At 40.7% G+C, this 96,174-nt stretch carries 98 protein-coding genes, 3 tRNA genes and 2 pseudogenes; 49 read left to right on the top strand and 54 right to left on the bottom strand.

The annotated features are described in order from the left end of the window. Together G580_RS0103030 and G580_RS0103025 are read right to left on the bottom strand one after the other, a co-directional pair. Nucleotides 1–203 (bottom strand): annotated as a pseudogene (locus G580_RS0103030) (IS256 family transposase); the annotation flags it as partial. Nucleotides 204–610: 407 nt separating this feature from the next. Then, nucleotides 611–955 (bottom strand): DUF4870 family protein, encoded by a 345-nt coding sequence (locus G580_RS0103025; RefSeq protein WP_028840987.1) that lies wholly within the window; start codon nucleotides 953–955, stop codon nucleotides 611–613. A 199-nt stretch (nucleotides 956–1,154) separates the two neighbouring features. Between G580_RS0103025 and lysA the strand changes: the two genes are divergently transcribed. Both lysA and queA read left to right on the top strand, forming a co-directional pair. After that, nucleotides 1,155–2,411 carry a diaminopimelate decarboxylase gene (gene lysA / locus G580_RS0103020; protein ID WP_028840986.1) on the top strand — a complete coding sequence of 419 codons (1,257 nt, stop codon included), beginning with the start codon at nucleotides 1,155–1,157 and terminating at the stop codon, nucleotides 2,409–2,411. Continuing rightward, nucleotides 2,412–3,455 (top strand): tRNA preQ1(34) S-adenosylmethionine ribosyltransferase-isomerase QueA, encoded by a 1,044-nt coding sequence (queA, locus tag G580_RS0103015; protein WP_028840985.1) that lies wholly within the window; start codon nucleotides 2,412–2,414, stop codon nucleotides 3,453–3,455. On the opposite strand, the gene hemL is transcribed toward queA, so the two are convergent. The 3 genes from hemL to G580_RS0103000 are packed head-to-tail and all read right to left on the bottom strand — an operon-like array spanning nucleotide 3,452 to nucleotide 6,282. After that, a complete protein-coding gene (gene hemL / locus G580_RS0103010; RefSeq protein WP_028840984.1) occupies nucleotides 3,452–4,744 on the bottom strand; it encodes a glutamate-1-semialdehyde 2,1-aminomutase in 1,293 nt (430 codons plus the stop codon). The genes queA and hemL overlap by 4 nt on opposite strands. A 13-nt stretch (nucleotides 4,745–4,757) precedes the next feature. Continuing rightward, complete coding sequence (locus G580_RS0103005) at nucleotides 4,758–5,315, bottom strand: class II aldolase/adducin family protein (protein ID WP_028840983.1); 558 nt, start codon at nucleotides 5,313–5,315, stop codon at nucleotides 4,758–4,760. Continuing rightward, nucleotides 5,302–6,282, bottom strand: a complete 981-nt coding sequence (locus G580_RS0103000) for an NAD-dependent epimerase/dehydratase family protein (RefSeq protein ID WP_028840982.1) — start codon at nucleotides 6,280–6,282, stop codon at nucleotides 5,302–5,304. Before G580_RS0103000 ends, G580_RS0103005 begins: the two co-directional genes overlap by 14 nt. A 168-nt stretch (nucleotides 6,283–6,450) precedes the next feature. On the opposite strand from G580_RS0103000, the gene G580_RS0102995 reads away from it, so the two are divergent. The 10 genes from G580_RS0102995 to G580_RS0102950 all read left to right on the top strand — a co-directional run bounded on the left by G580_RS0102995 (nucleotide 6,451) and on the right by G580_RS0102950 (nucleotide 16,420). Beyond that, nucleotides 6,451–8,004 (top strand): L,D-transpeptidase family protein, encoded by a 1,554-nt coding sequence (locus tag G580_RS0102995; RefSeq protein ID WP_028840981.1) that lies wholly within the window; start codon nucleotides 6,451–6,453, stop codon nucleotides 8,002–8,004. Between the two features lie 8 nt (nucleotides 8,005–8,012). Beyond that, nucleotides 8,013–8,543, top strand: coding sequence for a peptidoglycan L,D-endopeptidase MepK (locus G580_RS0102990; RefSeq protein WP_028840980.1), 531 nt, complete (start codon nucleotides 8,013–8,015; stop codon nucleotides 8,541–8,543). 70 nt (nucleotides 8,544–8,613) lie between these two features. Next, complete coding sequence (ffh, locus tag G580_RS0102985) at nucleotides 8,614–9,942, top strand: signal recognition particle protein (protein ID WP_028840979.1); 1,329 nt, start codon at nucleotides 8,614–8,616, stop codon at nucleotides 9,940–9,942. Between the two features lie 72 nt (nucleotides 9,943–10,014). Next, entirely contained in the window at nucleotides 10,015–10,272 is a 258-nt protein-coding gene (rpsP, locus tag G580_RS0102980; RefSeq protein ID WP_028840978.1) for a 30S ribosomal protein S16, read from the top strand. 32 nt (nucleotides 10,273–10,304) lie between these two features. Then, a complete protein-coding gene (locus G580_RS0102975) occupies nucleotides 10,305–10,544 on the top strand; it encodes a KH domain-containing protein (RefSeq protein WP_028840977.1) in 240 nt (79 codons plus the stop codon). After that, nucleotides 10,544–11,059 (top strand): ribosome maturation factor RimM, encoded by a 516-nt coding sequence (gene rimM / locus G580_RS0102970; RefSeq protein ID WP_028840976.1) that lies wholly within the window; start codon nucleotides 10,544–10,546, stop codon nucleotides 11,057–11,059. Before G580_RS0102975 ends, rimM begins: the two co-directional genes overlap by 1 nt. 11 nt (nucleotides 11,060–11,070) lie before the next feature. Continuing rightward, nucleotides 11,071–12,384 carry a tRNA (guanosine(37)-N1)-methyltransferase TrmD gene (gene trmD / locus G580_RS0102965; RefSeq protein ID WP_028840975.1) on the top strand — a complete coding sequence of 438 codons (1,314 nt, stop codon included), beginning with the start codon at nucleotides 11,071–11,073 and terminating at the stop codon, nucleotides 12,382–12,384. Nucleotides 12,385–12,457: 73 nt separating this feature from the next. Continuing rightward, entirely contained in the window at nucleotides 12,458–13,693 is a 1,236-nt protein-coding gene (locus G580_RS09740; RefSeq protein WP_245542832.1) for an acetyl-CoA carboxylase biotin carboxylase subunit, read from the top strand. Between the two features lie 249 nt (nucleotides 13,694–13,942). Next, a complete protein-coding gene (locus G580_RS0102955; protein WP_028840974.1) occupies nucleotides 13,943–16,015 on the top strand; it encodes a biotin/lipoyl-containing protein in 2,073 nt (690 codons plus the stop codon). Nucleotides 16,016–16,078: 63 nt separating this feature from the next. Next, nucleotides 16,079–16,420: a histidine triad nucleotide-binding protein gene (locus G580_RS0102950; protein WP_028840973.1), complete on the top strand. Its 342-nt coding sequence runs from the start codon at nucleotides 16,079–16,081 to the stop codon at nucleotides 16,418–16,420. 11 nt (nucleotides 16,421–16,431) lie between these two features. Here G580_RS0102950 and metG read toward each other — a convergent pair whose 3' ends face one another. The 6 genes from metG to G580_RS09725 are packed head-to-tail and all read right to left on the bottom strand — an operon-like array spanning nucleotide 16,432 to nucleotide 21,588. Beyond that, on the bottom strand, nucleotides 16,432–18,315 hold the full coding sequence (gene metG, locus G580_RS0102945) for a methionine--tRNA ligase (RefSeq protein WP_211211340.1): 1,884 nt from the start codon (nucleotides 18,313–18,315) through the stop codon (nucleotides 16,432–16,434). Next, a complete protein-coding gene (locus tag G580_RS09735) occupies nucleotides 18,315–19,190 on the bottom strand; it encodes a PSP1 domain-containing protein (RefSeq protein WP_051173020.1) in 876 nt (291 codons plus the stop codon). The genes metG and G580_RS09735 overlap by 1 nt, the downstream gene beginning before the upstream one ends. Continuing rightward, nucleotides 19,191–20,150 (bottom strand): GTP 3',8-cyclase MoaA, encoded by a 960-nt coding sequence (moaA, locus tag G580_RS0102935; protein WP_028840971.1) that lies wholly within the window; start codon nucleotides 20,148–20,150, stop codon nucleotides 19,191–19,193. Then, nucleotides 20,144–20,677 (bottom strand): DUF4416 family protein, encoded by a 534-nt coding sequence (locus G580_RS09730; RefSeq protein ID WP_051173018.1) that lies wholly within the window; start codon nucleotides 20,675–20,677, stop codon nucleotides 20,144–20,146. The genes moaA and G580_RS09730 overlap by 7 nt, the downstream gene beginning before the upstream one ends. 1 nt (nucleotide 20,678) lies before the next feature. Beyond that, on the bottom strand, nucleotides 20,679–20,873 hold the full coding sequence (locus G580_RS0102925; protein WP_028840970.1) for a Trm112 family protein: 195 nt from the start codon (nucleotides 20,871–20,873) through the stop codon (nucleotides 20,679–20,681). A 13-nt stretch (nucleotides 20,874–20,886) separates the two neighbouring features. Next, complete coding sequence (locus tag G580_RS09725) at nucleotides 20,887–21,588, bottom strand: GGDEF domain-containing protein (RefSeq protein WP_169357064.1); 702 nt, start codon at nucleotides 21,586–21,588, stop codon at nucleotides 20,887–20,889. Between G580_RS09725 and G580_RS11405 the strand changes: the two genes are divergently transcribed. Together G580_RS11405 and G580_RS0102910 are read left to right on the top strand one after the other, a co-directional pair. Continuing rightward, the gene (locus G580_RS11405; RefSeq protein ID WP_156874770.1) at nucleotides 21,548–22,144 is read left to right on the top strand and encodes a carbohydrate porin; all 597 of its coding nucleotides are present in this window, start codon (nucleotides 21,548–21,550) and stop codon (nucleotides 22,142–22,144) included. The two genes, G580_RS09725 and G580_RS11405, sit on opposite strands and share 41 nt — an antisense overlap. A gap of 123 nt (nucleotides 22,145–22,267) precedes the next feature. Beyond that, entirely contained in the window at nucleotides 22,268–24,949 is a 2,682-nt protein-coding gene (locus G580_RS0102910) for a calcium-transporting P-type ATPase, PMR1-type (protein WP_028840968.1), read from the top strand. 76 nt (nucleotides 24,950–25,025) lie between these two features. On the opposite strand, the gene G580_RS0102905 is transcribed toward G580_RS0102910, so the two are convergent. From G580_RS0102905 to G580_RS0102880, 6 genes are all read right to left on the bottom strand, one after another. Then, on the bottom strand, nucleotides 25,026–26,261 hold the full coding sequence (locus tag G580_RS0102905) for a hypothetical protein (protein ID WP_028840967.1): 1,236 nt from the start codon (nucleotides 26,259–26,261) through the stop codon (nucleotides 25,026–25,028). Between the two features lie 78 nt (nucleotides 26,262–26,339). After that, nucleotides 26,340–26,690: a hypothetical protein gene (locus tag G580_RS0102900; protein WP_028840966.1), complete on the bottom strand. Its 351-nt coding sequence runs from the start codon at nucleotides 26,688–26,690 to the stop codon at nucleotides 26,340–26,342. A gap of 2 nt (nucleotides 26,691–26,692) precedes the next feature. Then, nucleotides 26,693–26,905, bottom strand: a complete 213-nt coding sequence (locus tag G580_RS09720; protein WP_038041407.1) for a hypothetical protein — start codon at nucleotides 26,903–26,905, stop codon at nucleotides 26,693–26,695. Then, on the bottom strand, nucleotides 26,906–27,469 hold the full coding sequence (efp, locus tag G580_RS0102890; RefSeq protein ID WP_028840965.1) for an elongation factor P: 564 nt from the start codon (nucleotides 27,467–27,469) through the stop codon (nucleotides 26,906–26,908). 10 nt (nucleotides 27,470–27,479) lie between these two features. Further along, a complete protein-coding gene (locus G580_RS09715; RefSeq protein ID WP_038041405.1) occupies nucleotides 27,480–28,523 on the bottom strand; it encodes a bis-aminopropyl spermidine synthase family protein in 1,044 nt (347 codons plus the stop codon). Nucleotides 28,524–28,617: 94 nt separating this feature from the next. Next, a tRNA-Met gene (locus tag G580_RS0102880) sits at nucleotides 28,618–28,694 on the bottom strand. A gap of 138 nt (nucleotides 28,695–28,832) precedes the next feature. On the opposite strand from G580_RS0102880, the gene G580_RS0102875 reads away from it, so the two are divergent. Then, nucleotides 28,833–29,420, top strand: coding sequence for a DJ-1/PfpI family protein (locus tag G580_RS0102875; protein WP_028840964.1), 588 nt, complete (start codon nucleotides 28,833–28,835; stop codon nucleotides 29,418–29,420). A gap of 48 nt (nucleotides 29,421–29,468) precedes the next feature. Here G580_RS0102875 and G580_RS0102870 read toward each other — a convergent pair whose 3' ends face one another. The 6 genes from G580_RS0102870 to G580_RS0102845 all read right to left on the bottom strand — a co-directional run bounded on the left by G580_RS0102870 (nucleotide 29,469) and on the right by G580_RS0102845 (nucleotide 35,111). Then, the gene (locus G580_RS0102870) at nucleotides 29,469–30,947 is read right to left on the bottom strand and encodes an ammonia-forming cytochrome c nitrite reductase subunit c552 (RefSeq protein ID WP_028840963.1); all 1,479 of its coding nucleotides are present in this window, start codon (nucleotides 30,945–30,947) and stop codon (nucleotides 29,469–29,471) included. Nucleotides 30,948–30,965: 18 nt separating this feature from the next. Next, nucleotides 30,966–31,415 carry a cytochrome c nitrite reductase small subunit gene (gene nrfH, locus G580_RS0102865; protein ID WP_028840962.1) on the bottom strand — a complete coding sequence of 150 codons (450 nt, stop codon included), beginning with the start codon at nucleotides 31,413–31,415 and terminating at the stop codon, nucleotides 30,966–30,968. Between the two features lie 96 nt (nucleotides 31,416–31,511). Next, a complete protein-coding gene (gene xerA / locus G580_RS0102860) occupies nucleotides 31,512–32,408 on the bottom strand; it encodes a site-specific tyrosine recombinase/integron integrase (protein ID WP_028840961.1) in 897 nt (298 codons plus the stop codon). Continuing rightward, entirely contained in the window at nucleotides 32,405–33,571 is a 1,167-nt protein-coding gene (locus G580_RS0102855; RefSeq protein ID WP_028840960.1) for an ATP-binding response regulator, read from the bottom strand. The genes xerA and G580_RS0102855 overlap by 4 nt, the downstream gene beginning before the upstream one ends. Before the next feature lie 15 nt (nucleotides 33,572–33,586). Further along, nucleotides 33,587–33,853 (bottom strand): PAS domain-containing protein, encoded by a 267-nt coding sequence (locus G580_RS0102850; RefSeq protein WP_028840959.1) that lies wholly within the window; start codon nucleotides 33,851–33,853, stop codon nucleotides 33,587–33,589. 43 nt (nucleotides 33,854–33,896) lie between these two features. After that, nucleotides 33,897–35,111: an MFS transporter gene (locus G580_RS0102845; protein ID WP_169357062.1), complete on the bottom strand. Its 1,215-nt coding sequence runs from the start codon at nucleotides 35,109–35,111 to the stop codon at nucleotides 33,897–33,899. 254 nt (nucleotides 35,112–35,365) lie between these two features. Here G580_RS0102845 and G580_RS0102840 point away from each other — a divergent pair, with 254 nt between their 5' ends. From G580_RS0102840 to ppcA, 3 genes are all read left to right on the top strand, one after another. Then, nucleotides 35,366–35,602 carry a cold-shock protein gene (locus G580_RS0102840; protein WP_028840957.1) on the top strand — a complete coding sequence of 79 codons (237 nt, stop codon included), beginning with the start codon at nucleotides 35,366–35,368 and terminating at the stop codon, nucleotides 35,600–35,602. 66 nt (nucleotides 35,603–35,668) lie between these two features. Beyond that, complete coding sequence (locus tag G580_RS09710) at nucleotides 35,669–35,920, top strand: DUF4911 domain-containing protein (protein WP_038041403.1); 252 nt, start codon at nucleotides 35,669–35,671, stop codon at nucleotides 35,918–35,920. A 10-nt stretch (nucleotides 35,921–35,930) separates the two neighbouring features. Further along, nucleotides 35,931–37,412 (top strand): phosphoenolpyruvate carboxylase, encoded by a 1,482-nt coding sequence (gene ppcA / locus G580_RS0102830; protein WP_028840956.1) that lies wholly within the window; start codon nucleotides 35,931–35,933, stop codon nucleotides 37,410–37,412. Between the two features lie 16 nt (nucleotides 37,413–37,428). On the opposite strand, the gene aroC is transcribed toward ppcA, so the two are convergent. Further along, nucleotides 37,429–38,523 (bottom strand): chorismate synthase, encoded by a 1,095-nt coding sequence (gene aroC / locus G580_RS0102825; protein WP_028840955.1) that lies wholly within the window; start codon nucleotides 38,521–38,523, stop codon nucleotides 37,429–37,431. Nucleotides 38,524–38,593: 70 nt separating this feature from the next. Here aroC and ispD point away from each other — a divergent pair, with 70 nt between their 5' ends. The 10 genes from ispD (at nucleotide 38,594) to G580_RS0102775 (ending at nucleotide 49,078) form a co-directional block, all read left to right on the top strand. Further along, entirely contained in the window at nucleotides 38,594–39,286 is a 693-nt protein-coding gene (gene ispD, locus G580_RS0102820) for a 2-C-methyl-D-erythritol 4-phosphate cytidylyltransferase (RefSeq protein ID WP_038041401.1), read from the top strand. Nucleotides 39,287–39,315: 29 nt separating this feature from the next. Beyond that, the gene (locus G580_RS0102815) at nucleotides 39,316–39,993 is read left to right on the top strand and encodes a hypothetical protein (protein WP_028840953.1); all 678 of its coding nucleotides are present in this window, start codon (nucleotides 39,316–39,318) and stop codon (nucleotides 39,991–39,993) included. A 33-nt stretch (nucleotides 39,994–40,026) separates the two neighbouring features. Then, nucleotides 40,027–41,967, top strand: a complete 1,941-nt coding sequence (locus G580_RS0102810; protein WP_028840952.1) for an aconitate hydratase — start codon at nucleotides 40,027–40,029, stop codon at nucleotides 41,965–41,967. Continuing rightward, complete coding sequence (locus tag G580_RS09705; protein ID WP_083960784.1) at nucleotides 41,922–42,926, top strand: lytic murein transglycosylase; 1,005 nt, start codon at nucleotides 41,922–41,924, stop codon at nucleotides 42,924–42,926. The genes G580_RS0102810 and G580_RS09705 overlap by 46 nt, the downstream gene beginning before the upstream one ends. Beyond that, entirely contained in the window at nucleotides 42,907–44,082 is a 1,176-nt protein-coding gene (locus G580_RS0102800; RefSeq protein WP_028840951.1) for a M24 family metallopeptidase, read from the top strand. Before G580_RS09705 ends, G580_RS0102800 begins: the two co-directional genes overlap by 20 nt. 3 nt (nucleotides 44,083–44,085) lie before the next feature. Further along, nucleotides 44,086–45,756, top strand: a complete 1,671-nt coding sequence (locus G580_RS0102795) for a CTP synthase (protein ID WP_028840950.1) — start codon at nucleotides 44,086–44,088, stop codon at nucleotides 45,754–45,756. 3 nt (nucleotides 45,757–45,759) lie between these two features. Then, entirely contained in the window at nucleotides 45,760–46,605 is an 846-nt protein-coding gene (locus G580_RS0102790; protein ID WP_028840949.1) for a PHP domain-containing protein, read from the top strand. Between the two features lie 50 nt (nucleotides 46,606–46,655). Then, on the top strand, nucleotides 46,656–47,570 hold the full coding sequence (gene nadA / locus G580_RS0102785) for a quinolinate synthase NadA (RefSeq protein ID WP_028840948.1): 915 nt from the start codon (nucleotides 46,656–46,658) through the stop codon (nucleotides 47,568–47,570). A gap of 17 nt (nucleotides 47,571–47,587) precedes the next feature. Beyond that, entirely contained in the window at nucleotides 47,588–48,700 is a 1,113-nt protein-coding gene (locus G580_RS0102780; RefSeq protein ID WP_028840947.1) for an NAD(P)H-dependent flavin oxidoreductase, read from the top strand. 177 nt (nucleotides 48,701–48,877) lie between these two features. Next, entirely contained in the window at nucleotides 48,878–49,078 is a 201-nt protein-coding gene (locus tag G580_RS0102775) for a hypothetical protein (RefSeq protein WP_028840946.1), read from the top strand. A 91-nt stretch (nucleotides 49,079–49,169) separates the two neighbouring features. Here the strand turns inward: G580_RS0102775 and G580_RS0102770 are convergent, their stop codons facing one another. From G580_RS0102770 to murJ, 3 genes are read right to left on the bottom strand one after another with little or no spacing between them, the layout of a single operon-like run. Continuing rightward, the gene (locus G580_RS0102770) at nucleotides 49,170–49,643 is read right to left on the bottom strand and encodes a DciA family protein (protein WP_028840945.1); all 474 of its coding nucleotides are present in this window, start codon (nucleotides 49,641–49,643) and stop codon (nucleotides 49,170–49,172) included. Between the two features lie 23 nt (nucleotides 49,644–49,666). After that, complete coding sequence (locus G580_RS0102765) at nucleotides 49,667–51,025, bottom strand: phosphomannomutase/phosphoglucomutase (RefSeq protein WP_028840944.1); 1,359 nt, start codon at nucleotides 51,023–51,025, stop codon at nucleotides 49,667–49,669. A 22-nt stretch (nucleotides 51,026–51,047) separates the two neighbouring features. Further along, nucleotides 51,048–52,595 carry a murein biosynthesis integral membrane protein MurJ gene (gene murJ / locus G580_RS09700; RefSeq protein ID WP_038041397.1) on the bottom strand — a complete coding sequence of 516 codons (1,548 nt, stop codon included), beginning with the start codon at nucleotides 52,593–52,595 and terminating at the stop codon, nucleotides 51,048–51,050. 112 nt (nucleotides 52,596–52,707) lie between these two features. Here murJ and G580_RS0102755 point away from each other — a divergent pair, with 112 nt between their 5' ends. Further along, nucleotides 52,708–53,910, top strand: a complete 1,203-nt coding sequence (locus G580_RS0102755; protein WP_028840943.1) for a bifunctional 3,4-dihydroxy-2-butanone-4-phosphate synthase/GTP cyclohydrolase II — start codon at nucleotides 52,708–52,710, stop codon at nucleotides 53,908–53,910. 22 nt (nucleotides 53,911–53,932) lie between these two features. Then, complete coding sequence (gene serS / locus G580_RS0102750) at nucleotides 53,933–55,222, top strand: serine--tRNA ligase (RefSeq protein ID WP_028840942.1); 1,290 nt, start codon at nucleotides 53,933–53,935, stop codon at nucleotides 55,220–55,222. Here serS and G580_RS0102745 read toward each other — a convergent pair. From G580_RS0102745 to exbB, 4 genes are read right to left on the bottom strand one after another with little or no spacing between them, the layout of a single operon-like run. Continuing rightward, complete coding sequence (locus G580_RS0102745; RefSeq protein WP_028840941.1) at nucleotides 55,219–55,914, bottom strand: thermonuclease family protein; 696 nt, start codon at nucleotides 55,912–55,914, stop codon at nucleotides 55,219–55,221. The genes serS and G580_RS0102745 overlap by 4 nt on opposite strands. Before the next feature lie 39 nt (nucleotides 55,915–55,953). Next, on the bottom strand, nucleotides 55,954–56,706 hold the full coding sequence (locus G580_RS10935) for an energy transducer TonB (RefSeq protein ID WP_051173011.1): 753 nt from the start codon (nucleotides 56,704–56,706) through the stop codon (nucleotides 55,954–55,956). Further along, on the bottom strand, nucleotides 56,707–57,087 hold the full coding sequence (locus tag G580_RS0102735) for an ExbD/TolR family protein (protein WP_028840940.1): 381 nt from the start codon (nucleotides 57,085–57,087) through the stop codon (nucleotides 56,707–56,709). A gap of 15 nt (nucleotides 57,088–57,102) precedes the next feature. Beyond that, nucleotides 57,103–57,528, bottom strand: coding sequence for a TonB-system energizer ExbB (gene exbB, locus G580_RS0102730; protein WP_028840939.1), 426 nt, complete (start codon nucleotides 57,526–57,528; stop codon nucleotides 57,103–57,105). A gap of 386 nt (nucleotides 57,529–57,914) precedes the next feature. On the opposite strand from exbB, the gene ahbB reads away from it, so the two are divergent. Genes ahbB through G580_RS0102710 form a run of 3 tightly spaced genes read left to right on the top strand, consistent with a single transcriptional unit; the run spans nucleotide 57,915 to nucleotide 61,025 of the window. Further along, nucleotides 57,915–58,400, top strand: coding sequence for a siroheme decarboxylase subunit beta (ahbB, locus tag G580_RS0102720; protein ID WP_038041395.1), 486 nt, complete (start codon nucleotides 57,915–57,917; stop codon nucleotides 58,398–58,400). Further along, a complete protein-coding gene (locus G580_RS0102715) occupies nucleotides 58,397–58,945 on the top strand; it encodes a hypothetical protein (protein ID WP_028840936.1) in 549 nt (182 codons plus the stop codon). Before ahbB ends, G580_RS0102715 begins: the two co-directional genes overlap by 4 nt. After that, a complete protein-coding gene (locus G580_RS0102710) occupies nucleotides 58,923–61,025 on the top strand; it encodes a sensor histidine kinase (RefSeq protein ID WP_028840935.1) in 2,103 nt (700 codons plus the stop codon). The genes G580_RS0102715 and G580_RS0102710 overlap by 23 nt, the downstream gene beginning before the upstream one ends. Here G580_RS0102710 and G580_RS0102705 read toward each other — a convergent pair. The 9 genes from G580_RS0102705 to G580_RS0102665 are packed head-to-tail and all read right to left on the bottom strand — an operon-like array spanning nucleotide 61,022 to nucleotide 68,339. After that, nucleotides 61,022–61,822 (bottom strand): prepilin peptidase, encoded by an 801-nt coding sequence (locus G580_RS0102705; protein WP_028840934.1) that lies wholly within the window; start codon nucleotides 61,820–61,822, stop codon nucleotides 61,022–61,024. The genes G580_RS0102710 and G580_RS0102705 overlap by 4 nt on opposite strands. A 6-nt stretch (nucleotides 61,823–61,828) precedes the next feature. After that, on the bottom strand, nucleotides 61,829–62,209 hold the full coding sequence (locus G580_RS0102700; protein ID WP_028840933.1) for a PilZ domain-containing protein: 381 nt from the start codon (nucleotides 62,207–62,209) through the stop codon (nucleotides 61,829–61,831). Then, nucleotides 62,196–63,764: a bifunctional ADP-dependent NAD(P)H-hydrate dehydratase/NAD(P)H-hydrate epimerase gene (locus G580_RS0102695; protein WP_028840932.1), complete on the bottom strand. Its 1,569-nt coding sequence runs from the start codon at nucleotides 63,762–63,764 to the stop codon at nucleotides 62,196–62,198. The genes G580_RS0102700 and G580_RS0102695 overlap by 14 nt, the downstream gene beginning before the upstream one ends. Nucleotides 63,765–63,787: 23 nt before the next feature. Then, complete coding sequence (acpS, locus tag G580_RS0102690) at nucleotides 63,788–64,168, bottom strand: holo-ACP synthase (protein ID WP_028840931.1); 381 nt, start codon at nucleotides 64,166–64,168, stop codon at nucleotides 63,788–63,790. Further along, nucleotides 64,165–64,608, bottom strand: coding sequence for a ribose 5-phosphate isomerase B (rpiB, locus tag G580_RS0102685; RefSeq protein ID WP_028840930.1), 444 nt, complete (start codon nucleotides 64,606–64,608; stop codon nucleotides 64,165–64,167). The genes acpS and rpiB overlap by 4 nt, the downstream gene beginning before the upstream one ends. 4 nt (nucleotides 64,609–64,612) lie before the next feature. Next, nucleotides 64,613–65,854 (bottom strand): beta-ketoacyl-ACP synthase II, encoded by a 1,242-nt coding sequence (gene fabF / locus G580_RS0102680; RefSeq protein WP_028840929.1) that lies wholly within the window; start codon nucleotides 65,852–65,854, stop codon nucleotides 64,613–64,615. Between the two features lie 19 nt (nucleotides 65,855–65,873). Continuing rightward, a complete protein-coding gene (gene acpP / locus G580_RS0102675; RefSeq protein ID WP_022855603.1) occupies nucleotides 65,874–66,110 on the bottom strand; it encodes an acyl carrier protein in 237 nt (78 codons plus the stop codon). Between the two features lie 28 nt (nucleotides 66,111–66,138). Continuing rightward, nucleotides 66,139–67,242, bottom strand: coding sequence for an LptF/LptG family permease (locus G580_RS0102670; RefSeq protein ID WP_028840928.1), 1,104 nt, complete (start codon nucleotides 67,240–67,242; stop codon nucleotides 66,139–66,141). Beyond that, nucleotides 67,239–68,339, bottom strand: a complete 1,101-nt coding sequence (locus G580_RS0102665) for an LptF/LptG family permease (protein WP_028840927.1) — start codon at nucleotides 68,337–68,339, stop codon at nucleotides 67,239–67,241. Before G580_RS0102665 ends, G580_RS0102670 begins: the two co-directional genes overlap by 4 nt. A 120-nt stretch (nucleotides 68,340–68,459) precedes the next feature. Between G580_RS0102665 and hemW the strand changes: the two genes are divergently transcribed. Together hemW and G580_RS0102655 are read left to right on the top strand one after the other, a co-directional pair. Further along, the gene (gene hemW, locus G580_RS0102660; protein ID WP_028840926.1) at nucleotides 68,460–69,602 is read left to right on the top strand and encodes a radical SAM family heme chaperone HemW; all 1,143 of its coding nucleotides are present in this window, start codon (nucleotides 68,460–68,462) and stop codon (nucleotides 69,600–69,602) included. Further along, a complete protein-coding gene (locus G580_RS0102655) occupies nucleotides 69,578–70,312 on the top strand; it encodes a tRNA1(Val) (adenine(37)-N6)-methyltransferase (RefSeq protein ID WP_028840925.1) in 735 nt (244 codons plus the stop codon). Before hemW ends, G580_RS0102655 begins: the two co-directional genes overlap by 25 nt. 118 nt (nucleotides 70,313–70,430) lie before the next feature. Here G580_RS0102655 and G580_RS0102650 read toward each other — a convergent pair whose 3' ends face one another. The 4 genes from G580_RS0102650 to G580_RS0102630 all read right to left on the bottom strand — a co-directional run bounded on the left by G580_RS0102650 (nucleotide 70,431) and on the right by G580_RS0102630 (nucleotide 74,037). Continuing rightward, nucleotides 70,431–71,690 carry a hypothetical protein gene (locus G580_RS0102650; protein WP_028840924.1) on the bottom strand — a complete coding sequence of 420 codons (1,260 nt, stop codon included), beginning with the start codon at nucleotides 71,688–71,690 and terminating at the stop codon, nucleotides 70,431–70,433. Between the two features lie 330 nt (nucleotides 71,691–72,020). After that, nucleotides 72,021–72,806, bottom strand: a complete 786-nt coding sequence (locus G580_RS0102640; protein ID WP_051173009.1) for a UPF0280 family protein — start codon at nucleotides 72,804–72,806, stop codon at nucleotides 72,021–72,023. A 107-nt stretch (nucleotides 72,807–72,913) separates the two neighbouring features. Continuing rightward, nucleotides 72,914–73,471: a fumarate hydratase C-terminal domain-containing protein gene (locus tag G580_RS0102635; protein WP_028840921.1), complete on the bottom strand. Its 558-nt coding sequence runs from the start codon at nucleotides 73,469–73,471 to the stop codon at nucleotides 72,914–72,916. Nucleotides 73,472–73,581: 110 nt separating this feature from the next. Beyond that, nucleotides 73,582–74,037, bottom strand: coding sequence for an RrF2 family transcriptional regulator (locus tag G580_RS0102630; RefSeq protein ID WP_028840920.1), 456 nt, complete (start codon nucleotides 74,035–74,037; stop codon nucleotides 73,582–73,584). 363 nt (nucleotides 74,038–74,400) lie between these two features. Here G580_RS0102630 and G580_RS0102625 point away from each other — a divergent pair. Both G580_RS0102625 and G580_RS0102620 read left to right on the top strand, forming a co-directional pair. Continuing rightward, nucleotides 74,401–74,473 (top strand) — tRNA-Phe (locus tag G580_RS0102625). Nucleotides 74,474–74,503: 30 nt separating this feature from the next. Beyond that, on the top strand, nucleotides 74,504–75,328 hold the full coding sequence (locus tag G580_RS0102620) for an RNA methyltransferase (protein ID WP_028840919.1): 825 nt from the start codon (nucleotides 74,504–74,506) through the stop codon (nucleotides 75,326–75,328). Here G580_RS0102620 and G580_RS0102615 read toward each other — a convergent pair. Beyond that, nucleotides 75,249–76,544, bottom strand: coding sequence for a class I SAM-dependent RNA methyltransferase (locus tag G580_RS0102615; protein ID WP_169357060.1), 1,296 nt, complete (start codon nucleotides 76,542–76,544; stop codon nucleotides 75,249–75,251). The two genes, G580_RS0102620 and G580_RS0102615, sit on opposite strands and share 80 nt — an antisense overlap. Nucleotides 76,545–76,749: 205 nt before the next feature. On the opposite strand from G580_RS0102615, the gene G580_RS0102610 reads away from it, so the two are divergent. The 8 genes from G580_RS0102610 (at nucleotide 76,750) to G580_RS11580 (ending at nucleotide 86,075) form a co-directional block, all read left to right on the top strand. Beyond that, a complete protein-coding gene (locus G580_RS0102610) occupies nucleotides 76,750–80,949 on the top strand; it encodes an acyl-CoA dehydratase activase (RefSeq protein ID WP_028840917.1) in 4,200 nt (1,399 codons plus the stop codon). Between the two features lie 125 nt (nucleotides 80,950–81,074). Then, the gene (locus tag G580_RS0102605; protein WP_000660063.1) at nucleotides 81,075–81,344 is read left to right on the top strand and encodes an AtpZ/AtpI family protein; all 270 of its coding nucleotides are present in this window, start codon (nucleotides 81,075–81,077) and stop codon (nucleotides 81,342–81,344) included. Then, nucleotides 81,322–81,765, top strand: coding sequence for a hypothetical protein (locus G580_RS0102600; RefSeq protein ID WP_028840916.1), 444 nt, complete (start codon nucleotides 81,322–81,324; stop codon nucleotides 81,763–81,765). Before G580_RS0102605 ends, G580_RS0102600 begins: the two co-directional genes overlap by 23 nt. Nucleotides 81,766–81,776: 11 nt before the next feature. After that, a complete protein-coding gene (gene atpB, locus G580_RS0102595; RefSeq protein WP_028840915.1) occupies nucleotides 81,777–82,529 on the top strand; it encodes a F0F1 ATP synthase subunit A in 753 nt (250 codons plus the stop codon). Nucleotides 82,530–82,613: 84 nt separating this feature from the next. Continuing rightward, nucleotides 82,614–82,988 (top strand): ATP synthase F0 subunit C, encoded by a 375-nt coding sequence (gene atpE / locus G580_RS0102590; protein ID WP_028840914.1) that lies wholly within the window; start codon nucleotides 82,614–82,616, stop codon nucleotides 82,986–82,988. Nucleotides 82,989–83,067: 79 nt separating this feature from the next. Continuing rightward, nucleotides 83,068–84,597, top strand: a complete 1,530-nt coding sequence (locus G580_RS0102580) for a YifB family Mg chelatase-like AAA ATPase (RefSeq protein ID WP_028840913.1) — start codon at nucleotides 83,068–83,070, stop codon at nucleotides 84,595–84,597. 107 nt (nucleotides 84,598–84,704) lie between these two features. Beyond that, nucleotides 84,705–85,298, top strand: coding sequence for a rhodanese-like domain-containing protein (locus G580_RS11585; protein WP_051173007.1), 594 nt, complete (start codon nucleotides 84,705–84,707; stop codon nucleotides 85,296–85,298). 24 nt (nucleotides 85,299–85,322) lie between these two features. Then, entirely contained in the window at nucleotides 85,323–86,075 is a 753-nt protein-coding gene (locus G580_RS11580; RefSeq protein ID WP_051173005.1) for a rhodanese-like domain-containing protein, read from the top strand. Nucleotides 86,076–86,152: 77 nt separating this feature from the next. Here the strand turns inward: G580_RS11580 and G580_RS09685 are convergent, their stop codons facing one another. Next, entirely contained in the window at nucleotides 86,153–86,659 is a 507-nt protein-coding gene (locus tag G580_RS09685; RefSeq protein WP_051173004.1) for a hypothetical protein, read from the bottom strand. A 142-nt stretch (nucleotides 86,660–86,801) separates the two neighbouring features. Between G580_RS09685 and G580_RS0102565 the strand changes: the two genes are divergently transcribed. The 4 genes from G580_RS0102565 (at nucleotide 86,802) to G580_RS0102550 (ending at nucleotide 89,042) form a co-directional block, all read left to right on the top strand. Next, nucleotides 86,802–86,873 (top strand) — tRNA-Val (locus G580_RS0102565). A 140-nt stretch (nucleotides 86,874–87,013) separates the two neighbouring features. After that, nucleotides 87,014–87,415: a CBS domain-containing protein gene (locus G580_RS0102560; RefSeq protein ID WP_028840912.1), complete on the top strand. Its 402-nt coding sequence runs from the start codon at nucleotides 87,014–87,016 to the stop codon at nucleotides 87,413–87,415. Nucleotides 87,416–87,429: 14 nt separating this feature from the next. Next, nucleotides 87,430–88,086, top strand: a complete 657-nt coding sequence (locus G580_RS0102555) for a DUF47 family protein (protein ID WP_028840911.1) — start codon at nucleotides 87,430–87,432, stop codon at nucleotides 88,084–88,086. Between the two features lie 14 nt (nucleotides 88,087–88,100). Beyond that, complete coding sequence (locus tag G580_RS0102550; protein ID WP_028840910.1) at nucleotides 88,101–89,042, top strand: inorganic phosphate transporter; 942 nt, start codon at nucleotides 88,101–88,103, stop codon at nucleotides 89,040–89,042. Here the strand turns inward: G580_RS0102550 and G580_RS0102545 are convergent. The 8 genes and pseudogenes from G580_RS0102545 to G580_RS09665 all read right to left on the bottom strand — a co-directional run. Then, the gene (locus G580_RS0102545) at nucleotides 89,017–89,466 is read right to left on the bottom strand and encodes a hydrogenase maturation protease (RefSeq protein ID WP_028840909.1); all 450 of its coding nucleotides are present in this window, start codon (nucleotides 89,464–89,466) and stop codon (nucleotides 89,017–89,019) included. The genes G580_RS0102550 and G580_RS0102545 overlap by 26 nt on opposite strands. 81 nt (nucleotides 89,467–89,547) lie before the next feature. Further along, complete coding sequence (locus G580_RS0102540) at nucleotides 89,548–91,011, bottom strand: Ni/Fe hydrogenase subunit alpha (protein ID WP_028840908.1); 1,464 nt, start codon at nucleotides 91,009–91,011, stop codon at nucleotides 89,548–89,550. 36 nt (nucleotides 91,012–91,047) lie between these two features. Next, complete coding sequence (locus G580_RS09680) at nucleotides 91,048–91,422, bottom strand: hypothetical protein (protein ID WP_211211337.1); 375 nt, start codon at nucleotides 91,420–91,422, stop codon at nucleotides 91,048–91,050. 67 nt (nucleotides 91,423–91,489) lie between these two features. Continuing rightward, nucleotides 91,490–92,296, bottom strand: a complete 807-nt coding sequence (locus G580_RS09675) for an NADH-quinone oxidoreductase subunit B family protein (protein WP_083960783.1) — start codon at nucleotides 92,294–92,296, stop codon at nucleotides 91,490–91,492. A 3-nt stretch (nucleotides 92,297–92,299) separates the two neighbouring features. Then, nucleotides 92,300–92,710, bottom strand: a complete 411-nt coding sequence (locus tag G580_RS09670) for a hydrogenase iron-sulfur subunit (protein WP_156874767.1) — start codon at nucleotides 92,708–92,710, stop codon at nucleotides 92,300–92,302. A gap of 1 nt (nucleotide 92,711) precedes the next feature. After that, entirely contained in the window at nucleotides 92,712–93,611 is a 900-nt protein-coding gene (locus tag G580_RS0102525) for a CoB--CoM heterodisulfide reductase iron-sulfur subunit B family protein (protein WP_028840907.1), read from the bottom strand. An 18-nt stretch (nucleotides 93,612–93,629) separates the two neighbouring features. Then, nucleotides 93,630–94,172, bottom strand: a complete 543-nt coding sequence (locus tag G580_RS0102520) for a 4Fe-4S dicluster domain-containing protein (RefSeq protein WP_028840906.1) — start codon at nucleotides 94,170–94,172, stop codon at nucleotides 93,630–93,632. 30 nt (nucleotides 94,173–94,202) lie between these two features. Continuing rightward, nucleotides 94,203–96,086: pseudogene (locus G580_RS09665) on the bottom strand (FAD-dependent oxidoreductase); the annotation flags it as partial. Between the last annotated feature and the right edge of the window lie 88 nt (nucleotides 96,087–96,174).

Below are 96,174 nucleotides of genomic sequence, written 5' to 3'. Positions count from 1 at the left end.
CCAAGGTTACCTAAGAAACAGGCAAGTTGTCTTTCATAGTAACCATTAGCTTTATTATCAATACTATCTCTAAGGAATATTTCTCTTTCTTTTTTCATGAGAGCGTTTAAGAGGAGTGCAGCAGCCATTTTGATACCCTCTTTTGATTCAATTTTTGAGATTTCACTTAAAACTTTTTCTAAATCTAAGTCTAAGTTTTCCATTTTACAGACCTCCTGGTTAGTTTAGTCTTTTAGGTTTTATGTTATCATTAATTTAAAAAATATTAAAAATTTTTATTATGCCTCTAAAATATTTTATTAAAAGACACAATTTATATTCTACTCCCGGAGACGAAGCACTTTACTTAGCCAAAAATAAAGGTAGAAACAGATGTGAAGTAAAATTAGCTTAGTATTCTCTATCTTATATCTTAAAATCAAATCGCGAATCTAATTATTGAAGCTCTACTTTTGTTTTGATAGATCACCCTTTCTATAGTTTAAGCTCACTGTTTTAAAGACTAAAGACAGGGAAAAAAAGGCAGATAAAAGCTTAAAAAGAGAGAAAGTCGATACAAAAATTATAGATATTAGATATTTTTAACTCCCAACCAAGTTAATATCAAAGTTTAATCAGTATACATTGGTTTTCCTTCTCTTAATCGTATCCATCCCTTAACAATACGATATATGAACCATACGAGGGTAGCGATTAAGACAAACCAACCGATAATGATAAGAGAGGTGATTATCCCAATAAAACTCCATATCAAGGCAAACCAGAATGTTCGAATTTGCCAACGAAAATGGCTCTCCAAATAAGTACCTTTAACCTCTTGTCTTTTGATGTAGTTCATTACGATTGCTACTATACCTGTAATGCCTACTAATAGCGATAATGCATACAATACATAGATTATCTCAGTTAGTCTTTTGTGCCAAAGCATCTTTTCATCTTCCATCATGTCTGACATCGTTCTCCTCCTGCAATTTTTATGCTGTTTTTTTGTTAAAAATAAAGCCAATGTTATATATTTTAAAGATTTTTTGTAATTTTTGTAATTATTGAAACATTATAGTGATGAGGAGGCCTTTGTCAAGTCTTCTAACCATTGACAAAAGTAGGGTTTTATGTATATTTAAAAAAATTCTAAAATAGCGAGGGGAGTAAGGATGCATTATTTTGGATATAAAAACGGAGAACTTTTTTGTGAAGAAGTTCCTGTGAAAAAGATCGTAGAAGAGTTAGGCACTCCGGTTTACATATATTCTGCCAGTACGATCAAAAGGCACTTTAAGGTGTTTGAAAATTCCTTTCTTCCTGTAGACCATATTATTTGTTATTCAGTTAAAGCCAACTCTAACGTAGCCATACTTTCTCTGTTAAGAAGTTTAGGCTCAGGGGCTGACATAGTCTCAGGCGGAGAGCTTCAGAGAGCCTTAAAAGCAGGTATCAACCCTCAGAAAATTGTATTTTCCGGGGTAGGAAAGACTGAAAAAGAAATAGAGATGGCTCTTTCAACAGGGATTCTTATGTTTAACGTTGAAAGCTTAGAAGAGCTTGAGGTCTTGGGTGAGGTTGCCAAAAGATTAGGGAAACCAGCTCCTTTTGCCTTAAGGGTTAATCCAGATGTGGACCCTCAGACTCACCCTTACATCTCAACAGGGCTTAAGAAAAACAAATTTGGGATACCTGAAGAAATGGTGGTTGAAGCCTATAAAAAGGCCAAAGACCATCCCTATTTAAACCCTATAGGACTTGACGCCCATATTGGCTCTCAGATAACCTCTATTTTGCCTTTTAAAGATGCTCTCTATCGGCTAAAAAAGATCTGGGAGGAAATTACCTCCTTAGGCATAGAGCTTAAATATTTAGACTTAGGTGGTGGCCTTGGGATTATCTATAACAACGAAGAGCCACCTTTGCCAGAAGAATATGCTGAAGCCATCATAAAAGAAGCTCAACACCTTAAAGCCACCCTTATTTTAGAACCTGGAAGGGTGATCGTAGGTAACGCAGGGATAATGGTGACCAAAGTGCTTTACAACAAAGAAAACCTTGAGAAAAGATTTGTTATCGTAGATGCAGGGATGAACGACTTAATAAGACCTGCTTTTTATCAAGCCTACCATAAAATCATCACGGTAGAAGAAAAAAATGAGGAAGAAGTGGTGGTAGACATCGTAGGTCCTATCTGTGAAAGTAGCGACTTCTTTGCTAAAGATCGAAAAATACCAAGGGTTAAAAGAGGAGACCTCCTTGCTATCATGAGTGCCGGGGCTTATGGTTTTGTGATGAGCTCTAACTACAACTCAAGGCTAAGGGTACCAGAGGTTTTGGTAGACGGAGACCGTTTCTTTGTGATAAGAAGAAGAGAAACTATAGAAGACCTTTTAGCCCCTGAAATGGTCCCTGCTATCTATCTTTAAATGAGTGCTATTCCTAAAGAATTTAGGTTAGACTATTATGATTATCCTCTTCCTGAGGAGCTGATAGCCTATTTTCCTGTAGAAGACCGAAAAAGTTCTCGCCTCTTAGTCATAGACAGAAAAAACCAAAAACTTTTTTTTCACCAAACCTTTGCTGAAATAGAGAAGTACTTCCAAAAAGGAGACCTTTTAGTCCTTAACAACACCAAAGTTTTCCCTGCAAGGCTTAAAGGTATAAAACCTACCGGAGGAGAGGTCGAGCTCCTTCTCTTTCAAAAACCTCATGGACTCTCTTTTCAGACTTTAGCCCTTATCAAAGGAAAAAGAATAAGAAAAGGCACAGAAATCATGGCTAACGAAATCATCATAAAGGTGTTAGAACCTTTAGAAGGAGGGAGATTTTTAGTCGAACTTAAAGCCAACCAACCTTTAGAAACCCTGATCTATAAACACGGTAAAGCACCTCTTCCACCTTACATCAAAAGAGAACCAAAAGAATTAGACTTATTACGCTATCAAACGGTTTATGCACAAAAAGAAGGATCTATTGCAGCCCCTACCGCAGGTTTTCACTTTGACCCTTATCTACTTGAACTCCTTAAACAAATGGGGGTCAGCCTAAACTTTATTACCCTTCATGTAGGTTATGGCACCTTTGCCCCGATAAAAGTTCAAGACATAAGAAAACACCGGGTAGAACCAGAATACATAGAGGTAGAGCCTGAGGTGGTAGAAGAGATCAAAAAGGCTTTAAAAGAAAAAAGAAGAATTTTTGCGGTAGGTACAACCACAGTCAGAACTTTAGAATTTATCGCTCAAAAAGGTTTTATACCCTATAAAGGTCTCTGCGACCTTTACATCTATCCTGGTTTTACCTTTCAGGTGGTTTCTGCGATGATTACTAATTTTCACCTCCCTAAATCATCTTTACTTCTTTTAGTCTGCGCCTTTGCCGGAAGAGACCTTATTTTAAAAGCCTATCAAGAGGCCATAGCTCAAAAATACCGCTTTTATTCTTATGGAGATGCTACCCTTATTCTTTAGTCTTTTCTAAGCTTTTTTAGCACCTTATATACAGTCTCAACAGTTTTTTCTATCTCTTTTTCTTTATGGGCTAAAGACACAAACCAAGCCTCAAACTGGGAAGGAGGAAGGTAAATCCCCTTTTCTAACATCCTTTGCCAGAACTCTGCAAAAAGATTGGTATCACAACTCAACGCTGTTTCAAAATCAACCACCTCTTTCTCGGTAAAAAAGAGGGTAAGCATAGACCCAACTCGATGTAAACGGTAGTTAAGATCAAGTTCTTGTAAAGTCTCTCTTATTTCCTTTTCTAAAAGTTCTGCCATTAGATTAAGTCTTTCATAGGTCCCTGGTTTTAGTAATTCCCTTAAGGTTGCAAGACCTGCGGCTACGGCTATAGGGTTGCCAGAAAGGGTACCTGCCTGATACACAGGTCCCTCAGGAGCAACTAAGTTCATAATCTCTGCTCTACCACCATAAGCACCTACCGGAAGCCCTCCTCCTATTATCTTTCCTAAACAGGTAAGGTCTGGGATTACCTCATAGGCTTCTTGGGCTCCTCCCACCCCTAACCTAAAACCTGTAATTACCTCATCAAAAATCAAAAGGGATCCATACTGCTGGGTTATTTCTCTTAAAAACTTGAGAAATCCTTCTTTAGGAGGAATAACCCCCATGTTAGCTGGCACTGGCTCCACTATCACCGCGGCTATCTCTTCTCCAAACTTCTCAAAGACTTCTTTTACCTTTTCGAAATCGTTAAACGGAAGGTTTAAGGTATGAGCTGTAAGTTCTTCAGGAACTCCTGGGCTTGCAGGTATCCCAAAAGTAGCCAAACCTGAACCAGCTTTTACCAGTAAAGCGTCTACATGCCCATGGTAACATCCCTCAAACTTGATGATTTTTTTACGGTTGGTATAGGCTCGGGCAAGTCTTATGGCACTCATCGTGGCTTCAGTTCCTGAGTTAACCAGACGAATTTTTTCGATAGAAGGAACTGCATTTTTTATAAGCTCCGCAAGTTCAACCTCTTGCCAGGTAGGCGCACCAAAGCTTGTGCCTCTTTTAGAAGCAAAGTAAACCCCGGCGATTACCTCTGGATGGGCATGACCTAAAATAAGAGGCCCCCAGGAACATACATAATCTATATATCTATTTCCATCTACGTCTATCAAATAAGCACCCTCTCCTCTTTCAAAAAACACAGGGTCTGACTTTACCGCTTTACAAGCCCTAACAGGACTGTTGACCCCTCCAGGTATAACCTCTAAAGCTTTTTTATAAAAAAGTTGTGACCTTATCCTTTCCATAACCTTCCCCCCTTTATCTCGTATTTTTAAGCAACTCAAACTTAGAAAGTTTCTCTAAGATTTCAGTCAAGCTTACCGCCTCTTCTATCGTTTCTCCCCAGGTAACCAACCCATGACCCTGTAAAAAAATCACCTTACTTGTCAACGAAGCCTCTCCCACCCTCTCCCAAAGTTCGTTAGATCCAGGAGGTAAAGAAGGAACCTTGACTATTTTTTTTAATAAAATTTCTGCCTCTTTGAGGCTAAACTTATCAAAATCAAAATCCTTTGAAAACAAACACAAGGTATGGAGAGGATGGGTATGTATCACCGAGTTAGCCTGAGGATTTTTTTTATAGATCAGAAAATGCATCCCCCATTCAGAAGAGGGCCTTCCGTTGATAAAGCTCTTATCCCAACCTACAAAAACAAAATCCCTTTTACTTAATCCTTGCTTTACTCTGCCAGAGGGAGTAATCCAAAAACCATACTTAGTTCTTACAGAAAAATTCCCTTCAGACCCTGCTACTAAACCCTTTTCTGACAAAGTCCGGGCAAAAAAAACAAGGGTTTTTAGGTTATTCTGTATCAAGGTTTACCGCCTTTACAAGTTCTATGTTTTCAAGGCTCCAGTCAACCGTTCTTTTAAGCCCCTCTTCTATAGAAACTTCAGGTTCCCAGCCTAAAAGCCTTTTGGCCTTACCTATCTCAGCCCAGGTAACCTTCATGTCTGCCTTATGAAAAGGTCGATACTCTACCTTGGCTTTTTTACCAAGCAAACCTTCAAGAAGGCTGATGATTTGGTTGATAGAAATTGGGTTCCTTCCTCCCCCAAGGTTGATGATTTCATAACCTAAGGGTTTCAAAGCAAGAAGCGTTCCCTTAGCTATATCATCTATATAGGTAAAATCTCTTGCCTGGGTGCCATCTCCATAAACCACTATAGGCTTTTCCTCATAAATCCATTTTATAAATCTAAAAATACTCATATCTGGCCTTCCTGCAGGTCCATAAACCGTAAAATATCTGGTAACCGTTATATCAAGCCCATAAAGATGATGGTAGGTATAAGCCAAAAGTTCTGCAGAACCCTTGGTAGCGGCATAAGGAGATAAAGGTTTATCTACCTTTAGTTCTTCTTCAAAAGGAGGATTAAGGCCTGCATAAAGGGAAGAGGTAGAGGCTAAAACCATCTTATTGACTTGAAAATCCTTCATAGCCTCAAGAAGGTTTAACGTTGCTTTTACGTTGCTTTCTACATAAACCCAAGGGTCAACTAAGCTTGCTCTCACCCCTGCCCTTGCCGCAAGATGAATAACTGCCTTGATGTTATAGTTTTCAAACAACAACCTGAGTGCCTCAAAGTTAGCCAGATCAAGCTTGTGAAATTTAAAGGTATCAAAACGTTTTAACTGAGAAAGCCTCCATTCCTTTAGCTTAACATCATAGGCCGCATTTAGGTTATCCACCCCTAATACCTTTTCCCCATCCCTTAACAAAAACTCACTTACCCTCCATCCTATAAACCCAGCTGCCCCTGTGACAAGATAATATCCCATCCTCTTTTTTCCTCCTTGCAATCTCCGTAAAATTTCATTTTACCAAAACTTAAACAAAAACCAACCTTAATAACTTTTGTAAAAAGGTTTTAACGTTGGTTGTTAATAAAACTTTTTATGCTATATTTTAGGTTTTAAAAATTTTAGTTAAAAACCACTAAATTCTGCATGAAAAAATTTCTGTTTTTTTTCTTGTTTTTTTCTCTGTTTTTTATATATGCGTGTAAAAATATACAGGGTGCTGAAGAATGTCCTTTAGAACTCCTCTCACAATATCAAAATTCTCTTAATTATCCCTCTCAGATAACCAGCCTTTACCAGCTGTTAGGATGTAAACCCATCTGGAATGAAAAAAACATAGAAAAGCTTAAAAAACTAATAGAAAATTCGGCCTGGGAGGGTTTAAACCCTGCAGACTATCAGGTTGACTTTAATGAAGATAATGAAGAGGTTTGGAAAAAAGAGATAAAGCTAACAGATACACTGTTTAAACTTGCCTATCATACCTATTATGGAAGGGTTAATCCTAACAAAGTCTTTTCTATGGTGAACTTTCCCCCTAAAAAAGACACGATAGTAACCACTTTAGCCAACCTTTTACAAGAAGACAGGTTAGAAGACCTGTTTACAGCCTTAGCCCCAGAGTTCGAGGAATATCATATCTTAAAGGATTATTTAAGGCGTTATAAAGAAATCATAGAAGTAACCAAAGATGACCCTATAGAACTTGACAAAAAATTAAAACCGAGAGACCAAAGCCATCTAATACCTAAAATTAGGAAGAGGCTTTATCTCCTTGGTTACTTAGAAACAGTTACAGAAAGTCAAACCTACGACCAAGAGCTCAAGATAGCCGTCCAGAAATTTCAGAAAGGACAAAACCTAAAGCCAACCGGGATTATAGATCAACAAACAGTGAGGTTGTTAGAACTTTTACCTAAAACACGGGTAGCTCAGATAAGCATAAACTTAGAAAAGTTTAGATGGTTACCCCAGAGAAAACCAGAAGATCTATCTGTTTGGGTAAACATACCCTCTTTTGAGCTTTTTATCATAAAACAGGGTAATGTGATTTTTTATAGCCCTGTTATCGTTGGAAAAAGCAATCCTAAGGATTTTAGGCCTACTCCTCTCCTTTACAGTAAAATCACCCACTTAGTAATAAACCCTCCCTGGAATGTTCCTCCTAATGTCTATCTAAAAGATTTCTTTCCTAAAATTACCAAAGACCCTGGATATCTTTTAAAACAGGGGGTAAAAGTCTATGCCAACAACACGGAAATAAGTCCGTTTAGTATAAACTGGGAAAACTACAAACGTCCTCATTTACCTTTTAGACTGGTCCAACCTCCGGGGAACGGAAATGCCTTAGGAAAGGTTAAAATTCAGTTCCCCAACCCTTTTGACGTTTACCTACATGATACCCCTAAAAAACATCTTTTTAGATATGCTAAGAGGGACTTTAGTTCAGGATGCGTAAGGGTTAAAAATGCGGTTGAATTAGCCAGGTTTTTGGTAGCTAATGGTTATACTAACGGTTGGGATGAAAAAAGGCTGATAAAGGCTTTACAATCAGATAAAACCATCTATATCTCCATTAATTCCCCTATTCCTGTTTATCTTGTTTATTTTACTACAGTAGTAAAAAAACCTTATATCTACTATCTTGAAGACCTCTACGGTTACGACCAAAAGATAGCAAAGCTCCTAAACTTAAAATAAACCTAAAAATGTTTACCCGAAGGGTCTTTCTTAAAGCTATAGGGTTGGTTTTAGCCAAACCTGTTTTATCTTTTGGAAGTTTATTGAGTTTTCCTGAAAGGACGCTTAAAATCTACAACCTACACACAGAAGAAAAAGTAGAAGCAACTTACTGGGCTAACGGAGAATATTTAGGAGATGGAATCTCTTTACTTTTCTATATTTTTAGAGACTACAGAAAAGGTGAGGTTTACCCTATAGACGTTAAACTTTTTGACCTTTTATTTTTAGTAAGTCAAATGGTTAACCCAAAAACTCCTATATGTTTAGTCTCTGGCTACAGATCTCCTGAGACCAACGAATTTTTAAGAAAAACCATCTCTGGGGTTGCGACTAAAAGTTTGCATACAGAAGGAAAGGCGGCAGACTTTTTTTTGCAAGACATACCCTTAGAGGACTTGTTAAAAGTGGGTTTAAGCTTAGGTCTGGGAGGGGTTGGATATTATCCTGGTAGGTTTATTCATCTTGACTTAGGTAGACCAAGGTTTTGGACAGGATAAAAACAGTTGCTTAAAATAAAATAATGATTAAACTTTACTCAGACGAAAAAAACTGAAGAGGGAGTAAAAAATGCTTGAAGGGTTAAGTCAAAGGTTAGAGGAGGCTTTAAACAAGTTTAAGGACAAAGGAAAACTCAGTCCAGATGAAATAAAAAAAGGGTTAAGGGAAATTCGTCTTGCCTTGCTTGAGGCAGACGTAAACTACAAAGTAGTAAAAGATTTTATAGGAAGGGTAGAGGGTAGATGTCTTTCTTCTGAGGTTACCGAGAGTTTAACTCCTTTTCAGCAAATAGTTAAGATTGTGTATGAGGAGCTGGTAAAGACCCTTGGGGGAGAGGTGAAAGGGCTTGATTTAGGGGGACCTAAACCTGCCAGAATTTTGCTTGCAGGACTTCAAGGGTCAGGAAAAACCACTACCGCAGCCAAACTGGCAAGACATCTAAAAAAGAAGGGGCATCATCCCCTTTTGGTCTCAGCAGACATCTATCGTCCTGCAGCCATAGAACAACTTAAAGTACTTGCACAAAAGATAGAGGTCCCTTTCTATGAAGCCCAACCTGGAGAAAAACCGTTAGAAATCGTCCAACATGCCATAGAAATGGCAAAAAAAGAAGGAAGGGATGTGGTAATCATAGATACAGCGGGTAGATTGCATATAGACGAAGCCCTTATGGAAGAATTGATAGAGTTAAAAAAAGCCTTCAGCCCTTCGGAGGTGCTGCTTGTAGCTGATGCCATGATGGGACAAGATGCGGTGAATGTAGCCAAAACCTTTCAAGAAAAAGTAGGGTTAACAGGTATCATTCTTACAAAAATGGAAGGAGATGCCAGAGGAGGTGCAGCCCTTTCTATAAAAGAGGTAACTGGATGCCCTATTAAGTTTTTGGGGGTAGGAGAAAAAGTCGATGCTTTAGAGGTTTTTTATCCCGAAAGACTTGCAGGAAGAATTCTCGGGATGGGAGACGTTTTAACCTTGATAGAAAAAGCTCAAGAAACCTTTGATCTTAAAAAAGCCAAAGAATTAGAAAAAAAACTCAAAAAACTTGAGTTTGATTTAGAAGACCTGAGAGAACAGTTAAAACAGATGAAAAAATTAGGTTCTGTAAGGGATATACTGGGATTTTTACCTGGTATAGGGAAAAAATTGAGTCAGTTTGAGTTTGACGAAAAAGAGATTTTAAGGATGGAAGCCATCATCAACTCGATGACCAAACAGGAAAGGAAAAATCCGAAAATAATCAACGCAAGCAGAAAAAGGCGTATAGCCAAAGGAAGCGGAACCTCAGTCCAAGACGTAAACAAGCTCTTAAGAAGCTACGAAGAAATGCTTAAACTATTGAAACAAATGAAAACCCCAGGAAGACTTCAACAAGTTTTTCGAAGAATGTTTGGCGCTTAAAACCGATTGTAAAAAATAAATTAGGTGGTAAAATATTGAGGCTAAAAATTTTTTTAAGGAGGTAGAGGAAAAGTGCCGGTCAGGATTAGACTTATGAGATTTGGAAGAAAGAAAAGACCTTTTTATAGGGTGGTGGCAGCGGATTCTCGTTCTCCCAGAGATGGCAAATTTTTAGATATCTTAGGGTATTATGATCCTTTAAAACAACCTTTTGAGTTTAAAGTAAACGAAGAAAAAGTTAAAGCTTGGCTTGAAAAAGGCGCTGAAACTACAGAAACGGTAAGAGCCCTTCTGAAAAGGATAGGGATTAAAGTAGACCAAAAGGGGTAAACTCAAACTGCCAGTAGAGAGGAGGTTAGAAGATGAGCAAACTTAAAGATTTGGTGGAGAGCATTGCTAAGGTTCTGGTAGACAAACCAGAAGCAGTACAGATTAACGAGATCGAAGGAGAGCAAACCTCTGTAATCGAGCTTAAAGTTGCCAAGGAAGACCTTGGTAAAATCATAGGTAAAGAAGGGCGTACGGCTAAAGCTATTAGAACCATCTTAGGGGCTGCAGGAAGTAAACTTCGTAAAAGAGTTGTATTAGAAATCATAGAATAGTGAAGGTTCCTGTTGCCAAAATCTTAAGCACCCATGGACTTAAGGGAGAGGTTAAAGTCTCTCCCTTGGTCTCTTCTTTTGAGCTTCTTTTTCAAACAAAAAAGTTCTATCTTTCTCCTAATTCTTCGGAAGAATTGGTGGTTGAGTCTGTTAAAAAAGGGCCTGGGTTTAACGTGCTCATTTTTAAATTTAAAGACTTAGACTATGAAAAAGCTCAAAGTCTTGTTAACCAAAAACTTTACTTAAGTTTAGAAGAACTTCCTGAACCTTTGGAAGATGAATTTTATTATCACCAAATAGAGGGTTTCTGTGTTAAAGATCCTTCTGGTAAAACTTGGGGTAAGGTTAAAGAGGTCATGCCGATGGGGGAGTATGACCTTCTATTGATAAAAACTCCAGAAGGATTTGAGTTCTATGTCCCTATGGTAGAAGAATACGTTGTGGAGATGGATTTTTCTTCTCGGACCATCATAGTTCAAAACTTAGAAGGCCTTATAGAAGTTCAAAAACCCTAAAATTTAACTCTATGCAGATAGATATCATCACCATTTTCCCAGAATATTTTGAGAGTCCGTTAAAAGTAGGGCTTTTAGGAAAGGCTTTACAAAAAGGTCTTTTAGAGATCAATCTTGTTAATCTCAGAGACTTTTGTCAGGATAAACACCGTGTGGTTGATGATGAACCTTTTGGTGGTGGAGAGGGGATGGTTTTTAAACCTGAACCTCTCTACCGAGCGATAACATCTCTTAAACAAAAAAGTAAAAGCCCTTGGGTGGTCTATCTCTCCCCTCAAGGAGAGGTGTTAAATCAAAAAATAGCAGAAGAGCTTTCTCAAAAACAACATCTTATCCTTATTTGCGGAAGGTATGAAGGAATAGATGAAAGAATAAAAGAAACCTTAATAGACCAAGAAGTATCTATAGGAGATTATGTGGTTTTTGGAGGAGAAGTAGCAAGTCTAGTCCTAATTGAGTGTATAGCCAGACTAATCCCTGGAGTAGTAGGAAAAAAAGACTCTGTGGAGAAAGAATCTTTTTCTTCAGGACTTTTAAAATATCCTTGTTATACCAGACCCAGGGATTTTATGGGGTTAAAAGTCCCAGAGGTTCTTTTAAGCGGAAACCATGCCGCCATAGAGGTCTATCGAAGACAAAAATCCTTAGAATTAACCCTCAAAAAACGTCCTCATCTTTTAAGACAAACCTTGCTTTCTCAAGAAGATTTAAATTTTTTGGCTAATCTTTTAAAAAAACAGAGAGTCTATCTCTTTTTACTCCATTATCCGGTTTACAACAAGAGAAAAGAGGTAATTACTTCAGCCATTGCCAACATCGATTTACACGATTTGGGACGTCTTGGAAGGACCTATGGATTAAAAGGGATCTATATAGTTCAACCCCTTGAGGACCAAAGAGAGTTAGCCCAAGAACTCTTAGACTTCTGGTTGAAAGGTGGTGGAGCTAAATACAACCCATTACGTAAAGAAGCCCTAAAATTGGTAAAAGTTTTTTCTACCTTTGAAGAAGCCTTAGATGCAGTCCACCATCAGGAAGGAGAAAAACCTTTGTTGGTCGGGACAGATGCTTCTCCTAAAAAACCCCCTATTCCTATAGAAACTCTACAGAAGTTTTTGTGGGAAACACCTATAGTCATTGTTTTAGGAACTGCCTGGGGACTTACCGAAGAGTTTCTAGCAAAATGTGATCATTTTTTAGAACCAATTTGGGGAAGGCTTGACACATACAACCATCTTTCTGTCCGCTCAGCAGCCTCCATCATCATCGACCGTCTGTTAGGACTATATAGTTTCTACAAAAAATCTTATAAAAGAAAAGATTGATTTTTATCAAAAATAGGTTAATTCTAGATAATTTAAAATTCTAAATAATTTAAAAACAGAAACTGGAGGGCGTATGAAAAAAATCAACAAAGTTTTGATAGCCAATCGTGGGGTCCCTGCAGTCAGGATTATGAATACCTGCAGAGATAAAAAAATTAAAACTGTGGCTATCTACAGCACACCCGACAGATTAGCCTATCATGTCTTTTTGGCTGATGAAGCAGTCCATATCGGAGAAGCTCCCCCTCACGATTCTTACCTAAACATGGAAAAAATCATTAAAGTTGCTTTAGAAAAAAAGTGTGATGCCATCCATCCTGGATGGGGATTTTTGGCAGAGAATGCAGATTTTGCAGAGTTGGTGGAACAAGCTGGGCTTGTGTGGGTAGGTCCTCCTCCGGAGGTTATAAGGCTTATGGGAGACAAAATCAGGGCTAAAAAAATAGCCCAAAGAGCTAATGTTCCGACCATCCCCGGTCTTTTGAACGTAAAAACAGTAGAAGATATCTTAAGATGGATGAAGGAGGATGAAGTAGATTTCCCTATCATGATTAAGGCTGCTTCAGGTGGTGGTGGAAAGGGAATGGTAAGAGTAGATACAGCTGAAGAATTACCTGTAGCTCTTGAAAAAGCAAAGTCTGAGGCCAAAAAAGCTTTTGGGGACGATACTTTGTTAGTAGAAAAGTACATTCGAAGCGGTAGACACATAGAAGTACAAGTCTGTGCAGACAAATACGGACATGTAGTCCATCTGTATGAAAGAGAATGTACTCTACAGAGAAGAAACCAAAAAATTTTAGAAGAAGCCCCGTCTCCAAGCATATCTGATGACCTAAGACAAGAGATATGTTTTACAGCCGTAAGGTTGATGAGAGAAATAGGATACCATTCTGTAGGAACAGTAGAATTTCTTTTAGATCCTAAAACCAACAAATTTTATTTCCTTGAGGTTAACACCAGGCTCCAAGTAGAACATGGTGTAACAGAACTTATAACCGGTCTTGACCTGGTAAGCCTTATGTTTTCTATAGCAGAAGGTCATCCTCTTCCTTTTGAACAAGACGACATACACCCTAACAGACATGCCATAGAAGTAAGAATTAACGCTGAAGACCCAAAAACCTTTAATCCTTCTTTTGGAACTATAACCAGACTTGAAATCCCTCAAGGTCCAGGGATAAGGGTTGCCTCTGGAGTTTATGAAGGGGCAGAAGTACCTCCTTACTATGACTCACTCATCATGCTGGTTATGTCAGCTGGTGCTGACAGGTCAGAAGCTATTAGAGTCATGGATAGGGCCTTGAGCTGAGGGTTAAGAGTAGAAGGGATAAAAACCATCGCTCCCTTACTTTTAAGCATTATCAGGCATCCTGATTTTATAGAAGGTAAGTTTTCTACCAGGTTTATAGAGGAACATCATGAAGAGCTTCTTTCCATGGTAAAAGAAAAAACTGCAGATGATGAGGTCTTAAAGATAGCTAAATATATAGCTGAAATCTCAGCCTTAGGACCCCAAGACTGGATGTAAAAAATATACCTCAAACCATGGAGGGGAAAGATGAACTATATTTTTGTAAAACCAGGTATGAGCCCAAGAGAAATAGTACAAAAAGTAAGAGAACTCCCTGGCGTATGTTTTGTTTCGGTTGGTATGAGAGATGCAGGTCAGTCAGATTATAAAAACAGACTAAGGATTTACGATTTAAAAACCCTTGCCCCTTATTATAATGAGATGGGACTCTTTGCAGCCGAATGTCATGGTGGAGCAAGATGGCACGTAGGAATTATGAATCGAAGAGAAAGTCCCTTCGAAGAGATAGCAATTTTAAGGGAGCTCATGCCTAACGTACTTTTACAAACCCTTATACGAGAAACTAACATGTGGGGTTATCGGCCCTATCCTAAAAACATCATAGAATATGTTGTAAAAGTAGTAGACATAGACGTCTGGAGATGTTTCTCTTTTTTAAACGACATAAGAAACATGCGCCCTGTAGCTGAAGTGGTGATGAAAAGAGGAAGACTTTTTGAACCTGCCATTTCTTATACTGTTGCCCCTTGGTTTGACACCAAATATTACCTAAAAGTGGTTGACGAAATAGTAGATCTCTGTGGTGGGGTAGACGAAATAGTTCTTTGTATCAAAGATATGGCTGGTGTAGGAACGGTATCTTCGGTTACTGAATTGATAGATAGCATCAAACAAAAATATCCTGATTTGGTGATCAACTACCATCGTCACATCACCGATGGACTTGCCATCCCTGTGCTGTTAGCAGCTGCCAAAGCAGGAGCTAAGATCATAGACGTAGAAGAAGATACCCTGGTCAGGTTTTATGGACATTCCCCTATCTTGGCCGTAGAAGCTATATTTAGAGAAGAAGGAATCCCAGTACATCTTAACAGAAAAGCTGCAGAACAGGCAGTAGAAAAGGTTAGAGAATGGATCAGAGACTATGACTGGGCTGAGTCTCCTTTTAAAGGTTTTGACCATATGGTTACCAAACATAAAATGCCAGGAGGTGCCTTTCCCAGTTCTTTTGAACAGGCAGAAAAAGGCGGGTTTCTTCATCTAATGCCTTACATCCTTCAAGTAATGTCTTTATACAACCAAATAGTAAAATACTTTGACGTAACCCCTGGCTCCCAAATAACCTGGGTAACCTGTAGTGGTATAGTCAACAGATATGCCAAAGAACAGGGAGAAGAAGGGGTTAAACATGTCATCAAACTTCTAAAGAAATTCGTAGAAGAGAAAAATCAGGATTTTTCTGCCATGGAACCCTGGGAACAGGAAGAGCTTTTACAACTTTTCAAAAACGCACCTGGAGATTTTAAAAATCTCATCCTTGGTCATTACGGGAGGATGCCTGTAGGATGGCCAGCTGACTGGGTATATCAGAGCACCTTTGGAGACGAGTGGGAAAATAAAATAAAAGAAAGAAAGGAGTCCTCCCCTGTAGAGGCTATTCCTGATGAAGATCTAACCGCTTTAAGAAGAAAACTGGAAGAGGAGCTCGGAAGAAAGGCCACAGAAGAAGAGTTTATCCTGTACCTTATGCATCCTAAGGATGCCTTAGATTTCATAAAATTTAGAGAAAAATATGGAGATGCCCCTTTATACCTTCCCACCAAAGTCTGGAGAGAGGGCCTTAAAAAACCAGGAGATAAGGTAGAGTTTATCTATGAAGGTAAACCTTACTGTATAGAATTAGTGTCCATAGGTGTAGAAAACGACGGGATCATCCATGTAGTATTAAAAGTAAACAACAAGACCAGGGTTTTTGAAGTGAAAACACCAAGAGCTAAAAAAGAAGAGGTGAGAAAAGCAGTAAGACCTAATGAAATAGGTGCTCCTATTAGCGGAACAGTTTGGAGAATAGGCAATCCAAAAAGAGGCACCCTTAAGGTTGGAGACATCGTGCATAAAGGAGAGGAAATCGCTAACTTAGAATCGATGAAAATGGAAAACCCTGTGTTAGCACCTTTTGATGCTCAAATCGTAGAAATTTGTGTAAGGCTTAACCAGATGGTAGAAGAAGGCCAACTGCTCTTTGTGCTTAAACCTTTAGAAAACAACGCTAATATAGAAAACACAGGAGAATCCAACATAGAAAAATTACCTCATTAACCCTTGATTTTTTAAACCAAAAGTTTTATAAATTTAAAAAAAACCCTTTTAAAAGGGGGGCTTATGGATTGCATATTTTGCAAAATCGTTAAAAAAGAAATACCGTCTAAAGTCGTTTATGAAGACGAAAAGGTAGTAGCTTTTCATGACATAAACCCTCAAGCTCCTTACCATATCTTGGTAATTCCTAAAAAGCATCTTTCTACGTTGCTTGACCTAACCGAAGAAGACAAGGATTTAATCGGGCATATCTATCTTGTTATCAACAGATTAGCCAAAGATTTAGGGTTTGCTGAAAGAGGATACAGGGTGGTTGTAAACTGTAAGGAAGAGGCAGGGCAGACGGTATTTCATCTACATTTTCACTTACTTGCTGGCAGAACTATGGGTTGGCCTCCAGGCTAAACCTTTTTATTTTAGCTAACTTTAGCCCCTGGGGCCATTTCTTTCTCAGGGGTCACCAAGCATAATCCCTTTTCATCCTTAGCTGCAAGAAGCATACCCTCTGAAAGGATTCCTCTGATTTTAGAAGGTTTCAGGTTAGCCACAATAATTACCTCTTTACCTATCAATTCCTCAGGTTGATAATACTGGGCTATTCCTGAAACAATCTGTCTTTTTTCTGGGCATAACACTTCTAACCTTAAAAGTTTATCTGCATTTGGGACCTTTTCTGCAGCGACTATCTTCCCTACCCTTAAATCTATTTTTCTAAACTCATCTATAGAGATAAAACCTGTCTCTTCTTTCTTTTCTTCTACCACCTTTTCTTCCTCCTTTGGTTTATCTTCTATTCTTGGAAAAAGAGGCTTCCCTTTTTTAGCAGCCGCTCCTTCTTTTAACCCCTTAAAATTAAAAACCTCTTCCCAAGAAAGTGGCCTTTCATAAGACATATTTTCAAGTAAAATCTGAGAGGTTTCAGGCATCACCGGAGAAAGGGCTATAGCAAAACTCTTGATAACTTCAAGTAAAACCCTAAGAACCGTTCCTGCCCTGTCTAACTCTCCTTTTTTTATAAGACTCCAAGGGGCCTGTCTGTCGATGTAAACGTTACCTTCTCTGATGGCTTCCCAAAGTCTTTCTAAAGCTCTATGAAACTGAAGTTCAGAAAACAACTTATGGTAATCTTCTAAAGCTGTCTTCACCATGTCTAAATAAGCCTGGTCCTCTTCTGTCAGCCCGTTTAAAGGGGGGACACAAGAGTTAAAGTATTTTTCTGTTAGGTTTAAGGTACGATAAACAAGGTTACCATAGTCATTAGCAAGGTCTGCGTTTATCCTGGTGATAAAAGCTTCAAAACTAAACTCTGCATCGTAACCAAAAGCCATCTCTCTAAACAAGAAATACCTTAGCTGGTCTTTACCGTATGTCTTGCTCAAGCTTACAGGATCTACGATGTTTCCTATCGATTTAGACATTTTTAGCCGGTCAACCAACCAATATCCATGCACCAAAAGTTTTTTGTATACAGGTAACCCCAAGGCTTTTAACATGATAGGCCAATAAACTGCATGGGGTTTAAGGATGTCTTTGGCGATAAAGTGATGAGACTCCTTCCACCAGGCCTCCCAGTTTGGGTCCTCTGGATAGCCTATTCCTGTGAGATAGTTTAAAAGGGCGTCAAACCATACATAGGTTACGTAGTCTTTATCAAAAGGAAGTTCAATCCCCCATTCAAGCCTTTTTTTAGGACGAGAAATACAAAGTGGAGGTAGCTCTTCTTCTAACATGTTAAGTACTTCTTCTTTGTAAAAAGCAGGATATATCAGGTCGTTTTTTTGGATGTAGTCTTTTAACCAGGAACGATATTTTTCTAAGTTAAAAAAATAGTTTTTTTCTTTAATAAGTTCAGGGGTTTTTTGATGGTCTTTACATCTTCCTTGTTCGTCAAGTTCTTTGGCCGTCAAAAAACGTTCGCAGCCAACACAGTAAAGCCCCTCATATTCATCCTGATAGATTTCTCCTTTTTCGTAAAGTTGCTGCAAAACCCTTTGTACGGTCTTTTTATGGGTTTCTTCAGTGGTCCTGATAAAACGACTATAACCAATCCCAAAGTAATCCCAAGTTCTTTTAAAAGATTCACTTATCTCATCAACCAGAGCTTGAGGAGAAAGTCCTTTATCTTTAGCTGTTTTCTGGATCTTATCCCCGTGTTCGTCTGTACCTGTAAGAAAAAACACCTGCCAGTTTTTTAGTCTGTAAAACCTGGCAACCCCATCTACTATCAGCGTAGTATAGGCATGTCCTAAATGAGGATAAGCGTTTACGTAGTAAATCGGTGTAGTAAGATAGATCCGCATCAAGCCTCCTCCTCTTCAAGGTTCTTCAACTGATCTTCAACAGAAAAATCCTCTATATGCTCTAAAATGTAAGACTTTAATTCTTCAACAGGTAAGGTAATAACTTGACCATCTTTTGTTTCTAAGTAAACTAATCTTTGAAAAAAGTGATATTTTAAAACCCGATAAGATTCTTCATTAATCTTAATCTTACTCCCAAGCTTAGGTAAATTTTCTAAAAATTCTCTATATACCTCCATCTCATAACTTAGACAACAAAGCAACCTTCCACAAGGACCTGAAATTTTATTAGGGTCAAGGATAAGCCCTTGCTCTTTAGCAAACTTAATAGAAAGAGGGGTGAAGGACTTTAAGAACCTGGCGCAACAAAACTCTCTTCCGCAATAACCTATCCCTCCTAAAATGGCTGTTTCGTTTCTCACCCCTATCTGCCTCATCTCTATTCTCATCCTCAAAGCCCTGGCCAACTCCTTTACCAGCTGCCTGAAATCAATCCTGCCCTCTGCGGTGTAAAAAAAGATGATCTTACTCCTATCAAAAAAGCAATCGACCCTTACCAAATTCATCTCAAGTCCAAGCTCTTTAGCAAACTGGAGGCAAAACTCTTTGCCTTTCTCTTCCAGTTCTAACTTTTTCTCATATTCTTTGATTTCTTTAAGGGTAGCCTTTCGCAAAACTACAGGAATTCCTTCTACATCAAAGGAAATCTTATAAGAAACCTCGGTGAGCAAACAAACTTCCTTTCTTTCATCAGGCATCTCTACCAAAACATAAGTGCCTTTAGGAAGAGGCTTGAAGAGTTTTAATGCCATGTCAGGATATCCCTGTTTTAAGGTGCCAGCACTCAACCAAACCTGAACCTCTTTATTTTCCATCTAACCTCCGATAGCCCTCATAGGTTTTAAAGTAGAATTTAATCTATGCCCTTCGGGCTTTACTTTTAGTGCCTGAAGAAACAACTCTTCTAAGGAAACCTTCTTTTCTCTTAAAGCGGTTTTTAAGTTTATCTCATAGTCTGAAAAAAGACAAGGCCTTAACCTTCCGTCTGCGGTAATCCTAAAGCGATTACATCTATGGCAAAAATGTTCAGAAATAGGAGAGATAAGCCCTATTTTACCCTTAGCTCCCTCCCATCTAAAAACCTTCGCAGGACCACCACCTACTGAATCAGCAGGTAAGAGAGGCCGGTATGTTTCCAATGTTTTTTTGATTTCCTGTGTGTCTACTATGTGACTTTTATCCCAAAGAGAATTTCCTCCTATTGGCATAAACTCGATAAACCTTACCTCTATCGGTTTTTCTAAGGTAAGCTTAGCCAAATCTAAAACCTCTTCGTCGTTAAAACCTCTAATCACTACCACGTTAACCTTTACCGGGGAAAAACCTAAATCTAAAGCCAACTCTAAACCTCTTTTTACCTTTGAAAACCCATCGACCCCTGTGATTTTATAAAATTTTTCTGGGTTTAGGGTATCTAAACTAAGGTTTATTCTTTTTAAACCTGCCTTTTTAAGTTTTTCCCCAAGTTCCTCAAGAAAATAACCGTTGGTTGTAAGACTTAAATCTTCTATCCCTGAAATACTTGCAATCCTTTCTACCAGACTTTCTATGTTTTTTCTCACCAGAGGTTCTCCTCCGGTAATCCTTACCCTTTTAACCCCAAGCTTAGCCCCTACCCTGACCACTTCTTCTATTTCCTCAAGCCTAAGAATTTCATGGTGTGGCAACCATTCCCAGTTATTATGAGTAAAACAATAGATACATCTAAAATTACACTTATCGGTTACAGAGAGCCTAAGATACTCTATTTTTCTTCCAAAAGGGTCTATCAGCATAAAGGCCTCTTTTTCAATCCCTTGTAAATCTCTCTCGCTTGGTTAAAAACCGGAATAAAGGCCTGATAGTCTGGATAAGTCCAAGGAAGACTGATAAAACTTTTATCCTTGTATACCAAGGTAACTTCGGCAAATACTCCCCTGCCCAAATAAATCCTGTGAGCATAATCCTTAAAGGTAGACAAAACCACCTTAGAAAGCTCCACATAACCTGGATCAAGGTTAACCCTTCTTTTGCCAGATTCTGTGGTATAAGAAAGCTCTATCTTGTAACAAATATGTTTTAACTCCACCAAAAAATCAGGAATTTTGAAGTTTTCAAAAAAATAAAATCTCTTTTTTAGATTTCTTCCCATTTCTTTCTCGTAGTAATGGGTAAAAGAAGAAAAGTCAAAGGCTTCAGAGGAAAAAATTACTCCTCCAAGATCTGAGGTTAAAAAAGTTAAAGCCTGTTCTCCTATAGAAAAATCCTGAGTAGTCAGAGCTATAAAGAAACAGACAGGAGCTGGTTCTTTAGGATGGCTCATCTCAAAAACTTAGGTCTTCAAGTTTTAAAGCCTCTTCTACCAACATCACCGGGATGTCTTCTACTATCGGATAAAATAGTTTACAGTTCTTGCAAACAAACCCCTCTTTATCCTGAAAAACCAAAAACTCAAGCTCATCCTTACATTTAGGACAAGCAAGTACCTCTAAATAAACTCTAATTCTCTCTTGTTCCATAACCTACATAATATCATGTTTCAAATTTTACGCAATTTTTCCCCGACCTTTTTGCTAAATAAAGGGCTGAGTCTGCTCGTTTTATTAAATTTGAGATTTCTTCTTCTAATTTATATTCACTTACCCCTAAGCTTATGGTGATTTTAAGCCGATGAATACCTATTTCTAAATCTTCTACTGCTTTTCTTAGTTTTTCTGCTACCCAAACTGCATTTTTAAGGTCTGTTTCTGGTAAAACCACGATAAACTCTTCTCCTCCCCAGCGGCCAACTAAATCCTGCTCTCTAAGCTGACCTCTAAGGGTTTCAGCAAGAACCTTCAAAACCTCATCCCCTACGTCATGCCCATAAAGGTCGTTTGTCCTTTTAAAGTTGTCTATGTCTATCATGATTACAGAAAAAGGTTGATTACTCTCACTGGCTTTTTCTTTAAGATTTTCTAAAACCGTAGCTATAAACCTTCTGTTAAAAAGCCTGGTAAGTGGGTCGGTAATAGAATTCCAATAAAGTGCTTCTTCTAATTTTTTTCTTAAAGTTATATCCCAAAAACATACAACCGTTTCAACGACTTTTCCCAACTCATCTCTAACATGAGAAACCTTAACATTAGCTATCAAATAAGACCCATCTTTCTTTTTAAGAACCATATCCCCTGTAAATTCCTCTCCTTTAGAAATGGCCTCACATATCGCACACCTGTCATCTGCTAAATCCACAAAAAACTCATGGTCTTTTTTTCCAATCAACAAGAACTACAACTACTACTCTGCCCAGATTAGCTATAAGCTTGAATCGCCTTTAGGAGAGGGGAACTACCGCGTCTACGGCTTTACCACGAACAAGCGCTTCCCTGATTGGAATTATGCTAAGAAAAAGGCTTTAAAGGGCTTTGGAGTTTCTATCGACCAGGACCTGATAAAGGATAAGCTTGGTTTGTTTGCAAGGGTTGGCTTCCAGGATGATGACGCAAAGATAGACTACTATAAAAGCATGTATTCAGCGGGACTAACCTATAAGTTTTGCCTTTTTGGAAAGAAAGATTTTACCCTTGGTGCAGGATATGCTTTCTTGAAGGCTCCTTCTAAGAACGACGAGCTAAAGCAAACAAAGGTCTTTGAGACTTATTTTTCTATACCGATTTATGAGAAGGAAAAGCTTTTGACTTCTCATCTTACCTTTGATTGGCAATGGATGAAGGACAAGTTTAGGGAAGAGGACAAAAAGGACCACTCAGGGCATATCTTTGGTGTAAGGCTTAACTTAGGATTTTAGCAATTTTTAGTAATCTCAAAATTTTGAAGGAGAGGGGGGTGTATTAGGTAATCCCTCTCTTCTTTTTTTTTCTAACCATGTTATAATTCTTGAGACTATTAGCAATTTTATAGAACATATTCTATGCCTCAAGCCTTTTATCAACTGCCTGTTGATGAAGTTTTAAAGGCTCTTCGTACATCTCTTCAAGGCTTATCAGCAGAGGAAGCTGAAAGAAGGTTTAATGAATATGGACCAAACGAGCTCGTAAGAGAAAAGAAGAAGTCTCCCCTTGCCCTTTTTCTCTCGCAGTTCACTAACTTTTTAGTTGTCATTCTCATCATAGCAGCTCTAATCTCTGCCTATCTTGGAGATTATGTGGAGAGCATAGCCATCTTTGCCATTGTCCTTATGGCTGGTGTGTTAGGCTTTGTGCAGGAGTACCGGGCAGAGAAGGCTTTAGAAGCCTTGAAAGCCCTTTCAGCACCCACCGCTCGCGTAATAAGGGATGGAAAAGAAGTCGTCGTTCAAGCAAGAGATATCGTGCCGGGCGATATCGTAAGTCTCTATGCTGGGGATAGGGTTCCTGCAGATGGGCGCTTGATTGAGGCTATAAACCTTCGGGTTGATGAGGCTATTTTGACGGGAGAATCTGTCCCCGTTGAGAAGAAAACCGACCCCATTCCTCAAGAGAATGTGCCCGTTAGTGAAAGGCATAACATGGTCTTTTCTGGAACCGTCGTGGTTAACGGGCGAGGGCTAATGGTTGTTACAGCAACGGGAATGAACACCGAGTTTGGGAAAATAGCCCACATGCTCGGTGAAGTTGAAGAAAAGAAAACTCCCCTACAAGTTAACCTTGATAGAACGAGTAAGCTTATCGGCACTTTTGCTCTTATACTTTGTGCCCTCATCTCAGGGGTTGGCATTGCAAGAGGCTACGATGTGCTGGAAATGTTTGTCTGGGGCGTTGCTCTTGCTGTAGCCATAATCCCTGAAGCTTTGCCTGCGGTTGTCACCATAAGCTTAGCCCTTGGCGTAAGAAGAATGGTAAAAAGGCAAGCCCTTATCAGGAAGCTTCATGCCGTTGAGACCTTGGGCTGCGTAACCTACATCTGCTCTGACAAAACCGGAACCTTAACCAAAAACGAGATGACTGTCCAAAAGGTCTGGGTCAACAGAAATCTCATTGAGGTTACCGGTGTTGGATATGTCCCTGAAGGTGATTTTAAGCTTGACGGAAAACCTTTCCCTAAGGATGAAGCGCATCTTCAGATGCTCCTTAAGACAGCAGTCCTATGCAACGACTCTGAGCTTTTCTACTCAGAGGAGGACAAAAAGTGGAAGATAAAAGGAGACCCTACAGAAGGTGCGCTCGTTGTTTTAGCTAAAAAGGCAGGGATTGATAAGAAGGAGCTTGAAAATCTTCATCCAAGGTTTGATGAGATACCCTTTGATTCAGAAAGAAAGATGATGACTACAGTGCATAGCTTGGATGATGAGAAGCTTTTAATCTGTAGCAAGGGAGCTCCTGAAGTTATCCTTAACAAATGCGCGCACATCCTCTACGATGGAAAAATTCACGAGCTAACCCAAGCTGAAAAGTTAGAAGTTTTAGATGCTGCGCAAAGTATGGCTAAATCAGCCTTAAGGGTGATAGGAGTTGCCTATCGTATTGTAGCAAAGTCTTCTTATTCAGCATCCTCTGCAGAAAGCGAGCTAATCTTCCTTGGCTTGTTAGGTATGATTGACCCGCCCCGGGATGAGGCAAAGCCTGCCATACAAACCTGTAAGACAGCTGGAATTAAGCCAGTTATGATAACAGGCGACCACAAGATTACCGCAGAAGCCATAGCAAGGGAGCTTGGGATTTTAACTCATGGTGAGGTTATCTCAGGGGCAGAGCTTGAAGCCATGTCTGATGAGGAGCTTGAGAAGAGGGTTGAAAGGATAGAGGTTTACGCAAGAGTGAACCCAGAGCACAAGCTTAGAATTGTTAAAGCTTTGCAGAAGAGGGGACATGTTGTTGCCATGACAGGCGATGGCGTAAACGATGCCCCAGCTCTTAAGCAAGCTGACATAGGCGTTGCCATGGGGATTACAGGAACTGAGGTTGCCAAAGAGGCTTCAGACATGGTCCTTCTTGACGACAACTTTGCCACCATTGTTTCCGCTGTTGAAGAAGGAAGAACCATCTATGCGAACATAAGAAAATATTTAGTCTATCTTTTAACCGGGAATACGGGGACGGTGGTAGGGTTAACATCAGCCCTTGTGGCAGGTCTTCCTGTTCCTCTCTCTGCGGTGCAGATACTTTTCATCAACCTTCTCATGGATGGGGCGCCTGCTGTGGCTTTAAGCGTTGAGCCCCCAGAGCCTGATGTCATGAAAAAGCCACCAAGAGACCCAAAGGAGAGCATCTTCAACCGCTACGCCTTAACTTTTATCCCTCTTATGGGGCTCTGGATAGGGCTTTGTGCTTTATTCCTCTTTATCTATCAGCTAAAGACCGCAGACTTAGCCAAAGCCATGACCGTTTTCTTTGCTGGCATAATCTGCATGAGGCTTGCAAATGCCTTAAACTGCCGTTCAGAGGAGGCTTCTCTCTTTAAGCTCGGGCTTTTCACAAATAAATGGCTAATTCTTGCCCTTATCTCCTCCTTAACCTTTATGCTCCTTGCCATGTATGTGCCCTTCCTTTCTAAAGTGTTCAACACCGTTCCCCTTAGCTTTAACGATTGGCTTATGGTCGGTGCTTCAGCCTTATCAGTCATAATTCTTGACGAAATTCATAAGCTGTTAAAATGTATAAAAAGAAAACCATGAAGCTTGAGCATTATCCGGTTGAAAAGCTAAAAGAAGAGATATTGAAAATCTTAAGAAAATATTTAGACCTTAAGCATTATAGGGTCTTTTTCTTTGGTTCAAGGGTAACCGGAAGGTGTGATGAATTCAAATAGAGGAGGAGCTTGAAAACTTGCCAATCTTCTTCTGAATACCCTAAAAGTTTTAAAAGTTTTTGGTTTACAAAGTTAATCTTAAATTCTTTCACCGTATAAACGGCACTTTCCATAAACTGAATAACCGTATTAAATTTTTTCCGTTCCCAAAAGCTCTCCCTTACTTTACGGTTGGTGTGAAAAGAAATAAAAAGTATCACCAGTAATAAAAGGGTGTAAATATAAACATTCCTATAAAAATCTCTATATAACCCCTCTACCGCCTCTGCCCTCTGGATGATTAACAAATACCCTACAGTTTTTTCTTTAAAATCCTTGATAGGAAAGGTTACTACCTCATAAACTTTCCCTTGCTGTTTTAAATCAACAATATGTAGCTTATCTGAAGATATGGCCTTTTTAAATTTAAGGTCCTGCTGTAAACCGTGTAAGGTACTACCACATAAACTGTCACTTCTAAAACTCCCCTGGTATTCAACTAAGTCTTCTCCAAAAAAACTGTGCAAAAACTGAGACTTATATGGTTCTTCAAGCTTGTCTACCGTCTCTCTTTTCTTAAAAATCAGCCTTAAACAAGCTCCTGAATTTAGCTGATAAACCAACCTTTCGAAATGTTTTAAAGAAATGATAAAATCAACACTTCCCAAGCAATCCCCTTTTTGATCAAGTAAAGGAAAAGTATGTCTAAAACCACTAAGGAACCTTCCGGTAGAAACCCCAAACACAGGTTTTTTATGTGTAATTACATAGGCCACGTCTTCTCTATATAGAGTAAGATCCTCTCCATAAACAGAAGGATTATAGAATCTTAAAAGACTTCTTCCTTCTTGGTTATGGAAATGAAGGTCTATTTCTAAACTTACAAAGTTTTGGATAAAAGGGAAAAGAAACTGATAAAGATTTTTTCTTAAAACCTCTTCATTCCTTTTATAGGTTTTAAGAATGTTTTTTATGTTTTGAGAAGCTCCTATCCCCTGGGCATAAAGGGAGGTTAACTCCTTAATCGAATAAAGGACCGAATTGTACATCGCAAGCTTATGGTCTAAGTGGTTTGAAAGAATAGTTTGCTTTTGCTTCTGAAAGTTATAACAGAGAAACCAAATACCTAAAGCCCAGCTGAAAAAAACTAAAATTAAAATTACAATATAAGATTTATAAAACCATAAAAATTTTTTCATAATTCATCAACGATATCATTAAATTATAAAAATTCAAGAAAAAAATTTTTCTTACCACCAGAAACCAGCAACTATAGATTAAAGGATAGGTTTGAGGGCTTTTTGAAGGATTGCTAAGAAATCCTTTAAAGACTGATAGACCTTTTCCAGATCTTGCTCTTCAGAAAAAATAATCCTTTTAATATTTAGAAGAGCTTCCTGGTCTTCTGGATCGATGGCTTCTATAGTTTTTTGCCAGATTTCTTGAAAGGAAGGAGGATTATCTGGAGGGGTTATCTGAGAAAGAGACCAGAGGGCTTTGAGCCCTGTTTGAAAAATCTCTTGGGCCTTTTTTCTAAACTCCTCTGGTTTTTGTTTGTAAAGATGAAGGTCCTTAAACAGATCATGGGCATATTTATGATAACTTCTTGCTCTTATAAAATAAACCATTTCTAATCAGAAGGCCCTTTCAACAACTCTTCGCCCCATTTTCTGTAAAAATGTTTAGATATCACCTCGTCTGCTATCTCACAAATCTGAAAAAGGGTCTCTATCATATCTAACATCTCTTCTTGCCCATCCTTAGGTCTCATCTCAAAGTCCTCTATGAAAGCTCCACTTTCTAAGTATTCTTTAAACTCCTGAAGTTTTTTAAGAGTAAGCATTTATACAGCCCTCTCTATATATTCTCCTGTCCTAGTGTCTACCTTAATCCTGTCCCCTTTGTTGATAAAAAGAGGTACTTGAATGACAGCCCCAGTTTCAAGGGTAGCAGGCTTGGTGGCAGAACCAACGGTATCCCCTCTAACCCCTGGCTCAGTCTCTACCACCTCTAACTCTACGATGTTAGGAATGTCCATACCTATTACCTTACCCCGGTAATAGATGATATAAACGTTTAAGTTTTCTTTGAGAAATTTTGCTGCCTGACCTACCTCTTCTTCTCTAAGGTAAACCTGGTCATAATCCTCTAAATCCATAAATACATACTGTCCTTTCTCTTTATATAAAAACTGCATCTCCTTTTCTTGCAAGTCAGGTTTTTCAAACTTTTCTCCTGCACGAAAGTTTACCTCAAAAACCCTACCGGTAGTCAAGTCCTTTAACCTGGTTCTAACCGTAGGCTGATTTTTGGAAACTTTAACATGCTGAAACTCTAAAATCTCGTAGGGTTTCCCCTCCCATTCTATTTTTAAACCTCTCTTAAAATCTGACGTGCTATAAGCCATAACTTTACCCCTATTTTATATTTTTTTCTAAATAAGAAGGTAAGGGAGTTGCCCAAGATTCATCATCAAAATAAAGCTCTTCAAGGTCAGCAGGAACCTCTATGTCTAAAACCCTGGGATCTTCTACAGCTTCAAACCTAACAAAACAAGACTTATACCAATCTACCTCCGGGATGGGCAAATCAAACTCTTTCATAATCCTGTAAGTCCGGTAAAAATCCTCCCACTGATTTTCTTCTTCAGGATAGGTGGTAAAATCCCTTAAGATATCAGTTAAAACAAAACCTGAGGCTAAGATAAACTTTTGAAAGTCATACCACTTTTTTAACGAAGCTTCTCGATGGGTAAACCCTACATAACCCACCGATCCCTCACCCTTTAAAGACTGGATACATCTGTTTACAAAAAGTTTTAACCCCTTCTGCGTCTCTACAGGGTCTGTGACAAATATATCAAACTTTTTACAAAGCTCGGCAGGAAGTTTCTCTATCACGTTGTAATTATAGACCTCTATGTTATGATAACCAATCAGGGTTGCTTTTTCTTTGATAAATCTATTAATCCTTTCGTCTATTTCTACCACCACTATCCTTTTTGGTAGTTTGGTAAGAGCCATGCTGAGAGAGATTAAATCGTCATCTCCCAAGATAAAAACCTCTGTCCCCTCAAGATCACCTCTTTCATAGATAAAAGCCGTTCTTTTGACCGTATCTTCTGGTTTTATAAAACCCTGGTCAAAATCACTGGTTGGTAAAGGACGGTCCCTAGTAATCTCTATAAAATCTTTTAAAACCTGTTTCCAAAAAGGATTTTGTTCAAAAGGAGAACAAAAAAGACATCCTGGACTTTCATATGGAAAAATCGGCAAACCCTCTTCAGCAAGATAAAAATAGGGTTTTTCGTATTTTATTTTACCTTCCTGGAGAAGCTGTTTAATAGCTTCCAAAAAATCTACCAGATGGGCATCTTGATAGTTTATCAACTGCCAAAAAGAGGCTCTATCTTTAGCCAGTGCCCTTAACACCTGTTTCTTAATTCGCTCTAAACTTTTCACTTTTTAATCCTCTTCGAAAATTTTTATGTATAAAAGGAGACCTAAGTAAGGCTTTTAACCCCTGGTAAGAATGTTTACAGATAGAGAAACAAGTTGGTTGCGGGGGTGGGATTTGAACCCACGACCTTCGGGTTATGAGCCCGACGAGCTACCAGACTGCTCCACCCCGCGATCTTTCAACCTGTGTTTTATAATATAATAAAAGTTTTAAATATGTCAAGCCTTAAAGAGAGTTTTGTGTTCTAAAAAACCTTGAAAAAAGCTTATCTAAATTTATTTTTTTAAAAAATATTTAACGGAGGGAGGGTTATGGGGGCCAAAAGGATACTGATGTTGGTGGGAGACTATGTGGAAGATTATGAAGCTATGGTTCCATTTCAGATGCTTCAGATGCTGGGGCATCAGGTCGATGCAGTTTGTCCTGGGAAAAAACCTGGAGATGTGGTAAAAACAGCAGTCCACGATTTTGAGGGAGACCAAACCTATTTAGAAAGAAGAGGACACAACTTTAGGATCACCGCAGATTTTGATAGTATAAACCCAGAAGATTATGACGGTCTTGTAATACCTGGAGGAAGAGCTCCTGAATATTTAAGGTTGAACGACAAAATCATCCAGATAGTCAAACACTTTGCTAAAAAAAACAAACCCATCGCAGCCATATGTCATGGGCCTCAACTACTCACCGCAGCAGACGTGATAAGAGGCAAAAAACTTACGGCTTATCCAGCAGTAAAAGCTGAAATAGTGCTTGCTGGTGGGATATGGTCTGAAGTAAACGAAACCTTTACTAACGTATGTGTAGACGGAAACATCGTTACTGCCCCTGCCTGGACGGCTCATCCTTGGTGGATGGCTAAATTTGTTGAACTCTTAGGAACAAAGATTGAACCTTAACAGCTAAAACAACATTAAGGGGGGATTTTTCCCCCCCCTTAATTTGTCTTAAAGCATCCCCTCAAAAAGTTGTTGTATTCCAAATGGATCTTTAAACTCCTGCTCTGGCCTAAAGTTAAGTTTTTTTTCACCTCTGTTGTTGATATATTTGGAAACCTCAAGGTCTATTTTTGCAGGAACCTCTACTCCTGCTTTAGCAAGGGCAGTTCTTAAAATAGCTTCTGACTTAGAGGCAAAGGCTAAAGCATCGGTTAAAATTCGCATAGCCTCTGTAGGGTTGTGAAACCCAACTGAATTTTCTGCTCCTACAAAGATTACCCTATAGATAGCTTCTAAATAAAGATCCTTAGCTTTGTTGTATAAAGTCTGGTCTATGGTCTTTCCTTGAGTTTGAGCCAGATGCACCTTCTCAAAAAGTTTAGCTGCTACCGCTGTCTGATATCCAGCTCTTATATAGGCAGAAATCGTCCTATCCTGAATAGCAATTACTTGCTGTTTTAACCAATCGGTGCTTTGGGGATGGCATTGTTTACAAGACCTCATGTTATCTTTTAGAGGACTCATTACTCTGTGTTCACTTACCTTATAGCTTCCCATCCTTTTGTAAGGCATATGACAATCAGCACAAGAGACTCCTGCATTCCAGTGCACCGAGTTTCTTGAATAAAGCTCAAACTCAGGATGTCTGATAAAGGCCAATTTAAACCCTGTGACCGCCTGTTTCCACTCTCCATAAGCTGGATTGCTTTTCAAGACTTTGATGATGTTTTCTATACTGATATCTCCCCATTTACTGCCTTGCCAGGGGAAAAAGATGCCTGTAGGCTTCATATCCTGGTCTCTTGGGATTACATAGGTAACATGACATTGAGCACACACCAAACTTCTCATCTGTTGATGGGTTAGCCCTTTTTCATCTATTCCTAAATCCTTTAAAGCCTTCCCTAAGGTAAAAGCCCTTCTTATATGGAGGTTCATCGTTTTAGGGTCATGACAATCTAAACAAGAACCCCCAAGGTTAAGGTGTTTTTCTGGGATCCAACCCAATGCCTCTTTAAACGGGGTGTTGTAATATTTAGCCCCATACTGTTTTTCAAGGTCAGCAGAATAGGGAGTCTTGCAGGTCAGACAAACTCCTCCGGGTTTGGTCCTTGAGGGGTCTATCTCTTGAAGGTCTATCATCCTGTAGTAATGTCCCCTTGGCTCGTTATACTCTATACCAAATCCAAATCCGTTATAAATAACAGCTAAGAAAGGAAACTCAGAGAGTTTATCATAAACTATTTTATCAGTATCCCAACCTCTTTTATACTTGCTTAAGCCTGCAGGAGTAGGTTCAGACTCTTTTTTCCACATCTCATAGTGAAGAGGGAAAGCTTTTCCCCATACCTCTGGGTCTACCTCATTTTCAGCTATCTTAAAAGCTTCCTGACGGAAATCTTTTGCTTTTTCAGGAGGCTTACAACCCGCTATCAACGAAACCAAACCCATAAGGGTTAAACCTAACCACAAAGACTTTCGTTTCATCTTATCCCCCCTTATATTTTATTTTTCTAAAACTTCTAAACTGCTACTCATTTTATGCCTTACTTTTACATGACATTCCCAGCAGTTTCTGTCTTTCACGTGTATCATAAAAACCATATCTTTATGACACCTTATACAATTTTCCTGAACCAAAACCTTACCATGAGAAGATAGGGTAATTTCCTCTGGTATAAGATTTAGGTGAAACTTTACCAAATCCTTAGTTCCGTCAACACCTTTCCAAAAATAATGTCTGAGTTTATTGTCATGAGGAAGATGGCAGTCTATGCAATTAAGTTGATTATGCAACCCGGACTTTCTTAAAGATAAACTCTGGTCTTCCATCACATGACAACTTGCGCAATAGGAATTTTTACTGGTATAAGCAACAAGCTTAGGCATACCTAACAAAGCCACAAACAAAACCACCCCTAAAAACACCACCCCTATAGCTACCTTATTTTTCATAAGGCCCCCTTACCGAAGGTATCTCTTTATAGAAAATTTTTTATGAAAAAACTTTAAAAATTCCTTGACTTAAATCAAGAAAATAGATTCTACAGGTTAGTCCTTTTTAGCTCGGGGATGGGATTTAAGATAAACTTTGAGTAGATGTTCGTAACTAACCTTGGTGTACATTTCTGTGGTAAGAAGGGAAGCATGTCCCAAAAGTTCCTGAATAGCCCTAAGATCAGCCCCTGAGTTTAAAAGATGGGTAGCAAAAGAATGTCTTAAAGTATGAGGATGAAGGTATTCTATTCCATAACTTTTTCCTAAGGTCTTAAGTATGTATCTAACCCCCCGGTCGGTTAACTTGTCTCCCTTTGAGTTAATAAACAAAAACCCATGACTTTTACCTAAGCTTAAAAGCACTTTTTCTCTTTCTTTTATATATCTTTCTAACAACTGTTGTGCCTTCTTGCCAAAGGGGATCATCCTTTCTTTATTCCCCTTTCCTATTACTCTTAAAAACCTAAGTTGCAGGTTTAGCTGGTTCAGTGTTAGCTTAGTAAGCTCCCCTACCCTTAAACCACAGCCATAACCAAGTTCTAAAATCGTTCTGTTTCTAAGCCCAAAAAAGCTATTCTCTTTTACCTGTTCTATCATCTGGTTCAGTTCTTCTTCGGTAGGAACACGAGGGAATTTTTTTAAAACCCGAGGGGTTGAGAGATAATGGATTAAGTTTTTAGGTATGACCTCTTTTTTGGAAAGAAACCTAAAAAAACTTCTTAAAGCACTAACTTTTCTTGCGATGGTAGTAGGTTCTTTTTTAGTTTTTTTAAGGTTCGCAAGATAAAGCCTTAGATGAAAAGGCTGGAAATGTTTAAGATCCTCTATCTTTAAATTCTGACCATGGTTCAAAAAATCTTCTAAGTCTTTTTTATAGGCCTTTAAAGTTTGAGGAGAATAGTTTTTTTCTACCTCTAAATATTTTAAAAACTCCTCTAACCATCGGTTCATAGCATAACTTCTTCTTTAATCTTAGCCAAGAGTTGTTCTGCAGTAAAGGGTTTTAGAAGTAGTTTAAAGCTGGGTAGTTCCGCCAGAGATAACAAATCTCCTGTCAAAAACAAAACCTTTAGGTCTGGAAATTTTTGTTTTAAATTCTGGTAGACTTCAAAACCTTTTATTCCTGGCATATGATAGTCGGTAATAAGAAGGTCTGGAGAAGAAATTTTATCAAGGTTTTTTTCTAATTCTTCATAGTTAGAAAAAGCCCAAACTTGATGACCTTCTCCTTCCAATATTTCTTGTATATTTGCTAAAATTTCTGGTTCGTCTTCCAGAAGGATGATTTTAAGTTTTTTGATCTCCGACTTTTGCAACGGAGTTAATAAGCTCACACTCAGCGCAGGGACCCAAATCTTAAAGGTTGTGCCTAAGTTAACCTTGCTTTCTACCTCTAATTTTCCTCCCAAACTTGTGATATGATTTTTTACCAAGAATAGGCCTAAGCCACTGCTTTCCTTTTTGGTAGTAAAAAAAGGCATAAAAATTTTTTCTAAGTTTTCTTCAGGTATACCACATCCGTTATCTTTTATCTTGATTATCAAGTATTTCTTTTCAAGGGTTTTTAAAGATAGTGCTATTTCTATCTCTCCTTCGTCTTCGATGGCATCCTTAGCATTACTGATAAAATCTAAAAAGATATACCTCCAAAAGGTTTCTTCTCCTGGGACAAAAACGTTTACTAAAGACCCTAAAGAGAGCTGTATCTGAATTTTAGGTCCGGCAATGATCTGAAAAATATCTAAATTGTTTTTTAAAAAAGAAACCATTTCTAACTGGGAAGAAAGGACATCTCTTATTCCTTTGGTATAATCTATAAGCAAACGGTTAAGGTCAATCCAAGATTTTAAGGTTTTTTCTGCCAAAAACTTATACCTTTTAATCTCTTCTGGTTTGTCTACGTTTTCCTCTATGTTCTTTAAGTACTTAAGGGTATTTTGCAGAATGTTGTTAAAATCATGGACTAAGCTTCTTAAAAACTCGGAAAACCGTTGATTTTTTTCCAACTCTTCTATCTTGGCTCTTAATTCTATCAACTCTCCGGTGTCTTTCCCTAACATCAAAATGAGGGTTTCCTGTGGGGTCAACTCTACCTTGTAAAATAAAGCCTCCAAAATAACAACCTTGCCCTATCTGGTTAAAAACTTAACCATCTTCTTTTGTTTATGCTTTTTTAAAAGTTCTTTTTTTAGCTCTGTCATAAAGTTAGGAGAAGAGACTAACAAGCTCCCTATTCCTTTTCCTACGATTTCTTCCTTAGGATAACCTAAATTTTCTTCAGCCACCTTATTTAAATAGACCACCTTATCCTGTTCCAGAACCATCACATACAAGCCTAAACCTAAAGCACACTCAGCAAGATTTAAGTTTGTTATGATCTTCTCAAGATCTACCATTTTAAAACCCTCTCTAAAAAATTAAGTGCAATAAATTAATAAACTATTTTTTAAGTTTAGCAATATTTAAAAGAAAAAAATTTACTAAAACTAAACTTAATACATAAAAACTTACTAGCCAGCCTAACCCTACTTTTTCTGCAAGAACCCCTGCTAAAAAACTCCCTAAAGGATGAACCCCTAAAAAGGAAAAGGTAAAAAAACTAATCACCCTACCTCTTATTTCTGTAGGGGTATTTTCTTGAAGGTATGAGTTAGCTATCGGATAAAAATTAGTAAAGGAAAAACCTAAAAGGAGACAACAAAAGAGGGTTAACCACCAAATTTTAGACCACACCATCCCTAAAGCCCCTAAAGCAAAAATACAGGTGGAAGACCAAAGTTTAGAGAGTTTGTTTTTTACCTTTCCTAAAATTATGTAAACTGACCCAAGAATAGCACCTATACCTACCATAGAAGAAAGTTGACCAAATTCTTTGCCACCTCCTCCGAATAATTTGTCAACAATTATCGGAAAAAGAATGAGAATAGAGGCACCAAAAAAAGTAAAGCTAAAAACCATACCTAAAACTGCAGGGAGTGCTTGTTGTTTTCTAAACAAAGTAAACACTTCTTTAAACGCCTCTATAAAATTTTTCTTGTTTTCGAAGTCTATATGATAGGATTTTTGATATTTTATGAAAAACAAAAGAAAAAGCAAAAAAGGTAGATAAGAGAGGGCATTAAAGTAAAAACATTGATAAACCTGTCCGTAGGCAATGATAAGACCTGCTAAAAAAGGGCCAACCATCCGAGCTGTATTAAAAGAAAGAGCTTGGAAGGATATAGCTTTGGTAAGTGAGTTTGCCGGAACTATTTCACTTATAAACACCTGTCTCAGAGGGGTGTCAACCGAAGCAAGACTAACAGCCACCATGTTTATCCACACCACCAACCAAAAGTTCAATCTTCCTTCTTGAGTAATGAAACCCAGAAAAACCGAAGGCCAAATCCCTAAAAACACCACCCATGTTAAGAGTTTTTTTCGGTCAAACCGGTCTATGATTAATCCTGCCAAAAAACTAAAAACAAAGGTAGGTAAAGAGTTAAACAAGCTAAAGATGCCTAAATAAAAAGAAGACCGAGTAAGCTCATAAACCAGCCAGATGATAGCGGTGTTGTAAGTCCAAGAACCGGTAAAAGAAATAAAATGACCTAAAATAAAATATCTGAAATTTTTAATTTTAATCGGATTTTCAGAAAGGTCTAAAAAAGCCAAAAAGTTCCTTATACCAATTTCCATTTATTTTAGAATTTTAGCTTTATTTTTTAAAATAGCAATCTGTTTAAACAAATCTTAAAAAAAACACCTCTCAGACTCATCAAACGACAACCTTTTCCTCAATCCCACACAAACCCTCAGTTTTAAACTATTTTTAAAAATTTTTAAAATTTTAAAATTTACCCCTTTACAAATATTTTTTTTGAGGTTAAGTATGGTTAATAGAAAAACTTAAAGGAGGTTTTAGTAACATGTTTAGAGGTAAGGTTAAGTGGTTTGATGAGAAGAAGGGGTATGGTTTCATTTCCAAGGATGATGGCGGAGATGTTTTTGTGCATTACTCTGCCATAGAAATGTCTGGATTTAAAACCCTTAAAGAAGGACAGGTAGTAGAGTTTGAGGTAGTTCAAGGTCCTAAAGGCGAGCAAGCTTCAAAGGTAAAGGTCGTCAACAGCGGCAATCCAGGAAGATCACCTAAAAGCGAATAAACCATAGTTCTGACTTTTAAAATCACAGAAGGGGGTCTCCCCCCTTCTTTTTACTAAATGCGTAGTGTGTGGTTTCTGGTTAAGGTTAATCCTTCTCAGATCGCCTTTTTCAAGTTTATTCTTGAAGGCTACGACCATCTCTCAAGTCTAACCATCTTAGATCCTAAATCTGGTTTGACTAAAATCTATTTTCATCCTAAAAACCTTGTTTTTGTAAACGAATTGCTGGAACATCTTAAAGAGAATTTTGAACTTGAAATATTAAAAACATCTGTTAGTTTTAATCAAACGGAGATCTCAAAAAAATTTTTATTATAGAGGTGGTTATATGAGGGTTCCACGGGTGATGTCTACTCAACATCCAGACAACGTTTCCTTGCCTTTTTTTGCAGAGCATCCTGACATGTCAGGTGAAGACGAGATCCAAGAGGCCTATTATGCCTTTTCTCATTTAGGGTGCGATGAACAGATGTGGGACAGTGAAGGCAAAGAGGTAGACGACTTTGTGGTCAAAAAGCTTTATAGTAAGTATCCTAATTTTTTTAAAAGACATCTTTTAGGCAAAGACTGTTTTATCACCCTTAGAATTCCTAACCCTACTGTGGAAAAGGATGAAGCTAAAATCTTGGTTGAGACTTTAGAAAGTATACCTCGATCTATGGATGCAGCCCGTATCTTTTTAAAGGACCATCCTCCTCCGATTTTTGAGGTAATACTTCCGATGACCACTTCAGCCAAGGAACTTAACAGGGTTTATTACTACTACAAAAATTTTATCGCTGGTCTCCAACATCAACCTATATATCCAGGAGACATCACAGTAGCTGAATGGGTAGGTGATTTTTTACCTGAAAGTATCAACGTTATTCCACTTTTTGAAAACGTCGAATCCTTTTTCAACATAGATCAAATCTTAGAAGAGTATATTCAAAACAAAAATTTACCCTATCTTCGGGTGTTTTTAGCTCGATCTGACCCAGCGTTAAACTATGGGCTTATAAGTGCTGTTTTAGGGATTAAAGTTGCTTTAAAAAAATTAGAAAATTTTGCCTTAAAGCATGACATAGAGGTTTATCCTATCTTAGGGGTAGGAACCCCTGTTTTTAGAGGAAACTTTTCCCCTTACACCGTAGAAAAGGTTCTTTCTGAATATTCTTCGGTAGAAACCTTTACCGTTCAGTCTGCCTTTAAATATGACTTTCCGGTAGAGGATGTGATTGCAGGGGTCAAAAAAGTAAAAACTTTTATCAGACATCCTATCTCAGACGTAGACTTCGAATTTTGTCAAAGAATAATCCAAAAAATTTCAGAAGAGTATAAGGCTACCATCGCCCCGATTGCTCCTGCTATAAACGAATTAGCTAAATTTGTGCCGAGAAGAAGGATGAGAAAACTACACATCGGCCTTTTTGGTTACTCAAGAAGCCTCCATGGGATAGTGCTCCCAAGAGTCATAAGCTTTTGTGCTGCCTGTTATTCTATAGGTCTTCCCCCTGAAATCTTTGGGTTAAACGCTTTAACCAAAGAAGAGTTACATGAAATTAAAAACTACTACCATAACTTAGAGTTTGACTTTTCTAAAGCTCTCCAATATTTCAATCCCAAATGCTTAGACCTTATGCCGGAAGAGGTCAAAAACAAAATTATCAAAGCTCTGAACCTCCTAAATATTTTAAACCTTAACTATGAGCCAAACGAGGAACATAAAGAAGTCACTTCTACCCTACTTAAAAACCTTAAAAAAGGACTTTCCTCGCAAGCTACCAGCCTGATAGTAGAAGCAGGTTATCTGCGTAAATTTTTAGGCTAAACCAACCTAAAAACCTTTAACCCCAAAAGTTAGGGAAACGTAATCTTTGCTGAAAGGCCAGATAGGCTAACTGCCTTAAAAGATGGTCTGCAAGCACGATCCTAACCATAGCCTCTACCACAGGAACAATCCTTGGTATGGCAGAAACATCGTGTCTTCCTTCTATGATAAGGTCTATTTCTTCTTTCTGGAGGTTTATTGTCTTTTGAGGTTTTCTTATACTGGGAATAGGTTTTACTGCAACTCTTAAAACTATATCTTGCCCTGAAGAAATCCCTCCTAAAATCCCTCCGGCATCGTTTTTTAAAAATCCCTGAGAAGAGATAGGGTCGTTATTTTCTGAGCCTTTAAGTTGAGCAGCCTCAAAACCAGCCCCTACTTCTACCCCCTTTACCGCCCCTATACTCATTAAACCCTTAGACAGATCAGCCTCAAGCTTATCAAAAACAGGCTCTCCAAGTCCTGCAGGCACTCCCCTCGCTAAAACTTCTACCACACCTCCTAAAGAGTCTCCCTCTCTAACTGCTTCTTCTATCTTTCGACACATCCTTAAATAGGCCTCCTCATCAGGGCAGTAAAGATGATTTTTATAGATAACTTCAAGGTCTCTTTTTTCAGCCACAACCCCACCCAGAGCTATGGTATAGGCTACCACAGAAATTCCATATTCTTCAAGCACCCTTTTAGCTATAGCTCCGGCAGCTACCCTTACCACCGTTTCCCTTCCGCTACTTCTTCCTCCCCCTCTGTAGTCTCTAAAACCTCCATATTTCATATGATAGGTAAAATCTGCATGGCCTGGTCTAAATACCTCTTTAAGATTTTGATAGGCAGAAGATTTTACGTCAGTGTTATATACTACAATTCCTATCGGAGTTCCAGTGGTATATCCTTCAAAAACTCCAGAAAGAATTTCCACCCGATCCTTTTCTTTACGAGGGGTTTGCCCGATAAACTCCTTAGACCGTCTTTTGTCCACCTCTTTCTGGATATACTCCTCTGACAGGGTTAAACCAGGTGGACATCCCTCTACCACCGCCCCAAGGGCCTTGCCATGGGATTCTCCAAAGGTACTAACCCTAAATAAAATCCCAAAACTATTTCCTGACATGTCTTTTCCCCTTTATTTTCTGTTTTTGTTTATTATAATTCTAAACCTAAAAAAACAAATCAGAAGGTATATGGTAGTTGCTATCATCCCTGCTGCAGGAAAAGGAGAAAGGCTGAGAGAATCCCTCCCCAAGCAGTTCTTAGACCTGAAGGGAATACCTCTTTTGGTAAGAACCCTTTTAGCCTTTGAAAAGACCCCTCAGGTAGACGGGATAATCATAGCTACCCACCCGTTTTATTTAGAGCATACCGAAAAACTGATCAAGAGTTTTAACCTAAGAAAGGTATTAAAAATCGTAGAAGGTGGCACAACCAGACAGAGGTCGGTTTATCAGGCGGTTAAAGCAGCTCCCTCAGAGACAAAAGTCTTCCTTGTGCATGATGCTGTAAGGCCTTTTGTTTCCGAATTCCTTATAAAAAGGTTGATAGAAGCTACTTTTTCTTACGGGGCCTCTGTTCCGGCTATCCCTGTGAGGGATACCCTAAACTTAGTGAAAGATAACCTCGTAAAAGCTAACGTCCCCAGGGAAAATCTATTTCATATCCAAACCCCTCAAGGAATAAAGGCTAACCTTTTAAAAAAATGCCTTGATGAGGCCATAGCCAGGGGGTTAGAGTTCACAGACGAAAGCTCTCTTTTAACCTATTTTGGCCATCCTGTTTATATAGTAGAAGGTTCGTGGCTAAACTTTAAAATCACTTTTAAAGAGGACCTAATCCTTGCAGAAAAGTTAATTGATTGTAAAATAGAAACATTATTTTAAATCTTATTTACTAAGGATTGTATGGCATCATGAAGTTTAACTGGATAGGTATCTTGCCAGAAAAACCAAAGGAGTTTTTATCGGTAGTTAAACAACAACTGAAACTGCCTTTAGAAGAGGCCTTCAAGCTTTTTTATCTTACCTTAAGGGTAAAGGCCTCAAGTGATAGTCCGGTTTATAAATTTTTAGAGCGTACCCCCACCGGAATAAAGTTTGACGAAATCGGGAAAAGGGAGTATTTACTTACCCTTTCTGTTTACGCCTTAAGGGAGATCCTTTCTCAGCATATAGACTTAAAACTGGTTAAAAATCTTTATCTCTTTCTTTTTAAAGATCTTCCTTCTGAGTTTTTAATGGATGTTTCTCCCAAGCATTCTATCGTGGTGTCTCAAGATATCCTTTTAGAGCTTTTGACCACAGAGGTGAAAACTGAGCTTCCTGCCTTTTTAAAGGCTAAGCACATAATCTTTAACCTAAGGATAGATGGTAGCAGCGAAGATTTACTAAAAATTACCCCCTTTCTTACCAACTTTTTCTTTGTTTTAGAGCCTAAACCTAAAGAGTTTTGCCTTTACACCTCTTTTTCTATCTCTGAATTTGTTCTTTTTTCGCTAAAAACCGAAAAATTCAAGTCAATACAACCGGAAGTAGAAAAGACCTTAGAAAAGTTTAAGGCCCTTTTCCCAGAGTGTTTTGGAGAGTTGTAAAACAACCTCAGTAAATCTTCTAAGGAGGAAAAGATGGGAAAACCTTTGGCTTACAAAATTTTAGAAAACCATTTAGTGTCTGGACGTTTAGTTCCTGGAGAAGAAATCGCCATCAAGATAGACCAAACCCTTACTCAAGATGCAACCGGGACGATGGCTTATCTTGAGTTTGAAGCCATAGGTATAGACAGAGTAAAAACTGAACTTTCGGTATCTTATGTAGACCATAACATCTTACAGAGTGATTTTAAAAACGCAGACGACCACAGGTTTTTACAAAGTATAGCCAAACGTTATGGGATTTGGTTTTCTAAGCCAGGGAACGGGATCTGTCATCAGGTGCATTTGGAAAGGTTTGCCAAGCCTGGTAAAACCTTGTTAGGGTCTGACAGTCATACCCCTACCGCAGGTGGATGTGGGATGATTGCCATAGGTGCAGGTGGTCTTGATGTGGCCATGGCTATGGCAGGAAAGCCCTTTTATCTTAGAACCCCTAAGATAGTAGGAGTCTATTTAGAGGGAAAACTTCAGCCTTGGGTAACGGCAAGAGACATTGCCCTTTATCTTCTTTCTAAACTTACGGTAAAAGGTGGTTTAGGAAAAATTTTAGAGTATTTTGGCCCTGGGGTAAAGCATCTTAGCGTGCCTGAAAGGGCTACCATCTGTAATTTAGGTACAGAAATGGGAGCAACCACCAGTATTTTTCCATCTGATGAAATTACCCGTAAATGGCTGATAGCTCAGGGAAGAGAACAGGACTTTGTAGAACTTTTGCCTGACGAAGATCCTCAGTATGACGAAATCATAGAGATTGACCTTTCCAAGTTAGAACCTCTTTGCGCCTGTCCCTCTTCTCCTGACAACGTAAAAAGGGTTGCAGAAGAGGCCGGTAAACCTGTGGATCAGGTTATCATAGGGTCCTGTGCCAATTCTTCGTTAAAAGATCTGCTGGTTGTGGCTAAGGTACTTGAAAAATATAAAGTGCATCCTAACGTCTCCTTTGAGGTAAACCCTGGGTCTCTTCAGGTGCTTGAAAACCTGGTAGCACTTTCAGGATTAAAATCCCTGTTAGAAGGAGGGACAAGACTTCACCAAAGTGGCTGCTTAGGTTGTATTGGGATGGGGCAAGCCCCTCCTACGAATTCTATCTCTCTCAGAACTTTTACCAGAAACTTCCCAGGACGTTCTGGCACAAACCCTGATTTTGTATATTTAGTCTCTCCTGAAACCGCGGTGGCTTCTGCCATAAAAGGGGTGATAACCGACCCAAGAGAATTAGGAGAATATCCAGAGGTAGTTCTTCCAGAAAAATTTCTTATAAACGATACCCTTTTAATACCACCTCTGCCAGAAGATGAGGCCAAAAAAGTAGAAATCATAAGAGGGCCTAACATAGCTCCTCTTCCACCGTTTGATCCTCTACCTGAGACCTTAGAAGGGGTTTTTGTGTTAAAGGTAGGAGATAACATCACAACCGACCATATCATGCCTGCTGGTGCCCAGATTTTACCTTTAAGAAGCAACCTACCGGCTATCAGCCAGTTTGTTTACAAAAACGTAGACCCAGATTTTGCCAAAAAATCTTTAGAAATAAAAGAAAAAGGATTGGCTGTAGGGATTGTGGGAGGAGAAAACTATGGGCAAGGTTCCTCAAGAGAACATGCAGCCTTAGCCCCAAGGCATTTAGGAGTAAGGGTAAAGTTAGCCAAAACCTTTGCCAGGATCCACAGAAGCAACCTGATTAACTTTGGAATCCTGCCTCTTACCTTTGAAAACCCGGCAGACTATGAAAAAATCTCTCAGGGAGATAGTTTTATCATAGAAAACATTCGAAACTTGATAGAAAAAGGGGAAAAAAGGGTTAAAATTATAATCAAAGGAAAAGGCGAGGTTTGGGCCTTAGCTGAACTTACAGAAAGGGAAAGAGAATGCATATTAAAGGGTTCTTTACTCAATTTAGCCAAAGTAGAGTAGTCTGGATCTTTTTACTAATAATTTTAGGGTTATTATTAGGGCTGTTAGCTACCCTTTTTCATCCTGCCGTAAAACCTGTAAAAGTTTTGGCTAATGATCCTTTGCTTAAACCTTATGTAGAAGACCTTAAAAACCGCATAAAAATTGACCTTAAAGGGAAAGTTCCTGAAGAATACATAGAAAAGGTTTTTTCTTCTCCTGAGCTTGCTTATCTTCCAAACCTGATGATAAAAAGACTTACCTGGAAAGAAGCCAAATTACCTTACCACCAGTTTTTAGAAGACCAGAGGGTTGAGCGGGCTAAAAATTTTTTAAAAGAGAACTTAGAGTTTCTCGAAAACTTGGAAAAAACCTTTGAGGTTGATAAAGAGGTGATAGTGGCGATTTTTTTGGTTGAAACCAATCTTGGACAAAACACCGGTAAATTTCCTGTCCTTAACGTGTTTTTTAGCCTCACTCTTTCAGGGAACAAAGATTTGCTTAAAAACTTTGTGTATGACGAAACCATTTCGTTAGATGAAGAAAGAAACTCAAACATCATCGCTAAGAGAAGTAGCTGGGCTTATGACGAGCTTTTATACTTTCTTACCATCTGCTATCAAAACAAATGGGATCCTTTTTCTATCAAAGGGTCTATTTTTGGAGCCTTTGGTTATCCCCAGTTTGTACCTAAAAGTTACGTAATCTATGGTTATGATTGGGACCAAGACGGCAAGGTAGACCTTTTTAATATGGAAGACGCCTTAGCCAGCATAGCCAACTATCTAAAAAAAGAAGGCTATACCTTTAACGGCACGATCGAACAAAAAAAGACAGTTATCATGAAATACAACCTAAGTGAACCTTATGCTAACACCGTTTTAGCCATCGCCGAAAGATTAAAAAAAACAGAACAAGAAACTTCACAGCTAACAGAACAAAAGGAACAAGAAAAAAAAGATGAACCTGCAAACCGATGAAGTAAAGTTCCGTCTCCAAAGGTTTCAACAACTCCTTAACCAGCACCAAATCGATTTAGCCTTGATTATAAATCCTCTCAACATCTTTTATTTTAGCGGAACCTTTACCAAAGGATTTCTTTTGATAAGTCCTAAGGAAGTAAAAATTTTAGTAAACCGTCCTTGGGAGAGGGCTAAAAAAGAAACTTTAATTCCCTGTGAACCCATAAAAAGCCTAAAAGAACTGCCTTTAATCATCTCTTCCCTTTGCTCTAAAGGGTTGTTAGGCATAGAAAAAGAAAACATCTCTGCAAGAGAATTTTTTAGATATCAGGAACTGCTTGAGGTTTATTCTTTTACTGCCATAGACCAACTTATCTTAGAAACAAGGGCTGTTAAAACCCCCTATGAGATCGAATGTATCCGAAAAGCAGGTAGGATGCTTGATAAAGCTCTTAAAAGGGCCTTACCTCAGTTTAAACCAGGAATTAAAGAATTAGAAGCCAGTGGTATTTTAGAAAAAGAACTAAGACTTTTAGGTCATCCTGGACTTACCAGGTCTTTAAACGGGTTTGAACTTACCTTTGGATACCTGATTTCAGGTAAAGAAGGTCTTAACCCCACCCCTTACTATACAGGAGAAGGAGGAGAGGGGGTATTTGGTTTTCCAGGAGGGGCAAGTTATAAGAAAATCTTAAAAGAAGATGAGCCTATTCTTATAGACTTCAGTGGTTATCACCAGGGATACTACATCGACCAGACCAGGATGGTTAGTTTTAAAAAACTGCCTTACGCCCAAGAGGTTTATCAGGTAAGTCTTTATATCCTTGACCAACTTAAAGATTTTATCAAACCAGGAATAAATGGTGAAGAAGTCTTTTTTAAAGCTAAAGATCTATCTGAAAAAACAGGCTTCGGGGCATATTTTATGTATTCTGACGGAGACTTAGGTTTTATAGGCCATGGGGTAGGTTTACAGATAGATGAACCTCCTATCCTTGGGAAAAAACAAAAAATGAGGATTCAAGAAAACATGGTGATAGCCTTAGAACCTAAGTTTCACCTGCCTGAGGTTGGGGTAATTGGGGTAGAGGAAACCTTTTTAGTCACTAAACATGGGTTGGTTAGCTTAAATACCACCTCGACAAAATGGAAAATCCTAAAAAGGAGTGTGTAAGGTATGAGAAAACCCAGAAACAGGATAAAAGTCCATACCAAGTTTATTTTTATCACAGGAGGAGTGCTTTCCTCTTTAGGAAAAGGGCTTGCTGCGGCTGCTATAGGGGCTTTACTTGAAGCTCGAGGATTAAGGGTTACCTTCCAAAAACTTGACCCTTATATCAACGTAGACCCTGGCACGATGAACCCCTTTCAACACGGAGAGGTTTATGTTACTGAAGACGGAGCTGAAACAGACCTTGACTTAGGCCACTACGAACGATTTACTCAAGCTCAGATGGGAAGTAAAAACAACTACACCTCAGGTAAAATCTACTATTCAGTTATCACCAAAGAAAGAAAAGGGGAATACTTGGGTGGCACCGTCCAGATCATACCCCATGTTACCGACGAAATCAAACAGGCTATTTTAAGTTTAGCAGAAGACAACGTAGACGTGGCTATCGTAGAAATAGGAGGAACAGTAGGAGACATCGAAAGCCTTCCTTTTCTTGAGGCTATAAGACAGTTAGGCTATGAGCTTGGTAAAGATAACGCCCTTTTTATTCATCTCACCTATGTTCCTTACATCAAAACCGCAGGAGAGTTAAAAACCAAACCTACCCAGCACAGCGTCAAAGAACTAAGAGCCATCGGAATTCAACCTGACATCCTTCTATGCAGGACAGACAGATTTTTACCCACAGACATCAAGAAAAAGATAGCCCTTTTCTGTAACGTAGAAGACGATGCTGTGATCACTGCCAAAGATGTAGATTGTATCTACGAGATACCGCTGGTGTTTCATCAAGAGGGCTTAGATAAGAAAATCATAGAATACCTTAACATGTGGACCAGAGAGCCTGACCTTTTCCTTTGGGAAGAGATAGTAAAAATCTATAAAAACCCTGAAGACGAAGTAACCATAGCCATCGTAGGAAAATACGTAAACTTGAAAGATTCTTATAAGTCCCTTAACGAGGCTTTAGTGCATGGAGGCATCGCTAACAAGCTAAGAGTGAACCTAAAGTTTGTAAACTCAGATGAACTTACCGAGGGAAACATAGCCTCTATCCTTAAAGATGCCGATGGGATTCTTGTCCCAGGAGGGTTTGGAGTAAGGGGGGTTGAAGGTAAACTTTTAGCCATCAAGTATGCCAGAGAAGAGGGAATTCCCTTTTTTGGGATCTGTTTAGGGATGCAGCTTTCGGTGATAGATTTTGCAAGGAATGTCCTTGGATGGAAAGGAGCAAACTCTACAGAGTTTGACCCTCAAACACCTTACCCAGTAATTTATCTTATGAAAGAATGGTATAACTACCGCATAGGCCAGATAGAAATAAGAGAAGAAGGTTGTGATTTTGGTGGGACGATGCGCCTTGGGGCTTATCCTTGCAGACTCTTAAAAGGCTCGAAAGCCTGGGAGGCTTATCAACAAGATGAGATTTTTGAAAGACACAGACATAGGTATGAGTTTAACAATCGTTATCGAGAGGAATTAGAAAAAGCCGGGCTTAAGATAACAGGGACTTCTCCTGACGAAGAGTTGGTAGAGATAGTAGAAATCTCAGACCATCCCTGGTTTGTAGGGGTGCAGTTTCATCCTGAGTTTAAATCTAAACCTATTGACCCCCATCCTCTTTTTAAGGCTTTTATCAAAGCCTCTTATCAAAACAAGAAAAAAGGAGGCTAAATTTTGGTTGACCTTCACACCCATTCTACCGCCTCTGACGGAACGTTTACCCCTAAAGAGTTGATAATTTTAGCCAAGAAAGAGGGATTACAAGCCTTAGCCCTTACAGACCATGACACCACCCAAGGGCTCAAAGAGGCCTATCTTACTGCTAAAGAAGTGGATCTTCCCTTTCTCTGTGGCGTAGAGATAAGCGTTAAGTTTGAAGGCCCAGGGCATTTTCATCTGTTAGGTTATTTTTTAAAACCTGACATCCCTGAAATACAATCTACTTTAGAGGTTTTACAAAAAGCCAGGGATACCCGTAACCAAAAAATGATAGAGAAACTTCAACAAGCAGGAATAGAGATTACCTTAGAGGAATTAGAAGAAATCGCCCAAGGAGAGATAGGAAGACCTCATATTGCCAACCTTCTGGTTAAAAAAGGGGTGGTAAAAACCTTTGAAGAGGCCTTTCAAAAATATCTAAAAAAGGGGGCCTTAGCTTATGTACCCAAGGCTTTACTTTCTCCCGAAGAAGCAATCAACCAAATCAAACAGGCCAAAGGTGTACCTGTTTTAGCCCATCCTTTTACCTTAAAACTCTCTTATGCCGACCTCTATAAATACTTATCTTTACTAAAAGATATAGGTTTAATGGGAGTTGAAGCCTACTATACCGAACATAACCAGGATTTTACCCGGTTTTTGCTGGAAACAGCCCAAAAACTTGACCTCATCGTTACCGGAGGAAGTGATTTTCATGGCGCTAACAAACCTGACATAAAGCTTGGTAAAGGGCTTAACAACCTCTCTGTTCCTCTTTCTTGCTACAAAAACCTTAAAAACTTGCTTGAAAAAATAAACTAAAATCGTATATTTTTACTAAAATGATAAATTTCAGTTTTTAGGGAGGCTTGATGGAAAAACAAAGGCTTATAGAGAGGATCCTTGAGCTAAAAGAAAAGAGAAAGGCTATCATTTTGGCTCACAACTATCAACCTCCTGAGATACAGGACATTGCAGACTTAAGAGGAGATTCCTTAGAGTTAAGTCTTAAAGCCAGTAAAACCGACGCTGAGGTTATCGTTTTTTGCGGTGTTTATTTTATGGCAGAAACCGCTAAAATCGTATCACCCAAAAAGAAGGTCCTTCTACCTGTAGGAAGTGCCTGTTGTGATATGGCTGACATGATAACCCCAGAGGATGTCTTACGCCTAAAAGAGGCCTATCCAGATGCACCGGTTGTCACCTATGTTAACTCAACCGCAGAGGTGAAGGCTTTAAGTGATATATGCTGTACCTCTGCTAATGCAGTAAAAGTAGTAGGAACGTTTAAAGAAAAACAGATTATCATGCTTCCAGACATGAACCTTGCCCGTTATACCCAGAGGTTTTATCCTGACAAAAAGATCATTTACTTTGAAGGTTTTTGCCCTTTTCATCATCTTCTTACCCCTGAAGAGGTGTTAGAGGCTAAAAAAGGTCATCCTCAGGCCCTTTTTATAGCCCATCCTGAGTGTAGACCTGAGGTTATAGACTTGGCAGACAGGGTAGCCTCAACCAGCGGAATGCTGAGATTAGCTAAAGAACTCCCAAATAAGGAGTTTATCATAGGAACTGAAGTAGGCCTACTCTATCCTCTATCTCAACAAAACCCTGACAAAAAATTTTATCATCCTGCCCCAGAAAAGATGTTTTGCCCTTCGATGAAAAAAATCACCTTAGAAAACCTTTTGGCTTCTTTAGAAAACCTGGAGTTTGAGGTGGTGGTAGAAGAAGAAATAAGGATCAAGGCTTATAATGCGGTAAAAAGGATGTTAGAAATAGTCTAAAAAGGAGAAAAATTGGTATGGCTTTGCCCAAACTTACTATAAGAAAAATCACCTTAGATGTGCCTATCATTCAGGGAGGAATGGGGGTAGGTATCTCCTGGGAAAATTTAGCAGGGGCTGTGGCTAAAGAAGGAGCGATGGGGGTTGTTTCAGCCGTAGGCACAGGTTATCGCTTTCCTGAGTTGGTTAAAAAAGACAAACTTGGTAGACCCATAGGTCCTGAAAACACCCACAATAAAGAGGCCTTAAAAAGGATTATTCAAAAGGCTAAAGAGCTTTCTCAAGGTAGAGGTGCTATAGGGGTAAACGTCCTCTGTGCGATCACAGATTACCAAAGGGTGGTAAGAGACGCTGCTGAGGCAGGGGCTGATGCTATCATCTCAGGAGCAGGGCTACCTCTGAAACTACCAGAATACGTAAAAGGTTTTGATATAGCCCTGATACCTATCGTCTCTTCTGCCAGAGCTTTAAAGCTTATCTGTCAAACCTGGGAAAAACGCTACCAACGACTACCAGATGCCGTAGTGTTAGAAGGGCCTCTTTCAGGAGGACATCAAGGGTTTCATAAAGAAGATTGCTTTAAAAAGGAATATCAATTAGAAAGTTTGTTACCAGAGGTGCTTGAAGAAGCCAAAAACTTGGGGGACCTTAAGGTTATCGTAGCCGGTGGGGTTTGGAGCTATCAAGATATCAAGAAGTATTTAGAGATGGGGGCTTCAGGGGTGCAGATTGCTACCCGGTTTATCTGTACCTATGAGTGCGACGCCCCTCAGATTTATAAAGAAATACTCCTTAAACTCAACCCAGAAGACATAATCCTGATCAACTCTCCTGTAGGATATCCTCTAAGGGTAGTCAAAACCCCCTTTATAGAAAAATTCCTTGCAGGATACAGAGACTTTAAAGGTTGTGTTTCTAACTGCTTAACCCCTTGCAAAAAAGGAGAAAAGGCCTCTCAGGTAGGTTTTTGCATAGCTGAAAAACTGAGTGCTGCCTGGATGGGAAACTACGAAGAAGGCATCTTTATAAGCGGAGCAAACGGACATCTGCTTAAAAAACAAGGAATCATCCGTGTAAAAGACCTTATAGCCATCCTTACTGGACAAAAAGAAGACCCAACCTTGCAATAATCAATCCTGTGTAATTTTTGCATAAAACCCTCTGTGCAATTTTTGCAAAATACCTTTTTCTTAAAACCACTTCCTTAGTAAAACCCCTTTTAAAACCTCAATTTCAAACCTCAAAAATTTGGGCATCTTTTTTGCTGATATATACAAAACAAAAAACTCTAAGGAGGGAGGTAGGTTATGAAAAAGGTATTAGGTTTAGTTGCTGCTTTAGCTCTTTTAGTATCTCCTGTTTTTGCAGCTGAACAGGCTGCCCCTGCAGCTGACAAAGCTGCTCCTGCTGCTGAAAAGAAGGTAGAAAAGAAAGCCAAGAAAGCTAAGAAAGCCAAAAAAGCCGCTAAGAAAGAAGCTGCTCCTGCAGCCGCTCCTGAAAAGAAGTAAGCTTTCTTAGACATTTTCCCCTGGGGATTACCCCAGGGGTTTTTATCAAATCTACAAGTTTTTTTTGGAAAGTTTGATTTTGTTAAACTTTTTAAGTCTTTTTAGCCTTGAAGTAAGTCTTTAATAATCCTTTAAACAACTTGGCAAGTTCAGGGTCTTTTAGGTTTTGTAAGGTTTTTTCAAGTTCTTTAATGTCTTCGGGATTTACCCTTAAAAACCCTTCTTCTGAGTTTACCAACCTTTTATTTTTAGCTAATCTTTCGAAGATCAAAGGATTTATCACCACCTTAAGATCAACAAAGAGAGGTTTTTCTTTTTCAGGCACTTCTTTTTCAAGGGCTTCGATAATTTCTCTACCTTTTAGTTGAAGCTGTTGGAGATGGTAATAGTCTGAGGTTTCTACTATCAGGGTACCTTCTTCATACCTTATAGGATTTGAGTATAAAGCTAATTCTCTGTCTAAAACCTTAGGCCACAACGACTTAGCCAGTTTCAAGGCTTGTATAGCCTTTTTGGTTTTGTAAGGAATAGGAAGAACCTGAAGTAAATGTTCAAAGGATTCCATTAAACTCCCTTTTAAGGATTTATTTATTTTAAAACTTCGTCTAAGGATTGATAAACTTTCTGTTTTAAAGTTTCAAGAAACCCTTCTGTTTCAGCTTCAAACCTTAGGACTAACACCGGCTGGGTGTTGGAGGCTCTAACCAAGGCCCATCCTTCAGGAAATTCAACCCTTGCCCCATCTATGTCTACTACGTTGAGTCCTTCTTGTTTGAACTTAGCCACCAACCTTTCCACCACCTTAAACTTGACCTCATCTGGGCATTCAACCCTTATCTCTGGGGTAGCATACATAACCGGTAGTTCTTTAATTATTTCAGAAAGAGGTTGTTCTGCCTGAGAAAGGATCTCAGCCAGCCTGAGAGAGGCATAAACTCCATCGTCAAAACCAAACCATTTGTCTGCAAAAAACATGTGTCCGCTCATCTCTCCTGCAAGAAGAGCCCCTTCCTCTTTCATCTTGTTTTTTATCAAAGAATGTCCTGTTTTCCACATAATAGGATGTCCTCCCAACTTTTTTACCCTTTCAAACAAAGTCCTTGAGCACTTAACCTCAGCGATAACCTTAGCTCCAGGATGTTTTTCAAGTAAAAACTTGGCAAACACATAAAGAAGCCTGTCTCCCCAGATGATGTTACCTTTTTCGTCTATCACCCCAAGCCTATCTCCGTCTCCGTCATACCCAAAACCAGCTTCATACCCTTCAGAAACTACCTTTTCTTTTAGCCATTTCAGGTTTTCTGGAACGACTGGGTCTGGAAAATGGTATGGAAAGTTTCCGTCTATCTCACAAAAAAGACACTCAACCTCGCAGTTTAAACGTTTGAAAATCTCTGGTGCGGTCAGAGCACAAACCCCGTTCCCAGGGTCAAGACAAACCTTTACCGGTCTCTTAAGTTCAACGTTTGAACTAACATATTCTATGTAATCAGAAAGCACCTCTATCGTTTCCACCTTTCCTGCACCTCTTTCATAGTCTTCCTTTTCTATCAGTTCTCTTAAGGTCTGGATTTGTTTACCAAAAAGGGTGTCTTTACCTAAGCAGATCTTTAGTCCGTTAAACTCTGGTGGGTTGTGAGAACCGGTAACCTGTATACCTCCATCAACTTCTGGCAAACGAAAGAGGGAAAAATACATCACCGGGGTAGGGGTAAGTCCGATGTTTAAAACCTCTACCCCGGTAGATAAAATCCCTTCGATCAAACACCTTTGAAGAGCTTCAGAAGAAAGCCTTCCATCTCTTCCACTAACCACCCTTTTTCCTCCACTGCGTCTCACCATCGTCCCATAGGCCCTTCCTATTTCTCTTACTATCTCCTCGGTAAAATCTTTCCCCACCTTTCCACGAATGTCGTATTCTCTAAAGATATAGGGACTTACTTTCATTTTGCCCTCCCAATTTTTTTATTTATCGTCTTTTAAGTAGCTTAACCCAAAAAAGATAGGTCTCTTGAGGCCCTAAAATCTTACAAACCCCTAAAAATACGATGGCCCCTGAGGGTATGGCTGTCATAAGGTAAAACCAGCTGTTAAGCCCTAAGTGTGGTAAGAAAATTAAAATCCCACTTAAGGCTAAAACTGCTATCCCGAGGGTAAAAAAACTTCTTAGTAAGAATTTTAAAGGAAATTGTTTGAAAAGCAAAGAGCTAAACAAAAGCAAAAACATGCACTGAAAAACCAAAGAAAGAGAGGTTCCTAAGGCTACCCCTTTTATCCCTAAGGCTTTGATGGTAAGAATTATTACGGTTAAATTTGCAAATACTGAAAGGATACTTCCTAAGGAAGGAATGATCGTTTTACCCAACGAATAAAAAAGTGGGACTGCAGTTTTTGAAAGCCCGTAGAAAGGCAAAGACAGGGCTAAAATCTTTAAAATCTCTGCGGTGTTTATCGTATCTAAACTGCTGAACCTTCCTCTTTCAAAAAGCACTTCTACCACCGGCTGAGCCAAAAAGTAAAGCCCAACAGCTGAAGGTAAAGAAAGGCTTAGAGAAACCACCAGCGCACGAGAAAATGTGTCTTTGGCAGAGGCAAAATCTTTCCTGGCAACAGCCCTTGAAAGCTCAGGAAGTAGAGCCTGTGAGAGCCCTACCCCAAAAAGCCCTAAGGGCACATACATAATCCTGAAGGCATAACTATACCAGGAAACAGCCCCCTCTCCGCAAGAGGTGGCGAAAAAGGTGTTGATAAAGATGTTTATCTGGACGGCTGAAAGCCCAAGTATTACCGGTAAGATCAACCTGCAAACTTCTTTAAAATAAGGGTCCTTCAAATCAGGAGAAAACCTGAAAGAAAAACCTCTTTTTCTCACCTCAGGATATTGAAAATAGAACTGTAAAAACCCTCCCAAGGTGACCCCTACTGCCATGGCATAGATAGGATTTAGATTAAGTCTTATACACAAAAAATAGCCTAAAACCCCTACTAAGACTGAGGTTATGTTAAAAATACTTGATGAAAAGGCCGGTAAAAAAAAGACCCCTAAGGAATTAAGCATCCCTGCCAAAACCGAGGAAAGGCTTATAAAAAGAAGAAAGGGCATCATAACCTGAGTAAGTTTTACCGTTAGGTCAAACTTAGCCGGATCTTTAGTAAATTCAGGGGCAATCATACCTACTATCAAGTCAGCACTAAACATCCCAAGGATTACTATCCCCCCTAAAATCAAAAGGAGGTTAGAAAGAATGACTTGAGCTATCTTAAAACTTTTTTCAGGCCCTTCTTTTTCTAAGGTAGAGCTGAATACCTTAACAAAGGCTGACCCAAGTGCCCCCTCAGCAAAAAGGTCTCTTAGAAGGTTTGGGATGCGATAACCTACCACATAGGCATCCATACTTTTTCCTGCCCCAAAAAAATAGGCAAGAACCTGTTCCCTTACCAGTCCTAAGATGCGACTGATAAAGACCGCTATGGTTACAGAGGTTGCAGACTTGGTTAAACTTTCTATCTTTTTCATTTTTTTGCGTAAGCTTATGGTTGCTAAAATTTAAATGAGTTTTATTATATTAAAACGATTTTTCAAAATTAAAACCTAAAACAAACTCTAAAATAATAAGGAGGCAAAGTAGATGCCTATAAGCACTGTGGAAGAAGCGTTAGAAGACTTAAAGCAGGGTAAGCTTATCATCGTTGTAGATGATGAGGACAGAGAAAACGAAGGAGACCTCATTTTGGCTGCTGAAAAGGTAACCCCTGAGGCCATCAATTTTATGGCTAAATATGGAAGAGGTCTTATCTGTTTAGCCATCACCCAGGAAATCGCAGAAAGGCTTCAACTTCCTTTACAACCAAGAAGAGGGATAGACCCTTTTGGGACAGCCTTTACGGTATCTATAGACGCAAGGCATGGGATCACCACAGGGATTTCTGCCTATGACCGGGCTTACACCATAAAGCTGGTTATCGACGATAAAAGTACCCCTCAGGACTTTATCACCCCTGGGCATGTTTTTCCTATCATAGCCAGAAAAGGAGGGGTTCTGGTTAGGGCTGGGCATACAGAGGCTGCCGTAGACCTGGCAAGACTTGCTGGTCTTAAACCAGCTGGGGTTATCTGCGAGGTGATGAAAGACGACGGCACCATGGCAAGACTTCCTGACTTAGAAGAATTTGCTGAAGAATTTGGGCTAAAGATAATCACCATCAAAGACCTTATCGCCTACCGTATCCAAAACGAATCCTTGGTTAAAAGAGAGGTAGAGACCTTACTCCCTACTGCCTTTGGCACCTTTAAGTTGATAGCCTACTCCAACTTTATAGATAACGCCACCCACATAGCCTTGGTTATGGGAGAAATAGACGAAAACCCCATCTTGGTAAGGGTTCATTCTGAATGTCTAACCGGAGATGTTTTTGGCTCACTGAGATGCGATTGTGGGCCTCAACTTAAAAAAGCTATGGAAATGATAGCCAAAGAAGGAAAAGGGGTTATCCTTTATCTCAGACAAGAAGGAAGAGGAATAGGTCTTTTAAACAAACTAAAGGCTTATAAACTTCAAGACGAAGGAAAAGATACAGTAGAAGCCAACTTAGCCTTAGGGTTCAAACCGGACCTTAGAGACTACGGGATTGGAGCTCAGATCTTAAGAGCCCTTGGGGTAAAGCAAATAAAACTCATGACCAACAACCCAAGGAAAATCATAGGACTTGAAGGGTATGGAATGAAGGTGGTAGAAAGGGTTCCTATAGAGATAACCCCCAGACCAGAAAACTACAACTACCTTAAAACCAAAAAAGAAAAACTTGGCCACCTTATTTCCTGCTTAAAATAAACTTCTTTAGGGAGAAAGATAAATGCTTGACTTAAAACTGATAAGAGAAAAGCCTGAATGGGTTAAAGCCAGGCTAAGCACCCGGGGGCAAGACTTCCCTGTAGAAGAGATACTTTCTTTAGACCAGCAAAGAAGAGAGCTTTTACAAAAAGTGGAGTCCTTAAGACATCTGAGAAAAGAAAAGTCTGAACAAATCGGCAGTCTAAAAAAACAGGGAAAAGACGAGGAGGCCAACTTTTTAGCTCAAGAGGTAAAAAAATTAGGGGAAGAGCTTAAGACCTTGGAAGCAGAACTTTCTCAGGTAGAAAACAACTTACAGGAAAAACTCCTCTATCTCCCGAACATTCCTCATGAAACCGTGCCTGTAGGTAAAGACGATTCGGGAAACGTGGTGGTAAAAAGATGGGGAGAACCTCCAGAAATTGGGTTTGAACCTAAACCTCACTGGGAAATAGGAGAAAATTTAGGGATCCTTGATTTTGAAAGGGCTGGGAAGATTACAGGGTCAAGGTTTGTGGTATACTTTAACGAAGGAGCCCTTTTAGAAAGGGCCTTGATCAACTTTATGTTAGACCTACATGTTAAAAAACACGGGTATAAAGAGGTATTGCCGCCTTTTATCGTTAACGAAACCTCTCTTATAGGCACCGCCCAGCTTCCCAAGTTTAAAGAAGACCTTTTTAAGCTTGAAGGCTGGAACTACTACCTTATCCCCACAGCCGAGGTGCCTGTGACCAATCTTCACAGAGATGAAATTTTAAGGGAGGAAGACCTTCCTCTTTATTACACCGCCTATACCCCTTGTTTTCGGTCTGAGGCTGGGTCTCATGGCAGAGACACCCGAGGTATCGTAAGACAACACCAGTTTAACAAGGTAGAGTTGGTAAAATTTGTGGTCCCAGAAACCTCTTATGACGAGTTAGAAAACCTTCTTTTGGATGCCGAAGAGGTTTTACAGCTCCTTGGATTGCATTATCGGGTGGTAGCCCTTTGTACAGGAGACTTAGGGTTTGCCTCTGCCAAAACCTATGACATAGAGGTATGGGCACCTGGACAAAAAAGGTATGTAGAAATCTCTTCCTGCTCTAACTTTGAAGACTTCCAGGCAAGAAGAGCCAACCTCAGATATCGCCCTAAAGACGGGGGAAAACCCAGGTTTGTTCACACCCTTAACGGTTCTGGATTAGCCATAGGCAGGACAGTGATGGCTATCCTTGAAAACTACCAGCAAGAAGACGGTTCTGTCCTCATCCCTGAGGTGTTAAGACCCTACATGGGAGGGCTTGAAAAAATAACCCCTAAGAAAGCCTAACGGACCGGGAAGATCCTATCAAAACACTCCCTGGAAGGGCAATATCCTTCTAAAAAGGTCTCTTCTAAACTTTTAAAATAAACCTTCTTTTTTATCTTTCTTACCTCTGGGCAGTCTGGATGGTGAAACCTTTTAGACTGTTTATTTCCCACGTAGACCAGTCCTTGGGGTTGTTTATCAATTAGCGAGAAAAACCCCTTTCTCTTTTTTACTACCTCTGTCTGTAGAGGAAGCAGTTTATGATAAGCCTCTGCACTTCCTGAAAAATAACAAACCAGCGCCAATCCTTCTTTAACCAGTATTTCTGAAACTGAGGTTCCGTTTTCAAAATAAAGGTCCCCCAAAAGCCTGCCATAATGGTCTCTTTCCTTAAGGGCAAACTCAACCCTAAAAACCTTCCCTTCAGTTAGTTGCCGGTTTAAACTGTAGGCCTCTTCAGCAAAAGGTTGAGATAGTAAGTCTTTACCATGGTTTAACTCAGGACTATCAACCCCTGCATACCTGAGTTTTTCTCCGTTATGAAGTAAAACCGTATCTCCGTCTAAAGCCCTTACTACCTTTACGGTATTTTCTGAAAGCCTTTCCTCTTTATCTTTTTTACATCCTGCAAGCCCTATCCCACAGACTAAAAAGAAAACCCAGAAGAAAAGAATTATCTGTTTTATACAAAGCCTAAACCCTGACAACCTCATCAACTCTTCCCTGGTTTTTTAAAAAAGCTAATACTTATTTTAATTCAATCTATAGACTACAGGAAGGGTAATTTTTACGTCTACCGGTGGTACCGGGAAATATTTAGCACACCCCTGCAAAGTAGCAAGAGTATTTTCGTCTAAAACCTTATAACCAGAAGAGTTAACCACCCTAACCTCTTTTACTTCTCCCTGTCTGGTTAGCACAAAGGAAATTACCACCTTACCCTCCCATCCCATCCTTCTTGCTAAATAGGGATATTGCAGATGTTTTCTTACGATGTCAGAGATGATAGAAAACTTTTGGGAAAGAAAATGCTGGGCTATCTTCTCTTGATCTTTTTTCTCTGAATAGCCAGAAAAACCTTCCTGCCCCTCACTCGGTTTAGAAGTCCTTTCTTTAGCTGAACTAACAAACTGAGAAACTCCACTACCTGATCCATGAGAAGAAGACGTTTGAGAAAAAGTTTCCTTAGGTATTCTACTCTCTTTAGACGGGACAACCTCAGAAACTGCATTTTCTTCCTTAGCAATAAAATGAGTTGCCTCCTCTTTTACAGGCAGAGACTTATCTGGTTGGTTTTGGGTTAGTTGAAAAACCTTTGCAGTTTTTTCAGTAGTTAACGCCTGCTTGGATTTTTCTTGGGTAAGCTGAGAGCCTGAATAGGCTTCAAGGTCTATTTCTATGTATTTAGCCCTTCCTATTTCACTTAGCCTGAAAAACATCAAAAAACTTAGCAAGATTAAAAGATGCAAAAAAAGGGATGTAGAAAGATGTTTTACTGAAACCATTTATCTTACTACTTCGGTTTTTATAGAAACCCGTTTTATTTCATGTTTTTTTAAAAGGTCAAGGAGGTCAACCAGCCCTTGCACCTGAGAAGATCTATCTGCTAAGATGGAAACCTGAACCTCTCCTTTTAAACTTCCCACCAGGTCCTCAAGCTCTTTCAAGGTCACCTTCCTTCCTTCAAAAAACACCTCTCCCTCTTTAGTAAGGGTTATCTGATAACTTCTTATCTCAGAAGTCTCAACGTTTTTGGCCTTAGGCAGGTTGACAGGAATACTTCCCTGCACGATAAAGGTAGCAGTAACAAGAACTATGGTTAAAAGCACCAGCATGATGTCTACTAAAGGGATTACGTTTATGTAGTCAAACTCTTTTTCTTCCATCAAAACACCCTTTGGTTATCGATTAGACTGGATCTCCCATAAGGCTATCTTTTCTTTAACCTTTCTTAAAAGATAGTTGTAAAAAGCCGTAGAGGGGATGGCTACCAGGAGCCCCACAGCCGTTGCCTTTAATGCTAAAGCCAGACCTACCATGATTCTTTTACTATCAACCATCCCTTCCTGACCAATGGTATAAAAGGTAAGCATAATCCCTAAAACTGTTCCTAAAAGCCCGATGTAAGGGGCATTGGCACCTACGGTGGCAATCACATAAAGCCCCTTAGTTAAGTCCACCTCAAGCTCCTTGGGATGTTTATAATTAGCAAGGTCAACCCTTTTATAATAACCCACCCTTTCTATACCTATCGCTATGGAAATCACACTTAAAACCAGTAAAACCCCGATTATCCCATAATCTACCAACCACGCAAGATACTCCATCCCATCTCCCCCACCTAATCTTATTTCTCAACCAAACCGTAAAAACTATCCAACACCAAAACACAAAAATTGTTAAAAAGTATTACTAAAAGGAGATTAATACAGAAACAGTTTTTTGTCAATAGGGATAGCCCAACTTGGGCATACCTACCAAAATCAGCTGATTATAGGGACTAGGTTATGGATAAAAAAAGCTTACTCCTTTGTTTTCTTTTATCTTAATTTTATTTTGTTTAAACCCCCTGAAACCAAAGAGAGAATGGATAGCCTACCAAAAGTCTTGCATCGTAGTTTGGGGTTGTATATTAGTTTAAATTTTACCCTTGTCTTTGTTGGTTGAAAAATCGTAGTTAGATGCTATCTTAAAATACAAAAAGGTGGTACCTTTGAAGAAGGTTGAACTTTCTCAGACTGAGTGGTTGGTTTTAAAAGAATTGATCGATGGGCTTCTGATTTGTGAAAAGCCCTTTTTGGAGATAGCTAAAAAACACAACCTTTCTCAGGAAGAGGTTTTTGAGGCTATAAAAAGTCTTTTACAAAAAAGGGTTATCACCAGACTTGGGATCACTTTAAGGCACAACCTTGCAGGTATAGAAGGCAACGCCATGGTTGCCTGGAAGGTAGAAGAAGAAAGGGCAGAAGAGGTAGGCCAAGCCTTAGCTCAAAGACCCTACATCTCCCATTGCTACCTTAGAAAAACCTATCCCGACTGGCCTTATAACCTTTACACGATGGTTCACGGCAAATCCAGAGAAGAGGTCTTATCCGTTGTTAAGGAGATTTCCGAGGAGTTTGGGCTTAAGGAATATGAAATCCTTTTTACCCAAAGGGAAATCGTAAGAAAACATGCAAAATACGCCCTAACCCTATGAAAAAGATTTTTTTAACCCTCATCCTCTTTTTCTGTTTTATCAGCCCTTCGTTTGGGTTTAAGATAGCTAAAACCAAGGTTTACCGTTTTCAAGATCAGCTTATCCTGAGTATTTTCTATCAGGATTTTCCCACACAAGAGATACTTTTATCTCTAAAGGAGAAAAAAAATCCGGTTTACCTCAGGTTTTCCTTTGAGGTGTTTAAGAAACGTTTTCTTTTAACCGACGTTCTCATCCATAAAGAATTATACGTGCAAAAACTCTACTACAGCCCAGAAGAAAACCTTTATTTTTTAGAAGACAACTTTGGGATACAAAGTTTTGAAAATCCAGAAGACTTGGTGTTAAGAATTATGTATTTAGACTCCTATCCCTTAAGGTTTCAGGTTAAAAACGACCTCTCAAGCCTTTATCTTAAAACCAACCTGGAAATTACCTACCAAACCCATCTTTCTAAAGACTTAAGGTTTACCAAAAACCAGCATAAAATCCGTTTAAAGGCAGAAAACACCCTTCCTTTCGATGTTATCTACCGCAAGGATTAAAACTTTTTGCAAGAAACACAAAGTTTTTTTAGGACTTTTGATAGTCCTCACCGTTTCTCTATGGGTTGAGTTTAACCTTTTTGACCTTTCTCTGTTTTCAACCTCTCAAAAAAACCTTTTTCTGTTTTTCCTGTTTCAGATAAACCTTATCCTTATCTTACTTCTTCTTTACTTTATCTTCAGGTATATCATCAAGATTTTCTACGAAATCCAGATAAAAAAGGTATCTAAAAGCCTTAAAGTAAAGCTCTTTTTTATCTACTTTATCTCTATCGTTTTTCCTTCGGTTGTGCTTGTGCTTGGAAGTTTCTTTTTCTTTAAAAAAACCTTGGACTACTGGCTTAAAGAATTTTTCGAAGAGAGGGTGTTAACCGTTCTTTTGAACCCTGAGGATTACATAAAAGACATCGAAAGAGACCTTCTTGACAAAGGGCAACAGATCATAACAGATTATCTTTCCCAAACCGAAGAAATCAAAAGCTCTGTCCTGAGAGAAAGGTATCGTTATTTTATGAGGGTAGACTCTATAGAGGTTTTTGACTGGGGAGGAAATCTCAGGAAAAAAACCTATTCCTCAGACATCTCTCAAAAAATCGGAATTGCCCCTTCTTTTCTTGAAAGACTAAAAGCCTCTAAAAGCCCTCTTTCTGAAATCTCTCTGGTTAACTCAAGTCCCTATCTAAGGGTGTTTATCCCCTTTTACGACCCAAAAGGCCAACCCCTTATCTTAGCCATCGGTAAATTCCTAAGGTTAGAAGAGTTTTCAGGAGAAAAGGAACTGGTAGAAAAAAGATACTTTAGAACCTTTAAACAGTTTTTGATGACTGCAGGAGCTCTGGTTTTACTTTTGGTGGTGTTTGTAGGAGTATGGGTAGGAAGTAAACTTGGGAGAAACCTCACTGAACCTTTACAAAACCTGGTGATCGCAGCCCAAAAGATCTCTAAAAAAGACTTCAACCTGGAAGAACTAAAAGGCCTCACCCCTCTGGACGACGAGGTAGGAAGGCTGGTAGAGGCCTTTAACGAGATGACAAGGAAGATTAAAGAATACGAAGAGGAGGTCCAAAACTATAACCGCTACCTTCTTTCTGTACTTGACCATCTGCCTGTAGGGATCCTGGTCCTTACCCCTGACCTAACCGTCAAGTTCTCTAACCAGAGCCTTAACCATCTTTTAAAACACTATGAAGTTAAATCCCCACAAGACCTGATAGACAAACTTAACCTTCCTGCCCTTTTATCCCAGATAGACCTAACCAACCCCTTTTACACCACCCTTTCCTGGTCTACAGGACAGAAGGAGTTTAGCTTAGGGATTACCCTTCTTAAGCTTGAATTTTTAAAAACCCACGAATATCTCTTGATCGTAGAAAACTTAGAGGAAAAGGAACGCCTAAAAAGGCTTTCTTTCTGGAAGGAGGTAGCCTTAAGGGTATCCCATGAGATAAAAAATCCTTTAACCCCTATCAAACTCTCTGTAGAAAGACTTAAAAGACAGCTTGAAAAAACCTTAGAAGGAGAGAAAAAAGAGGTCTTACTTAGAACCACCAACATCATCGAAAAATACATCGAAGAACTTCGCAAACTTGCCACCGACTTTCATTACTTTACCAAAAAACCTGAGCTAAACCTGGAAAAAGGCACCCTTTTAGAAAGCCTGTTAGAGGTAATCTCTCTGTATGAGATAGCCTATCCTGAGGTAAAGTTTAGGCTTAAGGTAGAGGACGAAGGAGAATGCTGGTTTGACAAGTTTCAGTTAAAAAGGGTGTGGGTAAACCTGTTTGACAACTCCATCAAGGCTATGCAAGAAAAAGGAGAACTCTCAATCTCCCTTGCCAGAGAAGAAGGCTGGGTAATCTTAAAAATAGAGGACACAGGAGAAGGAGTGCCTCAAGAGGTCGTGGAAAAGATAAACCAAGGAGACCTTTTAAGCCTGAAAGACTTAGGGACAGGCCTTATCATGGTATACTCCATCATAGACCTTCATAAAGGAACCATAAATTTTTACAGAAAGAAAGATAAAGGAACCTCGATCGTGATCAAAATTCCTTCTCAAGAAAACCTTGTTAAGGCAAATTAAGATAGAAAAGTCTTAAAAAATTCTGCAAAAAAGGTGTAAACACCAGCCCCAAGGGCTAAAAAAGGCCCAAAAGGAATTTCTGTTTTTAAGCTTAAGTCTTTAGATTTCCCTTTTAATCGATACCACAGAACTGCCAAAAAAAAGGCAAAAATCCCTGAAAAAGAGGCTATCAACACCACCCAGTAAAAACTTTTATACCCCAAAAAAGCACCTATCCCAGCCATCAGCTTAAAATCTCCCATCCCAAGCCCATCTCTTTTAGCAAAAAGATAGTAGACCTCGTTAATCAGAAAAAGAAGGCCTGCCCCTGCTAACATCCCAACCACACTTTCTTCAAAACCAACCAGAGGGTTTAACCCTAACAAACTTGCCGTAAGTCCTGCCAACATCAAACCAAAACTGAGCTTATCTGGTATTTCCTTAACCCTAAGGTCGATAAAACTTATCACCAGAAGGATTATCAACCAAACCCAGAAAACCAAAAAGGTAGCCCAGCCATACCAGGGTTTAAACTTTAAATAAGCAGCTACTCCAACCACCGCGGTTAGGACCTCTACCAGAGGATAGGTGAGAGGGATTGGATTTTGACAAAAAGCACATCTTCCTTTAAGCATAACATAAGACAAAACAGGAATGTTGTGATACCACTTAAGCTCAGTTTTACACCTTGGACAAAAAGACCTGACAGGCCTTAGTACAGACAAACCCTCTGACCATCGGTAGATAACCACGTTAAAAAAACTACCTAACGCTAAACTCAAGACCGCTATCAACAGGACCTCAATTAGACTAAACATCAAACCCTAACCAGACTGAGGATTTTCAACCTTTTGAGAGGTTTTCAAATATCTTTGATAAGCCTTTTTGGCCTCCTCTATGTTTAAAAGGGCTTTTAGATAATAGTTCCACACAGGTAAAAGCTCTCGTTCGATGTCCAGGATCTCTATCCCTAACCCTGGCTGTTCTTCTGTGCCATGATGTACCACCAGCCCATAAACAGGGATCACTCCTACCTCAGGAATTTCTATCTCAAAAAGAACCATCTTCCGTAAAGGAATAAGCTTATCGGTTCGGATAAAACATCCCTTGTAAGAAACATTAAGCACCTCGTATGCCTCTTCAGACCCCGGCAAATAAGCCTTAATCCTGGTAGGGCATCTTGGAAACCTTCTAAGGTCTATCATCACATATCTCCTTTAAAACTTCTGGGATTTTGTTAGCCACCTCTGAAGCCAGATACCCGAAAGGTCCTTTTTCAGAGGCAAGCTTTTCTCCTGCCCATCCGTGTAAAAACACCCCCAAGCAAGCTGCTTCAAACACCTCATACTTTTGAGCCATCAAAGCCCCTATCACTCCAGAAAGCACATCCCCTGTGCCTCCCTGAGAAAGCCCAGGCACATCCCAGACAGAAATCCCCTCTCTTCCGTCAGGGGAAGAAATCACCGTATGTGGTCCCTTTAGCACCACCACCGCACCTGTCATCTCAGAAAGCCTTTTAGCTGAGGTTAAAGGGTCTCTTAAAATCTCCTTCTTAGAAATTTTAAGCAACCTCTCAGCCTCTCCTGGATGAGGGGTAAGGACCTTTGGACAGGGAAGCTCTTTAAGTCTTTCAGGGTTTTCAGAGGCTATGGTTAACCCGTCTGCATCGATCAACACCGGAACCTTGACCCTTTCTAACAACTCCCAGAAAAGCCTTTTTACCTCTTCCCCTAAACCAAGTCCAGGGCCTACCACCAAGGCGGTTTTCTTTTCGCAAAGGTCAAGCAAGGACTCAAGATTGGCATAACTAACCTCTCCTCTCGGGCCTTCTTCAAGCCCTGCAGTCAGAGCTTCAGGTAGCATAGATGCATATACCGGCTGAAGACTCCTGGTTGAGGCCAAGGTCACAAGCCCAGCCCCTGCCCTTAAACCACCCAATGCCGAAAGCAACCCAGCCCCACTCTTACCCTTGCTTCCTGCTAACACAAGAAGATGTCCAAAAAGCCCTTTATGGGTATAACCTTTACGCGGCCTGAATACCTTTTTGGCCCACTCCAAATCTATCAAATACCTCTTAGGCGCCTTCTTTTCCACCAAAGGTTTGAAAAACCCAATAGGACAAACCTTAAGCCTTCCCACATACTCTTTTCCCGGATAAAAAAACTGTCCTACCTTGGGTAGCTCAAACGTAACGGTAAGGTCTGCCTTTACAGCTGTTCCAAGCACCTCACCTGTATCAGCACACACCCCAGAAGGCATGTCTACCGCAACCACCTTGCATCCCCTGGTTTCTCGATAAAGGTTTATTTCCTCAACGATGGCAGCCAGATTTCCCTCGATAGGCCTTTTAAGCCCTGTCCCAAAGATGGCATCCACCATTATCTCAGGAGAAAAATCATAAAGTACCTTTCTAAACTCAACGATATACCCCACCTCTTCTGGCATAAAACCTAAGTTTTCAAGGACCTTAAGGTTGGTCAAGGCCTCTCCCTGATAGGTTTCTTTTTCTGCAAGAAGTACCACCTCGACCTCATAGCCAAGGTTTACCAGGTGCCTGGCACATACCATCCCGTCTCCACCGTTATTTCCTGGCCCGCACACCACAAGCACACTGCCGTAGGTTTCTACCGGATAGGCCTCAAAAATAGCCTCAGCCACAGAAAGCCCCGCCCTTTCCATCAACACCTCAGCCGGAACCCCTACCTCTTTTATAAACCATTCGTCGAGAGCCTTCATCTCAGAGGCCTTTACCACCTGCATAACCCTACCCCTCTCCTATCCAGTTATCCTCCAGTTATTACTACCATACATACCACATAATCCTTTTCATGAGAAAGGCTAACCAGACAATCCCTTCCACCTCTTTCTCTAAAAACCTCTAAAGCCCTGCCTTCTATCTCTATGAACGGCTTTTTTGTTTGAGGGTCTCTAAGAAGGCTTATCTCTTGCCAGACAAAGGGTTGATACCCACCTAAGGCCTTGTAAAAGGCCTCCTTAGCCGCAAAGCATGAAGCTAAATAGACAGGGGTATCTTTGCGTTTTAACGCTAAAGATACCTCCTTAGGATGAAAAACCTTTTCTAAAAAACGTTTTGGATAGGCAGAATAAATTTTCTCTATCCTTGGTAAGTATACTAAGTCTACCCCTATACCAAGTAGGTTCATCTAAGATTCTTAAGTTTTTCTATAAGTTCGAGCCTGCGCTCGTGTCTTCCTCCTTCAAAGGGTGTTTCTAAAAAGGTTTTAACTATCTCCACCGCCATCCCATCCCCAATCATCCTTCCGCCAAGGACAAGCACGTTGGCATCGTTGTGAAGCCTTGCCATCTTGGCAGAAAAGGGCTCATGACAAAGGGCAGCCCTTATCCCAGAAAACCGATTGGCCACAATACTCATCCCTATCCCTGTCCCACAGATAAGGATCCCCCTTTCTACCTCTCCTTGAAGCACCTTCTCCACCGCCTTTACCCCATACTCAGGATAATCCACCGCCACATGAGAATAACACCCTACATCTACCACCTCATGCCCTTCTTTGGCTAAAAAATCTTTTATCTTTTCTTTTAAAAAATACCCTGCATGGTCTGAGGCAATGGCAATCTTCATAGGTTTATTTTTCCTCCCATTTTTTAAAAACCAGCGTGGCGTTGGTGCCTCCAAAACCAAAGGCATTTGACATGGCTATCCTGATGTCTGCCTTTCTTGCCTGGTTAGGCACATAGTCGAGGTCACACTCAGGGTCTGGGTTTTCAAGGTTGATCGTAGGAGGTACCACCCCCTCATAAACAGCCATAACCGTTAAAACCGCCTCAAGCCCTCCAGCACCCCCAAGAAGATGTCCTGTCATAGATTTGGTGGAAGAAACCATAAGTTTATAGGCATGCTCACCAAAAACCTTTTTTATGGCCTTGGTCTCTGCCACATCATTAAGGGGTGTGCTTGTGCCATGGGCGTTTATGTAGTCTACCTGTTGAGGCAAAATCCCTGCGTCCTTTAACGCAAGCTCCATACACCTTGCCGCCCCTTCGCCGTCAGGAGAAGGTGCGGTCATGTGATAGGCATCTGCGTTTAACCCATATCCTATCAGCTCTGCATATATCTTGGCCCCTCTTTTTAAGGCATGCTCAAGCTCCTCAAGGACTAAAATCCCACATCCTTCTGCAATCACAAACCCATCCCGGCTGGCATCAAAAGGCCGGGAAGCCCTTTCAGGCTCATCATTTCTGGTAGAAAGGGCCTTCATCACCGAAAAACCTGCTATGGTCAAGGGGGTGATCATGCTCTCTGTCCCCCCACAGATCATGATGGTTGCCTGCCCTTCTCTTATCAAACGATAGGCCTCTCCTATCGCATGGTTGCCTGCTGCACAGGCGGTACACACCGCAAGGTTAGGCCCTTTGGCCCCAAAGTTGATGGCCACCTGACCTGCTGCCATGTTAGGTATGATCATCGGGATAAAAAAAGGACTCACCCTTTTATATCCCTTTTCGTCAAAAATACGGGTGTAATATTCTACCTGACCTACTCCACCCATCCCTACCCCGATAACTGAACCCACCTCAGGCCCAAGGTCCTCTAAAGGAAGACCTGCATCCTCTAAAGCCATCTTGGCTGAGGCCAAAGCATATTGAATAAAGGTATCTATACGAGATACCAGCTTGGAAGACATAAACTCTTCTGGTTTAAATCCCTTTACCTCACCAGCAATCTGGCTGGGAAGAGAAGACGGATCAAACTTGGTAATCCTGCCGATACCAGATTTACCTGCCTTGATGTTTTTCCAGGTCTCTTCAACCCCTATCCCAAGAGGGTTAACCGTCCCAAGACCGGTGACTACTACCCTTTTTCTCACGATTAATCCCCTAAAATTTTTAGTTTCCTACCTTGGCCTTTACATAGTCTATAACATCCTGCACGGTTCTTAACTTTTCGGCATCCTCGTCAGGCACTTCCATACCAAAGGCCTCTTCCATAGCCATAACAAGCTCTACCAAATCAAGGGAATCAGCCCCTAAGTCCTCGATAAAAGAAGCCTCTGGTTTGACCTGATCTTTAGAAAGATTAAGTTTTTGAGCGATGATGTCAATCACCTTTTCTTCTATAGACATAAAAAGCCCTCCTGTTGCAAGATTTTCTCTAATTTTTACCAGATTTTTTCAAAAAAACAAGATAAGCCTGCCAAAAATACCAGAAAAGACCAGCTAAACCCCAGGCAACAAGCGCCGGAATCCCTACCATAAACCCCTTTCTAAGCAAGGTCTGAAAAAACAGAAAATATACCAAATTCAAAAAGAAAAGCCCTATGCTTAAAAAGGCCCCCTTTTTCCAGTCGTTTGGCACAAAAAACTTTAAAAAGGCAAAAACAGAAAACACCGCAAGTAAAAAAGGCACAAACAAATAGAACCCTTTAAGAAATAGCTCAGCCACCACCTCCTGATAAGGGCTGTTTATCTTGGCTAAAAACCTTGCCCTTTCTATAAGCTCTGGGATAGAAAGAAAATAGACAGGCTTTTTTACCGTGGTTAAGGTGTCAGGCTCAAAGGAAAACCGGTAAGAAGCCTGAGGCAAAAACTCAGGAGAAAACCCCTTTTCCCTCCTCTGTTGCACCACCTCTTTCAACACCCACCTTCCCTGACTATAATATCCGCTTGCTGCCCAGAGCAGACTTAAAACCCTTTTATCCTTATCATAAACCACAACCGTAATCTCACCCAGGTATTCCCCTTTGGGCTCAAGAGGCTTGGCTATTAGATAACAGTCATCCCCTGTAAAAAAAATCTGGTCTCCAAAAACTACCTGCTGTTTCTTTTTGCCAGCGATCTTATACTCCCAGGTATAAAGAGCATTAAACGTGGCATAAGGCAAAACAAGGTTAAGAAACACCCCTCCCAAAATCCCTATGCCTAAAAGGGCCTTTCCTGTCTCTCTTAGCAACACCCCCTTAGCCACACCTAAGGAAAGAAACCCCATAAGCTCGTTGGTCTTAGCCCAGATAAAAAGGGTTAACACCCCAGAAAGCCCTACCACAAAAGGGAAAACCTCATAAAGGTTAACCAGGTTCTTCCAGAAGATATACCTTCCAAAAAGATAAAAAGGCTTGCCAAACTTAAGAAAATCCCCTAACCTCTCAAAAAAGTCTATCACCAGATAAAAACCAAGAAAGATAAAGAGTGACACCAGAGAAACCCTGAAAACCTCTTGCCATACATAAAGTTGATAAGTCCTTGGCTTAAGCCTCATAGGTAAACCTGATGGCGTTTCTTTTTAAACAAAAACCAGGCCTCCAACCCCACCAGAGCCCCAAACACCAGATAAAACCCTGCAAAACTTACCACCGGATAGACCCTTCCGTTTTCAGCCAGAGAATGGCATAGCTGATACCCCACATAAAACACCACATAAAGGGCTACCGCGGTGAAAAACACCAGAAACCGGTTGTGGGTTTTCATAAAAAAGGCTGTCAAAAACCCCTGAAAAACCACCAGAAACAAACTTAACGGATAGAAAAACCTGTCCCAGTATTCGGTAAGATATCTAAACCACTGACCCCTGTTTTTCTCAACCTCCTTTAACCTTGCCTTAAGCTCTGAAAAACTGAGCTCTCCCCTTCCAAACTCAACCATTTGCTCACCTTCTTTTACCACCAAAAAAAACTGATACTCCCCAAACCTGAAAACCTCAACCGTTTTGTCCTTACCCAGAGAAAAGCCCTCCCCCTGATAAAGGGTAAAAACCCCTTCCTTAGGGTCCAACCTTCCTTTTTCTGCCAGAAAAACCTGTTTTTTTTCAGCCCCCTTTTCCACAAGAAACACCCTCTCAAACTCGTGTGCTTTATCCTGCTTTTTTGCCTTTTCCACATAGATTACATGGTTTTCTCCCAGAGGGATAGCCCGTTTTTCTGGCAAAGGCTCTTCAAACTGCCTTTTAGTAAGTTCAAACCTCATCGTTTTCTGTAGCTTTTTGGCATAGGGTACCAGCCAGAAATGGGCCAAAAAAAGCAGCCCAAAACCTAAAAACATAAACACACACAAAGGTTTCAGAAAATCGCTAAACCTGAACCCCAGACTAAAAAATCCCAAAAGCTCCCGGTCCTCTTTAAACCTGTGGACCCCAAACATCACCCCTAAAAAAACAGAAAGAGGCAAGATAAAAGAGGTAAGCTGAAGAAAAAGGAGCCCAAAGTTTAAAAACACCTCTTTTAAACTCGGGTTAAGCTCAAAAAACTTCTGAAGCCCAAAGATGCCCTTTACCAGGGTGATGATAACACTAAAAAGAAAGAAAAAAACAGAAGTATAAAACAGATATTCTCTAAGGTGATACCGAAAAAAGGTCTTCATCCTTTCTATTTTATAACCTTTTTGCCGATTTTAAAATAGCAAGGCTAAAAATCTAAAAAGCCTCTCTCCCAAAGCCTTGCTAAACTAAAAGGGTAGCCTATAATAAAAAGGAAAAACCTGATGGCTTTTATCAGGGTTGCCCTTTATCTGCACGTTCCCTTTTGTGTAAAAAAGTGTCCTTATTGCGACTTTTATTCTCTTCCACATGTCCCTTCATCTGAAGAGGAAAAAACCTACCTTAAGGCTGTAAAGACCGAGGTCTTATACCTCAAAGACTTTGTGGAAAAACTCTCAGGAACGGCCCTTAAGATCACCACCTTCTATGCAGGAGGAGGCACCCCTTCCCTTCTGTCACCAGGGTTTTATCAGGAGTTCTTTGAGTTTCTTTCCTCTCAGTTTAGGTTCACCCCGGTTGAGTTAACCCTTGAGGCAAACCCTGACACCATAACCCCTGAAAAACTAAAAGGTTTTGTTGAGGCCGGGTTTAACCGGCTGAGCTTAGGGGTGCAAAGCCTTTCAGAAAAAGGGCTAAAAACCTTAAAAAGAACCTATCAGCTTAAAACCGCCTTAAAGGCCCTTGACATCGCCTCATCCCTTTTCTCAAACCTTTCTGTAGACTTTATCTTTGGATGGAAAGGCCAGGGACTAAAAACCTTAGAGGAGGAGATAAAAAAGGCCTTAAGCTTTTCTCCCACCCATCTCTCCTTTTACGAGCTAACCCTTGAGCATGAGGTCTCTTTTTCTGGCTTTTCCCCTAACAAACCGGTAGACCTTTTTTACCGGTTTATAGAACACACCTTAGAATCCCAGGGATATGTGAGATACGAAATCTCAAACTATGCAAGGCCAGGGTTTGAATGCAGGCACAACCTTTTTTACTGGGAGGTAAAGCCCTATGTCGGGGTTGGGCCTTCTGCGGTTTCCAGGATAGCAAACCTGAGATGGCAAAACCCTCAAGACCTAAAAGCCTATGTAGAAACCTTGCTTAACCAAAAAAAACTTCCCCTAACCCCTTTAGAAACCCTAACCCCCCTTGAGTTTGCCAAAGAGTATGTTTTTATGGGACTAAGGCTGAAAAAAGGGATTGACCTCAGGACCCTGAGTGCAAAGTTTGGCTACTACTTAGACCCTTGGGTTTTAAAAAACCTTATCGAAAAAGGACTGATAGAAAGAAAGGGAAACAGGGTTAGCCTGACCTCCCAAGGAAGGCTTTTTCACAACCAGGTGGTAAAACTCCTATGGAAAACGATGGAAAAGGCTTAAGTCTTACCCTGTTTTTTAAGGGAAAACTCAAGGTCTACCAGCCAGAAAAGGGCTTTAGGTTTGGGATAGACTCTGTGCTCTTAGGACATTTTCTCAAGGTTAAGCCTGGAGAAAAGGCCCTTGAGGTTGGGGCAGGGTCTGGGATCATCTCCCTGATGGCAGCCCTAAAACAACCCAAGGCCAGGATCTTTGCCGTTGAACTTGACCCCCTGTTTTTGCGGTGTTTAAGACTAAACACAGGGAAAAATCTTTTGGAAAACTCGATTTTTCCGGTAAAAGGGGATATCGGAAAAAATCCCTTCAGAAATGAAGTTTTTGACGTGGTTTTTTCAAACCCACCTTATTTCAAACCCGGATGCGGCAGGCAAAGTCAGGATGAGCTAAAAAACCTTGCCAAAAGAGAGACCAAGGCAGGGCTAAAAGAGTTTTTAAAAGCTGTGGCAGGGATCTTAAAAAACCGGGGAAGGTTATATCTTATCTTTACTGCCTTAAGGACAGCTGAACTTATCTCAGGTCTAAAGGAAGCAAGACTTGAACCTAAGGTCTTAAGGTTTGTCCATTCTTATCCTGGTGACCAGGCTCGTTTTTTGCTTGTTGAGGCGGTAAAACTGGCAGGAGAGGAGACCCTTGTCTTACCTCCCCTTTTTCTCTACCAGCAAAAAGGAGGCCCTTACACCACCGAGGTAAGGAAGATGTTGGAAGGAGTTTAAAAGAGGGATCAAGAAAGAGGTAAAAAAAGGATTAAAAACAAAAAAAAGGGGCAACTTCTATTGCCCCCTTTAAAATCTTTGGTGAGGCAGGCCCTGGCCTGCCTCTTAAACTTCCTTCTTAGAACATCGTCTGGATGTAGAGGTAGTAGTCGGTAATAGAGTCTTCTTTCTTATTAGTATAATAAGCTTTAGCTGCGTCGTCGTATTCTACCTTGTCAAACCCAAGGGACACCCTTGCAGCCTGGCCTTTGAGATAGTAGTTGAAAGCAACCCCCCAGCGGTCAAAGGCAAAGTCTTTCTTGACTTCAGTACCAGATTTATAAACGCCATCTGCCTCTACGTTTTCATACCTGATGGCAAGGGCTGGCTTTCCAAAACCAACCACCGCATCATAAAGAAGCTGTCCCTGAGCATACCAGATACTGGTATCTCCTTTTTTCAATGTTGTCTCATTATAGAAGTGGCTGTCGTTTAACTTGATGTAGCCAAGCTGAAGGTTAGGCACCCAACAGCCAAACTTCTTTTCAAAGAAAAGGTCTGCGGTCCAACCATCAGCTTCTAAACTTTCATTATAGATTGTATCTTCTTTATCATACAATTTTTCTTTGTAGTAGCCCAAACCTATGGTAAGGACGTCTTTTTTACCAAGGTAGGTGTCGCTTACCTTTCCGTGAGGAGAGGTAGTGGACTCTGGGGCAAACCCAAGCATAGTCGGAGTAAACTCAACCCTGGCAACCCACTGCAATCCTTTATAAGCCTCCCCTTTTCTCTGATCCTCGTTAAACACACCGATGTTATACCTAAACATTCCGTTTGCGATGTCTCCATGCACAACCAAACCACCGTCTGTCCTACCGATAAGTTTTAAAGGATTGTTAGAGATATTTTTACCTACAACACCAGTAGCATTTACTCCACCCTTATCATACCAGGCGTCAGTAGGAATGATAAGGCTGTAAGATGAGGTCATCTGATACCTGGTAAAAGGCACCCTAACCAAACCAGCCCTTACCTGAAGCTCAGGCATAAACACAAAGTTAACCCCAGCCTCTCTTGCTTTAACTTCGTTTTTCTCAGCATATCCTTCAACACCACCTGTAGCACCAGTGGTAGACCATTCCCCATAGAACTGAACCATCTTGCTTACCTGACCGGAAATGTAAAAACGAGAATCCTTGATGTCAAAAACATTCTTTTTCCAATCGTCAAGGTCACCCTTTCCTCTTTCATCAAACTTCTGATACATGATCTTCATGTTGTAGCCAAAGTCTGCAAAGGTATCCTCATCCACCTTGATCTGAGCAGCCTGAGTGGTAACGGCATAGCCCAAAACCAAAGCACCTGCCACACCTAAAACCTTCCATCTTGCTACCTTCATGCCACACCTCCTTTATTTTTTTCTTTTTTAAACCCTAACTTTCAAACCCTTAAAAAACAAACACCTCGTTAAAAATTAAACATAAAACCTCGTTTTGTCAACCCTGTAAAAACCAAACCTTCTTCCTAACCCTACATCCTTTCAAAGAACAGATAACATTCCATACCTTGCTTTATACTACACACAAGAGATTTTGTCAAGAAGCATTTTAGCAAGTTTTCCTTAAATAATCCCAAAAAATATCTTTTAAAAACTATTATACTTATCATTCTTCCTTTTTTGCCAAAATAAACCTTTTTTCTTAAATTTTTAGCCATATCTATTTTTAGATTAAGAAAAATTGAGGGGTTCAAGCCTTACGCCTTTTCCCCAAACCAAAAGTTTTTCTCCCAAAACCCCCACAACCCCCAAAACCCCTTCCACCTTCTCTGCCTTTTTCAAAACCTTTTCAAAATCCTGCTCTTTTCTTAACAAATTCCCCAGAGCTGTGGCCAAGGCATCGGCTATCGAGGCCTTTTTATGGATAACCGTTATAGCGTCAGCCTTGCCAAAACTTAAACTATGCCCGATCTTGCCTGATGAGGTGCAAACCCCACAGGGCATAAACCTGGCAGGCACAACCACACACACCCTGTTAGAAAAGGGAGAATCAATGCCAGCAAACAAACAAACCCTTGCCTCCTTTTTCAACCACAAAAACACATCTCCCCCGTTTTCTACCACCACCTGAGAGCTAAGCCCTCTCTCCAGGACAAGCCTTCCCACCCTCTCTGCAATCACCCCAGCTACCGCTGCCATCGGCCCAACCCCTGCCACCCTCCCTGCCAGAAGCATCTCCTTAACTATGTCTGGAGCCTCTTCGTCAACAGGCAAAGGACTCAGACTAACCAAAAACTCAGGATGCCCAAGGATATAACCCTCAAGCGGAAGCCTTACCTCCCTCACAATCCTTCCCACCTCTAAGCTCAAATCCTTTTCTGCCAGAACCAGAAGGTCTGTCTGCTTGTAAACCACCCGGAACTTACAGAGGTCTGTGGCAACCAAGGTGCGATAAAAGGGAACCTGACCGTAAGGGTCTAAAAAAGACTGCTTTTCTTCCTCCTGACTTTGGCTCATAACTCGGGAGAAAAACCTCGCAAAAAGATTTAAACCTTTTTATAAACCTTTTCCAAACCTCTTAAGACACCTCTTCTTTTAAGGCGCAAAGCTATATATCCTTACCTTCAAAAAGAATAAAAGTCCTCCCCAGCAACAGTGTTTATCACCACCGTAGGAAAGTCCCTTACCTTTATCCTGAAGAAGGCCTCTGGCCCAAGGTCTTCCCAGGCGATAAACTCCAGTTTTTCTACAAACTGAGAAAGAAAGGCCCCTGCCCCTCCAAAGGTGGCAAGATAAACCGCCTGATACCTTTTCATAACCTCAACCACCTTAAGGCTCCTCTTACCCTTTCCGATGGTTGCAGCAACCCCAAGAGACAAAAAAGCCTCCATGTAGGCATCCATCCTGCCTGAAGTAGTGGGCCCGCAAGCCCCGATCACCTTCCCCTCTGGTGCAGGGGTTGGCCCAACGTAATACATCGCCTGGTTGGTAAAATCAAACTGAAAACTTCCCTCCCGTAAAGCTTGAAGGATCCTACGATGGGTAGCATCCCTTCCACAGAGAACCCAACCAGAGATAACCACAGGCTCCCCTGGCAAAAGCCCCTCTAAAACCCTTCTATCCTCTACCGGAAAACTTAACCTCTTAGCCTTAGAAAAAACCTGATTAAACCACCCACCCATCTCTCACCCTCAAAAAAATCCCCTATCAACGCTTCTTTAGGTTAAGGAAGCATCTAACCTTAAAAACTTAAGGCTCAAAAACCTCAAAAACCAGCGGCAAAACCAAGGCCTTAACAACAGCCAGCGGTAATCGTTTCCACCAGTTTTTTCTTGTCCTTCTCAGTCTCAACCCTCAAGAGGTCTGCCAGCTTAACCTGTCTAAGCAAGCATTCGATGTACTGCCCGATCTTTTTCCAGATAGGATAAGCCACACACTCCTCCACATCCTCACACCCCTCTCCCAGGTCGATGCAGGAGGCAATACAAACAGGCCCCTCAAGAAGCTCAAGGATCTCATAAAAAGAAACCTCGTCTGGATGCTTTCTTAAAACATAACCTCCCCCAGGACCACGAGAAGACTTGATAAGCCTTGACTGACGCAACCGGTTTAAAATCTGGGCCAAATAAACCCGGGAGATGTTTTGACTGGCAGAAATCTCCTCCAACGTCACCCCGTTAGGATAAGCCTTGGCTATCTCATACATCGCCCTTACCGCATACCTGCCCTTGGTCGAAAGCTTAAACATAACCCATCACCCCTCTTAAGTTTGTTTTAATCTATTTAAATATACTTAGCTTATTTTAATATAAAATTTAGTTATTACAAGATATTTTTTAAAAAAAATATGTTTGGAAAAAATACTCAGAATAAACCTTGCAAAATATACTCTTAAACTAAATTTTAGCAAGATTTTGGGCACGGAAAAACCCAAGTTTTTTTAGCCTGCAAAGGTGGTTTAAAATTTTTTAAAACCAGGCTAAGAGTTAAGAAAAAACTGCCCGAACGGGTTTTTGGGTTGTTAAAAGAGGCAGGAAAAATTTTGGGGGAGTTTTTTTGTGGATAGAAAGTTGACAAAACTCCAATTTTAGGGTATGTTTAATACCAGGTTGCCGGGGTAGCTCAGTCGGTAGAGCAGCGGACTGAAAATCCGCGTGTCCCTGGTTCGATTCCGGGCCCCGGCACCTCCAAATCTCTTTATTCCTCAGGTCTTGATGCAAGTACGTCCTGTAGCCAGGCCTGAAGAGGCTAACCTTGAAAACCTAGCGGTGGTGCTGGTAAACCCGATGTATCCTGAAAACATCGGGGCTACGGCGAGAGCCTGTGCCAACTTCGGGGTGACTAAACTTATCGTGGTAAACCCAGAAAGCCTTGACCAGGAAAAAATTAAGGCCATGGCTACCAAAGGTGGCCTCCAAATAGTAGAAAACATGAAGGTCTTTCAGGACCTTGAGGAAGCCTTAAAGGACTTTCAGTACGTGGTTGGAACCACCGCAAGGCTTGGTAGAAGAAGGATGGTCTATCACACCCCTAAGGAAATAGCCCCTTATCTCTGCGAGCTTTCGGTTAAAAACAGGATCGCCATTCTTTTTGGAAACGAAAGATTTGGGCTTTCAAACGAACACCTCGGGCTGTGTGATAAGGTGGTTACTATCCCTACCACAGAGCAGGCCTCTTTAAACGTAGCCCAGGCTGTGGTGGTCATCCTCTACGAAATCTTTCAGCATGCTGCCACCCCTATCTTCCCAAAACCTCAGCTTGCAACCCAGCAAGAGCTTAACATCATGTATAAAATAATCGAGGCTACCTTAGAAGCCATAGACTACATCCCCCATGAAAACAAGGTGCTTTGGCACACAAACATCCGAAGGTTTCTCTCAAGGCTTGAGCTTACCTCAAAGGAGGTAAAGATCATCCAGGGTTTTTGCAGACAACTCCTCTGGGCGCTGGGAAAAGAGATTACCCTTTCCTCTCAAGAAGACAGAGCACCTCAAAATGATAGGTCTGAGGAAACATGTCAAAAAGATAAACCTTCTTAAGAAGATATCCCAGGTCTCTTAAGATCTTAAGGTCCCTTACCAGGGTAGGTGCATCGCAAGAAACATAAACCAGATACCTTTTATTTACCTCAGGAAGAAACCTCAAGATCTCTTTACAGCCTCCGCGAGGAGGGTCAAGTAAAACCAGGTCAAACCTTTCTCCCTGTTTTATCGCCTGATATAGGGCCTCGGTTGCACTCATCTGACGAAGGTCAAGTCTTCCGTCTATCCCGTTTTTTTCAGCGGTGTAAAGCCCGTCTTCTATGGCTCTCAGGTCTGTGTCTACCCCAAGGGCTTTGGTGGTCTCAGAAGATATCAGGGCTAAGATAAAGTTTCCCATCCCGCAGTGTAGGTCAAGGATGGTTTCGTAATCAAGGCCTAAGGACCTGATGGTGTATATGATGGCTAAGTTTATCTCCCAGTTGGTCTGCACAAAAACCCCTGGCTGTACATGATAAACCAGATGGTCTAACCCTTTAAAAAGCCGTCTTCCGCCAAAAGAGGCCCCTTCTGGGAAAGGGCCTTCTGGATGACGCCCTTTCATCCAGTAAAAACAGGCCTTAAGACCAGAAAGAGAGGCAAGCTCTTTTAGGTCCTCTTTACCTGGCTTTAAAGCCGTCCAGAAAATCAGGGTAGCCTTGCCTTCTAAAGGAGAAGACTCTATCTTTACCCTTTTGCTATAGGCAGAAAGCCTTATCCAGGAAGGACTTTGATACAGATCAAAAAGCACCTTGTTTAACACCTCTTCTGCAAGAAAGCATCTTTCTATTTTTAGGACCTCGTGGGACTTTCTCTTTACAAAACCCATCTTAAAGGCATCTGCCTCAACATGAAGCCTGAGTCTGTTGCGATAAAAAAACTCCTTAGGAGAGGGGACCACCCCTTCTAATGGTATGTCCTCCTTCCATCCAGCCCTCACAAAGGTTTCAAAAAGGATGGCCTGTTTAAGGCTTAGCTGGGCTTGATAGGTTGCATGCTGAAACTGACAACCCCCGCAAACCCCATAGTATGGGCAAAGAGGAGGCCTTCTGTCAGGGGAAGGCTCTAAGATATCCACTATCTCAGCCTCGGCATAATCGCCTAAGTCCTTAACCACCCGAACCTTAACCAGTTCCCCAGGCAAGGAATAGGGTATAAAAAGCACCTTACCGTCAGAGAGCCTACCTAAGCCCTCTCCCCCAAAAACTACCTTTTCTATCCTGACTGTAGCCTCCACCATAAACCCGAATTCCCTCTGGTTTCACCCCGAAAAGTCTAAATCTTTATTTTACCACGCTAAGCCTTATAAACAATCAAAAAACTTGCCACCCAAAGACCAAACTTTTTAAAACTTTACTCTTAAAAAATTTTACTTAAAATTTAAACTGTAAACCAGGAGAATTTTTAAATCAAAAGGTTAAAAACCCTCAAGGGGGTATTTGATGACACGATATGTAGGGCTTGACGTAGGGTCAGGGACAGCCAAGGTAGCAGTCCTTGATGAGAACAAAAACCTTCTTTTTTGGAGGTACGAAAAAACCCACGGTCAGCCTATAGAAACGGCAGAAAGGCTTTTAACCGAGGTGGAAAAGGGGTTTGGAAAAGAAAGTCTCTCTGGGATTACTTGCACCGGAACGGCTGGTAAAACCATCTCTCAGATACTTGGGTGTGCCTTTGTAAACGAGGTGATGGCTCATGCCAAGGCAGCAACCTTTTTTCATCCTGAGGTAAAGACGATCATAGACATCGGAGGCGAGGACTCAAAGCTTATTTTCATCACCCATGAAAGGGGTGTGCCTGAGATAGAGGATTTTGCGTTAAACACCCTTTGTGCGGCAGGCACAGGGTCTTTTTTAGAGCAACAGGCTGCAAGGCTTGGGTATACGATAGAAGAGTTTTCTCGGCTTGCTGTAGAGGCTCAAAACGTGCCAAGAATAGCAGGAAGATGCACCGTTTTTGCCAAATCTGACATGATACACCTTCAGCAGGCAGCGGTGCCTGACCAGGAAATCATCGCAGGGCTTTGTTTTGCCATCATCAGAAACCTGAGAAGCAACTTAGCCAAGGGAAGGGAGATTTTGCCTCCACTTGTTTTTCAGGGAGGGGTTGCGGCAAACTTAGGAGTAAGAAGGGCGATAAAAGAAATCTTAAGACTAAAGGACGATGAGCTTATCATCCCTGAGCATTTCAGGATCATGGGGGCGATAGGGGCTGCCCTCTACGGGCTTGAAGGTAAAGCCGCATCAGCATACAAAGGAGCTGACATCTTAAGGATCTATCTTAAAAAAAGAACCTATTCTCCACCAAGGTATGAGGTGTTAACACCTTTTAAGTCGCTGGAACTGTCAGAAAGGCTTAAACAGAGGTTTTTGATAGAAACTACCGCATCACAGGACAAACCCCAGGAGGTATGGCTTGGGGTTGACGTTGGGTCGGTAAGCACCAAGCTTGTTGCCATAAACCAGGAAGGAAAACTTATAGCCAAGGTTTATCTTCTTCATCAGGGGAAACCTCTTGAAAGCATCAAAAAAGGCCTTTTAGAGTTAAAAAAGCAACTTCCGGAAAACGTGGTGGTAAAAGGTGTTGGGACCACAGGTTCTGGAAGATACCTGATAGGAGACTTTATCGGGGCTGATGTCGTAAGAAATGAAATCACCGCACAGGCTTACGGAGCCCTTTTCATAGACCCAGAGGTAGACACCATCTTTGAGATAGGAGGTCAGGACTCTAAATATATCTACTTAGAAAACGGCACCATCTCAGACTTTACGATGAACAAAGCCTGTGCAGCAGGCACAGGGTCTTTTCTACAGGAACAGGCGGTAAAGCTTGGAGTCCCGATAGAAAAGTTTGGAGAAATCGCCTTAAAGAGTTCAGCCCCGCTTAAGCTGGGAGAAAGATGCACCGTTTTTATGCAGTCAGACCTTTTACACTACCAACAACAAGGCCTCCCTAAGGAAGACCTGATTGCAGGGCTTTGTTATGCCATAGTGCATAACTACCTGAATAAGGTGGTAGAGGACAGAAAAATAGGGAAAAAGGTGTTTTTCCAGGGGGCAGTGGCCTTTAACCAGGGGGTGGTGGCTGCCTTTGAAAAGGTGCTTGGCAAACCGGTGCTGATGCCTCCTCACCATGAGGTTACAGGAGCTATTGGAGTAGCCCTTCTTGCTAAGGAAGAAACCAAGGGACAAACCAAGTTTAAAGGGTTTGATTTAACCAAGGTTAACTATCAGATCCAGGCCTTTGAGTGCAAAGAATGTCCTAATCAGTGCGAAATCCACAAGATAACGATAGAAGACTCTCTTCCCTACTACTACGGAGGAAGGTGCGAAAAGTATGAGGTTGACCAGAGAAAACCTCAGGAACACATCCCTAATCTTACCTTAGAGCGTTTTGAAAAGCTTATCTCCTATGTAAAACCTGTAGAAAAAGGGGAAAGCCAGGATAAATCCATCGGGATTCCTCTTATCCTTCAGTTTTATGAATGGTTGCCTCTTTTTGCTACCTTTTTTCAGGAGTTAGGTCATCAGGTGGTTCTTTCGTCTCAGACCTCTAAGAGAATTATCAAGATAGGCTGTGAGATAACCCCAGGTGAGCCCTGTTTTCCTATAAAGATAGCCATAGGGCATATCAAAGAGCTTTTAGACAAAGGGGTTAAAACCCTTTTTCTTCCGCAGATAACCGACCTTCCTCCTGAGCATCCGGCTTTTGAGGTAGGCAAGGTATGTCCCTATGTACAGAGCGTTCCTTGGATAAGTCCTGCAACCTTCAGGTTCGAAGACCTTGGGGTAAAGGTAATAACTCCGGTGTTGCACTTAGGGCGCCCTGGCTTCTTGGTAAACCAAGAAGTAAAAGACCTTGCAAGGATGCTTGGGGTCTCAGAAAAAGAGGCTAAAAGGGCCTGGAAGATAGGAGAGGAAGCCCAGAGGGAGTTTCATCACTGGCTAAAACAGAGGGGAAAAGAGATTTTGTCTCAGTTTAAAGAAGAGGTGGTGCTTGTCATCGTAGGAAGGCCTTACAATGCCTTTGACCCAGGGGCTAACTTAGGCATACACTATAAAATTAAAAAATTAGGTATAGTTGGGTTGCCTGTAGACATGCTACCCTTAGAAGAATTAGACCATCCAAAAGTCTTTGAACCTCTCTCAGAGATGTATTGGGAATACGGACAGAGGTTTTTGCTGGCAGCACATCTTATAAGGGAAACACCTAACCTTTTCCCTGTGTTTTTTACCAACTTCTCTTGCGGGCCAGACTCTTTTATCCAGCACTTTTTTGAGGAACTGATGGGAGGTAAACCTTTTATAGAAATAGAGGTAGATGAACACAGCGCTGAGGCTGGGGTGGTAACAAGATTAGAGGCCTTTGTAGACAGTATCAGGGACAAGGTAAAACCGTATGATCTACGGAGAAGCTTTACTTTCTTGAAGGCAACCCCTAAAGAAAAAAGGACCATCTACATTCCTTACATGTGCGACCATGCGGTAGCCCTGGCAGCAGCTTTCAGAGCCTGCGGGGTTGAAGCCAAGGTGCTTCCAGAACCAGACGAACAAAGCCTTGACCTTGGAAGAAGGTATACCTCAGGCAAGGAATGCTATCCTACCATCCTTACCACAGGAGACCTTATCAAGCTGATAAATCAGCCAGGGTTTGACCCTGAAAAAAGCGTATTTTTTATGCCAAACAGCGGTGGGCCTTGCAGGTTTGGTCAGTATAACAAACTTCATCAGAAGATCTTACGAGACTTGGGAGTTAAACTTCCTGTCTATTCTCTACAACAGGACATGAGTTTTTACCAGGACTTAGACCTTTTAGGCAAAACCTTTATGAAGGTTGCCTGGAAAGGGATAGTAGCGGTAGACGTGCTAAATAAACTTCTTAGGGAAATAAGACCATATGCGAAAGACAAACAAGAGGTAGAAAAGTTATACCAGGAAGGGCTTAATCAGATAGAAAAAGCTATAGAAAAAGGAGAAGACCTGGTTTCTGTGCTCTTAGACCTTAAAAACCGGTTTGCCGGTTTAGAAGTTGATACCCAGAAAAAGCCCAAGGTAGGGGTGGTAGGAGAGATCTATGTTAGAAGCAACCGGTTTGCTAACGAAGACCTATACAGGTTTTTAGAGGACTTAGGTTTAGAGGTCTGGCTTCCTCCTATCACCGAGTGGATCCATTTTATCAACTACACCTCCAAAAACTGGGCTAAAAGGCTTGGACTTTTTAAGACCTACTTCAGGTATGTGCTTGAAAGCAGATATCTGAGGTGGGAAGAAGAAAAGTTTGTGTCTGTTTTTAAGGACATCCTTGATACGGCTGAAGAGTTGCCGGTTGAGGAGCTGATGAGGCTTACCCAAAGGTATGTGGACATAAGGTATGAAGGAGGGGAGGTGTTGCTTTCTGTAGGAAAGGCGGTAGAGTATACCCATAACGGGGTTTCGGGAATAGTAAACGTTATTCCTTTTGCCTGTATGCCAGGGAATGTAGTTTCTGCCCTGTTAAAAAGGATTAAAGAAGGAGAAGGGAAAAGGTTACCTGTGCTTACCGTTCCTTGCGACGGACAGAAGTCCCTTGGCACCAGGATGAGGATAGAGGCTTTTGCCGAACAGGTAAAGGAATTTTTTGCGAGTAAAAGAACAGCCCAGTAAACTTAAAAAATTTTATAAAAAATAAAATTAAAAACATAAAATCAATTGTATTTTTGATAATACGCCTGATTTTGTAGTTTTTTGCTGGTTGATTTTTTAAAAATTATGTTTTAAATGTATGTAAGTTGAAAGAGAAAAAGGATAGTGCTTTTAAATTTTTGTTAGAGGTTTTAGCCGAAAGTTTTACCATCGGGATTGCTGTAGTTTCTTCGGTGATAGCAGGAGCGGTGGTAGGCTGGCTGATAGAGGAGAAGCTTTTACATGGAAGGACTTCCCCGTGGATTACGACTATCTTTATCATTTTTGGGGCGATAGGGGGGATTAAGAACCTTATCTGGTATACCAAGAAGAGGACAAAGGACATAGGTAAAAATGATAAAGGAAGTAAGTCCTGAAAGGTTTTTTGGTGAGGCAGAGAGGTTAATCCTTGGGCTGGTGGTTGTTGCGACGATTTCCATCCATTTAGTATGGGGTGGTCTGGTGGAAACTTTTTCCTTCTTGGCAGGTGGGATTTTAGGGTTTCTAAACTTCAGGACCACCAAAAAAGAAGGGATTGACTTTGTAAAAAAAATTCAGGAAATCTTTGCTTCAGACCAGAAAAATCTCTATAACAAAGAACGCCACGTCTACATAGCAAAGATCTATCTTAAACTTTTGGCAACTGCCATAGTGGTTTATTTTTTGATAGCCCATCTTGGTGCCCATCCGGTTTTTCTGATTTCTGCGTTTGTTTTGGTTTATGTTAGCCTTACGGCTTATAGTTTTATCAGGTTTCTCTGGTTTATGAAAAAAGAAAAAAAAGAAATATTAACTTAGGGGGTCAGGTTATGGAACATCCTATACTGTTTTTGTGTCTTATTTTAGAAAAGCTTGGTCTTCCTTCTGGGTTTCATTACTATGAAGAGGCAGCCCATTACGGGCCTTTGGCTAAGTTGTTTGCTCCTCACATGGTCCACAGCTTTTTTGTGTGTCTTTTGCTTATCGTGTTAGCCTATATAGGCACAAGAAAGATGGAGTTTATACCAAAAGGGTTTCAGAATTTCTGGGAGTTTGTGATCGAAACCCTCTACAACTTTACCAAAGAAAACGTACCTCATGGAGATGGGCATGGGCCTAACTTGGTGCCTTTGGTTTTTCCTTTGATCGTTTTTTATGCCCTTTACATTCTCTTCTCTAACTTTTTAGGGCTTATACCTGGATTTATGTCTCCTACTGCTAACCTTAACGTAACCCTTGGTTTAACCTTAATCACCATCGTTTATTACCATTTCTTAGGAATAAGGTTTAAAGGGCTTGCCTATTTTAAGACCTTCTTAGGTCCTATTCCCTGGTTAGCTCCTCTTATGCTTCCTGCTGAAATTTTTAGTCATGTGGGAAGGATTATCTCTCTTTCTGTCCGACTTTTTGGAAACTTAGTATCTAAAGAGCTTTTGCTTGGGATTCTTACGATGCTTGCAGGTAAGTTTTTTGCTCCTCTTCCGATCATGGTATTAGGTGTGTTGGTAAGTCTTATTCAGACTTTGATTTTTGTTCTTTTAAGCTTGGCTTACTTTGCCGGTGCTGTTGAGGAACACCATTAAAAAGAAGCTTTACCAGGGGGTTTATGAGCCTTCTGGTAAGTGTTTTATTTAAAAATTAAAAATTTTTAAAAGGAGGGAGGTTTTATGAGAAAGTGGATGGTTTTAGGACTTTTAGGTTTGGTGGCTTTACTGTCTGCTAACCCTGCTTTAGCAGAAGAAGTTGGTGCTGCTAAGATGGTTACTGGTTTTGGTTTCTTTGCAGCCGTCGTTTTAGCCTCTGGTGTGGGCGTTGGTTTGGCTGCTCTTGGATGCGGTATCGGTATGGGTCATGCCACCCGCGGTGCTTGTGAAGGTATCGCCAGAAACCCTGAGCTTGCCGGTAGACTTACCGTTACCATGATTCTTGGTATAGCTCTTATCGAATCTCTTACTATTTATGCCTTGGTTATCGCTCTTATTCTTCTTTATGCCAACCCTGTTTTACCTAAACTCATCCAGATCCTTGGTTTGGGTGCCTAACAGCTATATAAGTTTAGGATAAAAAAGAGGACCATAGGGCCAAACCTTATGGTCCTCTTTTTTGTTTTGATGGGCTAAGATGTTTGTCAGGGTTTTAAGTTTTACGGTTTTAGGTATCGAAGCCTTTCCTGTAGACATCGAGGTAGATTTTTCGCGAGGCCTTCCAGGGATTACCATCGTAGGGCTTCCAGACAGCTCTATCAAAGAAAGTAGAGAACGTATCAGGTCTGCTTTAAAAAACTCAGGGTTTAGTTTTCCCCAAAAAAAGGTTACCATAAACTTAGCCCCTGCAGACCTTAAGAAAGAAGGAAGTGGGTTTGATCTGGCGATGGCCTTGGGGATATTGGCTGGTATAGAGATAATCCCTAAGGACACCTTAGTTAACAAAGCCTTTTTAGGGGAGCTTTCCCTTGACGGAACGGTTAAGGCTACAAAAGGGATACTACCTTCTGTATTAAAGGCTAAGGAGTTGGGGTTTTGCGAGATTGTTTTGCCTCTGGATAACTATTTAGAAGCCTCTTTGGTGCGTGATTTTAAGGTAGTAGGAGTAACCCACCTAAGAGAGGTAATTGATTACCTAAGAGAAGGAACTGTGCCTTTACATCCGAAAAAAGGGGTTGACCTTGAGGTACTCAAGTTAGAAGAAGATTTCTCAGAAATATTTGGACAAGAGATGGCTAAAAGAGCCCTTGAGGTAGCTGCGGCAGGTGGGCACAACGTGTTGATGATAGGGCCACCTGGTGCAGGAAAAACTATGCTTGCCCAGAGGTTCCCTACCATACTACCCCCTATTACCTATCAAGAGGCACTTGAAACCACCAAGATCTACTCGGTAGCAGGCCTATTAACCCCTGAAAAACCCTTTATCAACCATCGTCCTTTTAGAAATCCCCATTTTGGTATCTCTGAGGCTGGGATGATAGGAGGAGGAACTCATCCTAAACCAGGAGAGGTAAGCTTAGCCCATAATGGAGTGCTTTTCCTGGATGAGTTTCCAGAGTTTCGAAAAGACGTGATAGAGGCCCTCAGACAACCTTTAGAAGACGGACAGGTTACCATAACCAGAGCCAACTTTACCGTAACCTATCCTTCTAAGTTCATGTTAGTTTGTGCGATGAACCCTTGTAAATGTGGTTATTACGGACATCCTACCAAACCCTGTCAGTGCAACTTTCAGGAGGTAAAAAAGTATAGAAACAAAATCTCAGGTCCAATCCTTGATAGAATAGACATCCACCTACAAGTGCCCTCTGTAGACTACAAAGCACTTTTAAAAACCTCAGACAAACCTCAGATTAGCTCAGCAGAAATAAAAGAAAGGGTTTTAGCTGCAAAAAAACTCCAGGAAAGACGCTATGGAACCCAACTCAAAACCAACGCTAAGCTTAAACCTAAAGAAATCAAAAAATACTGCATCTTAGAACCTAAGGCTCAGGAGTTCTTAGAAAAAGCCGCAGAAAAATTTAGTTTCTCTGCAAGGGCCATTCATAAAATACTCAAGGTAGCAAGAACGATAGCTGATTTAGAACAATCTGAGATGATCTTAAAACATCACCTCACGGAGGCCATCCAATATCGCAGTTTAGAAAAAAACCTCTGGCAAGAATAAGCCCTCTTGGTTTTATAATCACCACATTTATAGGTCCCTTGGTTGTTTTTTAGATAAATTTATTTATAATTCTTATAGATAAGCATAAAAACACCAAGGGGGGATTTATGAACAAAAAGTATCTGGTAGCCTTAGGAGTCTCCTCTTTGCTTTTTAGTTTAAGTATAGGGATAAAGGAGATGACTTCTGCCCCAGGAGAGCCAGGGATCAAGCAGGCTCTTCCTTCATGCGTTCAACCTGGGTGTCACAAAGTTTCAGCCCCTAATGAACTTTGGGGCAATCTTATTTCCATTTCTCAAAAAGCAGGGCTTCTTCAACTTGATACCGGTCAAAGTCTTGACGTGTTTTTTGACGACAAGGTAAAGGTGCTTTACTGGGACCAACCTTTAAACAAACTTAGCAGAGGCACCCCCATAAAGATCGTCTATACAGAAAAAGACGGTAAAAGATATGCCTCTATCATAGCGGTAAAACCTCCGGTTAAGGTTCCAGAAGAAAAAAGAATAGGTTTAGAAGAGGTCAAGAAACTGGTAGAACAAAAGTCAGCGTTGATCATAGATGTCAGACCTCCTGTCAAGTATGCTGAAGGGCATATACCTGGGGCTATCAACCTTCCGTTAGCTCAGTTTGGGAAGAAACTACCTGAGGTTTTAAAAGACAAACAGGCCTTAGCTGTGGTTTATTGTGAGGGTCCACGCTGAGCCTTAACCCCAGCAGCGGTCAGTGTGGCCGCTTCTCTTGGATATACCAACGTTAAAGGTTTTGTAGAAGGAATGCCTACCTGGAAAAAAACAGGCCTCCCTGTAGCAGTAGAACCTCAACACATCCTTTCAGAAATTTCTCAGGGAGTATCTTTTGTGCTTATAGACCTTAGGCCTAAAGCCCTGGCAGAAAAAGGCTACATACCTGGGGCAGTAAACCTTCCTCTTGAAAAACTTAAAGCTGCTAAAAAGCAATTTCCTAAGCAGAAAAATGCTCCAATCTTCGTTTATGACGAAAAAGACGAAAGAGCTTTATCAGCTATCGATATCATTAAAAATTGGGGATACACCAACACAGCCTACATTCCTGGAGGATTAGAGTCCTGGAAAAAAGCAGGAGGTAAGGTTGAAGTAGGGAAACCCTCCTCTAAGATAGCCTATGTTCATAAATCCAGGCCTGGTACCTTCTCTGTGGAAGAGTTTAAAAAACTGCTTAAATCTCCTACCCTACCTGCTAACTACTTAATCCTTGACGTAAGAGAAGTAAGTGAAACTCAAGAAGGTAGCTTGCCCCATGCGGTAAATCTCCCATTAGGAGAAGTTGAAAAAAGGCTAAACGAAATTCCTAAGGACAAAACCATCCTTATCCATTGTGCCACAGGTATTAGGGCTGAAATGGCCTATAACATATTAAAAAGAGCAGGGTTTAAAGCCTATTATATCAACGCTAACGTGAGTTTCGAAAACGGAAAATACAAAATAGAACCTAAGGATTAAAAGAACCAACCTTCCAGGAGAGGAAATGGGCAACCTCCTCTCCTGGGGAAAAACTGATAATATTTGTTTTTTTATCTCTAAATTTTAAAAAATTTCTTAGGTGATATAGTTTCAAAAGAATATACTTTTTCCTCAAAAAAGGCTTTAACTGGGACCAGAAAATAGCCTGTTTCCTCTTTTTTAAGTTTTTGCCTTAGTTGAGGACTTATAAAATGAGAGTCTTCAACCAGGTTATAAAAATAAGAATCTATCCCAAAAAATCCGTCCAGAAGATGAGCTATCAGATGAAATATCTTGCTAAGATAACCTTGAGGAAGAAACAAAAGGTCTTTTATACTAACATAGCCTTCCTGGTTTAAATCATCTACAAAACTTTTTAACACTTCTAAATTTTTTGTGAGTCCTTTTTCTAAGGTTTCCCAAAAACCAGGGTCTCTTAAACCTAAGGTTTCTCTTTCAAGAACCTTAAATTCATCATATCTTACTAACTGATAGGTTGAAAGAAACTTTACCACCTTAGAAAAGGCTAACTCAGGGGTGCTTGCCCCAACCAAAAATAGATGAAAAACCTCTTCTCTAAACATATAACCTAACCTCTTTTAGTTTTTATCCTCTCATCTATAGGTCTATTCAAAAGCAAAAAATAGTTTCTTATACATAGTTTATCAAAAAAACACTATTGACAAAACCCTATTTTATATTATTTTTAGACTATATTCTTTTTATGGGCGGATAGCTCAGGGGGAGAGCATCGGCCTTACAAGCCGGGGGTCAGAGGTTCAAATCCTCTTCCGCCCATTTTTTCTGTTTTTCTCAATAAAAATTTCTCTTCAAATTTTATTTCTCAATGTTAAATTTCTATTAACAATTTTCTTGATTTTTTATTTATTACATTTATAATGTACTTTATAAACAATTAAAAAACTATGGGGGGAAAGATGGGAAAAGTAGCCAAAGACATCATGAATAAAAAACTTGAAACCATATCTGCAGACGCTACGGTTTATGATGCTATAGAAAGGTTGATCGACAAACGTATCAGGTCGTTGTTAGTCTTACCTAAAAATCATGATGATTCCTATGGGGTAGTTACGGTAAGAAATATCATTTTTAAGGTATTAGCTAAGAATCTGGATCCTCATAAGATAAAAATAGGTGACATAGCCTCTAAGCCTGTTCTCTGTGTGCCTCAAGACACCCCCTTAGAAAAGATTTTAGAGATTATGCACTCACACAACATAGCGCGTATTTTTATCACTGATGAAAACAAAAAAATCATAGGGGTGGCGTCTTTTTTTGATGTGTTGCATAATGTTTTAATAGAACAAGCTAAAAAATAAAAGAGGTTTAGGACATGCTTGAAAAACTTTTAGGTGGAGGAAAGTTAGAAAAAAAAGCCATAACCAAAATTCAAGAATACCTTAAAACCCTTTGTGCTGCTACAGAATGTCTAAAGGAGACCTTGCTTCAAGAGAGTTTTGAAAAAACCTATTGTATAGAAAATCTTGAACGAGAGGCAGACTCTCTTAAAAGAGAGATCATAGGTATCATTTATGAGGGGGCTTTTCTGCCTTACATAAGACCTAACCTTTGCAACTTTATCGAAATCATCGAAAAAGCTTTTGACCATATGAAAGTTTGTGCCTTTGAGTATCGCTACATCTTAAATTCTGACCTCTATGGACTAACCTATAAAAACATAGAAGAAGAGTGTTTAAGGATAGCTCATATCAACGTTGAGATGTGCCAGATCCTGATAAAATCCTTTAAGGCACTCTGGACTAAAGATAACATCAGAGAAAAAAATCTTGCCATAAGAATTTTAGAAAAAAAGGTAGATGAAATCAAGTTGGAACTTACAGAAAAGATAAGAAATTGCAACTTATGTAAGATTACTAACTACTGGGAAGGAAAGATTATGTCTGACTTTGTTGACTCACTTGTGTCTGTTAGCGACGTCATAGAGGATGCAAGCGATTACCTTTATTTGTTAGACCTTAGTTTAAGGTAGCTCTGTTTTTATCTATGATAGAGATTGCCATCATAGCCAGCCTTTTGATTGCCTTTGGTATAGGTTCAAACGACGCTTCCAATGCTCTTGGTATCTCAATCGGAGCAGGGATAATCCGATTTAAAAGGGCCGTACTTCTTTTTGGGGTGCTGGTTTTCCTTGGGGTTTTATTTAACGGAGATAAAGTGATGAAAACCGTAGGCAAATCCCTCGTAGAAACCACCCCTCTTAGTTTAAGCCTTTCGCTGCTGTTATCGGCGTTGTTGATACTTTTTTCCAACTGGAGAAAACTTCCTCTATCTACCCATCAGGTGATCATAGGAAGCCTTATCGGTAGTGGTTTAGCTCTAAACCTCAGTGTTAACGTTTTTTCTTTAATAAAGATAGTGGTTTCCTGGTTGATCTCACCTTTAATAGCCTGTTTAACAAGCTTTTTTCTCTACAAACTGGTGATCCGGTTTACTTCCAAGTTACCCTTTTTTAGAATAGAAAAACTCTTAAAAACTTTTTTACTCATAAGCTCTTCCCTCATCTCCTATAATACCGGAGCTAATGAATTGGCAACAGTCCTTGGCCCGGTGATGTATACAGGGTTAAGCTTAAATAAAGTATTACTCTATCTTATCGCCTCAACCCTTATCTTTCTGGGAGCTGTTTTACTCAGCCACAGGGTAATAGAAACCGTAGGAAAAGGTATTACCTCTTTAGACCCTCTTTCAGGTTTTGTAGCTCAATTTGGGGCAGGATTATGTATTTTTTCCTTTACTTTATTAGGGATGCCTATCTCAACCACCTATTGCATCATAGGTGGGATCACCGGTGTTGGCCTCACCAAAGGGTTTCAAACCATCAAGTTAGACCTGATCAAAAAAATAGGAATCAACTGGGTGTTTACGATAACAACCTCAGTAACCCTTGCGTTTCTGTTGACTAAATTAGCCTTAAATATTCTTTGATAATCTCTACAACCTTAGGAATGGCTGCCTTAACCTTAGGGCTACAATCTCTATCCAAAGTATCTACGTCTTCTACCTCTACCCCGATGATCTTTATCTCCTTAGGCATTTCCTCTTGAAAAACCTGATAACCAATCCTTATTACCTCAAAAACCGTAAGACTATGAGTACCGCTGGCATAAACCTTATCAAAGGTTTTAAACGGGTCAATCTCAACTATCGTCCCAGGTTCAACCCCTACCTTTACTCCATCTACTATGATGGCAACGTCATACCCCAACATCGCATCTATTACCTTTAGGTCTGTGTTAAGCAAACAAACAGTATCTACCAAACCTTCCAGCTGTTCTACTATCTTATACCCAACCCCATCGTCTTTAAAGTTAGGGTTGCCTATTCCTATAACTATGGCCTTTTTCTGCATAGCTTAATTATAAACTACTTATCAAAATAAAAAAGGGGGCTATAAAGCCCCCTTTAAAAATTCTTCCTACGGAAACACAACTTATTTAAAGTTTCTCAAACTTTTTACCAGCTCTCCGTCCTTGGTATAGATGTTTACCTGCACAGGCAACTTCCCAGGTAAGGTGTGAGTAGAACAGGCAAAACAAAGGTCATAGGGCCTGTAAGCTATCTCTACCAAGTTCAAAATTCCCTCATCTACCTTTCCTTCCTTGATAAAATTCTCTGCCGCCCTCTTGATCGCTATGTTCATAGGTCCTTTGTTGTGGGTGGTTGCAACTATGATGTTTGCGTCAGTTACTATACCCTTACTGTCTGTCTTGTAATGATGGATAAGCGTTCCCCTTGCTGCCTCAACAATCCCTACTCCCTCTCCTACTGCCTCACCTAACTCCTGCCTCACGTCAGGAGCAGTGATACTCTCGTCTGATGCAAGCTCCTTCACCTTCTCCGCACAATGCAACAACTCTATCGCCCTCGCCCAGTGATAACCCAGTATGTTATGCACAGGCTTCCCTCCAAAAAACTCTACCATCTCCTCATACGCCTCCTGCGCACCAGGTGTGTCAAACCCATTCCCCACGTTAAACCTCGCAAGCGGTCCCACACTGTATAAACTCGTACCCTCTCCATCCTCTATTCCCTTCCAACCTAACTTCTTAATGTACGGTGCCTTCTGATAACTCCACGGTAACGTCCTCTCTGCTATCCACTCCAAATACTCCTTACCACTAAACCTACCTATCTCATTACCCTTCGTGTCCACAAACACCTGCGTCCCGTCATAATAAGTCACCTTCCCAGCCTCATCCACCGTACCCAAATAGTTCGTTACCACCTTGTAAACATCCCCCTTTATCAACTCCACATACTGAGGATTACTTAACACCAAATCCTTAAACGCCTTAAGCGTAAACTTCCCTAATTCCACACACTCATCCGCATACCTCAGTATCTCCTGCCTCTCCTCCTCCTTCAACCTCTTACTCCATCCTCCGGGTATCGCTGCCACTGGATGGCTTGGCCTTCCTCCAAGGATCTCAAATATCCTAACAGCAGCAAACCTCTTCTTCAAAACATCTCTTCCTACATCAACTCCTACCTTCAAGATCAACCCAACCAGATTCCTCTCAGCTGGAGATGCCGTAGGCCCACACACAAAATCTGGCAACCCCAACGCATATATGATCTCCATGTGGTCCTCTACATAATGCGCATAATAAAACAACTCCCTCAACTTCCTCGCCGTCTCCGTAGGCTTTACCCCATATACCTCATCTGTAGCCTTCATTGATGCCATAAAATGAACAGCCCTACATACCCCACAGACGGTACTTACTGTCCTTGGCACCTCCTCTATAGGCATACCTATCAAAAACTTCTCATATCCCATAAACTCTACTACCTGTAAAAAGGCGTTGTCTACATTCCCCTTGTCATCCAAAAATATCGTTATCTTCCCATGACCCTCAAGCCTTGTCATGGGATTTATCTCTATCCTCTGCATACCCTTCCCCTCCTGTCTGTTTTTTTATCTTCTTACCTACTTTCCAAGCCTCTTCCCTATCATAGACCCTGGTAAACTATACCGGTAAAACAACCTCACAGGGTCCTCTATCCTGTCTACCAAACCCTCATCCTCCAACGCACTCGCTACCGCACTTATCGCCCTCAAACCATAATCCCTTACCCCTGGAATCGGTCCTCCACATCCCCTACACGGCACGTTCACCTTCAAACAACTCGCACCACAATCTCCCTGCGTAACAGGACCCAAACACAAATAACCCGCCTCAAGTAAACATGCCTCCTCCTCTACCCCTCCTTCTATAACCCTCCTAACCTCCTCTACCGGCTTCTTCTTCTCCCCCCTCAAAACAGGGTTCCTCGCACATACCTCACACACCGCATGCCCCATCGTTATCCAACTACCCCTCGGCGGTAACTTACCCTCTAACAACGCAACCAACGCCGCCTTAACATGCTCATAATGCGGCGGACACCCTCCTTTGGGGGGTAGAATATAAATTGTGTCTTTTAATAAAATATTTTAGAGGCATAATAAAAATTTTTAATATTTTGTTTTTGGTCAAACATGCCTCCTCCTCTACTCCCCCTTCTATCACCCTCCTAACCTCTACTACCGGCTTCTTCTTCTCTCCCCTCAAAACAGGGTTCCTCGCACATACCTCACACACCGCATGCCCCATCGTTATCCAACTACCCCTCGGCGGTAACTTACCCTCTAACAACGCAACCAACGCCGCCTTAACATGCTCATAATGCGGCGGACACCCTCCTATGTAATAATCCACCTCCACCACCTGATCCAACGTCCTCGCCTCCGTCAACTCCGGTAACTCCAACTCATACCTCCCATCTACCACACACTTAGGACTCGGTAACTCCCCTGTAGGATTGTCTGTACTAAACGTATCCCTATACGCCTTCTCCAACAACTCCTGATTACTATGCAAATTCACCAAACCCTTGATACCCCCTAAACTCGCACATATACCATAGGCTATCAACACCTTACACTTCGCCCTCATCACCTTCGCCATATGCTCGTGTTCCTTGTTCCTTATGTTACCTGTCAACAAACCCACATCCACCGACCCATCAGGTAATGCCTCAAAATCCTTATACTTCACATCCACCAACGTGGGTGCAAAAAACACTATCTCCACCGCACTAACCACATCCACCAAAAAATCCGCTAAATCTACCAAACTTATATCACAACCTGCACAACCTCCTGCAAGATAATATGCTAACTTAGGCTTGCTCATCTCCTATACCCCCTTCATTGGATTTGGTCCTATTTCCCTTACCTTAGCATCCATCTCCGTTATTATGTCCGCAAACTTCTTACCCTCACTACCTGATATCCACTCAAGCCTCACCCTATCTCCTTCCACTCCCAACTCCTCTAACACCCTCTTCAAAAGCTTAAAACGCCTCAATGCCTTGTAATTACCTGACCGGTAATGACAATCCCCAGGAGGTCAGCCACCAACCAACACAGCATCTGCTCCGGTTTTTAAAGCCTCTACTATAAACTCAGGCTCTACCCTACCACTACAGGGAACCCTTACTATATATGCTGTAGGTGGATAACTATATCTTAAACTACCTGCCAGGTCTGCCGCAGCATAGGTACACCAGTTACAAGCTATAACCACTATCTTTGGCTCCCAACTCATATCACTTACCTCCTCTTATTTTTTCTACCACCTTGTCTACTGGCACCTCTGCCAAACCTACCGCCTTCTCCGGCTCCGCTCCCAACGCCAACGCAACCAACTGCGCCACATGCACCGCTGGTACCTCAAAATCTATTACCCCCTCCTTCCTCATCAACGCCTGATCGTTGTCAAACCTCAACAAACAACTACTACACCCCGTCACAAATACCTCAGGATTTATCTCCTCTATCATCTTGCTCGCCTTCCTCTTAAACAAACTCCACGACTTGTCCCTCGCTAAACTACCCAACGCACCCATACCACAACAATCCGTCATCATGCTATACCACGGCGCCACCCCTCCTAACGCCTCACATATCTCCCTCAACCTCTTCGGCTGAAACGTATTCTCATCATTCGCCGGATACGCCTTGCTCGGCCATAAATTGTGACACCCTACCTGTACCCCACATACCAATCCATTCAACGAATACCTCACCGCCTTCTTCAACTCCTCTAACCCTATAAAATCATATATATAATTGTATATGTTGTACACCTTAACCTTCCCCTCATACCTCATCCCTACACTTCCCAATATCTCGTTCACCTTCTCCTTTATCTCAGGATGCTTCTCCATGTGATATCTCGCCTCATTCAAACTCCCATAACAACTACCACATCCCGTAACCATCACCTCTAATCCCTTACCCTCTGCTATCGCCATGTTCCACCCAGATGCCACACACCAACCCACCAAATCTACCGATGGCATCACACCAAACGCCGGACAACATGTCGCTCCCTCTAAATCCACTACCTCCACCCCTAACTCCTTCAACAAATACCTCATCGAATACTCTATATCCGGCCTCCTCAACGGTATGTTACACCCTAAAAACAATCCTACCCTCTTCATCTCTTCCCTCCTTTTTCTTTAGTCAAGTGGAAACGGTGCTACCTCTGCTAACGCTGTCTGCTTCATTACCTCCTGAAACTTCTTCCTCATCTCCTCATTCCCTATCACCGTAGGTGGCATCTCAGGTAACCCCACCTTCTTCCTCCTCTCCTCAAAACCCTTGACTATTACCGCATGCCCCCTCTCATAATAGTTCCTCAAACCGTCTATCGTGTTAGATGGCATCGCATACTCCCTAAAACACACCCTCCTTATCGCCTGTATCAACTCATAAGGCTTTATGTCCATCGGACATACCTCTACACACCGGTTACAACTCTGACACCCCCATACCGATGAATCATCCAAAAATATCTCCTTCAACCCCAACATACTCGCATGCACTATCCTCTTGATAAAATACTCCAAACCAGCTAACGCCATCGGACAGGTCCCTGCACACCTCCCACACTGGATACACTCCCTCAACTCCTTAACAGGCATCCCCATCGCCTCAAGCTCTTCCCAAAACTCCTTCATAAACTCCTCGTCTAACTTTATAACATTCACTTCCTTCTCCATTATCCTACCCCCTTTGGTTTCTTTCTTTTATTAATCAACCGTTATGGCTCTAATCTGCTCTATTATCTGCTCGGTGGTAAATCCATGGAAAACGATGGCTTTGGAAGGACAGGCAGAAGCACAGGTTCCACATCCTGCACAAAGGGCTGGCTCAACCTTGGCCTTATAAACCCCGTTATACTCCTCAAGCACTATCGCGTTATATGGACAAAGCTGCACACACACCCCACAACTACTACACTTGTCCCTTATCACCTCAGCAGCTATTGCCTCAAACCTGATTTTACCTGGTAACACTAATGCAGCCGCCGCAGAAGAAGCAGCCCTTGATTGAGCGATAGATTCTGGAATATCCTTGGGCCCCTGCACACATCCTGCGATAAATACCCCTTTAGCTGAGGTCTCTACTGGATAAAGTTTGGTGTGAACTTCTCTGATAAAGCCTTCCCTACCACAGCTGGCACTAAAGATCCTTCCAAGTTTCTCTGTGTCTGGCCCTGGCTCAATTGCTGTTGCCAAAACCACCATGTCTACATCCACTTCTACCGGACTGCAAAGGTCGTTGTCATATGCCCTGACCCTTAATTTTCCATCTGGTTTTACATCTACCGCTGAAACCCTTCCTCCCCTTATCACCTTCGCACCAAGCTTCTTGGTATAAACATAAAATTCCTCAAAATCCTTTCCTGCTGTCCTCACATCTATGAAGAAAAGATATAGGTCTATGTCTGGATACTTCTCTTTGAGGATCCTTGCATGTTTCATGATATACATACAACAAACCTTAGAACAGTAGCTATGGTATCTTTCGTCTCTACTACCTACACAGGCTATAAAAGCCATTTTCTTTGGCTTTTGCCCGTCAGAAAGTCTTTTAAGCTGCCCTTCCGTAGGACCTGTAGGAGAAAGAATACGTTCAAACTCCATAGCAGTGACCACATCTGGACAGTTAGGAGAATATTCTTTAAAATGATATTTTTCCATCGGTTTAAAACCTGTTGATAAGATCACAGACCCTACCTTTACCTTGATAAACTCATCCTTGTCCTCATAGTTGATCGCCCCTGCCGGACAACCCTCTATGTTCTTGTTAGGTATACCCTTCTGACAGATCTGGCAGGCTGTCTTACCTGTCTTCCTTAAAGTCTTAAAATACAAACAGTTGTCTGCATCTATCACAGCCTTCTTAGGCACTGCCTGCGGGAATTGGATATAAATTGCCGGTCTCTTATCCAAACCAAGGTTAAACTCGTTTGGAGCTCTGGAGGGACAAATGTTCATACAGTGACCACAACCTGTACACTTATCCCAGTCTACATACCTGGCTTTTTTCTTTATGGTAACCTCAAAGTTACCTACATAACCCTTAACGTCTTCTACCTCGGCGTAGGTGATAAGTTCGATGTTAGGATGCTGGGCGACCTCGCCCATCTTGGGGGTAAGTATTCAAGCCGAGCAGTCCATCGTCGGGAACGTTTTATCAAGCATGGCCATGTTACCGCCAATAGAAGGCCTTTTCTCTACCAGATAAACCTTTAACCCCATGTTAGCTAAGTCTAAAGCTGCAAACATTCCCGCAATTCCACCACCTACCACCAAAACAGACTTTTCCATAGGTTCAAAACGGTCCTCTAAAGGTTCAGCTAACCTGACCTTAGCTACCGCACTTTTGATGATCCTTTTAGCCTTATCGGTAGCCTCTTTAATCTTTCCCCAGTGAGCCCAGGTATTCTGATCTCTTATGTTAGCTATTTCACAAAAATACTTGTTTAAACCTGCTGACTCAACCGCTGCTCTAAAAATAGGCTCATGAGTTCTTGGAGTACAAGCAGCAACCACCACCCTGTCTACCAAACCCTCTTTAATATCATTCTTAATCAACTCCTGCCCAGGGTCAGAACACATAAGGGAGTAGAATATAAATTGTGTCTTTTAATAAAATATTTTAGAGGCATAATAAAAATTTTTAATATTTTTTAAATTAATGATAACATAAAACCTA

It is taken from the genome of Thermodesulfobacterium hveragerdense DSM 12571 (assembly GCF_000423845.1).
GTDB lineage: Bacteria > Desulfobacterota > Thermodesulfobacteria > Thermodesulfobacteriales > Thermodesulfobacteriaceae > Thermodesulfobacterium > Thermodesulfobacterium hveragerdense.
Note: the sequence above shows the minus strand (reverse complement) of the source record. Positions and strands in the feature narration are given on the sequence as shown.

Bases quoted from the DNA above. Each gene is read 5' to 3' on its own strand.
- G580_RS0103025 (WP_028840987.1), bottom strand. From the start codon at position 955: ATGTCAGACATGATGGAAGATGAAAAGATGCTTTGGCACAAAAGACTA.
- lysA (WP_028840986.1), top strand. From the start codon at position 1,155: ATGCATTATTTTGGATATAAAAACGGAGAACTTTTTTGTGAAGAAGTT.
- queA (WP_028840985.1), top strand. From the start codon at position 2,412: ATGAGTGCTATTCCTAAAGAATTTAGGTTAGACTATTATGATTATCCT.
- hemL (WP_028840984.1), bottom strand. From the start codon at position 4,744: ATGGAAAGGATAAGGTCACAACTTTTTTATAAAAAAGCTTTAGAGGTT.
- G580_RS0103000 (WP_028840982.1), bottom strand. From the start codon at position 6,282: ATGGGATATTATCTTGTCACAGGGGCAGCTGGGTTTATAGGATGGAGG.
- G580_RS0102995 (WP_028840981.1), top strand. From the start codon at position 6,451: ATGAAAAAATTTCTGTTTTTTTTCTTGTTTTTTTCTCTGTTTTTTATA.
- G580_RS0102990 (WP_028840980.1), top strand. From the start codon at position 8,013: ATGTTTACCCGAAGGGTCTTTCTTAAAGCTATAGGGTTGGTTTTAGCC.
- ffh (WP_028840979.1), top strand. From the start codon at position 8,614: ATGCTTGAAGGGTTAAGTCAAAGGTTAGAGGAGGCTTTAAACAAGTTT.
- G580_RS0102975 (WP_028840977.1), top strand. From the start codon at position 10,305: ATGAGCAAACTTAAAGATTTGGTGGAGAGCATTGCTAAGGTTCTGGTA.
- trmD (WP_028840975.1), top strand. From the start codon at position 11,071: ATGCAGATAGATATCATCACCATTTTCCCAGAATATTTTGAGAGTCCG.
- G580_RS09740 (WP_245542832.1), top strand. From the start codon at position 12,458: ATGAAAAAAATCAACAAAGTTTTGATAGCCAATCGTGGGGTCCCTGCA.
- G580_RS0102955 (WP_028840974.1), top strand. From the start codon at position 13,943: ATGAACTATATTTTTGTAAAACCAGGTATGAGCCCAAGAGAAATAGTA.
- G580_RS0102950 (WP_028840973.1), top strand. From the start codon at position 16,079: ATGGATTGCATATTTTGCAAAATCGTTAAAAAAGAAATACCGTCTAAA.
- metG (WP_211211340.1), bottom strand. From the start codon at position 18,315: ATGCGGATCTATCTTACTACACCGATTTACTACGTAAACGCTTATCCT.
- G580_RS09735 (WP_051173020.1), bottom strand. From the start codon at position 19,190: ATGGAAAATAAAGAGGTTCAGGTTTGGTTGAGTGCTGGCACCTTAAAA.
- moaA (WP_028840971.1), bottom strand. From the start codon at position 20,150: ATGCTGATAGACCCTTTTGGAAGAAAAATAGAGTATCTTAGGCTCTCT.
- G580_RS09730 (WP_051173018.1), bottom strand. From the start codon at position 20,677: ATGAGCCATCCTAAAGAACCAGCTCCTGTCTGTTTCTTTATAGCTCTG.
- G580_RS0102925 (WP_028840970.1), bottom strand. From the start codon at position 20,873: ATGGAACAAGAGAGAATTAGAGTTTATTTAGAGGTACTTGCTTGTCCT.
- G580_RS11405 (WP_156874770.1), top strand. From the start codon at position 21,548: ATGGCCTCACATATCGCACACCTGTCATCTGCTAAATCCACAAAAAAC.
- G580_RS0102910 (WP_028840968.1), top strand. From the start codon at position 22,268: ATGCCTCAAGCCTTTTATCAACTGCCTGTTGATGAAGTTTTAAAGGCT.
- G580_RS0102905 (WP_028840967.1), bottom strand. From the start codon at position 26,261: ATGAAAAAATTTTTATGGTTTTATAAATCTTATATTGTAATTTTAATT.
- G580_RS0102900 (WP_028840966.1), bottom strand. From the start codon at position 26,690: ATGGTTTATTTTATAAGAGCAAGAAGTTATCATAAATATGCCCATGAT.
- G580_RS09720 (WP_038041407.1), bottom strand. From the start codon at position 26,905: ATGCTTACTCTTAAAAAACTTCAGGAGTTTAAAGAATACTTAGAAAGT.
- efp (WP_028840965.1), bottom strand. From the start codon at position 27,469: ATGGCTTATAGCACGTCAGATTTTAAGAGAGGTTTAAAAATAGAATGG.
- G580_RS0102875 (WP_028840964.1), top strand. From the start codon at position 28,833: ATGGGGGCCAAAAGGATACTGATGTTGGTGGGAGACTATGTGGAAGAT.
- G580_RS0102870 (WP_028840963.1), bottom strand. From the start codon at position 30,947: ATGAAACGAAAGTCTTTGTGGTTAGGTTTAACCCTTATGGGTTTGGTT.
- nrfH (WP_028840962.1), bottom strand. From the start codon at position 31,415: ATGAAAAATAAGGTAGCTATAGGGGTGGTGTTTTTAGGGGTGGTTTTG.
- xerA (WP_028840961.1), bottom strand. From the start codon at position 32,408: ATGAACCGATGGTTAGAGGAGTTTTTAAAATATTTAGAGGTAGAAAAA.
- G580_RS0102850 (WP_028840959.1), bottom strand. From the start codon at position 33,853: ATGGTAGATCTTGAGAAGATCATAACAAACTTAAATCTTGCTGAGTGT.
- G580_RS0102840 (WP_028840957.1), top strand. From the start codon at position 35,366: ATGTTTAGAGGTAAGGTTAAGTGGTTTGATGAGAAGAAGGGGTATGGT.
- ppcA (WP_028840956.1), top strand. From the start codon at position 35,931: ATGAGGGTTCCACGGGTGATGTCTACTCAACATCCAGACAACGTTTCC.
- aroC (WP_028840955.1), bottom strand. From the start codon at position 38,523: ATGTCAGGAAATAGTTTTGGGATTTTATTTAGGGTTAGTACCTTTGGA.
- ispD (WP_038041401.1), top strand. From the start codon at position 38,594: ATGGTAGTTGCTATCATCCCTGCTGCAGGAAAAGGAGAAAGGCTGAGA.
- G580_RS0102815 (WP_028840953.1), top strand. From the start codon at position 39,316: ATGAAGTTTAACTGGATAGGTATCTTGCCAGAAAAACCAAAGGAGTTT.
- G580_RS0102810 (WP_028840952.1), top strand. From the start codon at position 40,027: ATGGGAAAACCTTTGGCTTACAAAATTTTAGAAAACCATTTAGTGTCT.
- G580_RS09705 (WP_083960784.1), top strand. From the start codon at position 41,922: ATGCATATTAAAGGGTTCTTTACTCAATTTAGCCAAAGTAGAGTAGTC.
- G580_RS0102800 (WP_028840951.1), top strand. From the start codon at position 42,907: ATGAACCTGCAAACCGATGAAGTAAAGTTCCGTCTCCAAAGGTTTCAA.
- G580_RS0102795 (WP_028840950.1), top strand. From the start codon at position 44,086: ATGAGAAAACCCAGAAACAGGATAAAAGTCCATACCAAGTTTATTTTT.
- nadA (WP_028840948.1), top strand. From the start codon at position 46,656: ATGGAAAAACAAAGGCTTATAGAGAGGATCCTTGAGCTAAAAGAAAAG.
- G580_RS0102780 (WP_028840947.1), top strand. From the start codon at position 47,588: ATGGCTTTGCCCAAACTTACTATAAGAAAAATCACCTTAGATGTGCCT.
- G580_RS0102775 (WP_028840946.1), top strand. From the start codon at position 48,878: ATGAAAAAGGTATTAGGTTTAGTTGCTGCTTTAGCTCTTTTAGTATCT.
- G580_RS0102770 (WP_028840945.1), bottom strand. From the start codon at position 49,643: ATGGAATCCTTTGAACATTTACTTCAGGTTCTTCCTATTCCTTACAAA.
- G580_RS0102765 (WP_028840944.1), bottom strand. From the start codon at position 51,025: ATGAAAGTAAGTCCCTATATCTTTAGAGAATACGACATTCGTGGAAAG.
- murJ (WP_038041397.1), bottom strand. From the start codon at position 52,595: ATGAAAAAGATAGAAAGTTTAACCAAGTCTGCAACCTCTGTAACCATA.
- G580_RS0102755 (WP_028840943.1), top strand. From the start codon at position 52,708: ATGCCTATAAGCACTGTGGAAGAAGCGTTAGAAGACTTAAAGCAGGGT.
- serS (WP_028840942.1), top strand. From the start codon at position 53,933: ATGCTTGACTTAAAACTGATAAGAGAAAAGCCTGAATGGGTTAAAGCC.
- G580_RS0102745 (WP_028840941.1), bottom strand. From the start codon at position 55,914: ATGAGGTTGTCAGGGTTTAGGCTTTGTATAAAACAGATAATTCTTTTC.
- G580_RS10935 (WP_051173011.1), bottom strand. From the start codon at position 56,706: ATGGTTTCAGTAAAACATCTTTCTACATCCCTTTTTTTGCATCTTTTA.
- G580_RS0102735 (WP_028840940.1), bottom strand. From the start codon at position 57,087: ATGGAAGAAAAAGAGTTTGACTACATAAACGTAATCCCTTTAGTAGAC.
- exbB (WP_028840939.1), bottom strand. From the start codon at position 57,528: ATGGAGTATCTTGCGTGGTTGGTAGATTATGGGATAATCGGGGTTTTA.
- G580_RS0102715 (WP_028840936.1), top strand. From the start codon at position 58,397: ATGAAAAAGATTTTTTTAACCCTCATCCTCTTTTTCTGTTTTATCAGC.
- G580_RS0102710 (WP_028840935.1), top strand. From the start codon at position 58,923: ATGTTATCTACCGCAAGGATTAAAACTTTTTGCAAGAAACACAAAGTT.
- G580_RS0102705 (WP_028840934.1), bottom strand. From the start codon at position 61,822: ATGTTTAGTCTAATTGAGGTCCTGTTGATAGCGGTCTTGAGTTTAGCG.
- G580_RS0102700 (WP_028840933.1), bottom strand. From the start codon at position 62,209: ATGATAGACCTTAGAAGGTTTCCAAGATGCCCTACCAGGATTAAGGCT.
- G580_RS0102695 (WP_028840932.1), bottom strand. From the start codon at position 63,764: ATGCAGGTGGTAAAGGCCTCTGAGATGAAGGCTCTCGACGAATGGTTT.
- acpS (WP_028840931.1), bottom strand. From the start codon at position 64,168: ATGAACCTACTTGGTATAGGGGTAGACTTAGTATACTTACCAAGGATA.
- rpiB (WP_028840930.1), bottom strand. From the start codon at position 64,608: ATGAAGATTGCCATTGCCTCAGACCATGCAGGGTATTTTTTAAAAGAA.
- acpP (WP_022855603.1), bottom strand. From the start codon at position 66,110: ATGTCTATAGAAGAAAAGGTGATTGACATCATCGCTCAAAAACTTAAT.
- G580_RS0102670 (WP_028840928.1), bottom strand. From the start codon at position 67,242: ATGAGGCTTAAGCCAAGGACTTATCAACTTTATGTATGGCAAGAGGTT.
- G580_RS0102665 (WP_028840927.1), bottom strand. From the start codon at position 68,339: ATGAAGACCTTTTTTCGGTATCACCTTAGAGAATATCTGTTTTATACT.
- hemW (WP_028840926.1), top strand. From the start codon at position 68,460: ATGGCTTTTATCAGGGTTGCCCTTTATCTGCACGTTCCCTTTTGTGTA.
- G580_RS0102655 (WP_028840925.1), top strand. From the start codon at position 69,578: ATGGAAAACGATGGAAAAGGCTTAAGTCTTACCCTGTTTTTTAAGGGA.
- G580_RS0102650 (WP_028840924.1), bottom strand. From the start codon at position 71,690: ATGAAGGTAGCAAGATGGAAGGTTTTAGGTGTGGCAGGTGCTTTGGTT.
- G580_RS0102640 (WP_051173009.1), bottom strand. From the start codon at position 72,806: ATGAGCCAAAGTCAGGAGGAAGAAAAGCAGTCTTTTTTAGACCCTTAC.
- G580_RS0102635 (WP_028840921.1), bottom strand. From the start codon at position 73,471: ATGGGTGGGTGGTTTAATCAGGTTTTTTCTAAGGCTAAGAGGTTAAGT.
- G580_RS0102630 (WP_028840920.1), bottom strand. From the start codon at position 74,037: ATGTTTAAGCTTTCGACCAAGGGCAGGTATGCGGTAAGGGCGATGTAT.
- G580_RS0102620 (WP_028840919.1), top strand. From the start codon at position 74,504: ATGCAAGTACGTCCTGTAGCCAGGCCTGAAGAGGCTAACCTTGAAAAC.
- G580_RS0102610 (WP_028840917.1), top strand. From the start codon at position 76,750: ATGACACGATATGTAGGGCTTGACGTAGGGTCAGGGACAGCCAAGGTA.
- G580_RS0102600 (WP_028840916.1), top strand. From the start codon at position 81,322: ATGATAAAGGAAGTAAGTCCTGAAAGGTTTTTTGGTGAGGCAGAGAGG.
- atpB (WP_028840915.1), top strand. From the start codon at position 81,777: ATGGAACATCCTATACTGTTTTTGTGTCTTATTTTAGAAAAGCTTGGT.
- atpE (WP_028840914.1), top strand. From the start codon at position 82,614: ATGAGAAAGTGGATGGTTTTAGGACTTTTAGGTTTGGTGGCTTTACTG.
- G580_RS0102580 (WP_028840913.1), top strand. From the start codon at position 83,068: ATGTTTGTCAGGGTTTTAAGTTTTACGGTTTTAGGTATCGAAGCCTTT.
- G580_RS11585 (WP_051173007.1), top strand. From the start codon at position 84,705: ATGAACAAAAAGTATCTGGTAGCCTTAGGAGTCTCCTCTTTGCTTTTT.
- G580_RS09685 (WP_051173004.1), bottom strand. From the start codon at position 86,659: ATGTTTAGAGAAGAGGTTTTTCATCTATTTTTGGTTGGGGCAAGCACC.
- G580_RS0102560 (WP_028840912.1), top strand. From the start codon at position 87,014: ATGGGAAAAGTAGCCAAAGACATCATGAATAAAAAACTTGAAACCATA.
- G580_RS0102555 (WP_028840911.1), top strand. From the start codon at position 87,430: ATGCTTGAAAAACTTTTAGGTGGAGGAAAGTTAGAAAAAAAAGCCATA.
- G580_RS0102550 (WP_028840910.1), top strand. From the start codon at position 88,101: ATGATAGAGATTGCCATCATAGCCAGCCTTTTGATTGCCTTTGGTATA.
- G580_RS0102545 (WP_028840909.1), bottom strand. From the start codon at position 89,466: ATGCAGAAAAAGGCCATAGTTATAGGAATAGGCAACCCTAACTTTAAA.
- G580_RS0102540 (WP_028840908.1), bottom strand. From the start codon at position 91,011: ATGCAGAGGATAGAGATAAATCCCATGACAAGGCTTGAGGGTCATGGG.
- G580_RS09680 (WP_211211337.1), bottom strand. From the start codon at position 91,422: ATGGGGCATGCGGTGTGTGAGGTATGTGCGAGGAACCCTGTTTTGAGG.
- G580_RS09675 (WP_083960783.1), bottom strand. From the start codon at position 92,296: ATGAGCAAGCCTAAGTTAGCATATTATCTTGCAGGAGGTTGTGCAGGT.
- G580_RS0102525 (WP_028840907.1), bottom strand. From the start codon at position 93,611: ATGAAGAGGGTAGGATTGTTTTTAGGGTGTAACATACCGTTGAGGAGG.
- G580_RS0102520 (WP_028840906.1), bottom strand. From the start codon at position 94,172: ATGGAGAAGGAAGTGAATGTTATAAAGTTAGACGAGGAGTTTATGAAG.